97 protein-coding genes, 1 tRNA gene and 1 pseudogene (2 of these 99 running past the window's edge) are annotated in these 105,260 nt (G+C 70.4%); 56 read left to right on the plus strand and 43 right to left on the minus strand.

Features of this window, described 5'->3' with window-relative positions:
• Window positions 1-207, minus strand: a pseudogene (locus A3Q40_RS03555) (ATP-binding cassette domain-containing protein) (it extends 2,054 nt beyond the left edge of the window).
• Window positions 208-228: 21 nt separating this feature from the next.
• Window positions 229-1,248, minus strand: coding sequence for a GTP pyrophosphokinase (locus A3Q40_RS03560; protein WP_157889487.1), 1,020 nt, complete (start codon window positions 1,246-1,248; stop codon window positions 229-231).
• Between the two features lie 76 nt (window positions 1,249-1,324).
• On the opposite strand from A3Q40_RS03560, the gene A3Q40_RS03565 reads away from it, so the two are divergent.
• Window positions 1,325-1,750: a hypothetical protein gene (locus A3Q40_RS03565; protein ID WP_068105107.1), complete on the plus strand. Its 426-nt coding sequence runs from the start codon at window positions 1,325-1,327 to the stop codon at window positions 1,748-1,750.
• Window positions 1,751-1,790: 40 nt separating this feature from the next.
• On the opposite strand, the gene A3Q40_RS03570 is transcribed toward A3Q40_RS03565, so the two are convergent.
• From A3Q40_RS03570 to A3Q40_RS03585, 5 genes are all read right to left on the minus strand, one after another.
• A complete protein-coding gene (locus A3Q40_RS03570) occupies window positions 1,791-3,164 on the minus strand; it encodes a dicarboxylate/amino acid:cation symporter (protein WP_068099823.1) in 1,374 nt (457 codons plus the stop codon).
• A gap of 89 nt (window positions 3,165-3,253) precedes the next feature.
• Window positions 3,254-3,319 (minus strand): putative leader peptide, encoded by a 66-nt coding sequence (locus A3Q40_RS21095; RefSeq protein ID WP_371831141.1) that lies wholly within the window; start codon window positions 3,317-3,319, stop codon window positions 3,254-3,256.
• Window positions 3,320-3,329: 10 nt separating this feature from the next.
• A complete protein-coding gene (locus A3Q40_RS03575) occupies window positions 3,330-4,346 on the minus strand; it encodes an asparaginase (protein ID WP_069972894.1) in 1,017 nt (338 codons plus the stop codon).
• Complete coding sequence (locus tag A3Q40_RS03580; RefSeq protein WP_068099824.1) at window positions 4,343-5,809, minus strand: amino acid permease; 1,467 nt, start codon at window positions 5,807-5,809, stop codon at window positions 4,343-4,345. The genes A3Q40_RS03575 and A3Q40_RS03580 overlap by 4 nt, the downstream gene beginning before the upstream one ends.
• Before the next feature lie 74 nt (window positions 5,810-5,883).
• Entirely contained in the window at window positions 5,884-7,281 is a 1,398-nt protein-coding gene (locus A3Q40_RS03585; RefSeq protein ID WP_068099825.1) for an aspartate ammonia-lyase, read from the minus strand.
• A gap of 245 nt (window positions 7,282-7,526) precedes the next feature.
• On the opposite strand from A3Q40_RS03585, the gene recC reads away from it, so the two are divergent.
• The 5 genes from recC to A3Q40_RS20075 all read left to right on the plus strand — a co-directional run bounded on the left by recC (window position 7,527) and on the right by A3Q40_RS20075 (window position 18,763).
• On the plus strand, window positions 7,527-10,850 hold the full coding sequence (gene recC / locus A3Q40_RS03590; RefSeq protein ID WP_068105109.1) for an exodeoxyribonuclease V subunit gamma: 3,324 nt from the start codon (window positions 7,527-7,529) through the stop codon (window positions 10,848-10,850).
• 44 nt (window positions 10,851-10,894) lie between these two features.
• Window positions 10,895-14,227 (plus strand): UvrD-helicase domain-containing protein, encoded by a 3,333-nt coding sequence (locus tag A3Q40_RS03595; RefSeq protein ID WP_068099826.1) that lies wholly within the window; start codon window positions 10,895-10,897, stop codon window positions 14,225-14,227.
• Window positions 14,224-16,104, plus strand: coding sequence for an exodeoxyribonuclease V subunit alpha (recD, locus tag A3Q40_RS03600; RefSeq protein ID WP_068099827.1), 1,881 nt, complete (start codon window positions 14,224-14,226; stop codon window positions 16,102-16,104). Before A3Q40_RS03595 ends, recD begins: the two co-directional genes overlap by 4 nt.
• Before the next feature lie 362 nt (window positions 16,105-16,466).
• Window positions 16,467-17,726: a hypothetical protein gene (locus A3Q40_RS03605; protein ID WP_157889488.1), complete on the plus strand. Its 1,260-nt coding sequence runs from the start codon at window positions 16,467-16,469 to the stop codon at window positions 17,724-17,726.
• Window positions 17,723-18,763 (plus strand): hypothetical protein, encoded by a 1,041-nt coding sequence (locus tag A3Q40_RS20075; RefSeq protein ID WP_157889489.1) that lies wholly within the window; start codon window positions 17,723-17,725, stop codon window positions 18,761-18,763. Before A3Q40_RS03605 ends, A3Q40_RS20075 begins: the two co-directional genes overlap by 4 nt.
• A gap of 16 nt (window positions 18,764-18,779) precedes the next feature.
• Here the strand turns inward: A3Q40_RS20075 and A3Q40_RS03615 are convergent, their stop codons facing one another.
• From A3Q40_RS03615 to A3Q40_RS03630, 4 genes are read right to left on the minus strand one after another with little or no spacing between them, the layout of a single operon-like run.
• Window positions 18,780-19,166 carry a hypothetical protein gene (locus A3Q40_RS03615; RefSeq protein ID WP_068099830.1) on the minus strand — a complete coding sequence of 129 codons (387 nt, stop codon included), beginning with the start codon at window positions 19,164-19,166 and terminating at the stop codon, window positions 18,780-18,782.
• Between the two features lie 47 nt (window positions 19,167-19,213).
• Window positions 19,214-20,686: a DUF2079 domain-containing protein gene (locus tag A3Q40_RS03620; RefSeq protein WP_068099831.1), complete on the minus strand. Its 1,473-nt coding sequence runs from the start codon at window positions 20,684-20,686 to the stop codon at window positions 19,214-19,216.
• A gap of 59 nt (window positions 20,687-20,745) precedes the next feature.
• Window positions 20,746-21,549, minus strand: coding sequence for an ABC transporter permease (locus A3Q40_RS03625; protein ID WP_068099832.1), 804 nt, complete (start codon window positions 21,547-21,549; stop codon window positions 20,746-20,748).
• Window positions 21,546-22,556, minus strand: a complete 1,011-nt coding sequence (locus A3Q40_RS03630) for an ATP-binding cassette domain-containing protein (RefSeq protein ID WP_068099833.1) — start codon at window positions 22,554-22,556, stop codon at window positions 21,546-21,548. The genes A3Q40_RS03625 and A3Q40_RS03630 overlap by 4 nt, the downstream gene beginning before the upstream one ends.
• Before the next feature lie 250 nt (window positions 22,557-22,806).
• Here A3Q40_RS03630 and A3Q40_RS03635 point away from each other — a divergent pair, with 250 nt between their 5' ends.
• Window positions 22,807-23,991, plus strand: coding sequence for an NAD(P)/FAD-dependent oxidoreductase (locus tag A3Q40_RS03635; protein WP_235606433.1), 1,185 nt, complete (start codon window positions 22,807-22,809; stop codon window positions 23,989-23,991).
• A gap of 40 nt (window positions 23,992-24,031) precedes the next feature.
• Here the strand turns inward: A3Q40_RS03635 and malQ are convergent, their stop codons facing one another.
• Complete coding sequence (malQ, locus tag A3Q40_RS03640; protein ID WP_261774857.1) at window positions 24,032-26,170, minus strand: 4-alpha-glucanotransferase; 2,139 nt, start codon at window positions 26,168-26,170, stop codon at window positions 24,032-24,034.
• A 99-nt stretch (window positions 26,171-26,269) separates the two neighbouring features.
• Between malQ and A3Q40_RS03645 the strand changes: the two genes are divergently transcribed.
• The 4 genes from A3Q40_RS03645 to A3Q40_RS03655 all read left to right on the plus strand — a co-directional run bounded on the left by A3Q40_RS03645 (window position 26,270) and on the right by A3Q40_RS03655 (window position 29,712).
• Complete coding sequence (locus A3Q40_RS03645; RefSeq protein ID WP_068099835.1) at window positions 26,270-27,355, plus strand: hypothetical protein; 1,086 nt, start codon at window positions 26,270-26,272, stop codon at window positions 27,353-27,355.
• Between the two features lie 104 nt (window positions 27,356-27,459).
• Window positions 27,460-28,809: an OFA family MFS transporter gene (locus A3Q40_RS03650; RefSeq protein WP_068099836.1), complete on the plus strand. Its 1,350-nt coding sequence runs from the start codon at window positions 27,460-27,462 to the stop codon at window positions 28,807-28,809.
• Complete coding sequence (locus A3Q40_RS20080) at window positions 28,806-28,949, plus strand: MFS transporter small subunit (protein ID WP_156511591.1); 144 nt, start codon at window positions 28,806-28,808, stop codon at window positions 28,947-28,949. The genes A3Q40_RS03650 and A3Q40_RS20080 overlap by 4 nt, the downstream gene beginning before the upstream one ends.
• Window positions 28,942-29,712, plus strand: a complete 771-nt coding sequence (locus A3Q40_RS03655; protein WP_235606435.1) for a YqjF family protein — start codon at window positions 28,942-28,944, stop codon at window positions 29,710-29,712. Before A3Q40_RS20080 ends, A3Q40_RS03655 begins: the two co-directional genes overlap by 8 nt.
• A 21-nt stretch (window positions 29,713-29,733) precedes the next feature.
• Here the strand turns inward: A3Q40_RS03655 and A3Q40_RS03660 are convergent, their stop codons facing one another.
• The 10 genes from A3Q40_RS03660 to A3Q40_RS03705 all read right to left on the minus strand — a co-directional run bounded on the left by A3Q40_RS03660 (window position 29,734) and on the right by A3Q40_RS03705 (window position 40,175).
• Complete coding sequence (locus tag A3Q40_RS03660; protein WP_068099837.1) at window positions 29,734-30,954, minus strand: SfnB family sulfur acquisition oxidoreductase; 1,221 nt, start codon at window positions 30,952-30,954, stop codon at window positions 29,734-29,736.
• Window positions 30,951-32,147 carry an LLM class flavin-dependent oxidoreductase gene (locus A3Q40_RS03665; protein WP_068099838.1) on the minus strand — a complete coding sequence of 399 codons (1,197 nt, stop codon included), beginning with the start codon at window positions 32,145-32,147 and terminating at the stop codon, window positions 30,951-30,953. The genes A3Q40_RS03660 and A3Q40_RS03665 overlap by 4 nt, the downstream gene beginning before the upstream one ends.
• An 86-nt stretch (window positions 32,148-32,233) precedes the next feature.
• Window positions 32,234-33,460 (minus strand): alkaline phosphatase family protein, encoded by a 1,227-nt coding sequence (locus A3Q40_RS03670; RefSeq protein ID WP_069972895.1) that lies wholly within the window; start codon window positions 33,458-33,460, stop codon window positions 32,234-32,236.
• A 37-nt stretch (window positions 33,461-33,497) separates the two neighbouring features.
• Window positions 33,498-34,835 carry a T3SS (YopN, CesT) and YbjN peptide-binding chaperone 1 gene (locus A3Q40_RS03675; protein WP_068099839.1) on the minus strand — a complete coding sequence of 446 codons (1,338 nt, stop codon included), beginning with the start codon at window positions 34,833-34,835 and terminating at the stop codon, window positions 33,498-33,500.
• A gap of 61 nt (window positions 34,836-34,896) precedes the next feature.
• A complete protein-coding gene (locus A3Q40_RS03680) occupies window positions 34,897-35,196 on the minus strand; it encodes a GNAT family N-acetyltransferase (RefSeq protein WP_068099840.1) in 300 nt (99 codons plus the stop codon).
• A gap of 38 nt (window positions 35,197-35,234) precedes the next feature.
• Window positions 35,235-35,963 (minus strand): ABC transporter ATP-binding protein, encoded by a 729-nt coding sequence (locus A3Q40_RS03685; protein ID WP_068099841.1) that lies wholly within the window; start codon window positions 35,961-35,963, stop codon window positions 35,235-35,237.
• Complete coding sequence (locus A3Q40_RS03690) at window positions 35,960-36,760, minus strand: ABC transporter permease (RefSeq protein ID WP_371831465.1); 801 nt, start codon at window positions 36,758-36,760, stop codon at window positions 35,960-35,962. The genes A3Q40_RS03685 and A3Q40_RS03690 overlap by 4 nt, the downstream gene beginning before the upstream one ends.
• Before the next feature lie 7 nt (window positions 36,761-36,767).
• A complete protein-coding gene (locus tag A3Q40_RS20570) occupies window positions 36,768-37,772 on the minus strand; it encodes an ABC transporter substrate-binding protein (RefSeq protein WP_377377266.1) in 1,005 nt (334 codons plus the stop codon).
• The gene (locus tag A3Q40_RS20575; protein WP_068099843.1) at window positions 37,769-38,518 is read right to left on the minus strand and encodes a TenA family protein; all 750 of its coding nucleotides are present in this window, start codon (window positions 38,516-38,518) and stop codon (window positions 37,769-37,771) included. The genes A3Q40_RS20570 and A3Q40_RS20575 overlap by 4 nt, the downstream gene beginning before the upstream one ends.
• Before the next feature lie 211 nt (window positions 38,519-38,729).
• Window positions 38,730-40,175 carry a sugar porter family MFS transporter gene (locus tag A3Q40_RS03705; protein WP_256365927.1) on the minus strand — a complete coding sequence of 482 codons (1,446 nt, stop codon included), beginning with the start codon at window positions 40,173-40,175 and terminating at the stop codon, window positions 38,730-38,732.
• 88 nt (window positions 40,176-40,263) lie between these two features.
• Here A3Q40_RS03705 and A3Q40_RS03710 point away from each other — a divergent pair, with 88 nt between their 5' ends.
• Window positions 40,264-40,653, plus strand: coding sequence for an SRPBCC family protein (locus A3Q40_RS03710; RefSeq protein WP_068105121.1), 390 nt, complete (start codon window positions 40,264-40,266; stop codon window positions 40,651-40,653).
• An 80-nt stretch (window positions 40,654-40,733) separates the two neighbouring features.
• On the plus strand, window positions 40,734-42,254 hold the full coding sequence (locus tag A3Q40_RS03715) for a carboxylesterase/lipase family protein (protein WP_068105124.1): 1,521 nt from the start codon (window positions 40,734-40,736) through the stop codon (window positions 42,252-42,254).
• Between the two features lie 9 nt (window positions 42,255-42,263).
• Here the strand turns inward: A3Q40_RS03715 and A3Q40_RS03720 are convergent, their stop codons facing one another.
• Together A3Q40_RS03720 and A3Q40_RS03725 are read right to left on the minus strand one after the other, a co-directional pair.
• Window positions 42,264-42,563, minus strand: coding sequence for a DUF1540 domain-containing protein (locus tag A3Q40_RS03720; RefSeq protein WP_068099845.1), 300 nt, complete (start codon window positions 42,561-42,563; stop codon window positions 42,264-42,266).
• 143 nt (window positions 42,564-42,706) lie between these two features.
• Entirely contained in the window at window positions 42,707-44,074 is a 1,368-nt protein-coding gene (locus tag A3Q40_RS03725; RefSeq protein WP_068099846.1) for an FAD-binding oxidoreductase, read from the minus strand.
• 333 nt (window positions 44,075-44,407) lie between these two features.
• Here A3Q40_RS03725 and A3Q40_RS03730 point away from each other — a divergent pair, with 333 nt between their 5' ends.
• On the plus strand, window positions 44,408-44,782 hold the full coding sequence (locus A3Q40_RS03730) for a hypothetical protein (RefSeq protein ID WP_371830141.1): 375 nt from the start codon (window positions 44,408-44,410) through the stop codon (window positions 44,780-44,782).
• 46 nt (window positions 44,783-44,828) lie between these two features.
• On the opposite strand, the gene A3Q40_RS03735 is transcribed toward A3Q40_RS03730, so the two are convergent.
• Window positions 44,829-45,476, minus strand: a complete 648-nt coding sequence (locus A3Q40_RS03735; protein WP_068099847.1) for a Type 1 glutamine amidotransferase-like domain-containing protein — start codon at window positions 45,474-45,476, stop codon at window positions 44,829-44,831.
• Window positions 45,477-45,557: 81 nt separating this feature from the next.
• On the opposite strand from A3Q40_RS03735, the gene A3Q40_RS03740 reads away from it, so the two are divergent.
• Window positions 45,558-47,267, plus strand: a complete 1,710-nt coding sequence (locus A3Q40_RS03740) for a dihydroxyacetone kinase family protein (protein WP_068099848.1) — start codon at window positions 45,558-45,560, stop codon at window positions 47,265-47,267.
• Window positions 47,268-47,303: 36 nt separating this feature from the next.
• Here the strand turns inward: A3Q40_RS03740 and A3Q40_RS03745 are convergent, their stop codons facing one another.
• Together A3Q40_RS03745 and A3Q40_RS03750 are read right to left on the minus strand one after the other, a co-directional pair.
• Window positions 47,304-47,726, minus strand: coding sequence for an HIT family protein (locus A3Q40_RS03745; RefSeq protein WP_068099849.1), 423 nt, complete (start codon window positions 47,724-47,726; stop codon window positions 47,304-47,306).
• Complete coding sequence (locus A3Q40_RS03750) at window positions 47,723-48,556, minus strand: SIR2 family NAD-dependent protein deacylase (RefSeq protein ID WP_068099850.1); 834 nt, start codon at window positions 48,554-48,556, stop codon at window positions 47,723-47,725. The genes A3Q40_RS03745 and A3Q40_RS03750 overlap by 4 nt, the downstream gene beginning before the upstream one ends.
• Window positions 48,557-48,857: 301 nt before the next feature.
• Between A3Q40_RS03750 and A3Q40_RS03755 the strand changes: the two genes are divergently transcribed.
• From A3Q40_RS03755 to A3Q40_RS03765, 3 genes are read left to right on the plus strand one after another with little or no spacing between them, the layout of a single operon-like run.
• A complete protein-coding gene (locus A3Q40_RS03755; RefSeq protein ID WP_074922260.1) occupies window positions 48,858-49,982 on the plus strand; it encodes a Re/Si-specific NAD(P)(+) transhydrogenase subunit alpha in 1,125 nt (374 codons plus the stop codon).
• The gene (locus A3Q40_RS03760) at window positions 49,982-50,299 is read left to right on the plus strand and encodes an NAD(P) transhydrogenase subunit alpha (RefSeq protein ID WP_068099852.1); all 318 of its coding nucleotides are present in this window, start codon (window positions 49,982-49,984) and stop codon (window positions 50,297-50,299) included. Before A3Q40_RS03755 ends, A3Q40_RS03760 begins: the two co-directional genes overlap by 1 nt.
• 56 nt (window positions 50,300-50,355) lie before the next feature.
• Entirely contained in the window at window positions 50,356-51,738 is a 1,383-nt protein-coding gene (locus tag A3Q40_RS03765; RefSeq protein WP_235606554.1) for an NAD(P)(+) transhydrogenase (Re/Si-specific) subunit beta, read from the plus strand.
• A 40-nt stretch (window positions 51,739-51,778) separates the two neighbouring features.
• Here the strand turns inward: A3Q40_RS03765 and A3Q40_RS03770 are convergent, their stop codons facing one another.
• The 4 genes from A3Q40_RS03770 to A3Q40_RS03785 form a co-directional block, all read right to left on the minus strand.
• Entirely contained in the window at window positions 51,779-52,429 is a 651-nt protein-coding gene (locus A3Q40_RS03770) for a hypothetical protein (protein ID WP_068099854.1), read from the minus strand.
• A gap of 86 nt (window positions 52,430-52,515) precedes the next feature.
• Window positions 52,516-53,544 carry an alpha-ketoacid dehydrogenase subunit beta gene (locus A3Q40_RS03775; RefSeq protein ID WP_082833739.1) on the minus strand — a complete coding sequence of 343 codons (1,029 nt, stop codon included), beginning with the start codon at window positions 53,542-53,544 and terminating at the stop codon, window positions 52,516-52,518.
• Window positions 53,541-54,668: a pyruvate dehydrogenase (acetyl-transferring) E1 component subunit alpha gene (gene pdhA, locus A3Q40_RS03780; RefSeq protein ID WP_082833740.1), complete on the minus strand. Its 1,128-nt coding sequence runs from the start codon at window positions 54,666-54,668 to the stop codon at window positions 53,541-53,543. Before pdhA ends, A3Q40_RS03775 begins: the two co-directional genes overlap by 4 nt.
• Window positions 54,669-54,854: 186 nt before the next feature.
• Window positions 54,855-55,067: a DUF2945 domain-containing protein gene (locus A3Q40_RS03785; protein ID WP_068099855.1), complete on the minus strand. Its 213-nt coding sequence runs from the start codon at window positions 55,065-55,067 to the stop codon at window positions 54,855-54,857.
• Between the two features lie 95 nt (window positions 55,068-55,162).
• Here A3Q40_RS03785 and A3Q40_RS03790 point away from each other — a divergent pair, with 95 nt between their 5' ends.
• The 4 genes from A3Q40_RS03790 (at window position 55,163) to A3Q40_RS03805 (ending at window position 59,892) form a co-directional block, all read left to right on the plus strand.
• On the plus strand, window positions 55,163-56,647 hold the full coding sequence (locus A3Q40_RS03790) for a cryptochrome/photolyase family protein (protein ID WP_068099856.1): 1,485 nt from the start codon (window positions 55,163-55,165) through the stop codon (window positions 56,645-56,647).
• A 106-nt stretch (window positions 56,648-56,753) separates the two neighbouring features.
• Window positions 56,754-57,638, plus strand: coding sequence for an SDR family oxidoreductase (locus A3Q40_RS03795; RefSeq protein ID WP_082833741.1), 885 nt, complete (start codon window positions 56,754-56,756; stop codon window positions 57,636-57,638).
• A 5-nt stretch (window positions 57,639-57,643) separates the two neighbouring features.
• On the plus strand, window positions 57,644-58,861 hold the full coding sequence (locus tag A3Q40_RS03800; protein WP_068099857.1) for an acyl-CoA dehydrogenase family protein: 1,218 nt from the start codon (window positions 57,644-57,646) through the stop codon (window positions 58,859-58,861).
• Window positions 58,858-59,892 carry a phosphotransferase family protein gene (locus A3Q40_RS03805; protein WP_068099858.1) on the plus strand — a complete coding sequence of 345 codons (1,035 nt, stop codon included), beginning with the start codon at window positions 58,858-58,860 and terminating at the stop codon, window positions 59,890-59,892. Before A3Q40_RS03800 ends, A3Q40_RS03805 begins: the two co-directional genes overlap by 4 nt.
• On the opposite strand, the gene A3Q40_RS03810 is transcribed toward A3Q40_RS03805, so the two are convergent.
• Together A3Q40_RS03810 and A3Q40_RS03815 are read right to left on the minus strand one after the other, a co-directional pair.
• Complete coding sequence (locus tag A3Q40_RS03810; protein WP_068099859.1) at window positions 59,889-61,070, minus strand: benzoate/H(+) symporter BenE family transporter; 1,182 nt, start codon at window positions 61,068-61,070, stop codon at window positions 59,889-59,891. The genes A3Q40_RS03805 and A3Q40_RS03810 overlap by 4 nt on opposite strands.
• Window positions 61,067-61,531: an acyl-CoA thioesterase gene (locus A3Q40_RS03815; RefSeq protein WP_068099860.1), complete on the minus strand. Its 465-nt coding sequence runs from the start codon at window positions 61,529-61,531 to the stop codon at window positions 61,067-61,069. Before A3Q40_RS03815 ends, A3Q40_RS03810 begins: the two co-directional genes overlap by 4 nt.
• A 232-nt stretch (window positions 61,532-61,763) precedes the next feature.
• Between A3Q40_RS03815 and A3Q40_RS03820 the strand changes: the two genes are divergently transcribed.
• On the plus strand, window positions 61,764-62,510 hold the full coding sequence (locus A3Q40_RS03820) for a GntR family transcriptional regulator (protein ID WP_068105135.1): 747 nt from the start codon (window positions 61,764-61,766) through the stop codon (window positions 62,508-62,510).
• A gap of 25 nt (window positions 62,511-62,535) precedes the next feature.
• Here A3Q40_RS03820 and A3Q40_RS03825 read toward each other — a convergent pair whose 3' ends face one another.
• Together A3Q40_RS03825 and A3Q40_RS03830 are read right to left on the minus strand one after the other, a co-directional pair.
• Window positions 62,536-62,988, minus strand: coding sequence for a PTS sugar transporter subunit IIA (locus tag A3Q40_RS03825; RefSeq protein ID WP_068099861.1), 453 nt, complete (start codon window positions 62,986-62,988; stop codon window positions 62,536-62,538).
• Window positions 62,985-63,215, minus strand: a complete 231-nt coding sequence (locus A3Q40_RS03830; protein ID WP_068099862.1) for a glucose PTS transporter subunit EIIB — start codon at window positions 63,213-63,215, stop codon at window positions 62,985-62,987. The genes A3Q40_RS03825 and A3Q40_RS03830 overlap by 4 nt, the downstream gene beginning before the upstream one ends.
• A gap of 257 nt (window positions 63,216-63,472) precedes the next feature.
• On the opposite strand from A3Q40_RS03830, the gene A3Q40_RS03835 reads away from it, so the two are divergent.
• The 3 genes from A3Q40_RS03835 to nagB are packed head-to-tail and all read left to right on the plus strand — an operon-like array spanning window position 63,473 to window position 66,597.
• The gene (locus A3Q40_RS03835; RefSeq protein WP_082834060.1) at window positions 63,473-64,636 is read left to right on the plus strand and encodes a PTS transporter subunit EIIC; all 1,164 of its coding nucleotides are present in this window, start codon (window positions 63,473-63,475) and stop codon (window positions 64,634-64,636) included.
• Window positions 64,633-65,805 carry an N-acetylglucosamine-6-phosphate deacetylase gene (locus A3Q40_RS03840; RefSeq protein ID WP_068099864.1) on the plus strand — a complete coding sequence of 391 codons (1,173 nt, stop codon included), beginning with the start codon at window positions 64,633-64,635 and terminating at the stop codon, window positions 65,803-65,805. The genes A3Q40_RS03835 and A3Q40_RS03840 overlap by 4 nt, the downstream gene beginning before the upstream one ends.
• On the plus strand, window positions 65,806-66,597 hold the full coding sequence (gene nagB / locus A3Q40_RS03845) for a glucosamine-6-phosphate deaminase (protein WP_068099865.1): 792 nt from the start codon (window positions 65,806-65,808) through the stop codon (window positions 66,595-66,597). It abuts the gene before it with no gap.
• A 4-nt stretch (window positions 66,598-66,601) separates the two neighbouring features.
• On the opposite strand, the gene A3Q40_RS03850 is transcribed toward nagB, so the two are convergent.
• Window positions 66,602-67,420 (minus strand): shikimate 5-dehydrogenase, encoded by an 819-nt coding sequence (locus A3Q40_RS03850; protein WP_068099866.1) that lies wholly within the window; start codon window positions 67,418-67,420, stop codon window positions 66,602-66,604.
• A gap of 18 nt (window positions 67,421-67,438) precedes the next feature.
• Entirely contained in the window at window positions 67,439-68,116 is a 678-nt protein-coding gene (locus tag A3Q40_RS03855; RefSeq protein ID WP_068105138.1) for an HNH endonuclease family protein, read from the minus strand.
• Between the two features lie 142 nt (window positions 68,117-68,258).
• Between A3Q40_RS03855 and A3Q40_RS03860 the strand changes: the two genes are divergently transcribed.
• From A3Q40_RS03860 to A3Q40_RS03890, 7 genes are all read left to right on the plus strand, one after another.
• Window positions 68,259-71,153, plus strand: a complete 2,895-nt coding sequence (locus A3Q40_RS03860) for a DEAD/DEAH box helicase (protein WP_068105141.1) — start codon at window positions 68,259-68,261, stop codon at window positions 71,151-71,153.
• The gene (locus A3Q40_RS03865) at window positions 71,153-71,935 is read left to right on the plus strand and encodes an SWIM zinc finger family protein (protein ID WP_068099867.1); all 783 of its coding nucleotides are present in this window, start codon (window positions 71,153-71,155) and stop codon (window positions 71,933-71,935) included. The genes A3Q40_RS03860 and A3Q40_RS03865 overlap by 1 nt, the downstream gene beginning before the upstream one ends.
• Before the next feature lie 63 nt (window positions 71,936-71,998).
• Entirely contained in the window at window positions 71,999-73,537 is a 1,539-nt protein-coding gene (locus tag A3Q40_RS03870) for a CoA-acylating methylmalonate-semialdehyde dehydrogenase (protein WP_068105145.1), read from the plus strand.
• Window positions 73,538-73,553: 16 nt separating this feature from the next.
• Window positions 73,554-74,693 carry an acyl-CoA dehydrogenase family protein gene (locus tag A3Q40_RS03875; protein WP_068105148.1) on the plus strand — a complete coding sequence of 380 codons (1,140 nt, stop codon included), beginning with the start codon at window positions 73,554-73,556 and terminating at the stop codon, window positions 74,691-74,693.
• The gene (locus A3Q40_RS03880) at window positions 74,690-75,799 is read left to right on the plus strand and encodes an enoyl-CoA hydratase/isomerase family protein (RefSeq protein WP_068099868.1); all 1,110 of its coding nucleotides are present in this window, start codon (window positions 74,690-74,692) and stop codon (window positions 75,797-75,799) included. The genes A3Q40_RS03875 and A3Q40_RS03880 overlap by 4 nt, the downstream gene beginning before the upstream one ends.
• Window positions 75,796-76,686 (plus strand): 3-hydroxyisobutyrate dehydrogenase, encoded by an 891-nt coding sequence (gene mmsB / locus A3Q40_RS03885; RefSeq protein ID WP_068099869.1) that lies wholly within the window; start codon window positions 75,796-75,798, stop codon window positions 76,684-76,686. Before A3Q40_RS03880 ends, mmsB begins: the two co-directional genes overlap by 4 nt.
• Window positions 76,687-76,745: 59 nt before the next feature.
• Window positions 76,746-77,504, plus strand: coding sequence for an enoyl-CoA hydratase (locus A3Q40_RS03890; protein WP_157889693.1), 759 nt, complete (start codon window positions 76,746-76,748; stop codon window positions 77,502-77,504).
• A gap of 32 nt (window positions 77,505-77,536) precedes the next feature.
• Here A3Q40_RS03890 and A3Q40_RS03895 read toward each other — a convergent pair whose 3' ends face one another.
• Window positions 77,537-78,067 carry a MarR family winged helix-turn-helix transcriptional regulator gene (locus tag A3Q40_RS03895; RefSeq protein WP_068099871.1) on the minus strand — a complete coding sequence of 177 codons (531 nt, stop codon included), beginning with the start codon at window positions 78,065-78,067 and terminating at the stop codon, window positions 77,537-77,539.
• Between the two features lie 226 nt (window positions 78,068-78,293).
• Here A3Q40_RS03895 and A3Q40_RS03900 point away from each other — a divergent pair, with 226 nt between their 5' ends.
• Window positions 78,294-79,172, plus strand: a complete 879-nt coding sequence (locus A3Q40_RS03900; protein ID WP_068099872.1) for a hypothetical protein — start codon at window positions 78,294-78,296, stop codon at window positions 79,170-79,172.
• Window positions 79,173-79,258: 86 nt separating this feature from the next.
• Window positions 79,259-79,933, plus strand: a complete 675-nt coding sequence (locus A3Q40_RS03905) for an alpha/beta hydrolase family protein (RefSeq protein WP_068099873.1) — start codon at window positions 79,259-79,261, stop codon at window positions 79,931-79,933.
• A 7-nt stretch (window positions 79,934-79,940) separates the two neighbouring features.
• On the opposite strand, the gene A3Q40_RS03910 is transcribed toward A3Q40_RS03905, so the two are convergent.
• The 3 genes from A3Q40_RS03910 to A3Q40_RS03920 all read right to left on the minus strand — a co-directional run bounded on the left by A3Q40_RS03910 (window position 79,941) and on the right by A3Q40_RS03920 (window position 81,660).
• Window positions 79,941-80,013 (minus strand) — tRNA-Arg (locus A3Q40_RS03910).
• 55 nt (window positions 80,014-80,068) lie between these two features.
• Window positions 80,069-80,800, minus strand: a complete 732-nt coding sequence (locus tag A3Q40_RS03915) for a DUF305 domain-containing protein (protein WP_068099874.1) — start codon at window positions 80,798-80,800, stop codon at window positions 80,069-80,071.
• On the minus strand, window positions 80,797-81,660 hold the full coding sequence (locus tag A3Q40_RS03920; RefSeq protein ID WP_068105150.1) for a DUF3105 domain-containing protein: 864 nt from the start codon (window positions 81,658-81,660) through the stop codon (window positions 80,797-80,799). The genes A3Q40_RS03915 and A3Q40_RS03920 overlap by 4 nt, the downstream gene beginning before the upstream one ends.
• A 234-nt stretch (window positions 81,661-81,894) precedes the next feature.
• Between A3Q40_RS03920 and argS the strand changes: the two genes are divergently transcribed.
• The 20 genes from argS to A3Q40_RS04020 all read left to right on the plus strand — a co-directional run bounded on the left by argS (window position 81,895) and on the right by A3Q40_RS04020 (window position 102,509).
• Window positions 81,895-83,547, plus strand: a complete 1,653-nt coding sequence (gene argS / locus A3Q40_RS03925; protein ID WP_068099875.1) for an arginine--tRNA ligase — start codon at window positions 81,895-81,897, stop codon at window positions 83,545-83,547.
• Window positions 83,544-84,962 (plus strand): diaminopimelate decarboxylase, encoded by a 1,419-nt coding sequence (lysA, locus tag A3Q40_RS03930; RefSeq protein WP_068099876.1) that lies wholly within the window; start codon window positions 83,544-83,546, stop codon window positions 84,960-84,962. The genes argS and lysA overlap by 4 nt, the downstream gene beginning before the upstream one ends.
• 83 nt (window positions 84,963-85,045) lie before the next feature.
• Window positions 85,046-86,308 (plus strand): homoserine dehydrogenase, encoded by a 1,263-nt coding sequence (locus A3Q40_RS03935; protein WP_068105153.1) that lies wholly within the window; start codon window positions 85,046-85,048, stop codon window positions 86,306-86,308.
• Window positions 86,309-86,315: 7 nt separating this feature from the next.
• Entirely contained in the window at window positions 86,316-87,260 is a 945-nt protein-coding gene (thrB, locus tag A3Q40_RS03940; protein ID WP_068099877.1) for a homoserine kinase, read from the plus strand.
• Between the two features lie 332 nt (window positions 87,261-87,592).
• A complete protein-coding gene (gene rho, locus A3Q40_RS03945) occupies window positions 87,593-89,734 on the plus strand; it encodes a transcription termination factor Rho (protein WP_157889491.1) in 2,142 nt (713 codons plus the stop codon).
• A gap of 173 nt (window positions 89,735-89,907) precedes the next feature.
• The gene (gene rpmE, locus A3Q40_RS03950; protein ID WP_027507227.1) at window positions 89,908-90,141 is read left to right on the plus strand and encodes a 50S ribosomal protein L31; all 234 of its coding nucleotides are present in this window, start codon (window positions 89,908-89,910) and stop codon (window positions 90,139-90,141) included.
• A 123-nt stretch (window positions 90,142-90,264) separates the two neighbouring features.
• On the plus strand, window positions 90,265-91,353 hold the full coding sequence (gene prfA / locus A3Q40_RS03955; protein ID WP_068099879.1) for a peptide chain release factor 1: 1,089 nt from the start codon (window positions 90,265-90,267) through the stop codon (window positions 91,351-91,353).
• A 1-nt stretch (window position 91,354) separates the two neighbouring features.
• Window positions 91,355-92,233, plus strand: coding sequence for a peptide chain release factor N(5)-glutamine methyltransferase (gene prmC, locus A3Q40_RS03960; protein WP_068099880.1), 879 nt, complete (start codon window positions 91,355-91,357; stop codon window positions 92,231-92,233).
• A 40-nt stretch (window positions 92,234-92,273) separates the two neighbouring features.
• Entirely contained in the window at window positions 92,274-92,936 is a 663-nt protein-coding gene (locus A3Q40_RS03965) for an L-threonylcarbamoyladenylate synthase (RefSeq protein WP_068099881.1), read from the plus strand.
• 3 nt (window positions 92,937-92,939) lie between these two features.
• A complete protein-coding gene (locus A3Q40_RS03970) occupies window positions 92,940-94,178 on the plus strand; it encodes an MraY family glycosyltransferase (RefSeq protein ID WP_068099882.1) in 1,239 nt (412 codons plus the stop codon).
• Between the two features lie 10 nt (window positions 94,179-94,188).
• Window positions 94,189-94,629, plus strand: a complete 441-nt coding sequence (locus A3Q40_RS03975; protein WP_068099883.1) for a hypothetical protein — start codon at window positions 94,189-94,191, stop codon at window positions 94,627-94,629.
• A 357-nt stretch (window positions 94,630-94,986) separates the two neighbouring features.
• Window positions 94,987-95,712: a F0F1 ATP synthase subunit A gene (atpB, locus tag A3Q40_RS03980; protein WP_068105154.1), complete on the plus strand. Its 726-nt coding sequence runs from the start codon at window positions 94,987-94,989 to the stop codon at window positions 95,710-95,712.
• An 83-nt stretch (window positions 95,713-95,795) separates the two neighbouring features.
• Window positions 95,796-96,038, plus strand: a complete 243-nt coding sequence (locus A3Q40_RS03985) for an ATP synthase F0 subunit C (protein WP_068099884.1) — start codon at window positions 95,796-95,798, stop codon at window positions 96,036-96,038.
• Window positions 96,039-96,043: 5 nt separating this feature from the next.
• Window positions 96,044-96,604, plus strand: coding sequence for a F0F1 ATP synthase subunit B (locus A3Q40_RS03990; RefSeq protein ID WP_068099885.1), 561 nt, complete (start codon window positions 96,044-96,046; stop codon window positions 96,602-96,604).
• A gap of 5 nt (window positions 96,605-96,609) precedes the next feature.
• Complete coding sequence (locus A3Q40_RS03995; protein WP_068105157.1) at window positions 96,610-97,428, plus strand: F0F1 ATP synthase subunit delta; 819 nt, start codon at window positions 96,610-96,612, stop codon at window positions 97,426-97,428.
• A gap of 115 nt (window positions 97,429-97,543) precedes the next feature.
• Window positions 97,544-99,187 carry a F0F1 ATP synthase subunit alpha gene (atpA, locus tag A3Q40_RS04000; protein WP_068099886.1) on the plus strand — a complete coding sequence of 548 codons (1,644 nt, stop codon included), beginning with the start codon at window positions 97,544-97,546 and terminating at the stop codon, window positions 99,185-99,187.
• Window positions 99,188-99,223: 36 nt separating this feature from the next.
• Window positions 99,224-100,198, plus strand: a complete 975-nt coding sequence (locus A3Q40_RS04005; RefSeq protein WP_068099887.1) for a F0F1 ATP synthase subunit gamma — start codon at window positions 99,224-99,226, stop codon at window positions 100,196-100,198.
• A gap of 2 nt (window positions 100,199-100,200) precedes the next feature.
• Window positions 100,201-101,652 (plus strand): F0F1 ATP synthase subunit beta, encoded by a 1,452-nt coding sequence (gene atpD, locus A3Q40_RS04010; RefSeq protein ID WP_068099888.1) that lies wholly within the window; start codon window positions 100,201-100,203, stop codon window positions 101,650-101,652.
• Between the two features lie 6 nt (window positions 101,653-101,658).
• The gene (locus tag A3Q40_RS04015; RefSeq protein WP_068099889.1) at window positions 101,659-102,027 is read left to right on the plus strand and encodes a F0F1 ATP synthase subunit epsilon; all 369 of its coding nucleotides are present in this window, start codon (window positions 101,659-101,661) and stop codon (window positions 102,025-102,027) included.
• A 44-nt stretch (window positions 102,028-102,071) separates the two neighbouring features.
• Window positions 102,072-102,509: a DUF2550 domain-containing protein gene (locus tag A3Q40_RS04020; RefSeq protein ID WP_235606437.1), complete on the plus strand. Its 438-nt coding sequence runs from the start codon at window positions 102,072-102,074 to the stop codon at window positions 102,507-102,509.
• A gap of 16 nt (window positions 102,510-102,525) precedes the next feature.
• Here A3Q40_RS04020 and A3Q40_RS04025 read toward each other — a convergent pair whose 3' ends face one another.
• Entirely contained in the window at window positions 102,526-103,104 is a 579-nt protein-coding gene (locus A3Q40_RS04025) for a cob(I)yrinic acid a,c-diamide adenosyltransferase (RefSeq protein ID WP_068099890.1), read from the minus strand.
• A 38-nt stretch (window positions 103,105-103,142) separates the two neighbouring features.
• Between A3Q40_RS04025 and murA the strand changes: the two genes are divergently transcribed.
• Window positions 103,143-104,396, plus strand: a complete 1,254-nt coding sequence (gene murA, locus A3Q40_RS04030) for a UDP-N-acetylglucosamine 1-carboxyvinyltransferase (RefSeq protein ID WP_068099891.1) — start codon at window positions 103,143-103,145, stop codon at window positions 104,394-104,396.
• A 15-nt stretch (window positions 104,397-104,411) separates the two neighbouring features.
• On the opposite strand, the gene pdxR is transcribed toward murA, so the two are convergent.
• Window positions 104,412-105,260 carry the 3' portion of a MocR-like pyridoxine biosynthesis transcription factor PdxR gene (gene pdxR, locus A3Q40_RS04035; RefSeq protein WP_068099892.1) on the minus strand. It continues 552 nt past the right edge of the window, so the window shows 849 of its 1,401 coding nt (coding positions 553-1,401); its start codon lies beyond the right edge, outside the window; it ends in the stop codon at window positions 104,412-104,414.

A 105,260-nucleotide genomic window follows, 5' to 3' on the forward strand; every position in this document is an offset into this window, starting at 1 on the left:
CAGGAAGGTCTGCGCGAACGCGCTGAACGTCGCATTGATCTGCCGCTGCGCCTCGGCGGCGATGGTGTCGAACACCAGCGAGGACTTGCCGGATCCGGACACGCCGGCGAACACCACCAACTCGCCCTTGGGAAGATCGAGATCGATCCCCTTCAGGTTGTTCTCGCGGGCGCCGCGGACGGTGATGGTCGAGGGGGCATCGGTCACGCAGGCCCTTCTACCAGAATCTCACTCCTGATGCGCCTGCAGTTTCGTGAGCCGGTACCGCAGCTTGCCGAGCCGGTCCCGTTCGGTGGTCAGCGTCGCCGTGCGGACGATGTGCGCCTCCCCGAACCGATCGAGCAACAGGTCGTCCACGAGGCGAACGTGGCCGGGCCGATGCTGATAGTCCATGGCCCCCACCACGAACGGCACGCGCGACGGATCGAGAGCGTCCTCGAGTTCTGCACCCGTGGTGATGCCGTTCGCGGTGACGAGGGTGAGCAACCACTCGTAGTGGGTGGGCCGGCTGGAGGCGTATTCGGGCAGCAGATCGGTGACGATGCTGCGCAGCTTCTCCGCCGTCAGTTCCAGGTCCATGCCGCGCGCGGCGTCGGCTGCGCGCAGTTCGGCGATCTTCTCCTTGTGGTGACGGTCCGCGAGCTCGAACTGTTGATCGGCGAGTTCGATCAATCCGGCCGCCAGGGTGAACGCGCGGTCGATCACCGGGGAGCCCTGGGTGCGGGAGTTCTTGAACCGGATGTCGTGCTCGATCTCGGCCCACGCGTGCTGTAGCACCGTGCGGATCTGCACCTCGAACCCGAGACCGACGACGTCCCCGCAGCCGGGCGGAACCCGGTCACCACCCGGCGTGAGGATCAGATGCTTGCCGGCGTAGCCGAACACGCCCGTCTCCTGGGCGAGCGACGACTTGTCGATGGTCTTGAGCAATTCGAACCGCGACGACAACGCCTCCGCCACCCGCTCGATGTCGGAGGTGAGGTAGGTGATGACCCGAACGCCCACGAGGTCCGTCACCTCGGTCAACGGATCGGTGAATTCCAACGAGCCGTCGGGCTTCAGCCGCGCGAACTTGCCGGCCGCGGATTCCACCGACTTGGTGCGGGCTTCCACCGCGTCCACGTCGAGGCCCGCGTCGGCGACGATCGACTCCACCGCCGTGGCCAGGGCGGCCGTCGCCCGCACGAACCAGTCGTAGCGATCGCGATAGGTACCGACGGGGTCGATCATGGTCGGCTCCTTCTGCATGGTCGCCGATTGTGCCGTATCACCCGACCTCGCCGGTCGGACGCGCCCGGACCGCGCATCTGGTGGACTGGGCGGCATGACCCTTCCCGTGGACACGGCCGTGCTGGTGCTCGTCTCGGGCCTGATCCTGCTGTGGGCGTTGGTGCTCGGGGTCTGGAAATTCCGCGGCATGGCGACCTCGCCCACCGGGCAGGCGCACCCCTACGTCGACATCGCCCACCGCGCGGCGTTGCTCTACTCGTTCGCCACCATGGTGCTCGCCGCGTTGGTCCATTTCGGGGCGTGGTCGACGACGGTCAACCTGGTCGTGTCGGGCGCCGTGGTGTTCTTCTTCGTCGCAGCCATCGTGAGCTACGTCGTCCACGGCGCCCGACGCGACACCGACAACCAGTTCGTGAACCCGGTGCGGGGAACGCACGCGTTCATGGTCGCGCTGGCCGGGGTGGAGATCGTCGGCGTCGGTGTGTTGATCGCCGGGTTCGTGCGGGCGCAGTTCTTCTGACGCGCCGGCGCTGTATCCCTACCGCGCCGGCGCCGGACGGTCAGCGCGCCAGCGCGACGTCGCTCTCGGCGTCGTCGTCGAACGGGTCGCCGTGGCGCGGTGCGTCGTAACGCTCCCGATCGAGAATGCCCTCCCGCTTGGCGACGATGGTGGGCACCAGTGCCTGGCCGGTGACGTTGACGGCGGTGCGGCCCATGTCGACGATCGGCTCGACGGCCAGGAGCAGACCGACACCGGCGAGCGGCAGGCCGAGGGTGGACAGCGTCAGGGTGAGCATGACGGTGGCGCCGGTGGTGCCGGCGGTCGCGGCGGACCCCACGACGGAGGCGACGACGATGAGCAGGTAGTCGGTCAGCGTCAGATCGATGCCGTAGAACTGCGCGACGAAGATCGCGGCGATGGCCGGGTAGATCGCGGCGCAGCCGTCCATCTTGGTGGTGGCGCCGAGCGGCACCGCGAACGAGGCGTACTCGCGCGGCACGCCGAGGTTGCGCTCGGTGGCGCGCTGGGTGAGCGGCAGGGTGCCGATCGAGGAGCGCGAGACGAAACCGAGCTGGGTGGCCGGCCAGACGCCCGAGTAGAAGCTGCGGACGGACAGGCCGTGCGCGCGCACGATGATCGGGTAGATCACGAAGAACACGATCGCGAGGCCGACGTAGACGGACACGGTGAACACGCCCAGGGACCCGATCGCGTCCCAGCCGTAGCTGGCGACGGCGTTGCCGATCAGGGCGGCGGTGCCGATGGGGGCCAGGCGGATGATCCACCACAGCACCTTCTGCACGATGGCGAGAAGCGAGGCGTTGAAGGTGAGGAACGGCTCGGCGGCCTTGCCCACCTTGAGCGCCGCGATGCCGATGGCTGCGGCGACGACGAGCAGCTGCAGGATGTTGAAGTTCAGGCTGGTCGACAGTGCACCCTCGGTCTCGCTGGTGCGGGCGCCGAGTGCCAGGAAGTTGTTGGGTACCAGGCCGGTGAGGAAGGACCACCAGGAGCCGGAGGTGGCGGGGGCCTTCTCCAGCGCGGCGTCGACTCCGGTGCGCGATCCCGGCTGCGCGACGAGGCCGATGACGATGCCCACGATCACGGCGACGAACGCGGTGATCGCGAACCACAGCAGCGTCTGTCCGGCCAGGCGGGCGGCGTTGGTGACCGCGCGCAGGTTGGCGATGGAGCTGACGATGGCGGTGAAGACGAGGGGGACGACGGCGACGGTGAGGAGCTTGACGTAGCTCGAGCCGATGGTGGAGAGGGTTTCGACGAGCCAGTTGGGGTTGCCGTCGGCGGCGTCGGGCATGGAGCGGGCGACGAGCCCGAGGACGACGCCGAGGATCAGTCCGGCGACGATCTGGGGTCCGAAGGCGGTGGCCCACTGGGGCAGCCGGCGGGTGGGGGCAGCGCTGGGCGAGGACATAGGTGTGCCTGTTCGACGAGTGCGTGGAGGGGTGACGTGCGCGGAGCGGGGTCACCGACAGAAGGCGACGTCGGTGACGCGGAGCGGGGTCACCGACAGATGGCACTGGCCTGTCTGCGGAGGTCGACGTGTCGACGGGAGGTCAGCAGGGGCACTCGTTCGATGCTACGCCTGGATTCGGACCGAGGTCCGCGAGGGGGCCGACGCCTGATTCGACGCTCGGGTCGACGGGGTTGCGACAACGGCGGCGAACCGTGCGGCGACGTCGTACTTCGACTCGGCGATCAACGCGCACAGCAGGATTCGCGTCTGTGCCGGGCTCGTCTCGCCGGCGGACACCGCACCCGCGGCGACCAAGTCGGCGCCGCCGCCCCCGCCGCCGTAGGTGGTGACGACGCCACCGGACGGCACGCGAGTGGAGAGGGCGACGACGATGCCGGCGTCGACGGCCCGTCGTACCGCGGCGACGACGTCGGCGTTGGCGTTCCCGGCGCCCATGGCCTCCATCACGATTCCCGCCGCGCCGTGGTGCCGGGCCGCGTCGATCATGACGCCGTCGACCCCGGGGTACAGGGCGACGACGTCCACGCGAATCCCCGCGATCGGGTTGCGCGTCAGCGTGATTCGGGAATCCGTCGGGGTGGCGGGCACGCCGGTGTACGCGTCGAGTTCGGTGGTGTGCGCCTTGCGGACGCCCCGCGCACGCAGGACCCGCGGACCGAAGGCGACCAGCACGCCCTGCCCGCGACGGTCCGGGTCGGCGGCGACCGCGACGGCGAGTTCGGCGTTGTGCGGTCCGTCCCCGTCGGGATGATCGGCGGTGCGCTGGGCGCCGGTGAAGACGACCGGGCGGGGGTCGTCGTGCACGAGGTCGACCAGCATGGCGGTTTCCTCGAGCGTGTCCGTGCCGTGCAGGACGACGACGCCGGTGACGTCGGGACGCAGGGCTCGCTGGACGGCGGCCGACACGGTGTCGAGGTCGGTGTGCGACATCGCGGCGGAGTCGACCCGCAGGACGTCGACGACCGTGACGAGCACGCCGAGCCGAGCCGCGATGGCGTCGAGATCCACGGCGACCTTGCCGGGCGTGCTGACGCCGTCGTCACCCACTCGACTCGCGATGGTCCCGCCGGTGGTCAGGACGACCACCGACGGGACGGACGCGAGGGGGTACGCCGTCATCGTGCGACCGCGCCGCCGCGGCCGTCGGCACGCTCGCGGGCGAGCTGCTCGATGCGCGGCTTGGCCACGCGCCATCCGACGGCGAGGGCGGGAACGATGAGCAGCAGCGACGCCAGCGTGTAGGTGCCGACGGGGTAGTCGAAGCCCATGAGGACGACGACGACCGCGAGGAAGACGAGGGTGGCGATGCCCGTGTAGGGGGCGCCGAAGAGACGGAACGACGGCCGGGTCAGGACACCCTCCTTGGACAGCTGCCACAGTTTGAGCTGGCAGAGCACGATCATGGCCCATGCGCTGACGATGCCGAGGGCGGCGAGGTTGAGCACGATCTCGAACGCCTGCTCGGGGACGACCGCGTTGAGGGCGACTCCGAGCAGCGTCACGACGGACGTCAGCAGGATTCCACCGTAGGGGACGCCGGACTTGGTCATGCGCATGGCGAACTGCGGCGCGCTGCCCGCGGCGGCCATGGAGCGCAGGATGCGGCCGGTGGAGTAGAGGCCGGCGTTGAGCGACGACAGCGCGGCGGTGAGCACGATGAGGTTCATCGCGGTGTCGGCGCCCTCGACGCCGATGGAGCCGAAGAACGTCACGAAGGGGCTTTCCCCGGCGCGGTAGGCGGAGTACGGCAGCAGCAGGGCGAGCAGGGTGACCGAGCCGATGTAGAAGACCGCGATGCGGATGATGACGGTGTTGATGGCCTTGGGGATCACCTTCTCGGGGTTCGGCGTCTCGCCTGCGGCGGTGCCGACCAGTTCGATCGAGGCGTAGGCGAAGACGACGCCCTGGATGATGACGACGGCGGGCAGCAGGCCGTTGGGGATCAGGCCGCCGTTGTCGGCGATCATCGACAGTCCCTGCTCCTGGTTCGGGGTGCCGGCGATCAGCAGGTAGAGGCCGACGCAGAGGAATGCGACCAGGGCCAGCACCTTGATCAGGGCGAACCAGAATTCCAGCTCACCGAAGACCTTGACGGACACCAGGTTCAGCGAGAGCACGACCACCAGGGCGATCAGTGCCCAGATCCATTGCGGGACCGCGGCGATCGGCGCGGAGTACCGGCCGAAGAACTGCATGTACAGGGCCACGGCGGTCACGTCGACCACCGCGGTCATCGACCAGTTCAGCCAGTAGAGCCAGCCGGTGACGAACGCCGCCTTCTCGCCGAAGAACTCGCGCGCGTAGGAGACGAAGGACCCCGAGGTGGGACGGTGGAGGACCAACTCGCCCAGCGCCCGCAGAATGAGGAAGGCGAAGAAGCCGCAGGTGGCGTAGGCGAACACCAGCGCCGGTCCGGCCCCGGCCAGACGGCCGCCGGCGCCCATGAACAGGCCGGTGCCGATGGCGCCGCCGATGGCGATCATCTGGACCTGACGGGTCTTGAGGCCCTTGTGGTAGCCCTGGTTCTCGACCTCGTGGAGCGTCGCGTCGGCGCCCCGATGGTCGGTGGTGGGAGTGGTCATGCAGCGTCCTCGGTGGGTGCGGGAGAGCTCGGGTGACAGGGGAGGGTTCGGGTGGAGTGGACCGAGCGCGTCGGTCAGCTCTGCAGGTTGGCCAGGTGTTCCGGGCGGAGCAGCAGCTCGAGGCGGTCCGCGGTGAGCAGGCCCCGTTCGAGCACGAGCTCCGCGACGCCGCGGTCGGTGTCGAGCGCTTCCTTGGCGATCTCGGTGGCCGCCTGGTAACCGATGTGCGGGTTGAGCGCGGTGACCAGACCGATGGAGTGTTCGACGTCGGATCGCAGATGTGCCGCGTGGGCGGTGATGCCCACGACGCACCGGTCGGCGAGGGTTCGGCAGGCGGCGCCGAGATGCGTCATGCCGGAGGTGAGCGATTCCATGATGATGGGTTCGAACGCGTTCAGCTGGAGCTGACCGGCCTCGGCCGCCATGGTGACGGTGACGTCCTGTCCGATCACCTGGAAGGCGACCTGGTTCAGCACCTCCGGGATCACCGGGTTGACCTTGCCGGGCATGATCGACGACCCGGCCTGCACGGCGGGCAGGTCGATCTCGCCGAACCCGGCGCGCGGACCGGAGGACAGCAGGCGCAGGTCGTTGCACACCTTGGACAGCTTGACCGCGCAGCGCTTGAGCACGCCCGAGAGATGGACGAACTGGCCGACGTCCTGCGTGGCCTCGACCAGGTCGGTCGCGCTGACGAGGGGAAGGCCGGTGACCTCGCGGAGGTGGCGTACGGCGGCGTCGCGGTAGCCCGGCGCGGCGTTGAGCCCGGTGCCGATGGCGGTCGCGCCGAGGTTGATCTCGTGGACGAGCATCGAGGCTTCCTCGAGTCGGGCGCGGTCCTCCTCGATCATCACCGCGAAGGTGCCGAATTCCTGGCCGAGCGTCATGGGGACCGCGTCCTGCAGCTGCGTCCGCCCCATCTTGACGACGGTGCGGAACTCCTCGGCCTTGGCGCGGAAGGTCTTCTGCAGGTGATGCATCGACTCGGACAGCACCCCGACGGCCATGATGGTCGCGATGTTGCACGCGGTGGGGTAGACGTCGTTGGTCGACTGCCCGAGGTTGACGTGCTCGTTGGGGTGCAGGTACCGGTACTCGCCGGGGCGGTGGCCGAGCAGCACCAGAGCGCGATTGGCGATGACTTCGTTGGCGTTCATGTTGGTCGAGGTGCCGGCGCCGCCCTGGATGACGTCGACGACGAACTGGTCGTGCCACTGCCCGTCGAGGATCTCCCGGCAGGCGGCGAGGATCGCGTCCGCGCGCTCGGGGTCGAGCAGACCGAGGTCGCGGTTCGCCGCAGCGGCGGCGTACTTGACCGCGGCGAGGGCGCGGACGAGGGCGGGGTTGCTCGAGATGGGCCGACCGGTGATGGGGAAGTTCTCGGTGGCGCGCAGGGTGTGGATGCCCCAGAGCACGTCGGCGGGCACCTCGCGGTCTCCCAGCAGGTCGTGCTCGATGCGGGTGGCGGCCACGTCGGTCTCCTCGGGTCGGTGTAGCTGTGGTGGTTTGTGGTGTCAGGCTGTCTGACAGGTTGAGTGTGGCGCACCACACACGACGTGTCAACGGTGGATTTCTCGATCGCGTTCGATCTGTGTCCATCGCGGGTCCGCGCCGCGTGTCGGCGGGTCGGGTTACGGTCGCGGGCACGCGGCTCGAACGGGTCGCACGGTGGGTGTCCTTCGCGGGTCGTCCACGACGCGTCGGACGGGAGAGACGAGTGCTGGAGATTCATCGCGCCGAGCGCTCCGACACTCTGGCCGACGCCCTGGCGCACCTGCTGCGCACGCCGCTCGCGGATCCGTTCACCACCGAGATCGTCGCCGTGCCGGCCAAGGGTGTGGAGCGGTGGCTGCATCAGCGACTGTCCGGCGTCCTCGGCGTCGGCTCCGAGCGGATGGCCGACGGCATCGCCGCCGGCATCGAGTTCCCCTCGCCGAGTCGGCTCGTGGACGACGTCGTGTCCACCGTCGGCGGGATCGATCCCGCCGACGATCCGTGGGCGGCGGACGCCGCGGTGTGGGCGACGCTGCGGACCATCGACGAGTGCACGGCCGAGCCGTGGTGCGCCGTGCTCGCCGCCAGCATCGGCGCCGCTGCCGAGTTCGACGAGTCCGACGGTGCGGACGAGCATCGGCGCGGGCGCCGTTGGTCCACCGCTGCCCGGGTGTCGGGGTTGGTTCGCACCTACGCCGCGCAGCGGCCCGCCATGCTCCGGGACTGGGCCGCCGGGGTCGACTCCGACGGGGCGGGCGGCGACTTGCCGGACGACCTCCGATGGGAGGCCGAGCTGTTCCGCCGTCTGCGAGGCCGGCTCGGCCCGCACCCGGCGGAGCGGTGGGAAACGGTCTGCGCGCAGCTCCGGCAGGAGCCCGGCCTGCTCTCGCTGCCCGAGCGGGTGTCGGTGTTCGGGCCGACCCGACTGAGCACCGCGCAGCGAGACGTCCTGCACGCGCTCGCCGCACACCGGGCGGTCCACCTCTGGTTGCCGCATCCCTCACCGGCTCTGTGGGACGCGGCCTCGACCATCGCGCCCGGGAGTCGGCGCCGACAGGTCGACCGCGCTCTGTCCGGCGGACACCCACTGCTGGTGAGTCTGGCGCGGGACGTCCGCGAACTCCGCCCGCTCGTCGCCCCGATGGCCGATTCGGACGAGTACCTGACCCCCGAGCCCGATTCCGCCGGCGACACCGTGTTGCGGCGACTGCAGCGTGACGTCGTCGCCGATCGTGCGCCGTCGCCGGAGGTCGGGGTCGAGTTCGACGGCAGCGTCGAGGTCCACGCGTGCCACGGTGCGGCCCGCCAGGTCGACGTTCTGCGGGACGCGTTGCTCCACGCCTTCCGGGACGACCCGACCCTCGAACCGCGGGACGTCCTCGTCATGTGCCCGGACGTCGAGACCTTCGCGCCGCTGATCCGCGCGGCGTTCGGCGGTACCGCGGCCGCAGCTCCGGGGGTGCGGCGGGTGTCCGGTCACCCCGCGCACACGCTCCGTGTCCGGCTGGCCGATCGAGGGCTGCGGCGCACCAACCCGGTGCTCGAGGTCGTCGCCACGATGATCGAGTTGGGCACCGCCCGCGTGACGGCGACGCAGATGCTCGACGTCGCCGCCCTCTCGGCCGTCCGCACGCGATTCCGATTCACCGACGACGACCTCGAGCGCCTGCGGGAGTGGACGCGGGAGTCGGGCGCACGGTGGGGAATCGACACCGTGCAGCGGTCGGCGTTCGGGCTTCGCGACTTCGAGCAGAACACCTTCTCGGCGGCGCTCGACCGCCTGCTGCTGGGGGCGGCCGCCGACGAGTCCACCGGCGAATGGTTGGGGCTCGCGCTGCCGGTCGACGACGTCGACGGCGCCGACCTCGACCTGGTGGGTCGGTTCGCCGAACTGGTCGACCGCGTGTCGAAGGTGCTCCACGGGCTGCGCGGCGAACGTCCCGCCACGGAGTGGCGCGATCATCTGGTGCTCGCGATGGACCTGCTGGCCGACGTGCGTCCCAGCGACGACTGGATCCGCGCGGACGCCGGTCGCGAGATCTCCGCGGCCTTCGAGGGTGCGGGCGACGTGCCGCTGCGGTCCGCCGACGTGCGCGCCCTTCTGGACGAGCGATTCGCCGGCCGTCCCACGCGGTCGAACTTCCGCACCGGCGAACTGACCGTCTGCACCATGGTGCCCATGCGATCGGTGCCTCACCGCGTGGTCGCGTTGCTCGGTCTGGACGACGACGTCTTTCCCCGCGTGGGCCACGTCGACGGTGACGACGTGCTCGCGCGGGACCCCGTCGTCGGGGAACGGGACGTGCGGAGCGAAGACCGGCAGCTGCTGCTCGACGCGGTGATGGCGGCCACCGATCGGCTGCTGCTGTTCTACACCGGCGCGAACCCGACCACCGGTGTGGTCGAGCCGCCGGCCATTCCGCTCGCCGACGTGATCGACGCGGTCACGGCGACGGCCGGACGATCGCCCGTCGTCCGACACCCCCTGCAGCCGTTCGATCCGTCGTCGTTCGCGGCGGCGGCCCCGCGCAGCTTCGATCCGGCCGCCCTCGCCGGGGCGCGAGCGTTGCAGCGTCCGCCCGCGCCGGCACCTCCGTTCCTGGCCGAGCCGCTGCCGCCCGCCCCGGCGGAGGACGTCGACCTGACCGATCTGCTCGCGTTCGTGCGCAACCCGATCGGGGCGTTCCTGCGGCAGCGTCTGCAGGTGCGGGCGGACATCACCGAGGACGAGATCGAGGACGCCCTCGCGGTGCAGCTGGCGCCGCTGGCGAAGTGGGCGCTGGGCGATCGCATGCTCACCCAGATGTTGTCGGGCGTCGACGCCGCGCGGATCCGCGCGGCGGAGTGGCGTCGTGGCTCCCTGCCCCCGCATCACCAGGGGCGTCGTGAACTCGAGGACGTCGAGTTCGTCGTCGGTGAGGTGTACCGCGCCGCGGCGCCCGTCCACGTCGGTGTTCCCGACACCCTCGACGTCGCCGTCGACCTCGGGGAGGGACGCCGACTGACAGGCAGCGTTCCCGGTGTCCACGGCACCACCGTCGCGCGCGCTCGCTACTCGACGCTGAGTGCCGTGCATCGGCTGGAAGCCTGGGTGCATCTAGTGGCGCTGACCGCGCAGGACCCGTCGCGCGGGTGGACGGCGGTGACCACCGGCCGCACCTCGAACCGGGCGCTCCGTCAGGTACTCCGCACCCCGGACGCGGCGACGGACGTCCTGCGCGATCTCGTCGATCTGCGGGACCGAGGACTGCGGGGACCCTTGCCGCTGACCACGAAGGCCGGCTGCCTGTACGCCGACCGGGTGACCAACGGGGTCCGCGAGGACGCGGCGTTGGAGGCCGCGGAACGTGAGTTCGGAGGGTTCGGCGACGGCTCCGACGCCGCCGTGCGTCTGGTCCACGGGCCGACGGTCGCCTTTCGGGATATCACCGCCGAGACTCCGCGGGACGAGGAACGGGCCTGGTCGCCGGACCCCACCCGGTTCGGGGTGCTGGCCCGTCGACTCTGGGCGCCGCTGTTGGCTCACGAGACCCTGGAGCGTCAGTGACCGAGAGAGTCGGAACGCCAGTGACCGAAAGAGCTGGAGAAATAGTGACCGGGAGTGCTGGCGCGTCAGTGAATTCGTTCGACCTGACCGGACCGCTTCCGTTCGGAACGACGGTCCTCGAAGCGAGCGCGGGGACGGGCAAGACGTATGCGATCGTCGGCCTCGCGGCGCGCTACGTCGCCGAGGGGATCGCCGAGATCTCGGACATCCTGCTGGTGACCTTCAGCAAGTTCGCCACTCGTGAGCTCCGCGAGCGCACCCGCGCCCGGTTCACCGAGCTCGCGGCGGCACTGGCGGATCCGGACGCAGCGCGATCATCGGGGGACGAACTCGCGGCCCACCTCGCGTCGACAGCCGATGCGGACGTCGTCGTACGTCGTCGTCTGCTGCGTGCGCTGTCGGAGTTCGACGCCAGCACCATCGCCACCACGCACAGCTTCTGTCAACGCATGCTGGACGGTCTCGGTGTCGCCGGTGAACCGGAGCCCGGGTCGGTGTTCGTCGAGTCCGTCGACGACATCGTGGTCGACGTCGTCGACGACGCTTACCTCCGGCGCTACAGCCGACTGTCCGAGACGCCGCCGGTCCCGCCCAAGGACGCGCGCGCCGTCGGGCGGGCGGCCGTGGCGGATCGTCGGGCGACCCTCGGCCCCGACGCGCCGGAGGGCACCACCGCGGGGGACCGCGTCGCCCTCGCGCGGGAGGTGCGGAACGAGACCGAGCGCCGCAAGAGGCTCGCAGGCATCCGCGATTACGACGACCTGCTGAGTCTCCTGCACGACGTGCTGATCGATCCGCAGCACGGCGAGGCGGCCTGCCGGCGCATCCGCGACCGATTCCCCGTGGTGCTGGTCGACGAGTTCCAGGACACCGATCCGCTGCAGTGGGAGATCCTGCGCCGCACGTTCCACGGTCACGGCGGCGTCCTCGTGCTCGTCGGCGACCCTAAACAGGCCATCTACGCCTTCCGCGGCGCCGAGGTCACCAGTTACCTCGACGCGGTCGGCGTCGCCGACCACCGACTGGCGCTCACCACCAACCGGCGTAGCGACGAGGACGTGGTGCGCTCGCTGGCGCATCTGTACGAGGGTGCGGCGCTCGGCGCCGACGAGATCGTCGTGACGGACGTGTCGGCGGCGCAGCGGGCACGCCGCCTGGTGGGTCCGCCGGGGACGGCCGATCCGATGCGGCTGCGCGTCCTGCCCCGCACGGGGTGCGGACCGCTCGGGCGGTCGGGATTTCCGTCGGCGCCGCGCATCCGGGAACGGATCGCCCGCGATGTCGCCGAGCAGATCGTCACGCTGCTGACCAGCGGCGTCACGGTGGAGGGAGCGCCGGTGGGTCCGGGTGACGTCGCGGTGTTGGTGCGGACCAAGAGCCAGGCGGAGACGGTGCGCTCCGCGCTCGACGCCGCGGCGGTGCCGTCGGTGCTCACCGGCGGTGCCGACGTGTTCGGTACGCCCGCCGCGGCCGAGTGGCTCCGTGTGCTCGAGGCGGTGGAGCAGCCGCACCGGGCCGACGTCGTGCGCCGCGCGGCACTGACTCCTCTGCTCGGATGGACGGCGGCGCGGCTGGACGCCGAGGGCGACGCGGCCACGTCCGAGCTCAGCGCCCGGTTCCGCGAGCTGGCGTCGGTGGCCGAGCGCGTCGGCTTCGCGGCGATGGTCGAATCTCTCACCGGCACCACGGAATTCCTTTCTCGCGTCCTCGGTCGTGAGCGGGGTGAACGCGAGTCGACCGACCTGACCCACGTCGCCCAGCTGCTCGACCGCGAGTTCCCGGGAGCGGGTCACGGGATCGCGTCACTGACTCGATGGCTCGCCGACCGCGTCGCCGATCCCACCCTGGGAACGGCGTCGGACCGGAGTCGTCGACTCGACAGCGATGCCGACGCGGTGCAGGTTGCCACCGTGCATTCGGCCAAGGGCCTCGAATACCCGGTGGTCTTCGTGCCGTTCGCGTGGGCCGCGACCGGGGCTTTCGATCTCCAGACGCTGCTCCACCACGAGGACGGACGACGCATCCTCGACGTCGGCGGCGACAGCGCGCCCGGGTACGCCGCACGGCGCCGGCTGCACGACGACGAGGCCGCGGGGGAGGAATTGCGCCTGCTCTACGTCGCGCTGACCCGCGCTCGCAGCCAGGTCGTGGTCTGGTGGGCGCCCTCGGCCATCACCCGAACGGGTCCGCTGCACCGGTTGCTGTTCGGTCGGCTGCCCGGGGTCGCCGCGCCGGAACGTGCGTGTCGCGTCCCGTCCGACGACGCCGCGCTGACCCAGTTGACCGCGTGGGCCGACGGCCGGGTGAGCGTCGAGGCCGTCGGGGCCCCCGCGACATCGCGACTCGACCCGCGGGGCGGAGCCGGTACTCCGGAGCCGCTCGCCGCAGCGGTGTTCGATCGCACGCTCGATCACGCGTGGCATCGCACCTCGTACACCGCCCTGACCGCCGGAGCGCACCAGGCGCACGGTCCGACCGCCGACGCGGAGGTGGACGAGTCGGAGGATCCCGGCGTGGTCGACGAGCCGGCGGGACCTGCCGTCGTCGCCGAGACCGGGTCCGCCGAGGAGTCCGCGCTGGCGTCGCCGATGAACGGACTGCCGGCGGGCGCGGCGTTCGGCACGCTGGTGCACGACGTCCTGGAGTTCGTCGACACCTCGGCGCCGGACCTCGATGCCGAACTCGACGCACGATGTCGGGACGCGGCGTCGCGGCTCGGGGCCGACCTCGACCCCGCGCACCTGGCCCGCGCACTCGGTGCAGTGCTGCGGACCCCGCTCGGCTTCGGCACGCTCGCCGAGGTCGGTCCGGCGGATCGACTGTCGGAGTTGGACTTCGAACTCCCGCTCGGCGGTGGTGATCGCGCCGACCGCCGGTGCGCCTCGGTGCACGACATCGCCGACCTGGTGACGCGGCATCTCCCGGCGGACGACGTCCTCGGCGAGTATCCGAGCCACCTGCGTCGCCTCGACGATCGGGAGTTGCGCGGATACCTCACCGGCAGCATCGATTCCGTGATCCGGGTCCACGGAGCCGACAACGGCGAGCCGAGCTTCGTCGTCGTCGACTACAAGACCAACCGCATCGTGGCGGGCGACCTCACCGTCGATCACTTCACCACCGAGGCGATGGCGACGGAGATGATCTCGGCGCACTACCCGCTGCAGGCTCTGCTGTATTCGGTGGCGCTGCACAGGTTCCTGCGGTGGCGACTGCCCGGCTATCGGCCCGAGGTCCATTTCGGCGGTGTGCAGTACCACTTCGTCCGAGGGATGGCGGGTCCGGAGACCCCACCCGGTCGGGGCGTGTTCGCGTGGCACCCGTCGGCCGCCCTGGTGACGGACCTGTCCGATCTCGTGTCGGGAGGAGCGGCGTGAACGACCGAGACCGCTACCCGGCGTCGGTCGCGCAACGCGGCAAGGGTCTCCTCCGCGTCTTCGACGAGGCGGGCGTGCTCACCGCCGCGGACGTCCACGTGGCCCTGCGGCTGGGCAAGCTCGGCGGCGAGTCCGACGAGTTCGCCCTGTTCGCCGTGGCGCTCGCCGTTCGGGCCGTCCGCGCCGGATCGGTGTGCCTCGACATGACCCGACTGCGCGACGTCACGGCGGACGAGGACGTGGACCTCGACGCGCTGCCCTGGCCGGACGATGCCGCCGTGCTGGACGCCGTTCGTCGCAGTCCGCTGGTCCTCGGGAGCGAGGCCGGACCGCTCCGGCCCATCCTGCTGATCGACACCGCCGACGGTCCTCTGCTCTACCTCCAGCGGTACTACCTGCAGGAACGCACCATTCGTGACGTCCTCGCGGACCGCGCGCGCAGCGCACCGGACGTCGACGTCGACGCGGTGGCGGCGGCGCTCGACCGGTTCTTCCCCGGCAGCGAGCCGCCCGATCGGCAACGGATCGCCGCGGCCGTCGCCGCCACGGCGTGGACGACGGTGATCGCCGGCGGTCCGGGCACCGGAAAGACGCACACCGTGGCGCGCATCCTCGCGCTGCTGCAGTCGCTGTACGGGTCGCACCTGCGTCTCGGTCTCGCCGCGCCGACCGGGAAGGCGGCGGCGCGATTGCGCGAGTCCGTCGAGACCCAGAGCGAGGAGCTGGGTCTGCGGAACGTGCCCGGCGCGATGACGGTGCATCGACTGTTGGGGTGGCGTCCCGGCCGCAGCCGGTTCCGACACGACGCACACAACCGTCTGCCCTACGACGTCGTGGTCGTCGACGAGACCTCGATGGTGTCCTCGACGATGATGAGCAGGCTCCTGGCCGCGATGCGGAGCGATGCCCGACTGATCCTGGTGGGCGACCCGGACCAACTCACCTCGGTCGATGCGGGTGCGGTGCTGGCCGACCTCGTCGCCCGTCCCGTGACGGGTGCGGTGCCGGACGCGGTGACGCGTCTGACTGCGCGCGACCTGGCCGACACACTGCCGGGGGACGGGACGGAACGCGCGCTCGGCACGCGCGAGCGTGAGCGACTGGCCGCGGGCATCGTGCGCTTGAGTCGCGGTCGCCGGTTCGGCGGTGCCATCGCCGATCTCGCCGTGGCCGTTCGCGACGGTGACGCCGACACCGTGATCGACATTCTCCGCGCGCAGCCGCCGGGCATCGAGTTCCACCCCGATTCGGCCGCGGACGCGGTGGACCGAGACGTGGTCGCCACCGCGCGTTCGGTTCTCGCCGCGGCCGAGGTCGGTGACGCCGCGTCGGCGCTGGACGCGCTCGAGCGGCACCGCACTCTGTGTGCGCACCGCGAGGGCCCGTACGGCGTCCGGCACTGGTCCGCGCGGGCGGCCGAGCGGATCGGGGCCGACCGCGGGTCCTTCCTCGACGAGGACACCTGGTACGTGGGGCGCCCGCTGTTGATCACCGTGAACGATCACGACAACCGGGTCTACAACGGTGACACCGGGGTGGTGGTGAGCGACGGCGACGGCGGGGTACTCGCGGCCTTCGCCCGCGGCGACCGCCCACTCACCGTGCACCCCAGCCGCCTGTCCAGCGCCGTCAGCGTGCACGCCATGACCATTCATCGATCGCAGGGAAGTCAGTACGACACCGTGTCGGTGGTGCTTCCGGACGACAGGTCCTCGCTCCTCACCCGCGAATTGCTCTACACGGCGGTGACCCGTGCCCGGAAGGTCGTCCGCGTTCTCGGGTCGGAGGAGGCCGTGCGCAGCGGCGTGGGACGCCGAGTGCTCCGGGCCAGCGGACTCCGACGCGACCCGGGAACGCCCGTGGGGCGTGAGGCCTGAGGGGCGGTCTCGAGGTCCGGCGCCGCAGATGCGCGTGCGCTATATTCACCGCGTCCGCAGTCGGGGGGACTGCGCCGAGAGCCGTGAACGGCGGCAGGGGGCGGTTGATGAGGTCGACGGTGGTCGCGGGTCTGGTTTCCCGCCCCCGGAACGGGCACGGTGATCCGTCGTCCTCCGGTGCCGCCTCAGGTGTCGACCGAGTCCTCGCCGGGCCGCTTCCGCTGCGCCACCGCGTCCTCGTCGTCGACCTCGGGGCTCCATCTTCGTCCGCCTCCGCCCGCCCGTCCGACCGGTCGGACCCCGCCCGGCGGGTGCTCCGCGACCTGGCGGACGCGATCGGTCGGTATCGTCCCGGCAGCGTCGTGGCGTGGCATCCCGCCGACGCGGCGGCGGCGACACTCACGCTCGCCTCGACCGGTGACGATGCTGCCGACCGGATGCCCCCGACGGGGTCTCCGCTGCGCACGCGCCGATCTGGCGTCGACGAGGTGGCGTCGGGCCGATCCGCTCGCCCGTTGACCACCGCCGACGTCGCGGCGGCGGTGGCGCGGCTGTCCTCGATGCGCCAGACCGTCGTCGTCTGCGCGCGACCGGACGATCCCTGGTTCGAGGTCCTCGCCGGCGACGCGGACGCCGTGGTGGTGCCGGTCGTCGACGACGAGACGGTCTCGCGCGCGATCGCGCTGACCGATCTGGTGGACGCCGGGCGACTTACGGTGGTGCGCCCGGGCGGAGCGTGTGGACGCACCACCGAGGTGCGACGCCGGCTCGGGGAGGCCGGCATCCGGACCGTCCTCGACGTGACCGAGAGTGTCGAGGGACTCGACGGGGGCGAGGGGCTCCCGGGGATCGCAGCCGGCGAAGCCGACAGCGCCGACGCCGACTGGTCGCGTGCCGCGGCGGTGATCCTGCGTCCGCGACCGGCCGGTCGCGGCCACGCCTCCGCAGAACCGGTGCTGTCCTTCGAGAGCACCACGGCCACGCTCCGCGCCCGGTCGCACGGCGAGCGGGGCCGCGTCGGTCACGGCCTCGGTCGGTCGATCGGAGGCGCGCGCGGCGGGCGTCGTCGCCGTTCCGTCGCCGCCCTGCTCGCCACGGCAGCTGTCGTCCTGGTCGTCGGGTTGGGTGCGTCGGTCGCGCTGTTCGCGAGTGGCGGTGGCGGTGGCGGGGATTCGGCCCCCGAGTCGGCACGGACGGACGCGGCGAGCGCGTCGACGCGGGCGGACGCGGCGAGCGCGTCGACGGCCGAGGTGGTGTTGGACGGTCCCGGCGTGATCGCCCGGTTCGACGACCTCTACTACCGGGACCGGGACGCCGCCGCGGCGGCCGCGCTGTGGGACCTGCCCGCGGGCGTCGACCGTGCCGCGATGGTCGCCGACCTCCAGTCGTCCATCGATGCGGTGCAGCCGGGTACGACCCATCGCCTCGACATTCGTCCGACCAGCGCCCCGGACGTGTACGACGCCGTCCTGACTCTGATCACGCCGGACGGTCGGCAGTTCGATTTCGACCAGCAGTTCGTCGTGCGCGGCGGCGACCGCGGATTCACCATCGTGCGCAAGATCGAGTGCAGCGCAGCGTGTTCCGCGCCCACCGAAACGGATACGGAGACGGGACGATGAGACCGACAGCGACGCTGCACCGGGCAGCACCATCGCGGTGGTCCCGCGGGTTGATGCCGTGGATCGCGGCGGCGGGCCTGGTGACCGGCGGGGTGGCCGCCGTCGCGATCGGCGCGCCGACCTCGGCGCTGGCGGCGCCGTCGACGTCCGACGAGGACCCGTCCACGGCGGACCGTGACGAGATGTCGTTGTCGGAGCGGAAAGCCGACGACGAGCGCCGGTCCGGGATGACTTTCCAGGAACGGGTCATGGAAGACACCGCCCGAAACCGCGCTGCCGCCGAACGTGAGGAGGAGGAGCGCAAGGAGGCGGAGGCGCGTGCCGAGCGCGCTGCGCTCGCCGAGGCCGCCGCCACGAACATGCAGTCGGGCGCGGCGCCGGCCCCGGCTCCGGCGCCGTGGGTCCTGCCGCCGCTGCCGCCCTTGCCGTTCGAGGTCCCCGGACTCACCCCGCCGCCGCCTCCTTCACCGGCCGTGTCCGCGCCGTCGGCCCCGCCGCCTGCTGCCGAGGAGCCCCCGGCTCCGACAGCCGTCGACGTGCCCATCGAGCCGGCCGTCGTCGAGGAACCGGACCGGCCCGCGCCGCCGCAGTCCGGCGCGCTGGAAGAGGTACCGCCCTCACAGGACGTTCCGGAGGAGCCGGAACCGCAGCGTGCCCCCGTGCCGAGTCCGGTACCGCTACCCGCGACGCCCCAGGTCCAGACCGCCCCGTCGGCGCCGACGGGTGGGCCCGGACCGCACGGCGGGGGAGGCGCCGGTCCCGATCCCGACGCGGGCGGTCCCGATCCCGACCTGCCGGGTGACCCCGATGGACCGGCCGATCGGGTGGCCGGCGCCGGGGCGACGTGGCCCGCGGGCGAGCGACCGGGGGAGTCGGGCAGCCGACACGCGGCTGCCGACGGACCGCCGGCCGGCGCGAAGGCCACCTGGACCGAGTCGACGTCCGCACCGTCGTGGGTGAATCCGGCTCCGTCCGGGTCCGACGACGGCGGTCGTCACGGTGCCGATCCGGGGTGGACCAACCCGACTCCCGGCTAGGGGAAGGACGGTCGCCTCAGCCCGCCACACGCGCGGAGGCCGCGCACAATGCACCCCAGCCGAGTGCGACGGCGACGGCCTTGGCTCGCGTCGCGGCGTCGGGGGCCGCGACGGCGAACAGCGCCGCATCGCCGAGGTCCGAGGCGACCCGCACGCCGATCGCCGTGCGCAGCGGGGTTCCTCGACGCGCCACCACCATGGCTGCTCCGCTCGCGATGTCCCGCAACGCGAGGCCACGCACCGCGGTGGCGACGGACGGGGACACGAACCCGGAATCCGACGTCAGCCCGGCGGGCGCGGCCAGGGTGCGCGGGGAGGCGAGGACCACCGCGCTGTAGGCCACGGTGAGAGCGCCGAGCACGCGGGGAGCGCGGGTCAGCAGGGAGGACGTCGTCGATGTCATACCCGGCGTCATACCCCGATTCGCCGTCCGCTCCACCTGCCGGCCCGTCAGCGCCGGAGAACGAGGATGCCGTTCACGTCGTCGACCACGCGGTACCCGTCGTCCAGCGCGGCGCTCACCGCCCGGCGGTCGCCCTCGGCGTTCTGGGGCCAGCCCGGCGGATTCGCCTGGTCGACCAGGATCCAGTCGGGAGTGGTCGAGTCCGACGGACGCTGCGGGAAGACCGTTGTGGGGTGCGTGGCGACGAGGTGGGGCACCAGATCGTTCGACGCGGACACCCGGGCGTCGCGGGGGATGTCCGCGCTCACCTCGCGCACCGTCTCGATGCGTGGATCGACGCGCCATCCGTCGGCGGAGGCGAGCCGAGCCAAGGGTTGGAACGGCAGCGCGATCAGGGCGACGGCGGCGACCACAGCGAGCACGATGCGTTCCGCCCGCGGCGAGAGCTCACCTCGCGTCCGCCCGCGCACGAGGGCGTCGATCAGCGCGGCGAACAGGATCGGCATGAGGACGGCGTTGTAGTGGAAGATCGGCTTCCAGAAGTTCGTGTTGTCGCTGAGGAACCGCCACGCCACCGTGGGGACGGCCACGAGCGTCAGCGGTGAGCGCAGGGCGGCGAAACCGGTGATCGCCAGCAGCAGCAGGATCGTCGCCGCCCGGGAATCGCCGCTCACCAGGCCGTGGGTGGTCTCCGCGATGCCTTCGGTGAGCGGCGGCAGCTTCGATCCCTGGCCGTAGGCGTCGTCCGGACTGAGCGCGGGCACGATGACCGTCACCGCGAGCACGGTCCACACGGCACCCCACGCCGCAGTGGCCACCCCCAGAAGGCGGGTGCGCCCGGTGGTCCACAGCGCGATCAGGGCGCCGACGACGACCACCGTCAGGCCCATGTCCTCCTTGACCCAGACCAGTGGGAGCGTCCACGCCGCGGCGGCACGCCACCGTCCCTGCCCCAGTGCCGACATCGCGAAAGCCAGCAGCGGTACGGCGAAGGCGATCTCGTGGAAGTCGAAGTTCAGCGCCGACTGCAGTCCCCACGACAGCCCGTACCCGACGGCGACCACCAGCGCGGGGACGACACCGAGGTCGCGGTACGCCCACCGGGTGAGGGGGACGACGCCGACGGCGAACAGCACGGCCTGCGCCACCAGGAGCGTCTCGGGTGCGGGCGCCAGCGCGTAGAGCGGGGCGAGCAGCACCGTGATCGGGGAGAAGTGGTCCCCGAGGGTGTTCCACCCGGTGCCGAGCAGGTCCGATGTGGGAGCCCGCCCGGCCGCGTAGGACGAGATCTGCTGCACGAAGATCCCGAGATCGAACCCGGACGTCCGGCCCTGGTAATGGCCGGTCACCGAGAGTGCGGCGTAGAGCGGAGCGAGGAGCAGGAAGGCGACCGCCGGCAGTGCGACGTCGGGGCGACGCCACCGCGCCGCGGCGGATCGCCACAGCCGCATCCGAGAGGCCGCACCGGCTCGGGGCGCCGGTGCGGCCGCGGTGGTCGAAGCGTTCTCGAGGGCCGTCACAGCATTCAGTGTCTACACGACGATCGTGAGACGCGGCTGTGAACGACCCCGTCGCCGGGTCAGCGGCTGACGGCCTTCTTGTAGCGATGAATGGCGAGCGGCACGAAGATCGCGAGGATCAGGGCCGACCATCCGAGGGTGGCCAGGACCGGATGCTGCAGCGGCCACACGTCCGGGACCGGTGCCAACGGGCTGGTGTTGCCGAACAGATCGCGACAGGCCTGGGTGATGGCCGAGATGGGGTTCCACTCGGCCGCCACACGCAGGGGACCGGGCAGGTCCGAGCTCTGCACGAAGGTGTTGGCGATGAACGTCAGCGGGAAGATGACGATGAAGGTCGCGTTGTTGAACACCTCCGGCGTCCGGATCCACAGTCCGATCACGGCCATCACCCAGGACAGGGCGTAGGCGAAGAGCAACAGGAGTGCGAACCCCGCGAGCGCCTCGAGGAACGAGGACCGGATGCGCCATCCGACGAGCAAGCCCGTCAGCGACATGACCACCAGCGAGATCACGTTGATGAGGATGTCGCTGCTGGTGCGGCCGACCAGCACGGCCGACGGGGCCATGGGCAGTGTCCGGAAGCGGTCGATGATGCCCTTCTGCATGTCCTCGGCGAGCCCGAGCCCGGTCCACGTCGAGCCGAAGATCACGGTCTGCGCGAAGATGCCCGCGATGAGGAATTCGCGGTAGGAGGTGCCGGGGACGTCGATCGCCGATCCGAAGATGTACGCGAAGACCAGCACGAACATGATCGGCGAGAGCAGGGTGAAGACGATCAGGTCCGGAACCCGCTTGAGCTTGATGAGGTTGCGCCGGGCGATGGTGACGCCGTCGGACAGGGCGAGCAGGGGAGCGGTCATCGGACGGATCCTGTCGAGGCGGACGCCGCGGCGTCGGAATCGGCGGTGTCGTCGGCCGTGGCGCGGCCGGTCAGGGTGAGGAACACGTCGTCCAGGCTCGGCTTGGCCAACGAGGCGTCGGTGGGAATCACGTCACGTTCGCGCAACGCCAGCAGCGCGTCCGACAGCGTGATCGCACCGTCGGACGCCGGCATGGTGATTCGCCGGGACGAGGGGTCGGTGGACAGGTCCCCGGCGGTCCGGCCGAGGACCTCGGCGGCGGTGCGTAGATCGTCGTCCGAGCCGAGAGTGAGATCGATGCGAGCGCCGCCCACGCGGGACTTGAGGTCGTCCGCCGTTCCCCGCTCGATCACCACGCCGTGGTCGATGACCGCGATCCGGTCGGCGAGACGATCCGCTTCCTCGAGGTACTGCGTGGTGAGGAGCAGAGTCGTGCCCGCCGCCACCAACTCGTCGATGACGGACCACAGCTCGATGCGTGCGCGCGGATCGAGTCCGGTGGTGGGCTCGTCGAGGAACAGCACGGGCGGATCCGCGACCAGGGCGCCGGCCAGGTCGAGTCGACGGCGCATGCCACCGGAATACCCCTTGACCGGGCGATCGCCCGCCTCCACGAGGTCGAACCTCTCGAGCAATTCGCGCGCGCGGGCGGCGCTGCGCTTGGCTCCGAGATGGTAGAGCCGCCCCACCATGTCGAGGTTCTCGAAGCCGGTGAGGTACTCGTCCACCGCCGAGTACTGCCCGGACACGCCGATGCGGGATCGCAGCTCGGCCGCGTCCCTCACCACGTCCAACCCGGCCACGGTGGCCGTGCCGGCATCCGCCGTCAACAGGGTGGTGAGAACACGAATGGTGGTGGTCTTGCCCGCGCCGTTGGGGCCGAGCAGCGCCATCACCGTCCCCTCCTGGACCTCGAGGTCCAGGCCGTCGAGCGCGTGAACGTCCCCGTAGTGTTTGACCAGCCCGGTGGCCACGATGGCCGGTCCGGAGTCTCCCCGTCTGCCCATGTTCTCCCCTTCTCGCCCGGTTCTCGCCTGGTTCGCGCCGACCTACCTACGACTGACTCCGGTCGACCGCGGAACTCATCGCACCACGAGCCACCGACACGATTCGCCCCACGCGGACCCCGGGCCGGCCCCCCGGGGGGTCCGTCGGTGGTTTGAGGAGGGAACGGCTGCGGTTATTCGACCGTCACGGCCGGGTGCGGTGCTCTCGCCTCCGACTCGGCGTTCGCAGGTAGACGACAGAACGGGGTTCGTGGTGTCCGAGTACGACTACATCATCGTCGGGGGCGGCATGGTCGCCGACAATGCCGCGAAGGGAATTCGCGAACAGGACCCGACGGGGTCCATCCTCGTCGTCGGCAACGACGTCGACGCCCCCTACACCCGTCCCGCGCTGAGCAAGAAGCTGTGGACCGACGAGGAGTTCACCACGGACAAGGTGCCCCTGGGCACCGAGGAGACCGGCGCCACCGTGGTCACGGGCACCACCGTCACCGGACTGGACCGGGAGGCCCATACGATCACCACCGACGCGGGCGACACCCACACCTACCGGTCGCTGCTGCTCGCGACCGGCGCCGCACCGACGCAACTCGACCTGCCGCCGTCGGAACGCGTCGTGTACTTCCGGACGTTCGCCGACTACCGACGCCTGCGGGCTCTCGCGTCGGAGGGCACGCACGTCGCCGTCGTCGGCGGGGGGTACATCGGCACCGAGATCGCCGCCGCCCTGTCGCTGAACGGCGTGACGGTCACGCTCGTCACCAGTGACGACGTCGTCGGCGGGCACATGTTCCCCGAGACCCTCGCGCGCGAGTTCCACCAGAGTTTCGTCGATCACGACGTGACGATCCGCACGGGCGTGAAGGTGTCCACCGGTGAGCAGTCGGGCTCGTCGGTCACCTTGACGCTCGACGACGGAACGACGCTGGACGCGGACGCCGTCGTCTTCGGTCTCGGCGTGAAGCCCAACGTCGACCTGGCCGAGCAGGCCGGACTCGACGTCGACAACGGCATCGTGGTCGACGAGTACCTCCGGACCGCGGATCCCGACGTCTACGCCGCCGGCGACGTCGCGAACTATCCGGACGCGATCCTCGGGCGTCGTCGCATCGAGCACGTCGACAACGCCAACGAGATGGGAACGACCGCGGGCCGCATCATGGCCGGCTCCACCGATCCCTACACCTACACGCCGTACTTCTACTCGGACGTCTACGACAACGGCTATCAGGCCGTCGGGACGATGAGCACCGAGCTGACGACCGTCGAGGACTGGAAGACGCCGGGCAAGGAGGGCGTCGTGTACTACCTCGACGAGAACTCCGTGCTGCGCGGGGTGCTCATGTGGAACGTCTGGGAGGGCCTCGACGAGGCCAAGGAGATGTTGAAGTCGGACGCGCCGCGCTCCCGCGAGGACCTCGTCGGCGCACTGTGACCTCGGCCGGGTGCGGCGGGGCGCCGCACCCGGGCCGAGCTCAGTCCTCGATCAGCGACGGCGCCCGGCGCAGGTCCTCCACCGAGACCGCACGACCGGCGCTGTCCGCCAACGGGATTCGCCAGTTCTCGTACTGAGTCTCGTCGGTCCCCGGCTGATTCTGGATGCGGTGCTCGCCGACCATGTCCACCAGGGCCACCCCGAGCAGCCGTGACGGACTGCGTTGGATCAGGTGGTGCAGCGCGGCGACGGTCTCGGCCGTCGAGGCGTCGTCGGACAGCAACCCGTGCCGACGTGCCAGGTCCAGCACCGACTCTCGCTGCGCCTCGTCCTGCTCCCGCTCGGACTCGACGTCACGCTCGAGCAGGCCCAATCGCGCACGCAGGTCGATGTGCTCGCCCGCGAGATACCCGGCGGTGGGCGGGAGGTCGTGGGTGGTGACCGAGGTGAGGCAGAGTTCGCGATACTCGGCGGGATCGATCGGACCGTCGTCGTCCCGTTCGAACCACAGGATGGACGTTCCCAGAACGCCTCTCGACGCCAGGTACTCCTGCACCACCGGCTCGAACACGCCGAGATCCTCGCCGACCACCACGGCGCCCGCGCGGTCCGCCTCGAGGACGAGAATCCCGATCAGGGCCTCGTGGTCGTAGGTGACGTACGTGCCCTCGGCCGGCGTCGCCGCGTCGGTCGGAATCCACCAGAGGCGGAACAGGCCGAGAATGTGGTCGACCCGGAGACCACCCGCGTGCTTGAGCACGGTGCGCAGCATGTCGCGGTACGGCGCGTACCCCAACTCGGCCAACCGATCCGGCCGCCACGGCGGCTGATTCCATTGCTGGCCCTGCTGATTGAAGTCGTCGGGCGGGGCGCCGACCGTCACGCCCTCGGCCAGAGCCGATCCCAGCGACCACGCGTCGGCACCGCCCTGCGCGACGCCGACGGCGAGGTCGTGCACGACGCCGATGTCCATGCCGGCGCGGTGTGCGGACTCCTGCGCGTCGGCCAGCTGCTCGTCGCAGATCCACTGCAGCCAGCAGTGGAAGTCGATGCGGTGCGCCAGTTTCACCTGCTGCCGCTCGACCCACGGGGTGCGCGGCCCGGCGGCCTTGGTCCGCCACCGCTCGTCGGACGGCGACAACTTCTCGGTCAACGCGCACCAGGTGGCGAAGTTGTAGAGCCCCTCGCCCTCCTCGCGACGGAACTCGGCGAACGCCGCTTCGCGGGCGGGGCTGCGCGGCACCAGGAACACGGCCTCCAGGGCACGCAGTTTCGCGCGGAAGGACTTGTCCCGGTCGATCGAATCGGTGCGAGTGTTCGCACGGTGCAGGCGACGGGCGGCGTCGCGAATGCGCGCGTACTTGTCCCGCGGCAGCATGGCCGTCTCCCGGATGTTCTCGACCCGGATGTAGAGCGGGTTGACGAACCGACGGGTGGTGGGGAGATAGGGCGAGGCCTCGATCGGCGGGCGCGGCGCGGCCGCGTGCAACGGGTTGACCAACACGTAGTCCGCGCCGTGGTCCTCGCCGAGGATCGACGCCATGTCGGCCAGATCCGCGAAATCGCCGACGCCCCAGGACCGCGGGGACCGGACGGAGTACAGCTGCGCCAGGACGCCCCAGCGTTGCCGGTCGGCCAGTGCCGCGGTGGTGGACAGCACGGGCGGGGTCACCACCAGGGTGCACGTCGACGGCTCGTCACCGTCCACGTCGGCGATCAGGGTGTGCCACCCGGGCTCGAGGTCGGTGGGCAGGGCGAAGGTCGCGCGACCGACGAGCGCGCCGTCGATCTCGCGGGGGTCGACCCACACGTCACGTTGCTGCGTCTCGCGGCGCTCGCCGCTCTCGGTCTCGATCGACAGCGTCACCGACCGCCCGTGGGGAACGTGCACCGGCACGTCGCGGTCCGTGCCCGCCACGGTGACGACGGACGGTGGCAGGGTGCGCCGCCACGGGGCCTGCTCGTGCGCGGCGATGGCGGCGTCGGCCGCGTCTTCGTCGCTCGCGTCGACGTCGAGCGCGCCGAGCACCGCGCGCAGGGTGGATTCGGCGACGTCGCGACGGGTCTTGTCCCATCCTTCGTACGACGTCGCGACGCCGTGGAGGTCGGCGAGCGTGCGGAGGCGATCGATGTCGGTCACCCGATCGATCGTAGAGGCGGTGCGCGGTCGGGGCGTCATCCCGGGACCGAGGGCCGCGGTGGACCGGTGATGCGTCCACGGTCTGGAACGATGGAGAGGTCCGACGAACCCGGTTCGGCTTCCAGCGAGGTGTGACGCATGCCCGGTGATCCCACCGACGATCGCGCTCGACGCGCGGACACGGTCCGCCGCATCGCGGAGTCGGCCCGCATCGACGCGGTCCACGAGCCGCTCTCCGATCGTGCGGCGCTGCTCTACGCGCTGGGTCGGGTGGACGACACCGTCCGGTCCGTCGCGCTCGCGCGGTTGCGCGCCGGTCGCCGCTTCCCGGCCATCGGGGGCTTCGCGGCGCTGCGTCCGCTGGTGCGGGAGCTCGACTGGATCGAGGAGCGGCTGTCTCATGGCCGCGCGGGTCCGACGCGGGTGGCGCTGACGCAGCGAAAGGCGCTGTTGTCTCGGCGTCTCGGCGGTCTGCGGACGCGATTCGTCATGAGCTCGGCCCACTACGCGACGGGCGTGCGGGCGATCCGACGGGACCGACGCGACGGTCTGCACCTGGACGTCGACCAACGCACCGCGCTGTTCGAGGCGCTGTGCCACACGCCCGCTCCACTGGGGGCCGGCCCCGGTCCGCTGGGTCGGGCACGGGAAATCATCGGTGGCCTGGCGGCCGACCGGCTCGAGCCGGTGCACGAGCGCGGTGCCGCACTCGCTCGATCCGTGGCGGGAACCGACGTCGACCGCTTCACGGACCGGTACGAGACCATCGGTTTCCTCGCCGGCACGTACCACGACCGCATTCTGGGTGCGCGCATCTGGCACACCGACCTCTTCGCGGTGGCGCGGGCTCAGCTCGATCCCGGCCTCGAATTGGTCGGCATCGCGGTCGACGTGGTGGCGCTGGCGACCCTCGACGCGGACCTGACCGCCGCGTTCGAGGCGCAGGGCGACGCGATCGACGACGAGGGCCGTCGCGAGATCCTCCGTCGCCGCGGCGATCTCATCCCGGTCTGGGACCAGGTGATCGACCGCGTCGCTGCCCTGTCCCGCGTGGTGGACGAGATCGCCGTCGCCGAGGTCGAGCACCGCTCGCTGGACGTCCTCGCGCAGACGGCGGGATTGGACCGCCGCATCGAGGACCTCCTGGGTCGCTCGGGCGACCGCGAGATCTCGGCGGACAACACCCATTCCGTGTCCGATCAGATCTCGCGCGATCAATGGTGAGAACCCGATCGGGCGGAATCCCACCCGAGCCCCCCTTCCGAATGATCGGATAGAGCGGTCGGCTCCGATCCACGAGCCGACGATCGGAGAGGACCCCACCGCCCATGCCCGCTGTACTCGAACGCGCACGCATCGTCGCCCCACCGGGGTGGAGTCGATGGCTCGTCCCGCCGGCCGCGCTCGCCATCCATCTGGCGATCGGTCAGGCCTACGCCTGGAGTGTCTTCAAGGCCGCCATATCGTCCGACACCGCACTGGGATTGAGCGGCACCGCCACCGCGCTGCCCTTCCAGCTCGCCATCGTCATGCTGGGCCTGTCGGCGGCCGTCCTCGGCACCAAGGTGGAGGTCCACGGTCCACGCTGGGCCATGAGCATGTCGCTGCTCTTCTTCTGCTCCGGTCTTCTGGTGTCGGCTCTCGGCATGTCGATCGGACAGTTCTGGCTCGTCGTCCTCGGATACGGCGTGATCGGCGGCATCGGCCTCGGAATCGGCTACATCTCCCCGGTGTCGACGCTCATCAAATGGTTCCCGGACCGGCCCGGAATGGCCACCGGCATCGCCATCATGGGCTTCGGCGGCGGCGCTCTGGTGGCGTCCCCGTTGACGACGAAGCTGCTGTCCGCCTACGGCGGCAACACGACGTCGTCGATCGCGACCACCTTCCTCACCCTCGGCATCGGCTACGCGGTCTTCATGGCACTCGGCGTGATCCTCATCCGCGTGCCCGCCGACGACTGGCGGCCCGCCGGGTGGACCCCGCCCGAGCCGAAGGAGGGCGAGCACACCCAGCGCGTGTCCGCGGCGAACGCGGTGAAGACGCCGCAGTTCTGGCTCCTGTGGATCGTGCTGTGCTTCAACGTGACCGCGGGCATCGGCATCCTCGAGCGCGCCGCCGGCATCTACACCGACTTCTTCCCGGATCCGGCCGCCCCCGAATCCGTCGCGGCGGCCGCGGCCGGCTTCGTGGCGTTCCTCTCCCTGACCAACATGCTCGGCCGCTTCGTGTGGTCCTCGGTGTCCGATCTGGTGGGCCGGAAGAACATCTACCGGATGTACCTGGGGGTGGGAGCGCTGCTCTACCTGTACATCTCGCTGTTCACCAACAGCAACAAGGTGCTCTTCCTCGTCAGCGCCATGGTCATCCTCTCGTTCTACGGCGCCGGCTTCGCGACGGTGCCCGCGTACCTGCGCGACCTGTTCGGGACCTACCAGGTCGGCGCCATCCACGGCCGCCTGCTCACCGCCTGGTCCGTCGCCGGGGTGCTCGGACCGCTCATCGTCAACGCCATCGCCGACCTGGGCGAGGCGGGCACCACCGGCCGCTACGTACCGGCCTTCGTCACAATGATCGTGTTGCTGTCCATCGGGTTCGTCGCCAACGAACTGATCAAGCCCGTGGATCCGAAGTACTCGGAAGCTGCTCCCACCCGCGAGGAAGGTGTCCGCACGTGACCACCGAAGAACGCTCGAGCGCGCCGTCCTCGGCCGTGTCCGTTCCCGTCGTCGTGGTGTCCTGGCTGTGGGTCGGCGTGCCCTTCGCCTGGGGTCTCTACGAGCTGATCCTGAAGGCGAAGAACCTGTTCGGTGGATGACGGGGCGGGCCGGCCGCGACCGGATCGGGGGCCGCGTCTGTGGCCGCGACCCCCGCTCCTGCCGCGACCGGTCCTGCTCGACCAACGCTGGGAACGACTGCTGTTCCTGCACTGGCGCGTCGACACCGACCGCGTGGCACCGCTGCTCCCCGCCGGTGTGGTGCCCGACGAGTTCGACGGGTCCACCTGGGTCGGTCTGATCGGCTTTCACATGGTGGGGGCCGGACCGGGCTACGGTCTCCCGGTGCCGTACCTGGGCACGTTCGGCGAGATCAACGTCCGCCTCTACAGCCGGGACGGCGACGGTCGCCGCGGCGTGGTGTTCCGGTCGTTGGAGGCGACGCGGCTCGCCGTCGTCCTGGGAACCAACCTCGCCGGCGTGCCGTATCGCTTCTCGCGCATCGGGATCGCCGACGACGGCGTGGTGTTCGGCTACGCGAGCAGTCGCCTCGCGCCGCCGCATCGCGGCGCCGCCACCGACTTCGCCGTCCGGCGCGGTTCCCGTGACCGGAGCGACGATCCGCTCGCGGTGTTCCTCACCGCCCGATGGGGCATGCACACGGCCGTCGCGGGCCGACCGATCTACGTGCCGAACACGCACCGGCGCTGGCCGCTGTACGACGCGGAGGTGGTGCGACTGCGCGACGACCTGGTGGCGGCGGCGGGCCTGCCGGGCGTCGCGAACCGGCCGCCGGACTCGGTGCTGTGGTCGCCCGGTGTACGGACTCAGTTCGGGCGCCCGTTCCGGGTGACGCCGGCCTGACGCGGGTCGCGTCACTCCAGCTCAGACGAGGCCGTGCCGCGGTGGGTGGGCGCCGGTGAGGGCGTAGCGCCCGACGTGCTGAACCTTCCACCGCGACGGATCGTGGAGGGTGTGCGTCCGGGCGTCCCGCCACAGGCGGTCCGTGCCCGACGACGCTGCGGCACTGCGGGTTCCGCCCGCGTCGAACAGTGCGGAGCTCGTTTCCAGTGCTGCCCGGGTGGCCACCACCTTGACCGCGGCCACGGCGATCGAGGCGGCCGCGGCCGCATCGGGGTCGATGCTGCCGGGGTCGTCGGCACGGGCGTCCTCGGCGCGATCGATCGCCTCACCCGCCTCGACGAGCAGGGCCTCCGCGGACCGTACCGTGATCTCGAGGTCGCCGAACTGCTGGAGCAGCAACGGATCTCGGTCCGCCGACGCCACGGCCGCGTCCACCGGGGGACGCGCGGACGCCACCGCGCCTCGCGCCGCGTCCATCGCGGCCCGAGCGAGGCCGACGTCGATCGCGGCGTGGACGAGCTGGGCTCGGGCGCCGTAGGTGGTGGCGTCGTCGAAGATCGCAGAGTACGGAATCACCGCGTCGGCAGGAACGACGACATCGGTCAGCGTCACGGTGCCCGATGCCGTCGTCCGTTGCCCGAGACCGTCCCAGTCGTCCGAGATGTCGATGCCGGGAGTGTCGACGGGCAGGTACGCCAGCACCTTGCGGCTCTGCGCGTCCGGCGCACGATGGTCGCCGACGACGCCGCGCACCACCAGCCAGTGCGCCAGCAGGGCTCCGGTGCAGTAGTACTTGGTCCCGGTGGCCCGTAAGGAGCCGTCGGGCTGCGGCGCGAACGAGGTGTGGTCGATTCCCACCGTCGGTGTGCCGCGCTCGCTCTGCGCGTTCGCGAAGCGACGCCCGGCCAGAGCTTCGCCGAACCACCGCTTCTGCTGCAGGTCGGTGCCCGTCCGGCGCAGTGCGTCGAGGAACGTCAGATGGCTCTGCGGAATCTGCGCGACGCTCGCGTCCCCACGGGCCAGCGTCGCGAACACCCGTGCCACCGTCCGGGTGGACACCGGGCGACCGCCGAACCGGGCGGGCACCGTGATGCCCAACAGGCCCGAGTCCGACACCGCGTCGAGCTCGGCGCGCGGGAGGACGCGGTCACGGTCGCGGGCCGCGGCGCCCGTCGCAAGGACCGCCCGCACCGCCTCGGCCGCGGCCAGCGCGCCGGCGTCGTCGAGCAGGGGTGGCGTCATCGCGAGGCCGGGAGGAACGGAGTGTGCGCGGCCCCGGTCTGCTGTGCACCCGCCGTGAACAACCCACGACGTCGCAGGATCGGCAGGACGCCCTCGCCGAACCAGTACAGCTCCTCGAGGTGGGGGTAGCCGGAGAACACGAATTCGTCGATACCGAGGGCCGCGTACTCGGCGATCCGGTCGGCCACCTCCGTGTGGCTGCCGACGAGCGCCGTGCCGGCACCGCCGCGCACCAGCCCGACGCCGGACCAGAGGTTGGGGGCGATCTCGAGAGCCCGCGGATCCTTCCACGACCCGTCGCGTCGACTCTCCTCGTGCAGCGCGAGCATCGAGCGCTGACCCACCGACTCGCTGCGAGCCAGGTTCGCCTGCGCAGTGGCGACGGTGTCCTCGCCGAGGGCGTCCACCAGGGCGCCCGCCTGCGCCCAAGCGTCCTCCGCGGTGTCGCGGGTGATGACGTGCAGACGGATTCCGAAGCGCACGGTCCGCTCGCGCTCGCGGGCGAGATCGCGGATCCAGGCGATCTTGGCCGCCACCGCCGCCGGGGGCTCGCCCCAGGTCAAGTACACGTCGGTGTGGTCGGCGGCCACGGGACCGGCCGCCGGGGACGAGCCGCCGAAGTACAGGGGCGGGATCGGATCCGGCAGGAAGGGGAGCGACGCGTCCTCCACCTGGATGTGGGTGCCCTGGTGGGTGACCGATTCACCCCGCCACAGTCCCCGCACGACGGTGAGGAACTCGTCGGTGCGGGCGTATCGCTCGTCCTTGCTCAGGTGGTCGCCGTACTGCCGTTGTTCGTGCGCCTCGCCGCCGGTCACCACGTTGAGCAGGAGTCGGCCGGGCGCGTGCCGGGAGAAGGTCGCCGCCATCTGTGCCGCGAGCGTCGGACTGATCAGGCCCGGGCGGAAGGCGATCAGAAAGGCCAACTTCTCCGTCTCGCGGGCCACCATCGCGGTGGTGAGCCACGCGTCCTCGCACCACGCCCCCGCGGGTGTCAGGGCGCCGGTGAAGCCGAATTCCTCGGCGGCCCGGCCGATCGAGGACAGGTAGCCGATGGTCGCCCGCCGGTCACCACTGGCCGCGCCCGCCCGGCTGCCGTGACCGCCGCCCACGATGGATCGGCTGTCGCCGTACGTGGGCAGGAACCAGTGCAGGGCCAGGGAGGGCGGAGGAGTCGCGCTGTCGACAGTCACTCGTCCGACGCTAGGAGTGCAGGCGCGCCGAGCCCACGGTTGTGCTCGCCGCGATTCGAACCCCGGCGCGAACCACGAACCCGGCGCTACGACCGCGCGATCAGCAATGGCACCCGGGTCTCCGCGTCGGTCAGCGACCCGTGATGGCCCAGCAGCGCGGACTGATTCGGCTCGGCCCCCGACCGCACCACGGCGCCGGATCCGCGCGCCAGTGCCAGCACGTCCCCGATCGTCCGCGCGACGGCCGGCCGGACCGGCCCGAACCACTCGCGGCCGATCGCCTCGTCACGGTCGACCACCAGGTAGTCCGTACCGAGCGTCTCGCGCCACCGCTGCGCCACGTCGGCGGCCGCACCCGGGCGAGCGAAGACGTGCCGCGCCCGCGGTTCACCCGCGATCATCGTGACGTCCAGCGACAGCGCCGGGGTGGTGTCGACGTCGACACGCTCCTCCACGTCCACCATCCCGTGGTCCGCCGTGACCACCAGCGCGGCGTCCGGCGGCAGCCGCGACACGACGGCCTCGACCATCGAATCGACCTGTCGGAGTTCGTGACTCCAGGCATCCGACGACGGGCCGCGGACATGGCCCGTGAGGTCCAGCTCCGACCAGTACGAGTACACCACCGAGCGGTCACCCCGGTTCAGCGCGCTCAGCGTGCGCGCCACCAGATCACCCGCCGACACCGACGCCGCGAAGTCGCCGCCGCGCAGCACCGCGCGGGTCAGTCCCGACTCCCGTTGATAGGACGGTGCCACCCGGGTCACCGCGATCCCCGCCGCCGACGCCCGCTCGAACACCGTCGGGTGCGGTTGGAACTCCTCCGGCACGAGGGTGGACAACAAATCCGACGAGACCTTCCCCGACCGGCCTCCGGCCTGCCCGTCCTTCCCCGACCGGCCTCCGGCCTGCCCGTCCTTCCCCGACCGGCCTCCGGCCTGCCCGTGCAACCGCCAGTGCAGCGGGTTCATCGGCCGGTCGTACCCCTCGACCGCCGTCAGGTAGCCGACGATGCCGTGCTGACCCGGCGGGCGGCCGGTACCGAGCGAGGCGAGGCTGGTGGCCGTGGTGGACGGGAAGGTCGACGTCCACGTCTCGCCGCTCATCGACGACAGCATCGGAGCGTGCTCCGCCCGCGCGGCGAGCTGCTGTGCTCCCAGTCCGTCGATCAGGAGAACGCACACGCGCCGGACGCCGGCGAGGTCGAGTGACGGGGCGATGTCGTTTCCCGTCACCGCCCCGAGCACGGCGGGTAACAGATCGGACAGCGTGTTCTCCCCGTAGCGGGGCACCGACATCACCGGGGAGACCATCGCTCCGACGTTACCCGGGCGTCCCGCACCGACCGGTTCAGTCGAAGAGCGTGTCACCGACACCGCCCGTCGGGTCGACGCCACCGAACAGGTCGAGCTGCACCGTCGGCGAGCCGTCCCTCGCCTCGGCGACGAGTCGCCTGTGCGCGGCGGTCAGGAGCGCGGCCGTCACCCGCCACACGCGAGCGTCGAGCCCCGCGGACGCGGCCACTCGCTCGTCGTCCCACACCGTCCGGGTCAGGGACTGGTTCTCGCAACCGCGGGCGAGAGAGAGCAGGTCGGCGATCCGCGTCCGATCCCCGCCGCACAGGGCGAGGACCTCACCGACGCTCACGTCCGCACCGCGCTCCCACACGGCCTCCGCGAGCCGGCACAACGACTCCGGCAGCAGGGGCGTACGGCCCTCCGGTTCGGGCGTGACCACGCCTGTGCGGTCCAGGTAGGGCCGTGCGCCCAGAGCCGTCACGACGTCCTCCGCCGTCTCGGCGACGAACTTCTCCATCACCGCCAGCATGTCGAGCACGTGCTGGGGGACGAACGGCACGACCGTCACGTCGACGGTGGCCACCACCCGATCCTCGTCGAGTACGAGTTTGACGTGCGGCCACCGACGGTTGACGTCGGCGATCACCTGGGCAGCGTGCACGGTGTCCGCGATGCCCGCGGCCACCGGGGCGAGAATCTGCACGAACGGTGCGTCCTCGGTGGGGCACAGGTACAGCCAGGCGGGACCGAGCCGGAACGGGTAGTCGCCGTCCTCGTCCGCGTCCGGAAGAAAGCCGAGCAGGTGCCGCAGGGTGGCCTCGACCAGGGCGCGACGGCCGGCGGCGTCTGCGGTGCGGACGGCGACGAACGGATCCAACGCCGGCGCGGACTCGGCGACCGTGCGACCGATGCCGCACACCTCCGCGTCGGCCCGCCCGGCGACGGTGAGGAAACTGGGGTGCGGCACCTGCCAGACGTCCCGCAGCACGCGCACACACGCGTCGGCCGCGCGGTCCGCGTACCGGTGGCTCAGGTCGAGGTACCAGTTGACCGGTATCGACGCGTCCTCTGTGTCGTCGGGTGCGGCGCCCGCGTCCTCCGCGGTGCGAGGAGGCGCGTGGAATCCGAGCTCGGTCAGAAGCGCGGAGCCGAACGACGTCCAGGCTCGGTGCGGAGCGAGGTAGTCGTCGGAGAGCACCTCGCACCGCACCACCGACTCGTCCCAGCCGTGGAACTGCACGCACGGCGGCGTGGGATCCGACGGCGTGCTCGGGCACGTGACCAGCAGCGTGTCACCCGTCGCCAGAGCCGCCACACCGTCGGCGAGCAGGGCGCGGAAGGTCGCCCAGGCGCTGTGCGTCGCGCCGTCGAGCGTGTCCACCTCGTTCATGCCGCGACCGTAGCGGTGACCACCGACACGATCGCTCCATCGCTCGTGACAGGCCGGCCGATCAGGCTCCCGCGACGAGATCCCGGTACTCGGGGTTCGTGTCCACGAAGTGCCGCACGTAGCTGCAGCTGGGAACGACGCTCAGGCCGGCCGCCCGCGTGTCGTCGAGGGCGTCGCGCACCAGCACCGCCGCCAGCCCCCGTCCGCGGAACTGCGGCAGCGTCACCGTGTGGTCGAAGTCCCGCGACTCGGGGCCGGGACGGTACTCGGCGTACCCGGCGACCTCGTCGCCGACGAGGATCTCGAAGCGGTGCCGGTCGGCGTGGTGCTCGACGCGGGTGGTCTCGTCCGGTTCGGCCATGACCAGAATCTACTCGCCCACTCCTCTGCGGGGACCGGTCACACGGTGCGCAACGACGCGAGCAGCCGACGCTCGTACTCGGCGAACTCGGGGGTGGTCACGCGGTCCGCCCCGCGGGGGCGGGGAAGGGTCACGGCGACGTCGTCGATCACCCGCGCCGGTCGGGGCGAGAGGACGACGACGCGATCCGAGAGGTGCACCGCCTCCCGCACGTCGTGGGTGATCATGAGCACCGTCCACCGGTATCGCTGCCAGACGTCCTCGAGCCAGTCCTGCATGGCCGACCGTGTGATCGAATCCAGCGCGCCGAAGGGTTCGTCGAGCAGGACCACCTCGCGCCCCTGGACCACCGTGCGCAGGAGGGCTGCCCGTTGTCGCATGCCGCCGGACAGCGCCGCGGGCCGTGCGTCCTGGAACCCGTCGAGTCCGAACGCGGGAAACAGCTCGTTCGCGGTCTCCCGTGCGCGTGCGGCGGGCACGCCCTGCACCTCGAGGCCCAGCGCGGTGTTGGCGAGGACGGTCCGCCAGGGAAACAGCAGGTCCTTCTGCGGCATGTAGGCGCAGGGCGGGGCGTCCACCGATCCGGTGTCCGCGCGGTCGAGTCCGGCGATCACGGAGAACAGGGTGGACTTCCCGCAGCCGCTCGGGCCGAGGATCGAGACGAAGCGGCCCGCCTCGACTGCGAGATCGATGCCGTCCAGGACGGGGCGGCCGTCGAATCCCTTGTGGACGTTCCGCAGATCGACCACGGGGTCGGGCGGGGTCACGATGCCTCCTGAACGGCCCAGGGCGCGACGATGCGCTCGACCACGTAGGTCGACAGGAACAGCGCGATCGAGCACAACGCCGTGACGACCACCGCCGCGAGCACCAGATCGGTGCGGAACGCGTTCTTCTGCTGGCTCATGTAGATGCCGAGACCGCTGGTGGCACCGACGTATTCGGAGAACACGGCCCCGACCACCGCGTACGTGATGCCGATGCGCAGCGACGTGAAGAAGCGCGGGACGGCCGACGGCAGGCGCACGTACCGGAACTGCTGACGACGCGAGGCGCCCATGCTGCGCAGCAGACGGTCGGATTCTCGGTCGGCCGAGGCGAATCCCTCGATCAGACCGACCGTCATCGAGAAGAACGTGACCAGGGCTACGACGAGCAGCTTCGGGAGAATGCCGAATCCGAACCAGATGATCATCAACGGTGCGAGCGCCACGATCGGCAGCGTCTGCGAGACCACGAGCAGGGGAACGACGGCGCGACGAAGCTTCGGCGAGAAGTCCACCGCGGTTGCGATGATCCACGAGACCACCAGGGCGAGTGCGAAACCCAGCAAGGTCACCTGCAGAGTCGACGCGGCGTGACCCGCGATCACGTCCCGCGCGGCCCACCCCTGCGCGGCGACTCGGCTCGGGGCCGGGAGGATCCGCGGCGAGACGCCGGCGAGGCGAACGTAGCTCTCCCACACCGCGATCAGAGCGACCACGAGGATCACCGACGGCGCCCATCGTGTCGGGTGCAGGCCCACCGTCCGTCGCGACGTCGACGGACCGGTGGGCCTGCTCACCGCCCGCTCAGTCGGCGAGATACTCATCGGTGAAGTACGTCGACCAGTCCGGTTCCTCGGCGAGCGGTGCCCCGTCGGGTCCGGTGAGCACGCCCGCCTCGTAGAGGAACCGCGAGTACCCGGACCACTTGTTCAGCGTCTGCGTGCCCACGCGTCCGTTCTCGTCGCGGAGATACCGTTCGGAGAGGATGCGCTGGCTCTCCCGGACGAGGTCCTCGTCGGGGAAGGCGCCCGGGTTGGCGTCGATCAGATCCTGCGCCGCGGCGTCGGGGTTCTCCGCCGCGAAGGCGTACCCGCGCTGCAGTGCCTGGACGAAAGCTCGTGCCCGGTCCGGGTTCTCGGCCAGCCAGTCCTCGTTCCCGTCGATGACGATGGCATACGAGTCGGGGAAGCCGTAGTCCGTGTAGTCGAAGTACTTCATCGGCGTGCCCGCGCGCTCGGCTTCGAGGCCCTCCCAGGCGAAGTAGGACACGGTGAAGTCCGCTTCGCCGGCGTACACGGCCTCGTATGCACTGGTGCCGAGGACGACGGTCTCGAACTCGCCGGTGCCCCCGTCGTTCCGGATGACCTCCGCGAGGGAGGCCGACTCGCCCGCGTCGCCGAATCCGGCGTAGGTCTTGCCGTCGAGATCACGCGGTGACGCGATGTCGGGACGGTCGGCGCGGACCCCGATCCCGGTGGCCCAGTGCTGGAGCGGCGCCATCACCGAGACGATGTTCGCGCCGGCGGCCTTGGCGTGGGTGGCCGAGCTGTGGAAGCTGACGCCGAACTCGGCGTTGCCGGAGTCGACCAGGGTGTCGGGCGACGTCGAGTTGTAGGGGAGCACCTCGACGTCGAGACCGGCGTCGGCGAAGTAGCCCTCCTGCTGGGCGACGAAGAACCCGGTGTGGTTGGTGTTGGGTGTCCAGTCCAGTGCGAACCGGACGGTGTCCGCGGACGCGCCGGCCGACGAGCACCCGGCCAGGGTGGACGCGAGAATCAGGGTGGCGGCCGCTGCCGCGCGCGCCCTCACGCCGCGGGCCACGGCGTGGTGTGCAGGGCGGTGTCCCAGAACAGCAACTCGTACCGGAGTGCGACGACGAAGGCGCGGGTCATTCGCGCGCGCTCGTCCGGCCCGGTGTCGCGCGCGGCGGCGTCGACCACCTCGCGAGCGCGGTCCGCGGAGACCTGGAAGTCCTCGGCGTCGTAGGTGGTCACCCACCGTGCGTAGGGGTGGTCGGGATCGGCGGCGAGCACCTCGCGCGCCGACGCCGCGAGCGTACGACCCACCTCGGCGTAGATCCAAAAGCAGGGCAATGCGGCGGCGGCACCGACGGCGTAGCTGTCCGTCGCGGCGGTGGCGGTGAGGTAGGAGACGTAGCCGAGGCAGGCGGGGCTGTGCTCGAGCGAGGTCGGTGCGTCCCCGAGCCGCGGGTCGCCGAGGAGGTCGGCGTGCAGCGACTTCTCGACGGTCACGGCCGTGGCCGCGGACGTCGCCCAGAACGCGCCGTCCACCGGATCGGGCGCGCGGGAGGCGAGCAGCGCCAGCGCCTTCGCGTACCCCTCGAGGTACAGCCCGTCCTGCTCGATGTACGTGCGGAAGCTTTCCACCGGGAGGGTGCCGTCGCCGAGTCGGCGCAGGAATTCGAGACCGTCGATGGCGCGGCGCAGGTCGGCCGTGACGTCCCAGAGGTGGTCGGTGAAGCGCGTCGACTCGCCCGCTGGTGCGGGCAGCGGTGTCTCGGACAGCGGTGTTTCGGGCAGCGTGGTGTGCGGCATCGCCGGACATCCCTTCGTCAGAATTATCTGCATCAGGTTCGCGGGTGTCATCTCAGCCTCGCCGCGGTCGGCGAAGCACCCCGTGTCGGTACGCCGCGACAGTAGCACCGCCCCGCGTGCCCGAACACCGGTCCCGGAAGCGAACGAATCCGCGGCCCCGACGTGCGGGACCGCGGATTCGGTGAGCGGAGAGCGGACGACAGAGGAGCCGTCAGAACTTCATGTCCTCCAGTTCGAGGCCCTTGGTCTCGGGGATCTTCGCCTTGACGAAGAAGAACGAGACGGCGGCGAAGAATGCGAACCCGCCGTACACGATCGACAGTCCGACCCATTCCGTCAGCTGCGGGAACATCAGCGAGATGACGAAGTTCGCGACCCAGTTGGCTGCCGTGCCGATACCCAGGGCCATCGCCCGCATCCGGTTGGGGAACATCTCGCCGAGCAGGACCCACATCACCGGACCCCAGGTGGCGGCGAAGAAGACGACGAAGAGGTTGGCACCGATCAACGCGACCACACCCCACGGCTCGGGCAACGAGACGTCGTCGCCGCTGCCGATCTGCTGGGAGAACGCGACCGCGGCCAGGAGGAGACCGACGAACATGCCGATCGACCCGGCCATGAGGAGATTTCGGCGCCCGACCCGGTCGACGAAGAGAATGGCGACGAACGTCATGACCACGTTGATCACGGAGGTGATGACGGAGGTGGTGAACGACTGGGATTCGCTGAATCCCACGGACTTCCACAGGGTGGTGGAGTAGTAGAAGATCGCGTTGATGCCGACGAACTGCTGCAGGACGGCCATGATGATGCCGACCCAGACCAGCGGCTGGAGTCCGAAGCGGGGGCCGCGGATGTCCGCGAACGACGACTGCTTCTCCTTGCGGAGGGTCAGCCGGATCTCGTGGATGCGCTCGTCCGGATGCAGTTCACCGGTCACCTCGGCGAGAACTCGCGCCGCTTCCTCGTCGAGATGCTGTCCGACGAGGTAGCGCGGGGACTCCGGAATCAACAGCGCCAGAACGCCGTACACCACCGCGGGCACGACGCCGACGATGAACATCCAGCGCCACGCCTCGATGCCGAACCAGTAGTCGTTCGACGCGCCGCCGGCGCTGTTGGCGAGGACGGCGTCCGACAACAGTGCCGCGAAGATGCCGACGGTGATGGCCAACTGCTGCAGGGACGCCAGGCTCCCGCGCATGCGCGCCGGGGAGATCTCGGCGATGTACGCGGGCGCGATCACCGAGGCGATGCCGATGCCCAGTCCGCCGAGCACACGCCACACCATGAGGTCGGGCACGCTGAACGCCAGGCCGGATCCGATCGAGGAGACGATGAACAGGAACGAGCCGAGCAGCATCACCTTCTTGCGGCCCCACCGATCGGCCAGTCCACCTGCGAACCAGGCCCCGGCGGCGCACCCGAGCAGCGCGATGGCGACCGTGAACCCGGTGAGGAACTCACCGAGGACGAAATGGCCCTGAATGGCGTCGACCGCACCGTTGATGACGGAGGAGTCGAAACCGAAGAGAAAGCCGCCCACCGCCGCGGCCACGGTGACGCCGATGACTTTCGCGGTGTGGTTGGCCGAAGCCTGAGTGGTCATTGGCGTACCCGTTTCTGACGACTGTCGTGGTCCGTTCTCGGACACTACGCCGCTGCTGTTCCCCGTGGTCCGAGACTCCCACCGGGTGTCGATCGCGGGTTTGGATTCGGGTCGCGGGGTCAATCCGCCCGCGGTGAGGACGACGCTGCGACGACGCGGACAGGCCACGGCGGACACCGCCTGGGAGCGCTACGCCGACATCTCGTTGTGGCCGACGTGGGCGCCGCAGATCCTCGGGGTCGACGCCTCCACCGACCGACTGGCGGTCGGTACCACCGGCACCGTGAAGGGACCGGTCGGCATTCGCGTGTCCTTCGAGGTGCTGGCGGTCGACGAGTCGGCCCGTACGTGGGCCTGGCGGGCGTGGATCGGCGCGCGAAGTGCCGGTCTGACCCTCGAGCACGGAGTGGAAGCGCGGGGCACCGGGTCGTCCACCTGGCTCACGGTGGACGGTCTCGCTCCGATCGTGCTGGCCTACTCGCCGGCCGCGTATCTCGCGCTCGGTGGCCTGGTCCGGCCCTGAGCGGGCCGGGTAGCGTCGGCCGGGTGCCGCAGAGCGAGAGCACCCGGGTGGTCGCCTGTCCGTTCGGCCGCGTCCGCGGCATGGTCCGGGGCGAGGTGGTCTCCTGGAAGGGGATCCCGTACGCCGAGCCGCCCGTCGGCGAGCGCCGCTTCCGTCGGCCGGGCCCGCCGGTCTCGTGGGACGGCGAGCGTGACGGGTCCGCCTTCGGTGCCATGGCGCCGCAGGGGCGCGGTGGACCGGTCCCGATGGACGCCACCCTGCCCATCGACGAGGACTGTCTGACCCTCAACGTGTGGGCTCCGGTGCCCGACGGCGTGCTCCGGCCGGTGATGGTGTGGATCCACGGCGGCGCCTACTCCCTGGGGTCCTCGGCCCAGCGCATCTACGACGGCCATCGCCTGTCGCACCTCGGCGAGGTGGTGGTGGTGACGATCAACTATCGGGTGGGCGCGCTCGGCTGGCTGGATCTGTCGGACCCGTCGCTCGGCGGCGACCGCTTCGACACCAATCTCGGCCTCCGGGACCAGATCGCCGCCCTGACCTGGGTTCGCGAGGCGATCTCGGCGTTCGGCGGCGACCCGGAGAACGTCACGATCTTCGGCGAGTCCTCCGGGGGCGCGTCGGTGACGACGCTCATGACCTCGCCCCCGGCGGCCGGTCTGTTCCACAAGGCCATAGCCCAGAGCGCGCCGGCCACCTCCGTCTACGGGCCCGAGCGCGCCCGCACCGTCGCGGAGCGCTTCCTCGAATTGGTCGAGCTGAGTCCGGATCGGGTGGAGGAACTCCGCGACATGCCGGTCGAGCGGCTCGTCGAGGCGTCGGACCTGCTCGTGTACGAGATTCCCGAGAAGGTCCCGGGCACACTGGGATTGGCGCCGGTCGTGGACGGCGACGTTGTGCCCCGGTACCCGGTGGCGGCGTTCCAGAAGGGTTACTCGCACCCCGTTCCTCTGATCATCGGGTCGAACAAGGACGAGGCCTCGGTGTTCCGGCTGATGAAGTCACCGCTGATGCCGGTCACACCCGAGACGGTGGCCACCATGTTCGAGGCCATCGCCGCCGACCATCCGGATCTCTCGCCCGAACGTGTCGCCGAGATCATGGCGGCCTATCCGGACCTCCCGAAGAGCGCTGCGGCGCTAGCCTTTTCGCGGGATGCGAGCGCCGGGGCCGCGGCGCTCTCCCGAGACGCCGGCTTCCGCATGCCGAGCCTGTGGATCGCGGACGCGCACTGCCGCCGGTCCCCGACGTTCGTCTACCGCTTCGATCACGCGACACCGGTGCTGCGGGCGGCCCGTATCGGTGCCGGCCACGCGACCGAACTGCCCTACGTCTTCGGGAATTTCGGCACGTTCGACCGTGATCCGACGTTCTGGCTCGGTGGACGCAGAGCAGCGCAGCAGGTCTCCCGGCGGGTGCAGCGACGCTGGGTGGCGTTCGCCTGGCACGGGGTCCCTGCTGCGCTGGACGGCTCGAAACATTGGGCGCCCTACGACTCTCGTCGGCGAACGCTGCTCATCGACTCGCGGGACTCGCTGGCCCTGGACCCCGACCGCGAACTCCGCGAGGTGTGGGGCGACGAGGTCCTCGGCTTCAGCTGAGCGCTGGTCTCAGGCCTTGCTGTAGGTGAGGCAGTTGGCGGTGTCGGAGGATTCGCCCGCACCGATGCGCACGGCGGCGGCGGTGCACTCGAGGTCCTTGTTGTGGGCGCAGTCCGCGCGCTGGCAGGCACCGACCTGCGGGGAGACGACGTCGAGTCCGCCCTTGGTGGACAGGGGAATGAAGGTGGCGCAGTCGGCGGTGCCGTTGCTGCCGCCGACGCTGATGGCGAAGGCGTGGCAACCGTCGTGGTTGTAGGAGCAGCTGCTCACCGAACAGTCGGTGACTTCGGGCATTTCCAAGGTGGCCATGACATTCTCCGTTTCGGTGACGTGGTCGGGTCGTCTGGACACGACGGTAACCGAGAAAAACCCCTCTCACCAGCAAGGTCAGGCTGACCTGAGTATGGCTTGCCTTTCAGCAACGCGGGTGTGCCGAAATGATTCGCCCGCGGTCAGAGCACCGCGCCGGGATTGAGAATTCCCGCCGGATCGAGCGCATTCTTGATGCGTCGGGTCAGCTCCATGACGTCGTCGCCGACCTGGTCGGGCAGCCACGCCTTCTTCAACCGACCGACGCCGTGCTCACCGGTGATGGTGCCGCCCAGAGAAATCGCGAGCGTCATGATCTCGCCGAACGCCTGGTGCGCCCGCTCCTCCATGTCCCGGTCCTCGGGGTCGAACACGATGAGGGGGTGGGTGTTGCCGTCGCCGGCGTGCGCGATCACGGCCACGGTCACCTGCCGGGCGTCGGCGATCTTCTCGATGCCCTGCACCAGATCGGCCAGGGCCGGGAGCGGTACACCGACGTCCTCGAGCAGCAGCGACCCCGTGCGCTCCACCGCCGGGATCGCGAATCGGCGTGCGGCCGCGAAGGCTTCGCCCTCGTCGGGGTCGTCCGTGACGAACACCTCGGCCGCGCCTGCCTCGGTGCACGCGGTAGCCATGATCCCGGTTTCCTCGGTGCGGTGCGCGCCGGGGGAGTCCGAACGGGCGACGAGCATGGCGGCGGCGTCGCGGTCCAATCCCATGTTCATGGCGTCCTCGACGGCGTTCACCGACGTGCGATCCATGAATTCGAGCATCGCGGGGCGCAGCGATCGGGTGATCGCAAGGATGGCGTCGGTGGCGTCGGACAGCTCGGCGAACGTCGCGACGACGGTGCTGGCCGGGGGCTGTGCCGGGATGAGCCGCAGGGTCACCTCGGTGATGACGCCCAGCACTCCCTCGCTGCCGACGAACAGCTTGGTGAGCGAGAGCCCTGCGGAGTCCTTGAGGCGGGCGCCACCGAGACGCACCACGACGCCGTCCGCGAGTACCACCTCGAGTCCCAGGATGTAATCGGTGGTGACGCCGTACTTCACGCAGCACAGACCGCCGGCGTTGGTGGCCGCGTTGCCACCGATGGAGCACATCTCGAACGACGACGGGTCCGGCGGATACCAGAGTCCGTGCTCCGCCGCGGCCGCCTTGACCTCGGCGTTGAGCAGGCCCGGTTGCACCACGGCCGTCCGCGTGACGGGGTCCACGGTGATCGCCCGCATGTTCTCGGTGGAGAGCACGATGCCGCCGTCCACGGCGGTGGCCCCGCCGGACAGGCCCGAACCGGCGCCGCGGGGGACGACGGGTACGGAATGCGTCGTGGCCCAGCGCATCACGGCCGCGACGTCGTCGGTGCTGCGGGCGCGGACGACGGCGAGCGGGGTTCCGGCGTCCGGATCACGGGCCCAGTCCTGTCGGTAGCCGGCCAGGATGTCCGGGTCGGTCACCACGACCTTCTCGTCCAGTAGTCCGATCAGGTCCTGAACCCGCGTGTCGGTCATCGACTGTTCCCTCCCGTGGCTCGGGTACGTCGGGTCCGCGCGCGCATCCCGCGAGCACCCGAGACCGACGCTACCCGCGCACCGATGCCCGCCGAGGGGGTTTCCCGACGAGACCGATCGGTTCGGCGGGACGTGTTGCGATCACGGTCCGGCCTCACTGAGCCTCGTCACATCAGTCACAGTGTTCACTCTGTTACCAGATCGTGCCTCGCGAGCTGCCGACAATGGGTCGAGCGGGGGTTAGCGTCGGACCACGGCACCTCGGCACCTCCGCCGACACCGAGGGGGCGAGCAAGGAGGGTTCCCATGGCCCGGTCACGCACCACACAGCGCATGACGGCAGCGCCTGCGGCGCAGCACCGCACGACGGCAGCTGCGACGCAGCAGCGCACGTCGAACACCAGCGCGGCCGCGGTGGCCGCCGCGATGTTCTCCTACGACTTCGTCGAGGACGGGGTCGACTACGACACCCTCGAGGCGCTGCACCGCGGCGAGATCTCGTCGTGGATCGAGGCTCTCGCGCAGTCGGGTCTGCTCGCCGAGTCCGAGGTCGCCGCCGTCGCGCGCGAGTGGGGGGAGCGGCCGTCGCTGCTGCTCGATGCTCTGCTCACCGACGCCGACGAGATGACGGTCCGGCGGTGCCGGCTGGCGTGGGCCTCGATGGATCGCTTGGCACCCTTCACGTTCCCCATCGCGCACAGCGGGTGACCCGCTCGTCGACACAGCGGGTGACCCGCTCGTCGAACTACCGGCCTCACAGCACCCGGTCGTCGTCGCCGTCCCGGACGAACACCTGATCGTCGGTCAGGGTCCGGTACCGCACGCCCGCCGCGCGACACGCGTCGGCCATGGCTCGGGCGGCACCGTCGGGGTCCAGCGCGGACGGGGCCGTCGGTGTCGACCAGTGCGGGACGAGCACGTCGTCGATGACTCCGAGTCCGTCCTGCTGCACGGGATCGTCGGTGATCTCGGCGAGTTCGGCCGGCGGGTCGGCGGCATCGATGCCGGTGAGCGACGGTCCCATGACGCACGCGCCCGCGCTGTATCCGGCGTAGACGAGGTCGTCCCGTCGGAGTCGTTCGCGCAGAACGTGATCGACGCCCGACGTGGCCAGCCGATGACGCAGGACGAACGTGTTCCCGCCGCGCACCCAGACGGCCGACAGTCCGGCCAGGGCGGCCTCGGCGGTCGTCGGCGTCACCGCGCGGAGATCGATCTCGACGGGATCGAATCCCGCCTCGGTGAGCAGCGCGACGTCGCTCGTCAGCGCCGCGGTCCGTGCCGCGACCGGCCAGGCGTCGGCCGCCGCGGCGACCACGCCGATGCGACCGGGTGTGCCCACCAGCTCGAGCAGGCGGTCTCCGTGCGCGCCGAATCGGTAGGACGCCAGGAACAATCGCATGGCTCAGTCTCGCATCCCCGCGGTCCCGTCCCGGCCGTCGCATCCGGTCCGCGGAGCCGCACGCGGCCGTAGGGTCGGGTCATGTCGTCCTCGAAGATCGTCGATCCCGGATCCGTCGTCGCCGACGCCTGCCGCGCCACCGCGCGCGCTGCCGACGACCTGCGCTGGGTCGAGCGGCCCGGCTACTTCACCCGTCGCGTCCCCGTGGACCAGGGCCGTGTCGCGGTGATGTCCGGCGGCGGTTCCGGTCACGAGCCCCTGCACTCGGGCTTCGTCGGCGCGGGCATGCTCGATGCGGCCGTGCCCGGCGCGGTGTTCACGTCGCCGAACAGTCTCGCGATCGAGGCCGCCACTCGCGCCGTGGACGGCGGCGCCGGAGTGCTGCACGTGGTCAAGAACTACACCGGCGACGTCATCAATTTCGGTGTGGCAGCGGACCTCTGCCGCGCGGACGGCATCGACGTCGAGACGGTCCTGGTCGACGACGACGTCGCCACGGACTCCTCGGACTCCGACGGTCCCGGCCGTCGCGGCACGGCGGCGACGGTCGTCGTCGAGAAGCTGTGCGGTGCCGCGGCGGCACGCGGGGACGACCTGACCGCAGTCGCCGACCTCGGCCGGCGGGTGGCGGCCGCGTCGCGCAGCATGGCCGTCGCCTTCCGCGCGTGCACCGTGCCCGGGGCGTCCGCGCCGTCGTTCGAGCTCGGCGACGACGAGGTGGAGGTGGGCGTGGGGATCCACGGCGAGCGCGGCACCGCCCGGACGAGCACCCTGACCGCTCGCGAGGTGGTCGACACCCTGCTGGATCCCGTGCTGGCCGCCCTCGGGGCGGGCGACGGGGACGAGGTGCTTCTGGTGGTCAACGGGCTCGGCGGCACGCACGCGCTCGAGATCGCGGTGGTCTTCGGCGACGCCCTCGACGCCCTGGCCGCCCGCGGGGTGCGGGTGCGCCGCCACCTCGTCGGGACCTACGTGACCGCGTTCGACATGGCCGGTGTGTCCCTGACGGTCGTGCGATGCGGTCCCGACCTGCCGACCGACGAGGTCCTCACCCTGTGGGACGCCCCCACCGCCGCGCCCGCGTGGCCCAACGCGCCGGCCGGTGACCCGAGCTCGGATTCCGTCGTGGACGGGGAGAGTCGGTCGGATGCGGCCGGTTCGGCGTCGGCCGGCGAGGGGGAGCCCGATCCGGTGATCACCGCGTGGATCACCGGATTCACGGAACGGGTGCGCGACGCGGTGGACGAGCTGACCGAGCTGGACCGGCGCGCCGGCGACGGCGACTTCGGCGTCACCATGGAGGCGGGCCTGCGGGATGCGCCCGACGCGTCGTCCGCCCTGCCCGCCGCGGCGATGTTCGCGGCGCTGTCCCGCAGCTTCCTGGAGAACGCCGGGGGAACGTCCGGTGCGCTCTTCGGGGCGGTGTTCCACCGCCTGGCCGACGGACTCGCCGGGCGGGACGTCGACGCCGACACGATGGCGGACGCCGTGCGGGGCGCGCTCGAGATCGTCGTGCGACTGGGCGGCGCCGCCCCGGGCGACCGCACGATGGTCGACGCGCTCGCCCCGGCGGCCGACGCCCTGCACGACGCGCGGGCGGAGACGCTGGCGGCGGCCTTGACCGCCGCTGCGGATACCGCGGCGCGAGGGGCGCAGGACACCGCCGGCATGACCGCGCGGCGCGGCCGCGCCAGTTACGTGGGCGACGCCGCTCGGGACGTCGTCGACCCCGGTGCGCTCGCGGTGGCGTGGTTCTTCGCCGCCGGCGCCGACGCGGCCGGCCGATCCTGACGCCGGCGCCGCGGCCGGCCGTGGTCACCGCCAGGATCAGTCGGCGACCACGGCCGCCCGGATGGCCTCGCCGGTGCGGGCGAGGTCGCCCGGACGTCGGGTGACGAAACCCGCCACGAACCGGATGCGGTCGCCGTCGTGCCGCGGAACCACGTGCAGATGCGAATGGAAGACCGTCTGGAACGCCGCCCGCCCGTCGTTCATCGCGAGGTTGACCCCGTCCGCGCCGAGGCCCCGCCGGACCGCGGCCGCGAGCAGCTGACCGGTGCGGAACACGTCACCGGCGATCGCGGGGTCCAGGTCGGCCAGCCCGGCCGAATGGGCCTTCGGGATCACGAGCGTGTGGCCGGTCGTGACGGGTCGAATGTCGAGGAATGCCAGCGTCGTGTCCGTCTCGTGCACCACGGTGGCCGGTGCGGCGCCGGCGACGATGGCGCAGAAGATGCAGTCGGGGGTCATCGCACCTCTCCGTGGTCGGGAACGCTGAGATCGAGAACGCTGTCCAGCAGCGCGGGGAGTACGTCGGCAGCGCCGGCCCGCAGGTGGTGGTGGGCCATGTCCGACACGGCCGTCTCCGCGGGGTCGATCTCGAGCACCAGTGCGCCGGCGCTGCGGGCGAGTGCCGGCAGGCCCGCGAACGGATAGACGACGCCGGACGTGCCGACGACGAGGACGACGTCGGCCTCCTCGGCCGCACTCTCCGCGGCCCGCCAGGCGTCCTCGGGCAATGCCTCGCCGAACCAGACGATGTCCGGCCGGACCGGACTGCCGCACTCGGCGCACGACGGGGGCGGCACGCGGATCTCGTCGGTGTCGTTGCCGGCGTCGTCGCCGGCGCCGCTGTCGGTGCCGTCGTCCAGCGGACCGTGGTACGGCGCGTCGCAGACCGAGCACCGGACCGCGGTCAACGAACCGTGCACGTGGGCGGCGACGACGGACCCCGCGCGCTCGTGGAGATCGTCCACGTTCTGCGTGGCGATCGTCAGGCACGCGCCGCGGTTCTCCGCGTGCTGTTGCCACCGCGCGAGGGCGACGTGGCCGGCGTTGGGTTCGGCCCGTGCGGCCAGCGCGGCCCGCCGCCGGTACCACCCCCACACCAGATCGGGATCGCGCACGAACGCGGCGTGACTGGCCAGGTCGGCGGGGTCGAAGCGGGACCACAGGCCCGTCTGCGCGTCGCGGAACGTGGGGATTCCCGACTGCGCCGACATCCCCGCACCCGTCAACACGGTGATCGAGTCGGCGCGGCGCAGCGCGGTGAGGACGTCGTCGGGAACGGTGGCGGTCACGCCGTCGAGTGTGCCCGGTGAGCGGACCGGACGGGTGTTATGAGTTCTCTCACAATCCGTGTCCGGTATGCGGCTGTGTGTCTGTGGTGTGCGTTACGTTTCTGGTCGGCCCTATCCGGCCGTGATGCGGAACCGATCGGTGACGTGGCGTGTGCGAACCGCCCCCGTCGCCCGTCGTTCCTTCTTGCATGGCCACGGCCCTGCCGACGCGTCCCCAACCACGGGCGGGCCGGCGATGCGCAGGTCATCTCTCGTCTCGACCCCTGTCGGGACGTCGATGCGTTCGTAGAGGAAGTCGTCAGTGGTGGAGAATTCTCGGGGCGCCGGGCCGCTCGTCGGGGTCGTGCGCGAGAGCGCCGAGGGCGAGCGGCGGGTGGCCCTGGTACCCAAGGTCGTGTCGTCGTTGGTCGGCAAGGGTGTCCGGGTGGTCGTGGAGGCCGGAGCCGGTCTCGGTGCGCTCATCCCGGACGAGCTCTACGTGGACGCGGGGGCCGAGATCGGTGATCCGTGGTCGGCGGACGTCGTGGTCAAGGTCGCGCCGCCGTCGGAGTCCGAGGTGGGCAAGCTCGCGTCCGGCACCACCCTCATCGGCTTTCTCGCGCCGCGCAATGCCGACACCGTCATCCCGGCCCTCGCCGCGGCCGGCGTCCAGGCGTTCGCGGTGGAGGCGATTCCCCGCATCTCTCGCGCGCAGGTGATGGACGCGCTGTCCTCCCAGGCGAACGTGGCCGGCTACAAGGCCGTGTTGCTCGCCGCGTCGGAGTCGACGCGCTTCTTCCCCATGCTCACCACGGCCGCCGGCACGGTGAAGCCGGCGACCGTGCTGGTGCTCGGTGTCGGTGTCGCCGGGTTGCAGGCCCTCGCCACCGCCAAGCGTCTCGGTGCGCGGCCGACCGGGTACGACGTCCGTCCGGAGGTGGCCGATCAGGTCCGGTCGGTCGGTGCCCAGTGGCTCGATCTCGGGATCGACGCCGCGGGTGAGGGCGGGTACGCCCGCGAGCTCACCGAGGACGAACGCGCGCAGCAGCAGGCGGCGCTCGAGAAGGCGATCGCGACGTTCGACGTCGTCATCACCACCGCGCTCGTGCCGGGTCGGCCCGCGCCGCGTCTGGTCACGGCGGCGGCCGCATCGGCGATGAAGCCGGGCAGCGTCATCGTCGACCTCGCGGGGGAGACGGGCGGCAACTGCGAGCTCACGGAGCCCGGTCGCACCGTGGTGAAGAACGACGTCACCATCTGCTCGCCGCTGAACCTGCCGGCCACGATGCCCGAGCACGCCAGCGAGCTGTACTCGAAGAACGTGTCCGCGTTGCTCGAACTGATGCTCGACGAGTCCGGGGCGTTCGCACCCGACTTCTCCGACGAGGTTCTCGAGAAGTCCTGCGTGACGCGGAACGTCCCCACCACCGAAAAGGCGGACGCCTGATGTATCTGTCCTTGCTTGCGAACATCGCGATCCTGGTTCTCGCCGGGTTCGTGGGGTTCGCCGTGATCTCCAAGGTGCCCAACACGCTGCACACGCCGCTGATGTCGGGCACCAACGCCATCCACGGCATCGTCGTGCTCGGCGCCCTGATCGTCCTGGGCCGGTTGCCCGAGGACGCGTCGTGGGGCGTGCGGATCATCGCGTTCGTCGCGCTGATCTTCGGCACCCTCAACGTCGTCGGTGGCTTCCTCGTCACCGACCGCATGCTGGGCATGTTCAAGTCGAAGCCCGTCGCGCGTGAGGGAGCCGAGAAGTGAACAACCTCGTCGCGGTGCTCTACATCGCCGCCTTCGCGCTGTTCATCTACGGCCTGATGGGCCTGACCGGTCCCAAGACCGCCGTGCGCGGCAACTGGATCGCCGCCGTCGGTATGGGGGTGGCCGTGGTGGCCACGCTGATCGAGGTGCGCGACACCGCCGCGGTCAACTGGATCCTCATCGCCGCCGGTCTGGCGATCGGTGTGATCCTCGGTGTGCCGCCGGCCAAGCGCACGAAGATGACGGCGATGCCGCAGCTGGTCGCGCTGTTCAACGGCGTCGGCGGTGGCACGGTCGCGCTGATCGCCTGGTCGGAGTTCCTCGAGACCGACGGCTTCTCGGCGTTCCAGCACGGGGAGGAGCCGACGGTCCACATCGTGGTCGGGTCGCTGTTCGCCGCCGTGATCGGTTCGGTGTCCTTCTGGGGTTCGCTGGTGGCGTTCGCCAAGCTGCAGGAGCTGCTGAACAAGAAGGTGGAGAAGGCGTTCGTCTCCAACGCTCGCACGTTCCAGCTGCTGAACATGGTGCTGCTGCTCGTGGCGGTGGCCGCGTCGGTGTGGATCGGCATCCACGCCACCCCGGGTGAGGGCACGGCGGTCTGGTGGATCGTGATCGTCCTGGTCGCGGCGGGTCTGATGGGCCTGTTCGTGGTGTTCCCGATCGGCGGCGCGGACATGCCGGTGGTCATCTCGCTGCTCAACGCGCTGACCGGTCTGTCGGCCGCCGCCGCGGGTCTGGCGCTGAACAACACCGCGATGATCGTCGCGGGCATGATCGTCGGCGCGTCCGGCACCATCCTCACCAACCTCATGGCGACGGCCATGAACCGGTCCATCCCGGCCATCGTCTTCGGATCGTTCGGTGGAGGCGGCGCGGCCGCGGCCGGTGCTGCCGGCGAGGGCGGGGGGACGGTCAAGTCCACCTCCGCGGCGGACGCGGCCATCCAGATGGCCTACGCCTCCCAGGTCATCGTGGTGCCGGGCTACGGCCTCGCCGTCGCCCAGGCGCAGCACGCGGTCAAGGACATGGCGTCGATTCTCGAGTCGAAGGGCGTCGAGGTGAAGTACGCCATCCACCCGGTGGCCGGCCGCATGCCCGGGCACATGAACGTGCTGCTCGCCGAGGCGGACGTGGAGTACGACTCGATGAAGGAGATGGACGACATCAACGGGGAGTTCTCCCGGACCGACGTCACCCTCGTCATCGGCGCGAACGACGTCACCAACCCCGCGGCCCGCAACGATCCGAGCTCGCCCATCCACGGGATGCCGATTCTCAACGTCGACGAGTCGCGGTCGGTGATCGTGCTCAAGCGGTCGATGAGCTCCGGCTACGCGGGCATCGACAACCCGTTGTTCACCGCCGACCGCACCTCGATGCTCTTCGGGGACGCGAAGAAGTCCGTCAACTCGGTCATCGAGGAGCTCAAGGCGCTCTGACCTCCAGCCTCCCGACCGTCCGCGGCCCTGGAACTCGCCCTCAGCGGCGAAGTTTCAGGGCTGCGGTGTCGAGGGGGTTCTTGCGCTCCCGGCGCGCAGCGATCGGTGAATGCGCCATGACGACGGCGGCCAGCGCCCACCACGTCCCGGTGATCGCCAGGGCGCCGAGCACGCCGACGAACGACGCGGCCGCGGTGACGACGGCAGCGAGGGACACCGCGACCGTCGCGGCGAGGCCGAGGCCGAGAACCGCCGGGCGGACGCGGGACGGGACCACCAGCGATGCCGCGGCAACGAGCGAGGCGACCGCCACGATCCGGCCGTCGGGATGCGCGGAGGCGAGCACGGACTCGGGCAGCCAGGACCGCGCGGCTGCGGCCGTGAGCGGCGCGCCCGGACAGAGCATCAGCACCGCCCCGATGCCGTAGGGGAGGGCCCGCGCGATCGAGACGACCGTCAGTGCCGCCACCACCACCAGGACGGTGGTGATGTCGATCGCCGACAGCAGTCGGGCGGCGCCGCCGGCCACCGGTTCGAGGATCGGCCGGGCCGTCGGATAGGCGACGCCGGCCAGGGGGAGTGCGGCGTAGAGAACCACGAGGGTCACCGCACCGACGGCCGCGGCCAGCCACAACCGCGGCGTGGATCGCTGGACGGACAGGACGATCTGCTCGGTGGTCGACGTGCTCACGGCACACCATGATGCGCCAGGATTCTGGGAGTCGTCTGTGAGGCCTCCCTCACACCCGCGACCCCCTGCCGCTCGGCCGGGCGGAGTCAGCGGAGCGCGGTGTCCACTCCCGCCAGAATGCGGTCGACGTCGGGCAGGTGGTGGCGTTCGAGGCGGGCGGCCGGGTAGGGAACGTGAAAGCCCGTGACCCGCTCCACCGGCGCCTCGAGCGAGTAGAAGCACTCGCGCGACACCTGCGCGGCGATCTCGGACGCCATGCCCAGGAACCCGGTGTCCTCGTGCGCCACCACCAGACGTCCCGTGCGCCGCACCGACCGGCAGACCGTGTCCATGTCGAGCGGAGACAGCGACCGCAGATCGACCACTTCGAGGCTGCGGCCCTCCTGCTCGGCGACCTCCGCCGCGAGCACGGCGGTGCCCACGGTGGACCCGTAGGTGACGACGGTCGCGTCGGTGCCCATGCGCATGATGCGGGCCCGGTCGAGCGGCAGATCCGGTGCGGACGGGGACCAGGCACCCTTGTCCCAGTAGCGGCGCTTGGGCTCGAAGAAGATCACCGGATCGTCGGAGGCGACGGCCTGTTGGATCATCCAATAGGCGTCGTGGGGCGTGCTGGGCGCGACCACGCGCAGCCCGGCCGTGTGCGCGAAGTACGCCTCCGGCGACTCCGAATGGTGTTCGACGGCACCGATTCCGCCGCCGTAGGGGATGCGGATGACCATCGGGGCACCGACCCGGCCCGCGGTGCGGTACCGGATCTTGGCCACCTGCGAGACGATCTGGTCGAAGGCCGGGTAGACGAAGCCGTCGAACTGGATCTCCACCACCGGGCGGTAGCCCCGGAGTGCCAGCCCGAAGGCGGTGCCGACCATGCCCGACTCGGCGAGGGGCATGTCCAGCACGCGGTGATCGCCGAAGTCCTTCTGCAGGCCGTCGGTGATACGAAAGACGCCGCCGAGCTTGCCGATGTCGAGGCCCATGAGGACGACCTTCGGATCGGCGTCCAACGCTGCCCGCAGTCCGGCGTTGATCGCACCGCCGAGGGTGCCGGTGACGCGGTCCTCCGGTCGGTCGGAGGCGGGTCCCTCGGGACGGAGGGGAGTGGCGGTGGTCATCGCAGTGCCTCCTTCTGGCTGTCGACGAGCGAGTGGGGCTCGGCGTAGACGTGGTCGAGCAGGGTGGCGGGATCCGGATCGGGAGCACCGACCGTGGCCGCCCGGAGGCGTGCGGCGACGTCGTCCGCGGTCGCGGCCACGCGGGCCCTGGTCTCGTCGGTGAGAACGCTCTCCCGCTCGAGAAGCCGTTCCAGGCGGAGCAAGGGGTCGCGGGCGGACCAGACGTCCCGTTCGGCGCCGGGGCGGTACCGGGTGGGATCGTCCGACGTCGTGTGCGGGCCCATGCGGTAGGTCATGGCCTCGACGAACGTCGGCCCACCGCCGGTGCGGGCGCGGTGCGCCGCCGCTCGGGTCACGGCGAGCACGGCGAGGACGTCGTTGCCGTCGACGCGGATCGCCGGCATACCGAAGCCGGCCGCGCGGGTGGCCAGCGGGACGGGCGTCTGCAGCGAGACGGGCTCGCTGATGGCCCAGTGGTTGTTCTGGCAGAAGAAGACGACACCCGCGCCGAACGCGACCGAGAACGACAACGCCTCGGAGATGTCGCCCTCGCTGGTCGCGCCGTCGCCGAAGTAGGCGACGGTGGCGGCGTCGACGCCGTCGAACCGGGTGCCCATCGCGTATCCGGTGGCGTGGAGGCCCTGCGCGCCGACGATGATCGCCGGGTTGGTGATGCCGTACTCGGTGGGATCCCAGCCCGCGTGGGCGGTTCCTCGCCAGAGGGCCGTCAGCTTCTCGACGGGGACGCCGCGGCAGTAGGCGACGGCGTGCTCGCGATAGCTGGTGAAGACGTAGTCCGCGCGGTCGAGGGCGCGCGCGGAGCCGACCTGCGCGGCTTCCTGTCCGAGGAGCGGTGCCCACAACCCCAACTCGCCCTGCCGCTGGAGGGCGGTGGCCTCGGTGTCGATGCGCCGGGCCACCACCATGTCGGTGTAGAGGGCCAGCAGGTCGGCGCCGGTCACGTCGGCGACGAGGCCCCAGTACTCGCGATCGTGAACGCGCCGCCCGTCGGGTTGCACCAATTGGACGGGGTGGGTGATGCGGTCCACCGGTCGTGGGTGGCGGTCGTGCGGTGTCGGGGACTCACCGACCGAGTCGAGGAGTCGCTCGTGCGACGGGGTCATGATCGTGTCCCTCCTGCGCCGGCCCGAGCCGTCTCGTGAACGGCCGGGTCATGCTGTGGTCGCGCCGCCTGTGGCGTGCTTCACAGCATGCCCCTCGTAGCCGGATGCGCAAGAGGAACTTCGTCGAATGCGCAGAATGCGCTGTGGCGCCGGCCGGCAACTGTGCCGACCGGCCACCGTGCACGGTCAGTCCTTCTCCAGCTCGCTGTCCAGTTTGAGCAGTTGGGTACCGTCCTCCTGCTCGAGCAGGTAGGCCGGGTTGTCGTCGGTGCCGTTGCGGGTGATCTCCGAACCCTTGATCTTCTTGCTCACCTTCTCCTTGTGGACTTCGACCACCTTGCCCTCGGCGGTGTTGTCGCCCCATTTCCACTGAACCTTGGTGCCCTTGTTGTACGTCATGGCTGGTACGTACCCCCTCCGCTCTCGTTTCACCGGCTCGGTCGGGCCGCGATCGGGCCTCGATTGGGGAGGGACGCGGCGGGGAATGATCACCCATGGCCACCCCCGCACCGCTCTGGGTCTTCGCGGACCAGCTCGGACCCCACGTGCACTCGTCCGACGAGACGAAGGACCGCGAGGTGGTGATCGTCGAATCCGCTCGCGCGCTGGGCCGTCGGCGCGGGCATCGCCAGAAGGCGCACCTGCTGCTGTCGGGGATGCGGCATCTCGCGGACGAACTCGGGGACCGCGCGACCCACCTGAAGACCGACACCTACCGCGAGGCGCTCGAGAAGGTCGGACGTCCCGTCGTGGTGCATCAGCCGACGTCGCGTCGCGCGGAGGCCTTCGTCGCCGCCATGGCGGAGGAGGGACTGGTGGCGGAGGTACTGCCCACGCCGACCTTCGCGCTGTCGCGGGAGGACTTCGCCGAGTGGGCGGGCAATCGCACGTCGTTCGTGATGGAGAACTTCTACCGCGACCAACGGCGGCGGTTCGAGGTGCTCATGGACGGCAAGGATCCCGAGGGCGGGACCTGGAATCTGGACGCCGAGAACCGGGAGAAGCCGCCGAAGAAGCAGGAGACGCTGGGCGTCCCGGAACCGTGGTGGCCCACCGAGGACGAGATCGACGAGCAGGTGCGACGCGATCTCGACGGGATGGACGTGCAGTGGTCCGGCACCGACGGCCCGCGTCGGTTCGCCGTGACGGCGGACGAAGCGCAGCAGGCGCTGACGACGTTCGTCGACACCCGGCTGTCGACGTTCGGCCCGTACGAGGACGCCGTCATGGCCGCGGACTGGACGATGTCGCATTCCCTTCTCAGCGTGCCGTTCAACCTGGGGGTCCTGCACCCGCTCGACGCGGCGCGCGCGGCGGAGAAGGCCTACCGGGACGGCGACGCCCCGCTCGCGAGCGTCGAGGGATTCGTCCGCCAGATCCTGGGCTGGCGCGAGTACGTCTGGCACCTCTACTGGCATCTCGACGAGAGCTACATCGACAAGAACGAGATGGGGGCGGACACGCCGCTGCCGCCGTGGTTCGCCAGCCTCGACGCCGAGGAGGTCACCGCGGCCTGCCTCTCGGACGCGCTCGCGGGCGTCCACGACCGCGGGTGGGTGCACCACATCCCGCGCTTGATGATCCTGGGAAACCATGCGCTGCAACAGGGTTACGATCCGCGGGCGCTCACGCGGTGGTTCACCGAACACTTCGTCGACGGGTACGAGTGGGTCATGCCGGTCAACGTCGTCGGCATGAGCCAGCACGCCGACGGCGGCATCATCGCCACCAAGCCGTATGCCTCCGGCGGTGCCTACATCGACCGAATGACGGACTACTGCAAGGGATGTGCGTACGACCCGAAGAAGCGGCTCGGCGAGGACGCGTGTCCCTTCACCGCCGGGTACTGGGCCTTCACCCATCGTCATCGCGACCTGCTGTCATCGAACATGCGCACCCGCCGCGCCGTCAGTTCGATGGATCGGCTGAAGGATCTCGACGACGTGCTCGAGCAGGAGAAGAAGCGCACCTCGTTCTAGGCCCGGTGAGACTCCGCCCCACCGAGCCCCGCCGAGCCCACTGTCGTGACAACGACTCACCGGGCCACTGTCGTGACCTGGCTCACCCGTGCCTACTATCGGAACGATGCGAATGACGGACAGGGTCGCGGTCGTCACCGGAGGTGGCGCCGGCATCGGTGCCGCGCTGGCGTCGGCGCTGGTCGACGCGGGTAATCGGGTGGTGGTCGTCGACCTCGACGGCGGTGCAGCGCAGGCGGTCGCGGATCGGCTGGGTGATCGGGCGCGCGCCCTCGGTGGCGACGTGGCCGACGACGCCGTCATCGCTGCGGCGGTGGATCTGGCGGAGTCGACCTTCGGGCCGCTCGACGTGTTCGTCGCCAACGCGGGCACCACCGCCGGGATGGGACTCGACAGCACGGACGCGGCGTGGTCGACGGCGCTGAACGTCAACGTGCTCGCCCACGTGCGCGCGGCCCGCCTGGTGATTCCGCGGTGGCTGGAGCGCGGGACGCCCGGATACTTCCTGACGACGGCGTCGGCGGCGGGCCTGCTCACCCAGATCGGCTCCGCCACCTACTCGGTCTCCAAGCACGCGGCGGTCGGGTTCGCCGAGTGGCTGTCGGTCACCTACGGCGATCGCGGCGTCGCTGTCAGCTGCCTGTGCCCCATGGGCGTGAACACGGCACTGCTGAACTCCGGCTTCGACAGCGACCGGGAGGGCGCGTCCGTGGCCGCCGCCGCGGTGACGAGCGCCGGTGACGTCCTCGAACCCGACGACGTGGCGCGCACGACGCTCGAGGCAATGGAGGCCGAGCGCTTCCTGATCCTGCCGCACCCACAGGTGCTGACGATGTACTCCCAGAAGAGTGCCGACTACGACCGGTGGATCGCCGGCATGCGCCGTTACCGCAGCAGCCTGGAGCGCAGCGCTCCCGGCCACAGCACTCCCGACCACAGCACTCTCGAACGCAGCACGCTCGACTCCGCCGCCGACACCAGACAGGGCTGACCCGCATGGATTTCTCCTTCACCGACCGTTGTCTCGACTACCGCGAGCGGCTGCTCGCCTTCATGGACGAGCACGTCTATCCCGCGGAAGCGGTGTACGAGCGGCAGATTCGCGAATCCGGTGACCCGCATCATCAACCCGCCGTGCTCGAGGAGCTCAAGTCCGAGGCCCGGGCCCGCGGACTGTGGAACCTCTTCCACCCGGACTCCGAGTACGGTCCCGGTCTGACCAACGCCGAGTACGCGCCCCTCGCGGAGATCATGGGCCGTAGCCCGGCCATCGCGCCGGAGGCCTGCAACTGCTCGGCGCCGGACACCGGAAACATGGAGGTGTTCACGCGATTCGGCTCCGACGAGCACAAGCAGACCTGGCTCACCCCGCTGCTGAACGGGGAGATCCGGTCGGCGTTCGCCATGACCGAACCCGCCGTCGCGAGCTCGGACGCCACCAACATCGCCATGTCGATGACGGCCGACGGGGACGACTGGATCCTGAACGGGCGCAAGTGGTGGACCTCCAACGCGCTGCACGCGAACTGCCGGGTCATGATCGTGATGGGCAAGACCGCGCCCGAGGCGGCGACGTACGAGCAGCAGTCGATGATGGTGGTGCCGATGGACGCCCCCGGCGTCACGGTGCTCCGCGGGCTGCCGGTGTTCGGCTACCAGGATCGCGAGGGCCACGCCGAGGTGCTGTTCGAGAACGTGCGCGTTCCCGGCAAGGACGTTCTCGCCGGCCCGGGTGCCGGATTCATGATCGGCCAGGCCCGTCTCGGCCCGGGTCGCATCCACCACTGCATGCGCGCGATCGGAATGGCCGAGCGGGCGCTCGAGCTGATGTGCGAGCGGGCGTCCTCGCGCGTGGCGTTCGGCAAACCCATTGCCGCGCAGGCGAACATCCAGGACTGGATCGCCGAGGCCCGCATCGAGATCGAGATGGCCCGGCTGCTCACGCTCAAGGCCGCCTGGATGATGGACGAATTCTCCAACAAGGAAGCCCGCGTGGAGATCGCCGCCATCAAGGTCGCCGCTCCGGCCATGGCGCTGAAGATCGTCGATCGCGCCATCCAGGTGCACGGTGGCGGTGGGGTGTCCGACGATTTCCCGCTCGCGTCGATGTACGCCCACCTGCGGACCCTGCGGCTCGCCGACGGCCCCGACGAGGTGCACAAGCGCACCATCGCGCGGACCGAGCTCGCGCCGTACCGGAAGGTCACCCCGTGACCGACGCGACCCCCGCCGGCCTGAACACGGACGGTATCGCCGCGTGGATCGCGGGGTTGGACATCGGCGCGCAGGGCGATCTCGCGTACGAGCGCATCGGCAACGGAAAGTCCAATCTGACCTACCTGGTGTCGGACGACGCCGGCCGTCGGTGGGTGCTGCGCCGCCCTCCACTGGGCACGTTGCTGGCCTCCGCACACGACGTCGCCCGCGAGTTCCGCATCCTGTCGGCGTTGCAGAACACCGCCGTTCCGGTCCCGCGCACGATCGCCCTGACCGACGATCCCGCGGTCACCGATGCGCCGCTGGTGCTCATGAGTCACGTCGACGGCGTCGTCCTCGACGACCCGTCGGTGGCGGCGGACGTGCCGGAGGACCGTCGTCGTACCGTCGGGGTGGAGATGCCGACCACCCTCGGCCGCATCCACGCCGTCGATCTCGAGGCGACGGGGTTGATCGACCTGGCGAGCCACAAGCCGTACGCGGCGCGCCAGATCAAGCGCTGGTCCGCCCAGTGGGAACAGTCGAAGACGCGCGAGGTCCCTGTCCTCGAGCGGCTGGCCGCGGCCCTGACGGAGCACGCTCCGGAGCAGACCGAGCTGTCGTTGGTGCACGGCGATTTCCATCTGAGCAACGTCATCACCGGGGGCCACGGCGCCATCGTCGCCGTCGTCGACTGGGAACTGTGCACGCTCGGCGACCCCCTCGCGGACGTCGGTGCCCTGCTGGCCTATTGGTCCGAGGCGTCGGACGACACCCCCGGTTTCTTCCAGGTGTCGACGCTGCCGGGTTTCCCCAGCCGGGACGAGCTCGTCGAGACCTACGCCCGGTCGACGGGCCGCGACACCGCGACGGTCCGGTACTGGCATGCCCTGGCGTTGTGGAAGCTGTCGATCATTGCCGAGGGTGTGCTCCGACGGGCGATGGCGGACGAACGCAACCGCGCTCGGGACGGCGGCCCGACGACGTCGCTCATCGACGGCATCGTCGCGCGCGCCGTCGCCACCGCGGAGGACGCCGGGATTCTCTAGCCCCGGTCCGCGGTCACGGCGCGCACCACGAGACCGGCGACGAGGGCCCAGAAGGCCGAGCCGATGCCGGCGACGGCCACGCCGGACGCCGCGACGACGAACGTGATCGCGGCGGGCACCCGGTCCGACGGGTGCTGCGTGCTCGCCGCGAGCGCAGACGCGAGGGTGCCGAGCAGCGCCAGGCCCGCCACGGTCTCGACGATGCCGGCGGGTGCGAGGGCGACCAGGGTGGCCAGGGCAGCCGAGCCCACGGCGAGAACGAGATACGCGACGCCGGCGGTCACGGCGGCGATCCAGCGGCGATCCCGGTCCGGTTCGGCGTCGGGGGAGGCGGCGAGCGCCGCGCTGATGGCCGCGAGGTTGACGGCGAATGCGCCGACCGGAGCCGCGGCGGCGGTCGCGGCCCCGGTGACCGTCATCGACGCACGCCACGGGACGGTGTAGCCGTACGACGCCATGACGGCGGTACCCGGAATGTTCTGCGATGCCATGGTCACGATGTAGAGCGGCAGGGCGACCCCGACGGCGGCCTGCCAGGTCCAGACCGGAGCGACGGGGGACAGCGTCGGCACCAGCCCGTCCGTGGGGACGGACGTACCGGAACGCAGCAGGGCCAGCCCGATGACCACGGCGGCGACGCCGAACGCCGCGGGGACGGCCCAGCGGGGCGAGAAGCGTTGCAGCACCAGCCAGGTCAGGACAACCGGGGCCACGGCCACCGGCGACGCCGCCAGCGCACGGACCGGTTCGAGGCACAGCGGCAGGATGACGCCCGCCAGCATCGCCTGTGCGAGGGAGACCGGAATCGAGGCGACCAGCGCCCCGAGGCGCGGCCACGCACCCGTCAGCACGATCGCCAGGCCCACCACGACGAACGCCCCGACGGCCGCCGGCCACCCGCCGACGACGGCCCCGGTGCCGGCGAGCAGCGCGGCGCCGGGTGTGGACCACGCCAGGGTCAGCGGAATGCGGTAGCGCAGAGCGAGACCCACGATGCCGAAGCCCATGATCAGGCTCAGCGCGAACAGACCGGACGCCGCCTGCGCCTCCGTGGCACCGGCCGCGCGCAGGCCCGTGAGCACCACCGCGAACGACGACGTGAACCCCACCAGCGCGGTGACCACCCCGGCGCCGATCGGCACCGCGAGGCTCACCGGGCGCGCCGCGGCCTCCGTCATGCCGTGAGCGGCTCGACGACGGCGCGAATGTCGGGGGGAATCGGAACCGGTCGGCGGGTCGCGGAGTCGACGTAGACGTGGACGAACCGCCCCGACGCCGCCGCCACGAGTTCGTCCCTGTTGTCGTCTCGACCGGTCTCCGGCCCGCCCGCCACCCGGAACACGGCCAGGGAGTACACGATCGACGACGTTCCCAGTTTCTCGACGGCGATGCCGACGCGCAGCTCGTCCGGGAAGCTCAGCTGGGCGAGGAAGCGGCACGAGGTCTCCGCGACGACCCCGACGGCGTCCAGCTCGCGAATGTCGGTACCCGTGGCCGACATGAGCCAGCCGTTGACCGCGGTGTCGAAGAACGAGTAGTAGGCGACGTTGTTGACGTGGCCGTAGTGGTCGTTGTCCGCCCACCGGGTCGGCACCGGCCACAGCACGGGGAAGTCGGCGGCATCGGGGGCAGTGGTCATGGCACAGGAGAATGCCACACGTCGGAATTGTGCGACCGGCCTCCGGCCTGCCCGGGGAACAATGCGACCGGCCTCCGGACTGCCCGGGGTGGCAGGGCGGCGGGACGGGCCGAAAGCGCGCGCGCAGGAACGTCGTCAGGACTAGGATCGGTCGGGACCAGTCCGTACCGCCCCGGCGGAATGGACCCCGTCGCCCCGCCCTGCTCGGCCGAGACCCCCGGAGACGCTCGTGGTGATGCCCGTCCATCTTCGGGACAGTGCCGTTCCCAAACACGAACAGCTGCGCGCCATTCTGCTGCATCGATGCACCAAGGAACTGCAGCCCGGCGACCTCATGCCCAGCGAGCGGCGGCTGATGGAGGACTACGGCGTCAGCCGCATCACGGTCCGCGAAGCGATCGGCCAGCTGGTCAACGAAGGTCATCTGGTGCGGGTGCGCGGCAAGGGGACGTTCGTCGCCAGCCGACCGGTGCAGTCGCGTCTGCACCTGGCGTCGTTCTCGGAGGAGATGCGGGCCCAGGGGCTTCGGCCCACCACGGTGGTGCTGTTCGCGCGACTCGAGGAACCGTCCGCGGCGACGGTCGCCGCGCTGGGGATCGACGACGGCCGAAAGGCGTACCACATCAAGCGGCTTCGCCTCGCCGACGGCGAGCCGGTCAGTGTCGACGACGGCTGGTACGACGCGTCGGTCCTGCCCGGGTTGATGGAGCACGATCTCAGCGCGTCGATCTACGACGCGGTCTCGGTGCACTACGACCGGACCATCGACCGCGCCGAGCAGACCGTCAGTGCCACCGCGGCGGACACCGAGATCGCGACGCTGCTGGGAACGAAGCGCGGTGCCCCCGTGCTGTACTTCGACCGCGTGTCCTTCCACGGCGATCAGCCGATCGAGCACTGCGAGAGCTGGTACCGCTGCGATCGGTACCAGCTGTCGATGGAGGTGCAGGGCCAGCGACGCCCGGGTCGGCGGCCCTGATCTTCCCGAATCCCGTTGTGCGGGCTCAGATCTCGAACACGGTGTCGCCGGGGACGACGTCCCGACCGACGCGCGACGCGTCCACCGAGTCGGCCGCCGAGTCCATCAGCACCACCGGACACACGTCGTCGTACCCTGCGGCGACGACGGCGTCGGGGGAGTAGCGCACCACCACGTCGCCGACGGCCACCGTGGCGCCCTCGGTGGCGACGAGCTCGAAGCCGTCGCCCTTCATCTGCACCGTGTCGATGCCGACGTGCACCAGGACGCCCTTCCTGTCGTCGGTGAGGACGACGAAGGCGTGGTGATGCAGCTTCAGCAGCCGACCGGCGACCGGGGCCACGACGTCGACCCGGCCCGTCCGCGTCGACGGCCGGATCGCGACGCCGGCACCCACCATCTGCGCGGAGAAGACCGGGTCCGGCACGTCGGCGAGGGCGACGACCGTGCCGGCCAGGGGCGCCGCGACCGTCGTCACAGAATGTCCTCGATGTCTTCGGCGAGGGTGTCGGCTTCCGGGCCGACGATGACCTGCACCGCGGTGCCCTTGGCGAAGACACCGTGCGCGCCGGCGGATTTCAACGTCGCCTCGTTCACGAGGGATCCGTCGCGCACCTCGGTGCGCAGTCGGGTGATGCACGCTTCGATCTCGACGATGTTGTCCGCGCCGCCGAGGCCGGCCACGATCTGCTCCGCCTTGCCCATGGTGGGTTCCTCTCGCTGTCGGTGTAGTCGCGGTCACAGAAGCCGGTTGACATCGACGTCCGACCTGGCCAAACTACAACTGGTTATGACCGGACAGTACCCGTGGGAGACGCCGGTCCACAACACTCTTCGAGAAGAAGGTCCCCATGGCTGCCCCCATCGACGGTTCCACAGGAACGCCCGCGCCGGACGCGGATTCGACGGTCAAGAAGGAGTCCCGGTCATTGGCCGGACTGCAGCGCTTCGGCCGGTCGCTGATGTTGCCCATCGCCGTGCTGCCCGCGGCCGGCATCCTGCTCCGCCTGGGGCAGCCCGACCTGCTCGGCCGGTTCGCACCGCTGGAGACGGCGGCGTCCGTCATCTCCGCGGCCGGTCAATCGGTCTTTACCTGGCTGCCCCTCATCTTTGCCGTCGGCATCGCTATCGGGTGGGCACGGAAGGCCGACGGATCCACCGCTCTCGCCGCCGTCGTCGGCTACATGGTGATGAACGGCGTCTTCGAGGCGATGTCACCCGTGGTGCTCGCCGGTGAGGTGGACGCCAACGGCGATCCCGCCACCATCGACTACGGCGTCCTGGCCGGCATCGTCATCGGTCTGCTCTCCGCCGTTCTCTGGCAACGCTTCTACCGGCAGAAGCTGCCGGACTACTTGGGGTTCTTCAGCGGTCGTCGATTGGTTCCCATCCTCACCGCCGTGACGGGACTGATCGTCGCGGTCCTCATGTCGTTCCTGTACCCGCTCTTCTACAGTGCCCTGAACTGGGTCGGTACCACCGTCGCGGATCACTCCGTGGTCGGCAGCGGCATCTACGGCTTCGCGAACCGCATGCTCATTCCCACGGGCCTGCACCACATCCTGAACTCGGTCGTCTGGTTCCTCGTCGGTGACTACACGGACGCCAGTGGGCAGATCGTCCGCGGTGACCTCAACCGGTTCTTCGCCGGCGACCCGTCGGCCGGCGTCTTCATGACCGGCTTCTTCCCCATCATGATGTTCGCTCTTCCCGCGGCCGCGTTCGCGATCTACCGGAACGCCAAGCCTTCGCAGAAGAAGGTCGTGGGCGGCATCATGCTCTCCACCGGTCTCACCGCCTTCGTCACCGGCATCACCGAGCCGCTCGAGTACTCGTTCATGTTCGTCGCGTGGCCCCTCTACGTCGTGCATGCCGTACTCACCGGTACGTCGATGGCGCTGACCAACGCCCTCGGTATCCACGACGGGTTCTTCTTCTCCGCGGGCGGTATCGACTACCTCCTCAACTTCGGCATCGCCACCAAGGCCTGGATGCTGATTCCGATCGGGTTGGTCTACGCGGTGATCTACTACGTGCTCTTCAGCGTCGTGATCAAGAAGTGGAACCTCCGCACGCCCGGTCGGGAGGACGACGCGGTGCTCGACGACGCGTCCGGAAAGGCGTGACCGAGCGCCTCTTCCGCGGACGCGTCGTCACCGCCGACGCGGTGATCGACGACGGCGTGGTGATCACCCGCGGCGAGCGAATCGAGTGGGTGGGACCGGCGTCGGACCGGTTCGACAGTGGGATCGAGTCGGACCGGTCCGACGGGGGGCCGGCGACGCCGCTCACCCTGCTGCCGGGCATGGTCGACGTGCACTGCCACGGCGGTGGTGGTGTCGGATTTCCCGATGCGACAGCGGATTCCGCGCCGACGGCGGTGCGCTTCCACCGCCGACGCGGGACGACGACGATGCTAGCCTCGCTCGTCTCCGCCCCGGCGGACGTGCTCGTGCGCCAGACGTCGGTACTGGCGGCCCTGTGGCACTCCGGTGACATCGCCGGTGTGCATCTCGAAGGGCCGTTCCTCGCCGTGAGTCGGTGCGGCGCACAGGATCCGGCGTCGATCGTCCCCGTCGACGTCGAGATGCTGGACCGGGTTCTCACCGCCGGCCAGGGCGCCGTGCGGTCGATGACGTTCGCGCCCGAGACGGACGGCGTCGACCACCTGATCGACGTGCTGGCTCGTCACGACGTCCGAGGATCCCTCGGCCACACCGACACCGACGCGCGGACCGTCACCGACGTCGCCCGTCGCCTGACCGGACCGGTGTCCGCGACGCACCTCTTCAACGGCATGCCGCCGTTCCACCACCGCGCCCCCGGTCCCGTCGCGGCCTGCCTCGCGGCGGCCGCGCGCGGGGAGATGATGCTCGAACTGATCGGGGACGGCGTTCATCTCGACCCCGAGACGGTCCGCGCGGTGGTCGATCTGGTGGGACCGGACCGCGTCGCGTTCGTCTCCGACGCGATGGCCGCGGCGGGCGTCGCGGACGGGCCGTATCGGTTGGGCGCTCTCGACGTCACCGTCACCGACGGAGTGGCCCGGCTGACGTCCGGCGGTGCCATCGCCGGAGGCACGTCGACGGTGCTCGACATCGTCCGTCGTGCCGTCGAGGAGTCCGGCGTCGATCTGGTGTCCGCGGTGCGGATGGGGTCGGCGACGCCGGCGCGGTTCCTCGGACTGGAGAACACGCTCGGTCGGTTGGAGGCGGGGCTACGCGCCGACCTGGTGATCACCGACGATCGCCTCGCGCCCGTCGGCGTGGTGCGAGCAGGAGAGGACGTGGATTGAGTGGAGATCGTCATTCGTGACGACGCGGCGGCCGTGCATGCGCTGGCCGCGGACATCGTCGAGCGGTGCGTGCGTGCGGGCGACCATCCCGGCGGCCCGGTGCTCGGCCTCGCGACGGGGTCGACCCCGCTGGGGGTGTACCGCGAGCTCGGTCGGCGTCACCGGGAAGAGGGCCTGTCGTTCGCGCGGGCGCGGGCGTTCCTGCTGGACGAGTACGTCGGGCTGCCGACGGCGCACCCCCAGTCCTACCGCTCGGTGATACGCGACGAGTTCGCGGCGCTGGTCGACATCGACCCCACCGCGATCGACGGTCCCGACGGCGAGGCCGAGGACGTCCCCGCCGAATCGGCGCGGTACGACCGGGCGATCGCCGAGGCCGGCGGCATCGACGTGCAGTTGCTCGGCATCGGCACCGACGGGCACATCGGGTTCAACGAGCCAGGGTCGTCGCTGGTGTCACGGACGCGTGTGAAGACTCTGACCGAGCAGACCCGACGGGACAACGCTCGATTCTTCGACTCCGCCGAGGACGTGCCGCACCACGTGATGACGCAAGGGCTCGGAACCATCGGCGAGGCCCGGCATCTGGTGCTCCTGGCGCTCGGCGACGGCAAGGCCGACGCGGTGGCCGCCGCCGTGGAGGGACCGGTCTCGGCCTTCTGCCCGGCCTCGGTGATCCAACTGCACCCGCGGGTCACGGTGGTGATCGACGAGGCCGCCGCGGCGGGGCTGCAGTTGGCCGACTACTACCGCTACGCCGCAGCGCACAAGCCGTCGTGGCAGGGATGGTGAGCCGTCAGCGCCGCGAGAACTCCGACGCCCGCTGGATCTGCTCCGGCCGCAGAGTGACGCCGGTGTAGAGCGTGAACTGCGACGCGGCCTGCAGCGCGATGACCTCCGCGCCGGTGATCACCGGCGTGCCGGCCGCGCGTGCGGCCCGGATCAGGGGGGTCTCGCTGGGCATCGCCACGACGTCCATCACCGCCGTCGCCGCGGCGACGGCCTCGGACCCGAAGGGCAGGGCGTCGGCGTCGGGACCCCCGGCCATCCCGACCGGCGTGACGTTCACCAGGAACGACCCGGGCGCGGGATCGGGAACGGGCTGCCACCGGTACCCGTAGGCGTCGGCCAGCGCCGGGCCCGTGCGCTCGTTGCGCGCGGCCACGATCCCGTCGGTGTACCCGCTGTCGCGAAGGGCGGCGACGACGGCCTTCGCCATTCCGCCGCTCCCGGTGACGGTCACCGGCGTGGCCCGGTCCACGTTCGCCGCGCCGACCAGGTCGGCCACCGCCGAGTAGTCGGTGTTGTGGGCGTGCAGGACTCCGTCCTCGTTGACGATGGTGTTCACGGAGTCGATGGCGGACGCCGAGCGGTGCATGACGTCGACGTGGTCGATGCACGCCTCCTTGAACGGCATGGACACGCCGCAGCCGCGGATCCCGAGCGCGCGGATCCCCGCGATGGCGGCCGGCAGATCGTCGGTGGTGAACGCCTTGTAGACGAAGTCGAGATCGAGTTCGTCGTAGAGGTAGTTGTGGAACCGGGTACCGATGTTGCTCGGGCGACCGGACAGGGACATGCAGAGCCGAGTGTCCTTGGTGAGCATCCGCGACATGGTCGGCAACCCTAACGCTCAGGGGCACCCCGCCGATACCGCCGCCATCGCGTCCCGATCCGCCGCCGTGACGGGCAGCCCGTAGGACACCGCCGCCGTCAGGTACCGCCCCACGTAGAAGCAGTGGTACGCGGGATCGGGCGGCAGCCAGTCCGCGGGCGTCTTGTCGCTCTTGGCCTGGTTCTCCGCGCCGGACACGGCCATGAGGTTGACGTCGAGATCGTTCGCGAAGCGGATCCTGGTCTCGAGCGGCCACGCGGCCGCGCCCATGTCCCACGCCGCCGCGAGCGGGTAGACGTGGTCGATCTGCACCTCGTTCGCGTTCTGCTTGGTGAAGGGCAGCACCTCGCCGCTGTAGGGATCGGCCAGCGTGCCCGCGACCACCACGCAGTCGTTGGTGCCCGGGCGGAACTGCACGTCCGTCAGCGAGAGCGCCAGGACGTTGTCCCGAGTGCCGCACCCGTCGTGACCGCCGGGGCCGTCGTGATCGTCGGTCCACGCCGGCCCGAACACGCACCCGTCGCCCTGCTTGCAACTGCGTTGGTACCCCGGCACGTCCGGGCGCTCGGGCACCACCGCGACGCGGGCCAACAGGTCGTCCAGCGCGGACGCGGGCGGACTGCCGGGCGCCGGCTCCACCGGCGCGATCAGCGAGCACCCCGCCAGAACGGACACGAGTACCGCGAGTACCGCCACCGCTGCGAACGACGGGCCGGAGAACGGGCGGCGGGGCGGCGTGAACACGGTGCGCAGTATGCCCGCCGCCACCGACAGGCTCGTCGGTCGCGGTGTGGCCGGTGCCGGTGCCGGTGTCGGACCTCGGTGCTTTCATGGACTCGTGCTCCACGGACTCTGGACCCCCGGCTCGGGGCTGCTGCTGTGGCAGGACGTTTCGGGCTCACCAGAAAACGGCACCGACGGGGACGGCACCGACGGGGGTGAGGGGCACGAGGATCTGCCCCCGTTCCTCGCCCGCGTCATGGCGCGCCGCCTGCGCCACACCGCCTCGGTGACCATGCCCCCGGATGGCGGCGCGGCGGATCGGGTGGAGTCGATGCCGGCGGCCGCCCTCGCTCCGATGGAAGCGGCCGATCTGCTGCGCCGGGTGCCGCTCGTGCATCCCGCGCTGTCCGGCGACCTGCGATATCTGGCCGCGGTCACCCGCGGCCTCGAACGGTGGACGCGTGCGGGTCGGGTGGTGCCGCACCAGGTGCGACTCGAGAACCGATGGTGGCTGCGCTGGCGGCTGCTCGGCGACGAGCACCAGCGGGGCTGGCGGGCCGAACTGCTCTCGGCCATGCCGCCGGTCCAACGAGCCGAGGGTGATCCTGCCGCGGTGCTCGACGATCTGATCGGCGAACTCACCGATCCGGTGGTGCGCCACGTCCTCGGCCGGCCGGACGCGGCGCATCCGCTGCTCGTGGCGCTCGTCGAGGAGGAGCCGTACGACGACGGGTCGACGCGATCCGAGCAGGCTCTCGACCGGTGGCGGGAGAGTCTGCAGGGCGAGGATGCCGCTCTGGTCCTGCGGCTCGTGGAACCGGACGATCTCGATCAGGACGCCGATCTCGACATCGGGGACGGTGCGTCCGCCCTGTGGCGGCTCGAGGTCCTCGTCCGGCCTGACGGCGAAGCGCCGCAACCGGTCTCGCTCCGGCCGGGCGCCGGTGTCGCCGACGCCACCCGGTTCCGCAGTGCGGTGCGCGCACTCGCCGAGGCGGTGGGTGCCTACCCGCCGCTCGCGTCGGTCGTCACCGCGCCGGGCTCGCTGGATCTGCTGCTGCCCACCGAGAAGGTGCTGGATTTCGTCGTGTCCGGTGTTCACGCCGTGCAGAGCGTCGGCGTCGACGTTCTGCTGCCGCGGGAATGGGCGCGCGTCGACACCTCGATGCGGCTGGCCGTCGACGCCCCGCCGTCGCCCACCACGAAGGACTCGGCGGTGGGGCTCGACCGGTTGGTCGAGTACGACTGGCAGGTGGCCGTCGGCGACATGGTGTTGACGCCGCAGGAGATGTCCCGCCTCGCGTCGTCGAAGGCTGATCTGGTGCGGGTGCGCGGCAAGTGGGTGCACGCCGACGGCGCCGTGCTGGCTCGGGCCATCGACTACGTCGAGCGGCATCGTGCGCCGGGATCGGTGCCGCTGGCGTCGGCGCTCGGACAGCTCGCCGCCGCCGAACCGCCGCCGGCGCCGGTCACGGACGTCGCCGCGACCGGTTGGGTCGCCGCTCTGCTCGACGGTGACCGCCGTCCCGAGCCGGTCGTCGTCCCGCCGTCCGTGCGGGCGACGCTGCGGCCGTACCAGGAGCGGGGCGTGCAGTGGCTCGCGTTCATGAGTTCGCTCGGACTGGGGGCGATCCTCGCCGACGACATGGGGCTGGGGAAGACCGTGCAGATCCTGGTGCTGCTGGCCTCGGAACGCGAGGCCACGCCGCCGGAGGGTCGTCGGCCGACGCTCGTGGTGGCCCCGATGTCGGTGGTGGGCAACTGGGCTCGCGAAGCGGCGACGTTCGTGCCGGACCTCGCCGTCCACGTCCACCACGGCGCGGGTCGCGTCACGGGGGACGATCTGCAGGCGGTGATCGCCGCGTCCGACCTGGTCGTCACCACCTACGCGCTGCTCGCCCGCGACGTCGCCGCGTTGTCGGCGGCGCGGTGGCGGCGTGTGGTGCTCGACGAGGCGCAGCACGTCAAGAACAGCGGGACGGCTCAGGCGCGCGCGGCGCGCGCCGTTCCGGCCGAGCACCGCATCGCGCTGACCGGAACACCGGTGGAGAACCGGCTCGAGGAGTTGCGGTCGATCGTCGACTTCTGCAATCCGGGGTTGCTGGGCGGCGCGGCGGTGTTCCGGGCTCGGTTCGCGGTGCCGATCGAGCGCGAGGGCGATCAGCATGCCTTGGCTCGATTGCGTTCTCTCACCGCGCCGTTCGTGCTGCGGCGGGTGAAGACGGACAAGGCGGTCATCGCGGATCTGCCGGACAAGTTCGAGATGACCGTGCGCACCAACCTCACGGCGGAGCAGGCGAGCCTCTACCAGGCCGTGGTGGACGAGACGATGCGGCAGATCGACGAGGCGGAGGGCATGGAACGCAAGGGTGCTGTCCTGGCGGCGCTGACCCGGCTCAAGCAGGTGTGCAACCACCCGGCGCATTTCCTGGCGGACGGGTCGACGGTGCTGCGACGGGGCCGGCATCGATCCGGGAAGGTGGCACTGGTCGAGGACATTCTCGATTCCGTACTCGGCGACGGGGAGAAGGCGTTGGTGTTCACGCAGTTCGCTGCCTTCGGCCGGATGGTTGCGCCGTACCTGGCGGAGCGGTTCGACGTCGAGGTGCCGTTCCTGCACGGCGGGGTGAGCAAGCGCGGCCGGGACGAGATGGTCGCACGGTTCCAGTCGAGCGACGGGCCGCCGATCCTGCTGGCGACGGTGAAGGCGGGCGGAACCGGGCTGACGCTCACGGCGGCGAACCACGTCGTCCACCTGGATCGGTGGTGGAACCCGGCGGTGGAGAACCAGGCCACCGACCGGGCGTTCCGCATCGGTCAACGCCGAGACGTCCAGGTGCGCAAGCTCGTCTGCGTCGGCACGCTCGAGGAGCGGATCGACGAGATCCTCACGGACAAGGCCGGACTCGCGGATCTGGCCGTGGGCAGCGGGGAGAACTGGCTCACCGAGATGTCGACCGGAGAGCTCCGAACCCTGCTGTCGCTCTCCGACGAGGCGGTGGGCGAGTGATGGCGTGGCCGGACGGGTACGGGCCGCGGCGGAAGGTCAAGGACGGGGTGCGGGCGACCACCGCGCGCGGCAAGTTCGGATCCACGTGGTGGGGGCGACGATTCGTCGAGACCATGGAAGGGTTGGCCGAGGACGGCCGACTCGCTCGCGGCCGGACGTACGCGCGGGACGGACAGGTGATCTCGCTCGCGGTCCTGCCCGGCCGCATCGAGGGCGACGTCCAGGGCAGTCAGGTCGAGCCCTTCTCGGCCACCGTCACCGTGGCCACCCTCGATCCGTTCGACACCGACGAGGTCGTCGAGACCGTGCGCCGGTCGCCGGGCATGCTGACGGCGCTCGCCTCGGGTGCGTTGCCGCAGGAATTGGGCCGGTGGCTGCTCCCGTCGAGCGCGTCCGACCTGCGCTACGACTGCTCGTGTCCGGATCACGGCTCGCCCTGCAAGCATGCGGCGGCGCTGACCTACCTCACCGCGGAGCGGATCGATGCCGATCCGACACGGCTGCTGGTGCTGCGGGGACTGTCGGTCGACGCCCTGGTCGGCGACACCGAGGACGACGGCGTGTCCCTCGTCGATCCGGCGGATCACTTCGGGGACGCCACCGTATTGCCCGCCCTGCCGGAGGTGCCGTTCGCGGCGGCACCCGACGACCTCGAGGACGGCCACTTGCTCACCGCACTGCGGACCGCCGAGGTGGGAGGGGCTGCGGTGGGGGAGGCGGCGGTGCGTGCCGGCGCCGAGGAACTGCGGGGCCTGTACCGGCGTCTGGGCGGATTCCGCTAGAGGCGTAGACATACGTGGACGTCCAACCATAGGATGACCCGTATCTACGACGAAGGTGGTTCCATGGCTCTCGATCAGTCCCCGTCCGACGCCGCACCCCGCGAATTGACGCATCTCGTCGGCGGCAAGCACGTCCCCGGCCGCTCGGGGCGATTCGCCGACGTCTTCGACCCGAACACCGGTGCGGTGCAGGCCCGCGTTCCTCTGGCGTCGGTCGACGAGGTGTCGGAGGCGATCGCCGATTCCGAAGCGGCGCAGCGTGACTGGGCGCTGCAGAATCCGCAGAAGCGTGCCCGCGTCCTCATGCGCTTCCTCGCACTGGTGCAGGCCGAGATGGACTCGCTGGCGCACCTGCTGTCCTCCGAGCACGGCAAGACCGTGGCGGACGCCAAGGGCGACATCCAGCGGGGCCTCGAGGTCGTCGAGTTCGCGACCGGCATTCCGCACCTGCTCAAGGGCGAGTTCACCGAGAGCGCCGGAACCGGCATCGACGTGTACTCGATGCGTCAGCCGCTCGGCGTGGTCGCCGGGATCACGCCCTTCAACTTCCCCGCGATGATCCCCCTCTGGAAGGCCGCGCCCGCCATCGCGTGCGGCAACGCCTTCGTGCTCAAGCCGTCCGAGCGTGACCCGTCGGTGCCGCTGCGTCTGGCCGAGCTGTTCCTCGAGGCCGGCGGCCCGCCCGGAATCTTCCAGGTCGTCAACGGCGACAAGGAGGCAGTCGACGCGCTGCTGACGGACGAGCGCATTCGTGCCGTCGGCTTCGTCGGGTCCACCCCGATCGCGCAGTACATCTACGAGACCGCCGCGGCCCACGGCAAGCGGGCCCAGTGCTTCGGCGGAGCCAAGAACCACGCCATCGTGATGCCCGACGCGGATCTGGACGAGGTGGCGGACGCCCTCATCGGCGCCGGCTACGGCAGCGCGGGCGAGCGCTGCATGGCCATCTCGGTCGCCGTGCCCGTCGGTGAGGAGACGGCGGAGGCGTTGCGCGCCAAGCTCGTCGAGCGCGTCGAGAAGCTCAGCGTCGGACGCAGCGACGACGCCGCCAGCGACTTCGGGCCGCTGGTGTCGGCCGACGCTGTCGAGCGCGTGAACAGCTACGTCGGGATCGGTGTCGAGGAAGGCGCCGACCTCGTGGTCGACGGCCGAGGCTTCTCCCTGGCCGGTCACGAGGACGGGTTCTTCACCGGCGCAACCCTCTTCGACCACGTGACGCCGGAGATGCGCATCTACCGCGAGGAGATCTTCGGACCGGTCCTGCAGATCGTGCGGGCGGCGGACTACGAGGAGGCGTTGCGCCTGCCGTCGGCCCACGAGTACGGCAACGGCGTCGCGATCTTCACCCGGGACGGTGACACCGCCCGCGACTTCACCGCACGGGTGAACGTCGGCATGGTCGGCGTCAACGTGCCGATCCCGGTGCCGATCGCGTACCACACGTTCGGCGGGTGGAAGCGGTCCGGTTTCGGCGACCTCAATCAGCACGGGCCGGATTCGGTGCGCTTCTACACCAAGACCAAGACGGTGACGCAGCGGTGGCCGAGCGGTCGCAAGGAAGCCGTCACGCAGAACCACTTCGTCATCCCGACGATGGACTGAGCGAGTGACCTCGGATCTGTTCGCGCTCGACGAGGACGAGCGCGCGATCGCCGACACCGCCGCGGAGTTCGCCGCGGAGTTCCTCGCTCCGCACGCGGTGGAGTGGGATCGGGAGAAGCACTTCCCGGTCGACGTCCTCCGCAAGGCGGCGGCGCTCGGCATGGGCGGGATCTACGTCGCCGAGGACGTCGGCGGCTCGGGTCTGCGCCGTGTCGACGCCGTCCGCATCTTCGAGAAGCTGGCCGGTGGGGATCCGTCGGTCGCGGCCTACCTGTCCATCCACAACATGGTCGCCTGGATGATCGACACGTACGGCAGCGACGAGCAGCGCCGCCGGTGGTTGCCGTCCCTGTGTGCGATGGACGAGTTCGGCAGCTACTGCCTGACCGAACCCGGGGCCGGTTCGGACGCGGCGGCCCTCACCACCAAGGCCGTCCGTGACGGCGACGACTGGCTGCTGACCGGCGTCAAGCAGTTCATCTCCGGGGCCGGGACGTCGGGTGTCTACGTCGTCATGGCCCGGACCGGTGGCCCCGGGCCGTCGGGCATCTCGGCGTTCGTCGTCGAGAAGGACACGGCAGGACTGTCGTTCGGCCCCAACGAGATCAAGATGGGGTGGAACGCCCAACCGACCCGGCAGGTGATTCTCGACGGCGTTCGCGTTCCGGCCGATCACCTCCTGGGCGGCGAGGGCAACGGGTTCCGCATCGCGATGAACGGACTCAACGGCGGCCGCATCAACATCGCGGCGTGCTCGCTCGGCGGTGCCGCCGCGGCGTTCGACACGGCGGTGCGGTATCTCGCCGATCGCCGTGCGTTCGGTGCCCGTCTGCTCGACGCCCAGGCCCTGCAGTTCCGGCTCGCCGACATGCGGACCGACCTCGAGGCCGCCCGCGTCCTGCTGCTGCGGGCCGCGGCCGCCCTCGACGCCGATGCCCCGGACAAGGTTTCCCTCTGCGCGATGGCGAAGAAGTTCACCACGGACACCGGATTCGCCGTCGCCAACGACGCGCTGCAGTTGCTCGGCGGCTACGGCTATCTCAGCGAGTACGGACTCGAGAAGATCGTGCGCGATCTCCGAGTGCACCAGATCCTGGAAGGAACCAACGAAGTGATGCGACTCGTCATCGCGCGGTCCGTGGTGGGCGCCGCATGACCGACACCGGCACCGCCGAACCGGAGGTGCTCCTCGGCGTCGATCGGGGCGTCGCGACGATCACCCTGAACCGGCCGCGCGCGATCAACGCGCTCAGTCACGCGATGGTGCGCACCATCGACGCAGCCCTGATCGACTGGGCGGCGGACCCGGCGGTGCGCGTCGTGCTGATCACCGGCAACGGCGAGCGCGGGCTGTGCGCGGGCGGCGACATCGTCGCCATCCACGACGACGCCAAGGCCAAGGCGGGCGCGAACTGGCCCACCGGCTCGGCGACGGCGCAGTTCTGGCGCGACGAGTACACGATGAACGCCCGCATCCATCGCTACCCCAAGCCGGTCGTCGCCGTCATGGCCGGCGCGGTGATGGGCGGCGGCGTCGGCATCTCGGCGCACGCGTCGGTGCGTGTGGTCACCGACACCGCGAAGGTGGCGATGCCGGAGGTCGGCATCGGCTTCGTGCCCGACGTGGGCGGCACCTACCTGCTGGCGCGCACGCCGGGCGAGCTCGGCACACACCTCGCGCTCACCACGGCGCGGATGTCGGCCGGCGACGCCATCGCCGCCGGGTTCGCCGACCATTACGTGCCGACGGCCGACCTCGACGCCTTCGTGGAGGCGCTGCACACGGGGACCGTCGACACCGCGCTTTCCCTCGCCTCCCCGGCGCCCGACTCTCCGCTCGCGGACCGGCGATCGTGGATCGACGAGGCCTACGCCGGCGACGACGCCGCCGAGATCGTCGACCGGTTGCGCCGGTCCGGCGTCGCCGAGGCGATCGCCGCGGCCGACGCGATCGAGGCGAAATCGCCCACCTCCGTCGTCGTCACGCTGCGGTCGCTGCGCCGCGCCGCCGCCGCGTCGTCCCTCGACGAGGTGCTCGACGAGGAGTACCGCGTGTCGATCGCCTCGCTCGACTCGCCCGATCTGGTCGAGGGCATCCGGGCGCAGGTCGTCGACAAGGACCGCACGCCGTCGTGGCGGCCGGCGACGCTCGGCGAGGTGACCGCCGCCGACGTCGACCGCTTCTTCGCCCCGCTCGGGGACGCCGAACTCGGCCTCGCCACCCGAACCGAACCCCTCTCCTCCGAAGGATTCCCCGCATGAGCACTGTCGCCTTCCTCGGCCTCGGCCACATGGGTGGACCCATGGCCGCCAACCTCGTGGCCGCAGGCCACGACGTCCGAGGCTTCGATCCGGTCCCCGCGTCACAGGACGCCGCCCGCGCGAACGGCGTCACGGTCGTCGCCTCCGCCGCCCTGGCGGTGGCCGGAGCGTCCATGGTCGTCACGATGCTGCCGAGTGGCCGCCACGTCCTGGACTGCTACGCCGAGATCGTGCCGGCGGCCGAGCCGGACACGCTGTTCGTGGACTCGTCCACCATCGACGTCGCGGACGCCCGCGCCGCCGCCGAGATCGCCACGGGCGCCGGACATCGCGCCGTGGACGCCCCCGTGTCCGGCGGGGTCGGTGGTGCCACCGCCGGCACGCTCACCTTCATGGTCGGCGGGCCCGACGCGGACGTCGCCGCCGCCACGCCGTACCTGGAGATCATGGGCCGCAAGGTGGTTCACTGCGGTCAGGGCGGCAACGGGCAGGCGGCGAAGCTCTGCAACAACATGATCCTGGGCATCTCCATGGTCGCGGTGAGCGAGGCGTTCGTGCTGGGCGAGAAGCTCGGGCTGACCAACCAGGCGCTGTTCGACGTGGCCTCCACCGCGTCCGGCCAGTGCTGGGCTCTGACCACCAACTGTCCGGTGCCGGGCCCGGTTCCGACGTCACCGGCCAACAACGACTACACGCCCGGCTTCGCCGCCGCCCTCATGCGGAAGGACCTGGGCCTGGCCGCGGATGCGGTGCGCGCCACGGGAGTCCCGGCGCGCATGGGCCTGCTCGCCGCCGAGCTGTACGAGGACTACGCCCGCGAGCACGGAGGCACCGACTTCTCCGGCATCGTCCAGGACATCCGCGAGCGATCGGGGGAGACGGCGTGAGCACGGAACCGGGGGCATCGGCGGCATCGGGGGCATCCGGGACCGACCGCCACGAGACCATCGAGACCTCGGTGACGGGCCGGGTCGCGGTGATCCGCCTGCACCGGCCGAAGGCCCTCAACGCGCTGAATTCCACCCTCATGCACGAGGTGGTCACCGCGGCAGAAAGTTTCGATGCCGATCCGGAGATCGGGTGCATCGTGCTCCTCGGGTCCGAGCGGGCGTTCGCCGCCGGCGCGGACATCAAGGAGATGCAATCGAAGACGTACGCCGACGTCCACGGCGGCGACCTCTTCACCGAGTGGGACCGGTTCGCCGCGGTGCGGACGCCCACCCTCGCCGCGGTCGCCGGATACGCCCTCGGCGGCGGCTGCGAGGTGGCCATGATGTGCGACGTCCTGCTCGCGGCGGACACGGCGCAGTTCGGTCAGCCGGAGATCACGCTCGGCACCATCCCCGGCATCGGGGGCTCGCAACGGCTCACGCGGGCAGTCGGTAAGGCCAAGGCCATGGAGATGTGTCTGACGGGTCGTCGGATGGGCGCCGAGGAGGCCGAGCGTGCCGGGCTCGTCTCCCGCATCGTCCCGGCGGCCGACCTCGAGACCGAGGCGATGACGACGGCGCAGACCATCGCGTCGCAGTCGTTGCCGGTGGCGATGCTCGCCAAGGAGGCAGTGAATCGGGCGTTCGAGTCCACCCTCGCCGAGGGAGTTCGTTTCGAGCGCCGCGTCTTCCACGCTACGTTCGCGACGGAGGATCGGGCCGAGGGCATGTCGGCGTTCGTGGAGAAGCGCACGCCGAACTTCCGCCACCGCTGAGCGCCCGGCCGGTGACCGAGGCCCCGCGTCGGTCACCAGCCGGAGTCGTCCTCGTCGTCGAAATCGCCTGCCCGACGGCGGACGCCGGCGAGAATCGCGACCAGGGAGTCGAGTTCGCGGCCGGCCACGCCGGGGTCTCCGAACACACGGTCGTTCAATTGCTCGGTGGCGGAGACGGCCAATCGTCGTCCGCTGTCGGTGATCTCGACCAGGGTCGTCCGTCGGTCGGTGGGGTGGGGGACTCGGGTGACCAGGCCGGCCTTTTCGAGTCGGTCGACGGCATTGGTCACCGACGTCGGGTGAACCTGCAGGCGCGCACTGGCTTTCGCCATGGGGAGTGCCCCGGTGCGGGTGAAGGTGAGCAGGGTCAGCAGTTCGTAGCGGGCGAACGTGAGTCCGGTGGGTTTGAGCACCTCGTCGACGCGGGCCATCATGATCTGCTGCACCCGCATGATCGACGTCACCGCTGCCATGCCGTCCGCGGCGTCGGTCCATCCGTGCCGAACCCATTGCCGATGGGCCTCGGCGATCGGGTCGAGCGGGAGCTTCGGTGCGGAGGGCATGGGTCGATCCTTCCACGACGATGCCCCGTGGTCAGTGTGATGCGTGTGAACCGCCTTGATTCACAGCAGTCACATCAGCATCATGCGACACTTCGGTATCAATGAGGTCTCGGCAGCCGTGATGCGGCGCGGCGCGTGGTGAACTCGTACCGAGCAGTCCGCGTCGTCGCCTCGACGCCTCGTCCGTGGACTCCGTACCGGCCCGAACCCGTATCCAGGAGAGACCATGCGTACATCCCGACGACTCCGGCGCACCGTCGCCGGCCTCGCCCTTGCGTGCGCCGGAGCGCTCGCCGTTCCCGCGGTGGCCACGGCCGAGCCGACCGTGCCGCTGGTCCCCGAGTCCAACCCCCTGCTCGACGCCATCGCGTTGCTCGAGGGCACCGGATCCGGTGACGGCACCGGATCGGCCGAGGGTAGCGACCCCACCGACCCCGCCGACCCCACCGACACCGCCCTGGACGCCGCCCGCGCCGTCCTGGGTGCCGCACCCACCGTCGACGTCGCGGAGCCGAACGGCAACCCCCTCGCCCTCGCCGACGCCGCGAACGGCCTGCTCCAGGGCTTCGGGCTCACGCCGTTCTTCTATCCGACCGCCGCGTTGAACTGCTCGGCGCTCCCCGGCGTGCCGTTCGGCGTCGTGCCGGCGGTCGCGGGTGCGGCTCCCGGTCCCTACACGCCGAAGGTTCCCGGCGTCGGCGCCCTGCCCACCCTGCCCGGCGTCGACACCACCATCGCCGATCCCGGTGAGACCCTCTACGCCTTCGTGCCCGCGCCGGGCGGGATCGTGAACGACGCCGCGAACAAGTCGGGCATGCAGGTCGCGTGGTTCAACGTCAACACGCTGAAGGGCGGGTTCGCCGACATGGGCGGGCTGGCCGACGTCATCTCCTCGGAGATCATCGACGGCCTCCCCGCGCCGATCCAGGGTCCCGCGCGTGACCTCGTGCAGCGCAACCTCGCGGCGTTCCCGAGCGCCGGCGTGCGGCTCGCTCCCGTGGCCACCGGGTCCGGCACGGTGCTCGCCGCGGTCTTCGGCCAGGTGACGCACGACGGCAAGACATGCGCGTTCTTCCCGACGGTGGGCCTGACGCAGGTCCCCTGACTCGTCCGTCCAGCGACGAACGGGCCCCGGCGATCACGCCGGGGCCCGTTCTGCTGTGGGCGCTCCTCGGCCTATCCTCCGGTGTCATGACAGCGGGCGACGCAGCGGCATGGACAGGGGAGTGGGAGGGGCAGGGGATCGACGTCGCGGTGCACGATCCGGACGGGGACCCGACCGCTCTGCTGATCCTCGCGCACGGCGCAGGCAGCGACAGGGACGCGCCGGTGCTCGTCGCCGTGGCGACGGCTCTGGCGGAGCGCGGCCTGCGGGTGGTGCGGATGACGCTGCCGTTCCGGCAGGAGCGTCCGAAGGGGCCGCCGAACCGCGCGGGCGCAGCCGCGGATCGCGCCGGCATCGCCGCCGTCGCCGCATGGGCGGTGGCGCGGGAACGCCGTCGTCCCCCGGTGATCGTCGGCGGTCACTCCTACGGTGGACGGCAGGCCTCGATGCTGGTGGCCGAGAACCCGGCCGTGGCCGACGGGCTCCTTCTGCTGAGCTATCCGCTGCACCCGCCTCGCAAGCCGGACGTGCTGCGGGTCGACCACTTCCCGGCGATCACGGTGCCGACGGTGTTCGTGCACGGCTGCAAGGACACGTTCGCGACGAGCGAGGAACTGGCCGGCGCGGTGCGCACGATTCCGGCCGCGGTTCACGTGGTCACGGTGGAGGGGGCGGGACACGATCTGGCCCCGACCCGCAAGCCCACGGCGGCCCTCACCGCAGACGCGGTGGAGAGGGAGTGGGTGCGACGAGACGGGTGACAAGGAGTGCCCCCGGCAGGATTCGAACCTGCGGCCTTCCGCTCCGGAGGCGGACGCTCTATCCCCTGAGCTACGGGGGCGCACCGGAGAACCGGTGTGCCGATCGGGCTGTCACAGACTAGCGCATGCCGAACGTCAGATCGGCGCAGCCCCCTTCTCGGTCAGCATCTGGGTCATCAGCTGCGACTCCGACTGCTGCGTGTCCACCATCGTCTGCGCGAGCTGACGTACGACGGCGGAGCTCGCGTGCATCGCGCCGTACTCCATCATCGGCAGTCCACCCTGGTGGTGGCGCAGCATCAGCTGCAGGAACAGCACGTCCGCCGCCGGGCCGGTGGCGGCCCGCAGGTTCGTCATGTCCTGTGCCGTGGCCATGCCGGGCATCGCCGCGACGGTGCCGTCGCCGGACCCGGCGTTCGTGGACATGTCGGCCATCCCGCCTCCGCCGTGGCCGCCGTGACCGGAGCCGTCGGACATCCACCCCATGTAGCCCCCGGTCGGGAGCGGGGGAGCGTCCCACAGTGCAAGCCACCCCTGCATCTGGCCGACCTGGTTCTGCTGGGTGGTGAGGATGTCGTACGCGAGGTTGCGCACGAGCGGATCCGTGGCCGAACCCAGTGCGACCGTGGCCATCTCGATGGCCTGGTTGTGGTGCACGGTCATGTCCTGCGCGAAACCGACGTCCACCGAGTCCAGCGCCGGGTGGGCCGGAGCGTCGTCGCGCAGCGGGAGCTGGGCGAGGAAGCCGACCGCGAACCCGACGAGCAGGAGCGCCACGACGCCGAGCGCGAGCAGCGGGCCGCGCTGACTACGTCGCGGTGCGGACTCGAGCCCCTCGGTCCGGGCGTCGGCAGCGTCCCCGCTCACGGCGTCGGAACGACGGGCTGGGCCGGATCGGCCGGCAGCTGCATCGGATCGGTCAGCTCGGTGCTGTCGGGCGTGATGCCCTCACCGGACATCGGCACGGCGTCCGCTCCCGGCGGCGTCGGGTCGAAGGGCGGCGGGTTGTCCGGGTCGAAGGTCTGCGGCGTGGTCGAGCAGCTGGCTCCGACCTCCGGGTACTGGAACCGGTTCAGGCGCAGCGCCGTGATGAACTGGTCGATGCGCGGATCGTCGACGCTGTCCAGCTTCAGCTGGTGGCCCCACGACTGCAGCGACACGGGCGAGTCCAGTCCGGGGTAGGCGGACATGAGCATGTACTGCTGGCCCTCGACCTTGGATGCGAGCGTGGCGATCTGATCCTCGGACAGCGCGTCGGGGTCGTACGCGATCCACACGGCACCGTGCTCGAGGGAGTGCACGGCGTTCTCGGTGCGCAGACCGTCCGGGTACACGGTGCCCATGCAGTTGGCCCAGATCTGATCGTGCGGTCCGCCGAACGGAGGCGACTGGTCGTACGCCACGCGCTGCGTCCCGGTGACGTGGAGCGCAGCCGGGTACTGCTGGATCTGCACGCCCTCGATGGCCGTCGACGGGTCCTGGTTGGACTCGCTGGGCGCGAAGCGCTGCGCCTCGGCCCGATCCTGGTACTTCGGGATCAGGTTGATCGCCAGGGCCGCGATGAGGCCGATCACGACCACGGCGGCACCGATGGTCAGCCACGGCACGTTGCGACCACGGGCGCCACCGCTCCGGGCGGGGACACCGCCCTTGGTCTTGCTCTTCTTGCCGGCCGCCTTGATGGCCTTGGCCGATTTCGATCCGGACTTGTCGGAACCGCTGGGCATCGTCGGTGTGCTCTTTCGGTCGTGGGTCATGTCGCCGCGGACGCTCGTCGTCGGGCAGCCGAGGCGCGGCCGACGGAGTCGGCGGGGCGTGTCGAGGCTGCCGGCGCGGGCGGCGAGGCATCCCTACTGTACGGAGCGAGTCTGAGACTGCGCTGATGGCTGCATGCCCCCGACCGGGCGGCGGGACCGACCACGGTTCGGGGCGTGTGCGTCCTGGCCATAGGATAGGGCCTCGTGACTCCCGCCGACCTCGCCGAACTGTTGCGTGCCACCGCTGCGACCGTCCTGACCGAGCGCGGCCTCGACGCCGCGGTGTTGCCGGCCGCCGTGACGGTGGACCGGCCGCGCAATCCCGAGCACGGCGACTACGCGACCAACGTCGCCATGCAGGTCGCCAAGAAGGCCGGTGTCGCACCGCGTGACCTCGCGACCTGGCTCGCCGAGGCGCTCGCCGGGCAATCCGCCGTCGACGAGGTCGACGTGGCCGGGCCCGGCTTCCTCAACATTCGCCTGGCCAAGTCGGCGCAGGGCGCCATCGTCGAGAGGGTGCTGACCGAGGGCGAGGCCTATGGACGATCGGACTCGCTCGCCGGCACGTCGATCAACCTGGAGTTCGTCTCGGCCAACCCCACCGGACCCGTGCACCTGGGCGGGACGCGGTGGGCCGCCGTCGGTGACGCGCTCGGGCGCATCCTCACCTCGCGCGGCGCCGCGGTGACGCGCGAGTACTACTTCAACGATCACGGCGCGCAGATCGATCGGTTCGCCCGCTCGCTCGTCGCAGCGGCGCAGGGCCTCCCGGCTCCCGAGGACGGCTACGCCGGCGAGTACATCGCCGAGATCGCCGCGCACGTGCTCGAGCAGCGGCCGGATGCGCTGGATCTGCCCGAGGACGAGCGTCAGGAAGCGTTCCGGTCGATCGGCGTGGACGCGATGTTCACCAAGATCAAGGCCGACCTGCACGAGTTCGGAACCGATTTCGACGTGTACTTCCACGAGAACTCGCTGTTCGAGTCCGGTGCCGTGGAGCGGGCCGTGGAGACCCTGAAGGCGTCCGGCAACCTCTACGAGAAGGACGGGGCCTGGTGGCTCCGGAGCACCGAGTACGGAGACGACAAGGACCGCGTCGTGGTCAAGAGCGACGGCAACGCGGCCTACATCGCCGGTGACATCGCCTACTTCCAGGACAAGCGCGCCCGCGGCTTCGACCTGTGCATCTACATGCTCGGTGCCGATCACCACGGATACATCGGTCGGCTCAAGGCCGCGGCCGCGGCCTTCGGCGACGATCCCGCGACGGTCGAGGTCCTCATCGGTCAGATGGTGAACCTCGTCCGCGACGGCGTCGCCGTGAAGATGAGCAAACGCGCCGGCACCGTCATCAGCCTCGACGACCTGGTGGAGGCCATCGGCATCGACGCCGCGCGGTACGTGATGGTCCGGAGTTCGGTCGATCAGTCGATCGACATCGATCTCGCCCTGTGGGCGAGCAAGAGCAACGACAACCCCGTCTACTACGTGCAGTACGCGCACGCACGGCTGTGCTCGCTCGCGCGCGGTGCGGCGGAGCTGGGCGTCTCGGCGGATGCGCCGGACTTCTCCCTGCTGGTGCACGAGAACGAGGGTGACCTGATCCGCACTCTCGGCGACTTCCCGCGCGTCGTCGAGAGCGCCGCGAGTCTGCGTGAGCCGCACCGCATCGCTCGCTACCTGGAGGACCTGGCCGGCGCGTACCACCGCTTCTACGGCGCCTGCCGCGTCCTTCCCCGAGGGGACGAGGAAGCAGAGCCGGTCCACACCGCTCGGCTCGCGCTCGGCAACGCCACGAGGCGGGTCCTGGCCAACGGCCTCGACCTGCTGGGCGTCTCCGCTCCGGAGAAGATGTGAGCGCGCATCCTGCCGGCCCGCGGCATGCCGCGTCGCCCGGTCCCGCGATGCCCGATCGTCCGACGGCCGCCGCCGAGGTGACCGATCTCGACCCGACCGTGTTCCCGCGCAACGCCCGTCGGCGAGAGGACGGTGTGGTCACCCTCGCCGGGGTGCCGGTCACCGACCTCGCTCGGGAGTTCGGCACACCGCTATTCGTGATCGACGAGGACGACTTCCGGTCGCGCTGCCGCGAGATGGCGGCCGCCTTCGGGGCGCCGGCCCGAGTTCACTACGCCTCCAAGGCTTTCCTGTGCGGTGAGATCGCGCGCTGGGTCGCCGACGAGGGCCTGTCGCTCGACGTCTGCTCCGGCGGCGAGTTGGCCGTGGCCTTGAACGCGGGCTTCCCGGCGAACCGGATCGCCATGCACGGCAACAACAAGTCCCGCGAGGAGCTGGCCGCCGGTGTGCGCGCCGGCGTCGAGCACGTGGTCCTGGATTCCATGGCGGAGATCGGCCGACTCGACGAGATCGCCGCGGCCGCGAACACGGTGCAGGACGTGTTGATTCGCATCACCGTGGGCGTCGAGGCGCACACGCACGAGTTCATCGCCACCGCGCACGAGGACCAGAAGTTCGGCTTCTCGCTGTCCGACGGCAGTGCGATGCAGGCGGTTCGTCGAGTGTTCGACGCCGCGAACCTCCGTCTGGTGGGCCTGCATTCGCACATCGGGTCGCAGATCTTCGAGGTCGACGGCTTCGAGCTCGCGGCCCACCGGGTCATCGGGCTGCTCGGGCAGATCCGCGCCGAGTTCGGGGTGGAGAAGACCTCGCAGATCGACGTCGTCGATCTCGGCGGCGGCATGGGAATTCGGTACCTGCCGGGGGACAACCCGCCCCCCGTGGACGATCTGGCCGCCAAGCTGACCGAGATCGTGCGGTCGGAGTCGGCGGCGATCGGCATCGAACCGCCGACGCTCGCCGTGGAGCCCGGTCGCGCCATCGCCGGCCCCGGCACCGTGACGCTGTACGAGGTGGGCACGGTCAAGGACGTCACCGTCGAGCCCGGCCGCACGCGCCGCTACATCAGCGTCGACGGCGGTATGAGCGACAACATCCGGACCTCGCTCTACCAGGCGGAGTACGTGGGTCGTCTCGTCTCGCGCGAGTCCGACGGCGATCCGGTCCTGGCTCGCATCGTCGGAAAGCATTGCGAGAGCGGCGACATCGTCATTCGCGATACGTGGCAGCCGAACGACCTGGACGACGGCGACCTGTTCGCGGTGGCCGCGACGGGCGCGTACTGCTATTCGATGTCGTCCCGCTACAACCTCTTGCCCCGACCGGCCGTCGTCGCCGTGCGCGGGGGCGAAGCCCGAACGGTGCTCCGCCGTGAAACGTTCGACGACCTGCTCAGCTTGGAGGTAGACCGGTGACCGCTCAGACCGTCCGCGACGAGGATCGTCCGGCCGCGTTCGTCAGCCCCGTCGACAAGCCGCTCGGCGTCGCGGTGCTCGGGATGGGCAACGTCGGCAGCGAAGTCGTGCGCATCCTGCAGGACCACGCCGCCGATCTGGCCGCGCGGGTCGGGGCGCCGTTGGTGCTGCGCGGGGTCGCGGTGCGCGACCTGTCGAAGGACCGCGGTATCGACGCCGACCTGCTCACCACCGACGTGCACGGTCTCGTCGCGCGGGACGACGTCGATCTGGTGGTCGAGGTGCTCGGCGGTATCGAGCCCGCACGGGAGCTGATCCTGTCGGCGCTGAACGCCGGCAAGTCGGTCGTCACCGCCAACAAGGCCCTGCTGGCCGAGTACACCGGGGAGTTGGCGGCGTCCGCCGAGCGGCACCGTGCGGACCTCTACTTCGAGGCCGCCGTCGCGGGAGCCATTCCCGTGGTGCGTCCGCTCATGCAGTCCCTCGCCGGTGACCGGGTCGATCGCGTGATCGGCATCGTCAACGGCACCACCAACTTCATCCTGTCCGCCATGGACGAGACCGGCGCGGACTACGCGGAGACGCTCGCCGAGGCGGGCCGTCTCGGGTACGCCGAGGCCGACCCGACCGCGGACGTCGAGGGCTACGACGCCGCCGCGAAGGCCGCCATCCTGGCGTCGCTGGCGTTCCACACCCGGGTGACGTCGGCCGACGTGCACCGCGAAGGCATCTCGTCGATCACGGCCGACGATCTGGCCACGGCCAAGGCGTTCGACTGCACCGTCAAGCTGCTCGCCCTCTGCGAGCGGGTGGTGGAGGACGGGACCGAACGCATCTCGGTTCGGGTCTACCCGGCGCTGCTGCCGCTGTCGCATCCCCTCGCCCGCGTGTCCGGCGCGTTCAACGCCGTCGTGGTGGAGGCCGAGGCCGCCGGGCAGCTCATGTTCTACGGCCAGGGCGCCGGTGGCGGCCCCACCGCGTCGGCGGTCATGGGCGACCTGGTGATGGCCGCGCGCAACAAGTTCTTCGGCGGACGCGGCCCGGGCGAGTCGACGTACGCCGAGCTCCCCATCGCGCCGATGGGTGACACCCCCACCCGATACCACGTCAACATGCAGGTCGAGGACCGTGCGGGCGTGCTGTCGGCCGTCGCCGCGGAGTTCGCGAAGAACGGCGTCAGCATCTCCACGGTCCGGCAGGAAGGCGCGTCCGACTGCGCTCGGCTGGTCGTGGTGACCCACCGGGCCAAGGAATCGGCGCTCGCCGCCACCGTCGCGGCCCTGTCCGACCTCGACATCGTCGGCGCCGTGACCAGCGTGCTGCGGCTCGAGGGAACCTCCGAGTGATCGCGTCGTGACCGCCACCCTGATCGAGGGAACGTCGGTACGTGCGGTCGTGCCGGCGTCCAGCGCCAATCTCGGACCGGGGTTCGACACCCTGGGTCTGGCCCTCGGGTTGTACGACGAGATCACCGTCACCGCGGTGCGGTCGGGGCTCGCGGTGCGTGTCGACGGCGAGGGTGCGAGCGAGGTCCCCTGGGGGCCTTCGCATCTGGTGGTCCGCGCCATCGAACGCGGCCTCGAAGCGGCGGGAGTCTGGGCGAACGGCCTGGAGGTCGTGTGCCACAACAGGATTCCGCATTCCCGCGGACTCGGCTCCTCGGCCTCCGCGGCCGTGGGTGGTCTCTCGGCGGCCAACGCTCTCGTCGCGGCGGTCGATCCGTCGCTGATGCTCGCCCCCGACACGCTCGTGCAGTTGGCGTCCGAGTTCGAAGGTCATCCGGACAACGCGTCGGCGAGCGTCCTCGGCGGCGCCGTCGTCTCGTGGAGTCGCGAGGTCGGCCCGCCCGAGGGGCCGCGGCACTTCGCTGCCGTCCGCCTGGACGTCCATCCCGATCTCGGAGCGACCGTGCTGATCCCGGGGGAGAAGTCGTCCACGGCGCACACCCGCGGACTGTTGCCGGACCTCGTGCCCCATCGCGACGCTGCATTCACCGCCAGCCGGTCCGCGTTGGCCGTGGTCGCGCTCACCTCTCGGCCGGACCTGCTGCACCTCGCCACCGAGGACCGTCTTCACCAGCCCTATCGCGCCGAGGCCCTGCCGACCACCACCCGCTGGGTTCGCACGCTCCGGGACCACGGACACGCCGCGACCGTCTCCGGCGCCGGACCTACGGTGCTCGTCCTCGGCACGGAGTCGCTGTCGGCGGACCTGCGCACGCAGGCGGAGGACGACGGCATGACCGTGCTCGAACTGGACATCGCCGACGCCGTGGAATCGTCGCTCGTCGTCGACTGACCGCGCGACAGTGCGACGCGCCGACCGGGGCGTTGTTGCTCGTGTCGTGCGTGTTGGCTATTGTGGGGCTCGTCCGTACATCGTGCGCAGTCGCGCCGACTTCTGGTCTCTCCACGGTCGCACCCCCGCTCCTCGGTCCCTCGGTCCGTCACCTCGGATTCGATCGAGCCGCCGGAGTCCGCCGCGGACGTGACCCTCGTCCGGTAGCCCTCTTCTCGACGCGACGTACGTGGCATCCGCGTTCGGTACGAGTTCCGAACGTCGGACACGAACCCTCGATCTGCGCACCAGGCGCGCGAGGGAAGGAAAGGACCTCCGTGACCGATACGGACATGACCGCTGCTCCGGTCGCCATCGCCGACGACGCCGCCACCGGCGCCCCGGAGCGCCCCGCCCGCGCCCGTGCGGCGCGTCGCGGCGACGGCCTCTCCGGGATGGTGCTCACCGAACTCCGCGGCCTCGCCGCCGAGCTGGGCATCAAGGGGGTGTCCGGGATGCGCAAGGGCGACCTGGTCGCGGCCATCGAGTCGAAGCGCGTCCCCGCGCCGACCGGCGGCTCCGACCGCGCCGAGCGCCCCGCCGCCGAACCTGCCGCTCCCGCAGCGACCTCCACCGAACCCGCCGCGACGTCCTCGGATGTCTCGCCCGTCTCCGACGGGTCCGGGTCGGACGAGAACGCGTCCGACGGCGGTCCGCGCCGCACGCGCAACCGTCGCGGTGCCTCCCGTCGCGCCGGTGCTGCCGAGTCGGCCACCGACGGTGACGCCGCCGCCCCGTCCGCCGATGCCGCGCCCACCGCAGCCGGCCAGGACGGCACCGAGCCGCAGACCGCCGGTCGGGACGGGGCCGAGCAGGCCGCCGGTCGCGATGGCGCCGAGCAGGCCGCCCCGAGCCGGAACGGACAGGCGGACGCCGCCGACGGCGATGCAGGCGACGAGGGTCGCCCCCCGCGCTCCCGCGGTGACCGGTCACGCCGGGATCGCCAGAACCGCAACGAGGGCGGCAACCGTAACGACCGCAACGAGGGCGGCAACCGCAACGACCGCAACGACGGCGGCAACCGCAACGACCGCAACGACGGCGGCAACCGCAGCGACCGCAACGACGGCGGCAACCGCAGCGACCGCAACGACGGCGGCAACCGCAACGACCGCAACGACGGCGGCAACCGGGGCAACGACAACCGGAACAACGGCCCGCGCGACGACTCCTCGGACGACGACAACGACGGTCGGGGACGGCGCGGGCGTCGCTTCCGCGAGCGCCGCCGCGGACGTGACCGTGACGGCTCGTCGAACGACCAGCGCGAACCCGAATTGCGTGACGACGACGTCCTGCAGCCCGTCGCGGGCATTCTCGACGTGCTCGACAACTACGCCTTCGTGCGGACCTCGGGCTACCTGGCCGGGCCCAACGACGTCTACGTGTCGATGAACATGGTGCGCCGCAACGGTCTGCGCCGTGGCGACGCGCTCACCGGCGCCGTCCGGGTGGCGCGGGAGGGCGAGCAGAACAACTCGCGGCAGAAGTTCAACCCGCTGGTCCGCCTGGACACCGTCAACGGTGCTCCGCCGGACGGCAACCGCAAGCGCCCGGAATTCAACAAGCTCACGCCGCTCTACCCGAACCAGCGCCTGCGTCTCGAGACCACGCCGAACATCCTCACCACGCGCGTGATCGACTTGGTGATGCCGATCGGCAAGGGGCAGCGCGCCCTGATCGTGAGCCCGCCGAAGGCCGGTAAGACGTCGGTGCTGCAGTCGATCGCCAACGCGATCGCGACGAACAACCCCGAGTGCTATCTCATGGTCGTCCTGGTGGACGAGCGTCCCGAGGAAGTCACGGACATGCAACGGTCCGTGAAGGGCGAGGTCATCGCGTCGACCTTCGACCGGCCGCCGAGCGATCACACCTCGGTCGCCGAGCTCGCCATCGAGCGCGCGAAGCGACTGGTGGAGGACGGCCGCGACGTCGTCGTGCTGCTGGATTCGATCACCCGTCTGGGCCGGGCCTACAACAACAGCTCGCCCGCGTCGGGCCGCATCCTCTCCGGCGGTGTGGATTCGACGGCCCTGTACCCGCCGAAGCGGTTCCTCGGTGCCGCCCGCAACATCGAGAACGGCGGCTCGCTGACCATCATCGCCACGGCGATGGTCGAGACCGGCTCGACCGGCGACACGGTCATCTTCGAGGAGTTCAAGGGCACGGGCAACGCCGAGCTCAAGCTCGATCGCAAGATCGCGGAGCGTCGGGTGTTCCCGGCGGTGGACGTCAACCCGTCCGGCACCCGCAAGGACGAGCTGCTCATGAGTCCGGACGAGGCCGCGGTGCTGCACAAGCTCCGTCGGGTGCTGTCGGGCCTGGACTCGCACCAGGCCATCGATCTGCTCATCGACCGTCTGAAGAAGAGCAAGAACAACATCGAGTTCCTGATGTCGGTCTCCAAGACGGCACCGGGCGGCATGGACGACTGACGTCGTCCGTGACGGAGCACCCGGGTCGTTCGCACCGGGAACAATCCGGCCGCCGGCCGGGTTGAGACGATTACCAGCGCGGACAGCTGCTCTGGCATACTGATCGGCCGAGTCCGGTTCCGGTTCACGCCCACGACAGTCGAGGGCGACCCGGCGACCACGAAAGGGACACCATGAAGGCAGGAATCCACCCCGACTACACGGCGACCACCGTTGTGTGCGGTTGCGGCCACACGTTCGAGACGCGGAGCACCAACAGCGCCGAGCGCATCAACGTCGAGGTCTGCTCGCAGTGCCACCCGTTCTACACGGGCAAGCAGAAGATCCTCGACACCGGCGGCCGCGTCGCTCGCTTCGAGGCTCGCTACGGCAAGCGCGCGGGCAAGAAGGCCGACGCCGACAGCTAGCTCGTCCACCGACGCCCGTTCCGAGATCTTTCTCGGAACGGGCGTCGGTCGTTTCTGCAGCCTGGTTCGTGCACCACCCCGCGGTCCAGCAGAACCGTGTGTCTCCCGAAAGGGGCCTTCGACGTGTCCACCCCGACACCGCGTGCGACGCCGTCCGCCATCGACGACGTGCTCGCCGAGCACGCCGGGCTCGAACGTGAGCTCTCCGATCCGTCGTTGCACGACGATCCTGCCGCCGCGCGACGGGCCGGCAAGCGGTTCGCGCAGTTGGCGCCGATCATGAGCGTGCACGGCCGATTGGTCGCCGCGCGAGACGATCTCGATGCCGCGCGCGAGCTCGCGGCCGACGATCCGTCGTTCGCCGCCGAGATCCCGGCCCTCGAGGCCACGGTGGAGGAACTCGACGCCACCCTCACCGACCTGCTGGCCCCCCGCGATCCGCACGACGCGGACGACGTCGTCCTCGAGGTGAAGTCGGGGGAGGGCGGCGAGGAGTCCGCCCTGTTCGCCGCCGAGCTGGCCCGGATGTACGTGCGGTACGCCGAGCGCCACGGCTGGCGGGTGGAGATTCTCGACGTCACGGTCTCGGATCTCGGCGGCTACAAGGACGCCACGCTGTCGATCAAGGCCCGGTCGGATTCCGCGGATGGCGTCTGGTCGCGGTTCAAGTTCGAGGGCGGGGTGCATCGCGTTCAGCGCGTGCCCGTCACCGAGTCCCAAGGTCGCGTGCACACCTCCGCCGCGGGCGTGTTGATCTACCCCGAGCCGGACGAGGTCGAGGAGGTCGCCATCGACGAGGGCGATCTGCGTATCGACGTCTACCGGTCGTCCGGCAAGGGCGGGCAGGGCGTCAACACCACCGACTCGGCCGTCCGGATCACGCACCTGCCGACGGGCATCGTCGTCACCTGCCAGAACGAACGTTCCCAGTTGCAGAACAAGGCTCGCGCGATGCAGGTGCTGGCCGCGCGATTGCAGGCGGCGGCCGAGGAGGCGGCGGACAAGGAAGCCGCCGCCGGTCGCGCCAGTCAGGTCCGCACCGTCGACCGGTCGGAGCGCATCCGCACCTACAATTTCCCCGAGAACCGCATCACCGACCACCGCATCGGGTTCAAGGCCCACAACCTCGACGCGGTGCTCGACGGCGACCTGGACGCTCTGCTCGACGCCCTCGGCGCCGCGGACCGCGCCGCCCGCCTGCAGGCGGAGTGACGTGGAACGCGTTCCCCTGCGGCTCGCGATCGTCGAGGCCACCCGCGTTCTCGCCGAGTCCGGCGTGGCGAGTCCCGCGGTCGACGCCGAACTTCTCGCCGCCCACGTGCTGGACACCCCGCGCGGACGCCTCGGGTTGACCCCGCTGGTCGACCCCGCGGTGGCCGAGCGGTTCCGAGCGTTGGTGGCCCGCCGCGCCGAGCGAATTCCGTTGCAGCACATCGTCGGAAGCGCCGCGTTCGGTCCGATCGAGCTGCTGGTCGGCCCCGGGGTGTTCACCCCGCGGCCCGAGACCGAACACCTGCTCGAGTACGCGCTGCGGGTTCTGGAGTCCCGCCCGCGTCCGGTCGTGTTGGACCTGTGCACCGGCAGCGGCGCGCTCGCGCTCGCCGTCGCCGCCGAACGACCCGACGCGGTGGTCCACGCCGTCGAGCGGGACCCCGCGGCGCTCGCCTGGGCGCGTCGCAACGTCGACCGGCGCGCGGAGCTGGGGGACACCCCGGTGCGACTGCACCACGGCGACGTCACCGACCGCGCGCTGCTCCCGTTCCTCGACGGCGCCGTCGATCTCGTCCTCGCCAACCCGCCGTACGTTCCGGAGGACGCCGAGCTCGAACCCGAAGTGCGCGACCACGATCCGCACTCCGCGCTGTTCGGCGGGCCCGACGGACTGGCCGTCATCGAGCCGATGCTCGGGTCGATCGCGCGGTGGGTGCGCGTCGGCGGGCACCTCGCGATCGAGCACGACGACTCCCATGCCGACGGCGTCGTGGCGCTCGTCCGTCGTCGGTCGGTGTTCGGTGACGTCGTCGCCCATCGCGACCTCGCCGGTCGGCCGCGCTACGTCTCCGCGACACGGGTGACCCGCGCGGCCCGGTGACCCCTGCGGTGCAGCGACCTCCGAGTGGCAAGATGGCCGGGTGCCCACCGTCTACGACTGCTCCGACACCGCGTCTCGCGCGGCCGGACTCGACGCCGCACGGCGCGCCCTGTCCTCCGGTCGCCTGGTCGTGATGCCCACCGACACGGTCTACGGAATCGCCGCCGACGCGTTCGACAGTTCTGCCGTCGCGGAACTGCTGCGCGCCAAGGGTCGCGGCCGGGACATGCCGGTTCCCGTGCTGGTGGGCTCCTGGCACACGATCGACGGACTGGTGCTCGGCGTTCCACAGGCGGCTCGGGATCTCATCCGTGCGTTCTGGCCGGGTGCGCTCAGCCTCGTCGTCCATCAGGCGCCGTCGCTGGCGTGGGATCTCGGTGACGCCCGCGGCACGGTCATGCTGCGGATGCCCCTGCATCCGGTCGCCATCGAACTTCTGCGCGAGGTCGGCCCGCTCGCGGTCTCCAGTGCCAACGTCTCCGGGCGGCCGCCGGCCGTCACGGCCGCCGACGCGCAGCTGCAGCTCGGCGATTCCGCTGCGGTCTATCTCGACGGGGGCCCGGCGGAGCACGCGCTGGCGTCCACCATCGTCGACCTCACCGGGGACGCCCCGCGCATCCTGCGTGTCGGCGCGGTGGCGACCTCCGACATCGCCGAGGTGCTCGGTGTCGCTCCGGAGTCGCTGGTCGCCGGAAGCGCCTGACCGGTGACGGCTCTCGATCACGCGGCCCTGCCGGGAACCGTGGGGGTTCTCGCGCAGAGCGGCAGTGGGGGAGCCGGCGTCCCGATTCGCGAGCTGCTCCTCGTCCTGCTGACCGCCGCCGTCGTGACGTTCCTCGTCACCGGAGCGGTCCGGCTGATCGCGCTGCGCGTCGGGGCGGTTGCCGTCCCGCGGGAGCGCGACGTCCACGTGCGACCCACCCCGCGGTGGGGCGGGATCGGGATCTACCTGGGTCTGCTCGTCGCCCTGTCGTTCGCGCAGACGCTGCCCGCGTTGACCCGTGGCTTCGAGTTCACCACCGACGTGCAGGCCGCGCTGGTCTCCGGCTTCATCCTCATGGTCGTCGGCATGGTCGACGACCGGTGGGGTCTCGACGCACTGACCAAGTTCGCCGGTCAGGTGACCGCCGCGGGCGTGCTGGTCCTCATGGGCGTCAGCTGGTACGTGCTGTACCTGCCGTGGGGCGAGGGGTCCACCCTGGTGCTCGATCAACTGCAGGCCGGCCTGGTGACGGTGCTCATCGCGGTCGTGATGATCAACGCGCTGAACTTCGTCGACGGGCTCGACGGATTGGCGGCCGGTGTCGGGGCCATCGCCGCCGTCGCCATCTGTCTCTTCTCGGTGGGCCTGCTGCACGAACAGGGCGGCGACGTGAGTGCGTACCCGCCGGCGATGATCGCGGCCGCGCTGGCGGGCGCGTGCCTGGGGTTCCTGCCGCACAACTTCCAACCGGCTCGCATCTTCATGGGCGATTCGGGCTCGATGGTCATCGGCTTGATGTTGGCCGCGGTCGCCACCAGCGCCTCCGGCCGGATCAGTCCGAGCCTCTACGGGACGCGGGATCTACTCGGTCTGTTGTCGCCTCTGCTGCTGGTCGGCGCCGTCATGTTCATCCCCATACTCGACCTCCTGCTCGCGATCGTGCGCCGCACCCGCGCCGGCCGCAGTCCGTTCAGCCCCGACAAGATGCACCTGCATCATCGGTTGCTCCAGATCGGTCACTCGCACCGCCGCGTCGTCCTGTTGATCTACCTGTGGGTCGGCGTTCTCGCCTTCGGGGCGGTCGGTGCCGCCTTGGTGGACCGGCGAATCGTGATCCTGCTGTTCGCCGGCGGGCTCGTCTTCGCTCTCGTGGTCACCGCGGTTCCGTCCGTGCACGACCCGCGACGGCCGGCCGGGTCGGGCCGGTGGCGACGGTCGGGTCGCGTGTCCCGCGGCCGGTAACCTGCCAGGCGTGACGTTCACGCCCCCGCCCGTGCCCTCCTCGACCGCGCCGCTGCGCTCCGCCGTCCGCTACGGGGTGATCGCGCTGATCGTGCTCGCGGTGGTGTCGGCCGTCGTCGCCTACCTGGTGGCCGGGACGCCGGGCTTGTGGGGTGCGCTGATCGGATCGGCCGTCGGAGGCGTGTTCATCCTCGCGACGGCCGCGTCCGTGCTGTGGTCGGCGAATCTCCCGCCGACGACGGTCGGGGCCGTGCTGCTCGGCGGATGGCTCGCGAAGATGCTGGTGGCCATCGTCGTGCTCGGCATTCTGCGCGGGATGGACTTCTACTCGCGTCCGGCGCTCGGTCTCGTTCTGCTGGCGTCGCTGTTGATCGTCCTGGGCGCGGAGACCGTCGGGGTGCTGCGCCAGCGCGCGCCATACGTCGATACCCCACCCTCGGACGGGAAGTAGTACGACTTTCTGTAGTAGTGTCCGGGTGCGGGGACGAACCCCCGGCGCGGTGTGGTCGGTTGTGTTGATAAAGTTCCCGGCAAGCGTGGGCTTACCCGGCGTAACGGACAATCGTCGCGGCGGGATCGCCTCCGCGGTGATCGACATCACTGCCGACGTGTCGCGGCCCACACCTCGTGTGAGAATGTGGACCGGCATGCCGCAGGATCGCTCGACCGAACCGCCCGACCGCCCCTTTGTCCGATCGAACCGCGTGGGTACCACGCACGCGGCCGACCACGGGAGAGACCGCTGAGCGTCACCAACTTGGCCGCGGAGTTCCATCCGCCGTCACTGTCCGACTTTTTCCCACCGGCCATCCTGTTCGAGGGCACACCGTTCGAGCTCGACCGTCTGATGCTCGTGCGCATCGTCATGACGGTCGTCCTGCTCGCGTTCTTCTTCCTCGCCATGCGCAGCCCCAAGATCGTGCCGCGCGGCATCCAGAACGTCGGTGAGATGGCGTTGGGCTTCGTGAAGGACCAGATCGCGGACGAGGTGCTGGGCAAGGAGCAGGGACGCCGCTTCCTCCCGGTGCTCGCCACCATCTTCTTCGCGGTCCTGTTCCTGAACTTCTCGGGCATCATCCCGTTCATCAACATCTCGTCGAACGCGCGCATCGGCATGCCGATCGTGCTGGCGGCCATCGCCTACATCGTCTTCAACTACGTGGGCATCAAGAAGTACGGCTTCTTCAAGTACGTGAAGAGCAGCATCGTGGTGCCGGGTGTGCCGCTGCCGCTCCACTTCCTGCTGATCCCGATCGAGTTCGTCTCGACCTTCATCCTGCGCCCGTTCACGCTGACCGTGCGTCTCATGGCCAACATGCTGGCCGGTCACATCATGCTCGTGCTGTTCTTCAGCGCCACGCAGTTCTTCTTCTTCGAGGCCGCAGCCGGCATGAAGGTGTTCGGCATCTTCTCCCTGGCCGCCGGCTTCGGCTTCACCCTGTTCGAGATGCTGGTCATCTTCCTGCAGGCCTACGTGTTCGCGCTGCTCACCGCGGTCTACATCGACCTCGCGCTGCACGCCGACTCGCACTGACCCACCCCGGCTCGACGAGCCACCGGTAACAAACCTGACCCGCTGCCGTCCGGTCGTGGGCAACAGAAAGGGAACGAAACATCATGAGCCTCACCTACCTGGCGCAGGAAGCTCAGGAAATCACCGGCGGCGGCTACGGCGCCATCGGCTACGGCCTCGCGGCCATCGGCCCCGGCATCGGCGTGGGCATCGTGGTCGGTAAGGCCATCGAGGGCATCGCCCGTCAGCCCGAGCTGGCCGGCCAGATCCGGACCAACATGTTCCTCGGTATCGCGTTCACCGAGGCGCTCGCGCTGATCGGCCTCGTCGCCGGCTTCATTTTCTGATCGCCATGTCGACATTCGCAGTCCTCGCAGCGGAAGGGGGAGAGGACGTCAATCCTCTTCTCCCCGCGACGTACGACATCGTCTGGTCTGCGGTCTGCATCGCCGTCATCGGGTTCTTCTTCTGGAAGTTCGTGCTTCCGCGGTTCCAGACGGTGCTCTCCGAGCGGTCCGAGAAGATCGAAGGCGGGATCAAGCGCGCCGAAGAGGCACAGGCCGAGGCGAAGCAGGCGCTCGAGCAGTACCGCGCCCAGCTGGCCGACGCTCGCCAGGAGGCCGCCAAGATCCGCGAAGACGCCCGCACCCAGGGTCAGCAGATCCTCGCGGAGATGAAGACCAGTGCGCAGGCGGAGAGCGATCGCATCGTGGCCTCGGGTCACCAGCAGCTCGCCGCGCAGCGTCAGCAGATCGTCACCGAACTGCGCTCGGAACTCGGCCGCACCGCCGTCGAGCTCGCCGAGAAGGTCATCGGTGAGCAGCTGTCCGACGACGTCAAGCGCGCCGGAACGATCGATCGGTTCCTCGACGAACTCGATTCTGTCGGCGCAAAGTCCACCAGCGGGAAGTGAACACCATGTACGCAGCGAGTCGTGAGGCTCTCGCCGAGGCCCGCACCGCACTGACCGGCGCGCTCGACGCCGCATCGGACTCCACGTCCGCCGCGGCCGGTGCCGGCTCCGACCTGTTCGCGGTCGTCCGGGTGCTCGACGCCCAGCGTCCGCTCCGGTCGGCCCTGGCCGACGCGTCCGCGTCCGCCGACTCCCGTCGTCAGCTCGCCGAGCGGCTGTTCGACGGCAAGGTCGGGTCGGAAGCGGTGGAGACGGTGAAGGCCGCGGTCGCGCAGAACTGGTCCTCGGCGCGTGACCTCACCGACTCGCTCGTACTGCTGGGCCGCGAAGCGCTGCTGCGCGCCGCGGAGGACCAGGACCAACTGGGCACCGTCGAGGACGAGCTGTTCCGGCTCGGTCGCATCATCGCGGGCGACTCCGCTCTCGAGCAGGCGCTCTCGGACCGGACCAAGCCGGCGGAGGCGTCCGGTCAGCTGCTGAAGACGCTGCTGTACGGCAAGGTCACGGCCATCACCGAGGCTCTCGCCATCCAGGCCGTCGGACGACTGACCGAGGCTCCGGCCGAGGTGTTCGGCGAGCTCTCCGCGCTGGCGGCGACCCGGCGGAACAAGGAAGTCGCGTACGTCCGCAGCAGTACCGAGTTGAGCACCGATCAGGTCGACCGCCTCACGTCTACGCTGGAAGGTATCTACGGCAAGTCCGTGACCGTTCACGTGGAAGTCGATCGCGACCTGCTGAGCGGTCTCGTCGTTCGCGTCGGTGACGAGGTGATCGACGGCAGTGGTGCGGGGCGTCTCGCGCAGCTGCGCAAGTCGCTCAAGTGACCGGTTCACCCACCCGACCGGCAGGCACGACCAGAGTTTGTCCCCACCCACGTTTCGGTGACTCGGCCCAGAGCGGCCGGCGCACCGAGGCCACAGACAGTGAGAGCAGGAAAACATGGCGGAGTTGACGATCTCCTCCGACGAGATCCGTAGCGCAATCGAGAGCTACACCGCGAACTACGCACCGGAGTCCTCTCGTGAAGAGGTCGGTCTGGTGTCGGACACGTCCGACGGCATCGCCCACGTGACCGGGCTCCCGTCCGCGATGGCGAACGAGCTGCTCGAGTTCCCCGGCGGCGTCCTGGGCGTCGCGCTGAACCTCGACGATCGCGAGATCGGCGCCGTCATCCTCGGTGACTACGAGAACATCGAGGAAGGCCAGGAGGTCAAGCGCACCGGAGAGGTCCTGTCCGTTCCGGTCGGCGACAACTTCCTCGGCCGCGTCATCGACCCGCTGGGCAAGGCCATCGACGGCCTCGGCGACATCGAGTCCGACGAGCAGCGTGTCCTCGAGCTCCAGGCAGCCACGGTGCTCGAGCGCCAGCCCGTCGAGGAGCCCCTCGCCACCGGCATCACCGCCATCGACGCTCTCACCGCCATCGGTCGCGGTCAGCGCCAGCTGGTGATCGGCGACCGCAAGACCGGCAAGACCGCCGTCTGCGTCGACGCGATCATCAACCAGAAGAAGAACTGGGAGACCGGCGATCCCGACAAGCAGGTGCGCTGCATCTACGTCGCGATCGGTCAGAAGGGCTCCACCATCGCCGGTGTGAAGTCCGCGCTGGACGAGCACGGCGCCATGGAGTACACCACCATCGTCGCGGCTCCCGCGTCGGACTCCGCCGGCTTCAAGTGGCTCGCCCCCTACACCGGCTCGGCCCTCGGCCAGCACTGGATGTACCAGGGCAAGCACGTCCTCATCGTGTTCGACGACCTCACCAAGCAGGCCGAGGCCTACCGCACCATCTCGCTGCTGCTGCGTCGTCCGCCGGGCCGCGAGGCGTACCCGGGTGACGTCTTCTACCTGCACTCTCGTCTGCTCGAGCGGTGCGCGAAGCTGTCCGACGAGCTCGGCGGCGGTTCGATGACGGGCCTGCCCCTCATCGAGACCAAGGCCAACGACATCTCGGCGTTCATCCCGACCAACGTCATCTCCATCACCGACGGTCAGGTGTTCCTCGAGTCGGACCTCTTCAACAAGGGTGTCCGTCCCGCCATCAACGTCGGTACCTCGGTGTCCCGCGTGGGTGGTGCCGCGCAGACCAAGGGCCTGAAGAAGGTCGCCGGCTCGCTGCGTCTGGAGATGGCGCAGTTCCGCGAGCTCGAGGCGTTCTCCGCCTTCGCCTCCGACCTCGACGCCGCGTCGAAGGCGCAGCTCGAGCGCGGTGCCCGCTGGGTGGAGCTGCTCAAGCAGGACCAGTACACCCCGGTCTCCGTCGAGGACCAGATCGTCTCGATCTACCTCGTCGACGCCGGCTACTACGACAGCGTCCCGGTCGACGACGTCCGTCGCTTCAACCGTGAGCTGCTCGAGGACCTGCACCGCAACGCCTCGGACGCGTTCGAGTCCATTGCCGGTGGCGGGGTCCTGAAGGACGGCGCCGCCGAGTCGATCAAGAAGGCGACCGACGACTTCAAGCAGGGCTTCCTCACCTCCTCGGGCGAGCGCATCGTCAACGAGGCCGAGGCCGAGGCGCTCGACAAGGACGAGGTCGACCAGGAGAAGGTCACCGTCACGCGCAAGACCGTCGGCAAGTGATGATCGGTCCGCGACGAGCAGGGAGTGAGGTGAACCGTGCCCAGCATTCGTGAGCTCCGCTCCCGGATCAGGTCGACGAACTCGATCAAGAAGATCACCAAGGCGCAGGAACTGATCGCGACCTCGCGCATCACCAAGGCGCAGGCCCGGGTCGAGGCGTCCAAGCCGTACGCCACCGAGATCACCAAGGTGCTCTCGGCGTTGGCGAGCGCGTCCGGCTCGCTCGATCACCCGCTGCTCACCGAGCGCCCCGAGCCCAAGCGGGCCGCGGTGCTGGTGGTCACCAGTGACTCGGGTCAGTGCGGCGGCTACAACTCGAACATCTTGCGCGAGGCCGAGGAACTGCAGCAGCTGCTGAAGTCCGAGGGCAAGGAACCGGTCATCTACGTCCTCGGACGCAAGGGCCTGACGTACTACACGTTCCGGGATCGGGACGTGAAGGGCGCCTGGACCGGGTTCTCGCAGCAGCCGACGTACGCCGACGCCGCCAAGGCGGCCAAGCACCTCGTCGAGTTGTTCATGGCCGGGTCCGGCAACGAGATCGAGGCCCCCAACGGTGAGGGCACCGTCGAGGGTGTCGACGAGCTGCACATCGTCTTCACCACGTTCGTCTCGATGCTCTCGCTCAAGCCGACCGTGCGACGGATGGCCCCGTTGGAGGTGGATTACGACGACGAGGAGATCGAGCTCGGCGCCGACATGCTCACCGACTCCAAGCCGTCGACCGAGGTCACCGCGCAGTACGACTTCGAGCCGGAGGCGGACACGCTGTTGTCCGCGCTGCTGCCCAAGTACGTCAGCACCCGCATCTACGCCGCACTGCTCGACGCGGCAGCCTCCGAGTCGGCCGCCCGTCGTACCGCGATGAAGGCCGCCACGGACAACGCCAACGATCTGGTCAACGCCCTGTCCCGCCAGGCCAACCAGGCGCGTCAGGCCCAGATCACCCAGGAAATCAGCGAGATCGTCGGCGGCGTCGACGCGCTTGCAGCGAGCTCAGGAAGAGACTGAACATGACCGCAGCAGTAACCGATAACACGGGTACCGGCGCCGCGAAGTCCGAGAACGGGCGCGTCGTGCGCGTCATCGGTCCCGTCGTCGACATCGAGTTCCCCCGTGGCTCCATCCCCGAGCTGTTCAACGCTCTGCACGCGGAGATCGAGCTGTCGGCCGTCGCCAAGACGCTGACGCTCGAGGTCGCCCAGCACCTCGGTGACAACCTGGTGCGCACCATCTCCATGCAGCCGACCGACGGCCTGGTCCGCGGCACCCCGGTGAGCGACACCGGCAAGCCGATCTCCGTGCCGGTGGGCGACGTGGTCAAGGGCCACGTGTTCAACGCACTCGGCGACTGCCTCGACTCGCCCGGCCTCGGCCGCGACGGCGAGCAGTGGGGCATCCACCGCAAGCCCCCGGCCTTCGATCAGCTCGAGGGCAAGACCGAGATTCTCGAGACCGGCATCAAGGTCATCGACCTGCTGACCCCGTACGTGAAGGGCGGCAAGATCGGCCTGTTCGGTGGCGCCGGCGTGGGCAAGACCGTGCTCATCCAGGAGATGATCACCCGTATCGCCCGTGAGTTCTCCGGTACGTCCGTGTTCGCCGGCGTCGGCGAGCGCACCCGTGAGGGCACCGACCTCCACCTCGAGATGGAGGAGATGGGCGTTCTGCAGGACACCGCCCTGGTGTTCGGTCAGATGGACGAGCCGCCGGGCACGCGTATGCGCGTCGCCCTCTCGGCCCTCACCATGGCCGAGTACTTCCGCGACGTGCAGAACCAGGACGTGTTGCTCTTCATCGACAACATCTTCCGGTTCACGCAGGCCGGCTCGGAGGTCTCGACGCTCCTCGGCCGTATGCCGTCCGCGGTGGGCTACCAGCCCACGCTGGCCGACGAGATGGGTGAGCTCCAGGAGCGCATCACCTCGACCCGTGGCCGCTCGATCACCTCGCTGCAGGCGATCTACGTGCCCGCCGACGACTACACGGACCCGGCACCGGCCACCACGTTCGCGCACCTCGATGCCACCACCGAGCTCTCGCGTCCGATTTCGCAGAAGGGCATCTACCCGGCTGTGGATCCGCTGACGTCGACCTCGCGCATCCTGGAGGCGTCGATCGTCGGTGACGAGCACTTCCGCGTCGCCAACGAGGTCAAGCGCATCCTGCAGAAGTACAAGGAGCTGCAGGACATCATCGCCATCCTGGGTATGGACGAGCTCTCCGAGGAGGACAAGGTCACGGTGTCCCGTGCCCGTCGTCTGGAGAAGTTCCTCGGCCAGAACTTCATCGTTGCCGAGAAGTTCACCGGCGAAGAGGGTTCCGTCGTGCCCCTGTCCGACACCATCGAGGCGTTCGACAAGGTCACCAAGGGCGAGTACGACCACCTGCCCGAGCAGGCGTTCAACAGCTGCGGTGGACTCGACGACGTCGAGGCCGCAGCCAAGAAGATCGCCGGGAAGTAGTCCGCCATGGCAGAGATGGACGTCGAACTCGTCGCGGTCGAGGAGCGCCTGTGGTCGGGTACGGCCACGCTCGTCAGCGCTCAGACCACCGAGGGTGAGATCGGCATCATGGCCGGCCACGAGCCGGTTCTCGGTCAGTTGATCGAGGGCGGCACCGTGGCCATCACGACGACCGACGGTGAGCGTCGTGTCGCGGCCGTCCACGGCGGATTCCTCTCCGTGACGGGCAAGACGGTGACCATCCTCGCCGAGTCCGCGGAGTTCGCCGAGGACATCGACGTGGAGGCAGCCAAGTCGCTGCTGGCCGAGGGCTCCGAGGACGAGGAGGCGCTCGCGATCGCACGCGGGCGCGTCCGCGCCGTCGAGCGGGCCTAGACCGCACGGAAGCCGCGGCGGGCCCGGTGATGATGACGATCTGGATGACAGTTCTTGTCGTTCTGGTGGTCGTTCTCGCCGGGCTCGCCGCGGCTTTTCTGTATCGCCTGATCACGCTGCGCCGAGGCGGGACGGCCGTCATTCTGCGGTCGCTGCCCGCTGCGCCGGGCGCCGGATGGCGCCACGGCATCTTCCGCTACGGCGAGAACGTGCTCGTGTTCTACAAACTGTCCAGCCTGCGCCCCGGTCCCGACCGGCGCATGGTGCGGCAGACGCTCGATCTCGGCGAGCGTCGTCGACCCGAGAAGTCGGAGTTCGACATCATGACCGAGGACATCGCGATCGTGGAGCTCTACGACGCCGACCGGCGCTACGAGGTGGCGTTCGACCGAGGCGCGTTCACGGCCTTCACCTCGTGGGTCGAATCACGACCGTCGGGCCGATCCCGGCGTCCCCGTCCCGGCGCGGGGGGCGCGCGGTGACCTGCCGGGTGATCGCTCAGGGCTGATCGTCGCCGCCCGGTCGCCACAGGACGTCGCCGTCGGGGTTGGTGATGCGCCCGAGGACGAACAACAGGTCCGACAACCGGTTCAGATAGAGCGCGGGCAACCTGTTGGTGACGTCCGGAAATGCGTCCACGGCAGCCCAGGCGGCCCGCTCGGCCCGTCGGGCCACGGTGCGGGCGTGGTGCAGGAGAGCGGACCCCGCGGTCCCGCCCGGCAGCACGAACGATCGCAGCGGTGCGAGCGTGGCGTTGTACTCGTCGCACCATGCCTCGAGCCGGTCGACATAGGCCTGCGTCACTCGCAGCGGCGGATGCTTCGGATTGTCCTCGACCGGCGTCGCCAGGTCCGCGCCGACGTCGAAGAGATCGTTCTGGATGCGACCGAGCACGGGCCTCAGGTGCTCGGGCGGCGACCCGAGGGCGAGCACCAGCCCCAGAGCGGCGTTGAGTTCGTCGCAGTCCGCGTAGGCCACGACGCGCGGGTCGTTCTTGCTCACCCGCTCGAAGTTGCTGAGCCCGGTGGTGCCGTCGTCACCCGTCCGGGTGTAGATCGAGGTCAGATGAACCGCCATTTCTCGACCCTACTGTGGTGCCTCTAGTCTTGGCGGTCGTGAGCGAACGTTTTCTGGTGACCGGCGGTAGTCGCCTTTCCGGTGATGTCTCCGTCGGTGGCGCGAAGAACAGCGTGCTGAAGTTGATGGCCGCTGCGTTGCTCGCCGAGGGAACGACCACCATCGCGAATTGCCCCGACATTCTCGACGTCCCGCTCATGGCCGACGTGCTGCGGGGACTCGGGTGCGAGGTGGAGCTGGTCGAGGACACGGTCCGCATCACCACGCCGGCCGAGCCGAAGTACCACGCCGATTTCGCGGCCGTCCGTCAGTTCCGCGCGTCGGTGTGTGTGCTCGGGCCCCTCGTAGCGCGGTGTCGGCGTGCGGTGGTGGCGCTGCCCGGCGGCGACGCCATCGGCTCGCGACCGCTCGACATGCACCAGTCCGGTCTGCGTCTGCTCGGTGCGCACAGCGAGATCGAACACGGCTGCGTCGTCGCCACGGCCGAGAAGCTGCGCGGTGCCACGATCCGGCTGGCCTTCCCGTCGGTCGGCGCCACCGAGAACATCCTCATGGCGGCTGTTCTGGCGGAGGGCGAGACGGTCATCGACAACGCCGCTCGCGAACCCGACATCGCGGACCTGTGCGCGATGCTCAACAAGATGGGCGCGAAGGTGTCGGGCGCGGGGTCCTCGACGCTGACCATCCGCGGTGTCGAGCGCCTGCACCCCACCGACCATCGGGTCATCGGTGACCGTATCGTCGCCGCCACCTGGGGTATCGCGGCGTCCATGACACGCGGCGACGTGACCGTGCGTGGGGTGAATCCCAAGCACCTGTCGTTGGTGCTCACCAAGCTCGGCGCGGCCGGTGCCGAGGTGGACCTGCTGCCGGACGGCTTCCGGGTGACGCAGGCGGAACGACCGACCGCCGTGAACTTCGCGACGTTGCCGTTCCCCGGCTTCCCGACGGATCTGCAGCCCATGGCCATCGGGCTCGCCTCCGTCGCCAACGGGACCTCCATGATCACCGAGAACGTCTTCGAGGCCCGGTTCCGGTTCGTGGAGGAAATGATCAGGCTGGGGGCCGACGCGCGCACCGATGGTCACCACGCCGTGGTCCGCGGGGTGCCCCGGTTGTCGAGTGCCCCGGTGTGGTCCTCGGACATTCGCGCCGGCGCCGGTCTGGTGCTCGCGGGGTTGGTCGCCGACGGCACCACGGAGGTGCACGACGTCTACCACATCGACCGCGGGTATCCGCGATTCGTCGAACAGCTGCAGGCCCTCGGCGGAGACATCGAGCGCGTGCAGTAGCTCTCGCGCTGCGCGTCAGGTGCCGACACGACGGAGTTCGTCCGCCAGGATGTCGAGTGCGGTACGCAACTCCGCGTCGGTGAGTCGGCCGTAGCCGATCACGAGGCCGCCCGGGTCGGGGTTCGATCGCGCAGACCGTGCGACCGTCGGGACCTCGACACCGCGGGTCGCTGCGGCACGGGCGACGGCGTCGGCCCGCTCGGACGAAAGGATCAGCGTGGTGTGCATGCCCGCGCCCGAGCCGCGCAGTTCTCCGAACTCGGACAGTGAATGTCGTACTGCCGCATCACGATCCCGATAGCGACGACGGGCCGCGCGCACCAGGCGGTCCCACTCGCCGTCGTCGAGCAACGACGCCGTCGCCGTGCAGAGGGGTGTCGACGGGAAGTCGCCGACGGCCGACCGGTGGCACAGAACCGGCTCGACCAGATGTGCGGGTAGCACCATCCAGCCGAGCCGGACACCCGCGCCGAGAGTCTTCGCGATGGTGCCGAGAAGAACGACTCGGTCGGCGTCGAGCTGTGCCAGGGCAGGCAGGGGCGCGACGTCGTACCGGTACTCGGAGTCGTAGTCGTCCTCGATCACGACGGTGTCGGTGTCACGGGCGTAGGCGACGAGGGCGGCGCGGCGTCCGACGTCCAGCATCCCGCCGGTCGGGTACTGGTGGGACGGCGTCACGTAGACGGCGCGGGTGGAGTCGGGAGCGGCACGCAGTGCGTCGACCACCACGCCGCCCTGGTCCACAGGAATGTCGTGGACCTCCCATCCGACGGCCAGCGCCGCCGACACGGCCACGCGATAGCCCGGATCCTCGACGGCCAGAACAGGTTTCGGGTCGGGTCCGGACCGACGCAACGCTGCCAG

The sequence above is a fragment of the Rhodococcus sp. PBTS 1 genome (assembly GCF_001620025.1).
GTDB classification, from domain to species: domain Bacteria; phylum Actinomycetota; class Actinomycetes; order Mycobacteriales; family Mycobacteriaceae; genus Rhodococcoides; species Rhodococcoides kroppenstedtii.

Excerpts from the sequence above, each read along its gene's own strand:
- A3Q40_RS03560 (WP_157889487.1), bottom strand. The coding sequence starts at position 1,248 with ATGCAGAAGGAGCCGACCATGATCGACCCCGTCGGTACCTATCGCGAT.
- A3Q40_RS03565 (WP_068105107.1), top strand. The coding sequence starts at position 1,325 with ATGACCCTTCCCGTGGACACGGCCGTGCTGGTGCTCGTCTCGGGCCTG.
- A3Q40_RS03570 (WP_068099823.1), bottom strand. The coding sequence starts at position 3,164 with ATGTCCTCGCCCAGCGCTGCCCCCACCCGCCGGCTGCCCCAGTGGGCC.
- A3Q40_RS03575 (WP_069972894.1), bottom strand. The coding sequence starts at position 4,346 with ATGACGGCGTACCCCCTCGCGTCCGTCCCGTCGGTGGTCGTCCTGACC.
- A3Q40_RS03580 (WP_068099824.1), bottom strand. The coding sequence starts at position 5,809 with ATGACCACTCCCACCACCGACCATCGGGGCGCCGACGCGACGCTCCAC.
- A3Q40_RS20075 (WP_157889489.1), top strand. The coding sequence starts at position 17,723 with ATGAGACCGACAGCGACGCTGCACCGGGCAGCACCATCGCGGTGGTCC.
- A3Q40_RS03615 (WP_068099830.1), bottom strand. The coding sequence starts at position 19,166 with ATGACATCGACGACGTCCTCCCTGCTGACCCGCGCTCCCCGCGTGCTC.
- A3Q40_RS03625 (WP_068099832.1), bottom strand. The coding sequence starts at position 21,549 with ATGACCGCTCCCCTGCTCGCCCTGTCCGACGGCGTCACCATCGCCCGG.
- A3Q40_RS03630 (WP_068099833.1), bottom strand. The coding sequence starts at position 22,556 with ATGGGCAGACGGGGAGACTCCGGACCGGCCATCGTGGCCACCGGGCTG.
- malQ (WP_261774857.1), bottom strand. The coding sequence starts at position 26,170 with ATGACGCCCCGACCGCGCACCGCCTCTACGATCGATCGGGTGACCGAC.
- A3Q40_RS03645 (WP_068099835.1), top strand. The coding sequence starts at position 26,270 with ATGCCCGGTGATCCCACCGACGATCGCGCTCGACGCGCGGACACGGTC.
- A3Q40_RS03650 (WP_068099836.1), top strand. The coding sequence starts at position 27,460 with ATGCCCGCTGTACTCGAACGCGCACGCATCGTCGCCCCACCGGGGTGG.
- A3Q40_RS03660 (WP_068099837.1), bottom strand. The coding sequence starts at position 30,954 with ATGACGCCACCCCTGCTCGACGACGCCGGCGCGCTGGCCGCGGCCGAG.
- A3Q40_RS03670 (WP_069972895.1), bottom strand. The coding sequence starts at position 33,460 with ATGGTCTCCCCGGTGATGTCGGTGCCCCGCTACGGGGAGAACACGCTG.
- A3Q40_RS03675 (WP_068099839.1), bottom strand. The coding sequence starts at position 34,835 with ATGAACGAGGTGGACACGCTCGACGGCGCGACGCACAGCGCCTGGGCG.
- A3Q40_RS03680 (WP_068099840.1), bottom strand. The coding sequence starts at position 35,196 with ATGGCCGAACCGGACGAGACCACCCGCGTCGAGCACCACGCCGACCGG.
- A3Q40_RS20575 (WP_068099843.1), bottom strand. The coding sequence starts at position 38,518 with ATGCCGCACACCACGCTGCCCGAAACACCGCTGTCCGAGACACCGCTG.
- A3Q40_RS03715 (WP_068105124.1), top strand. The coding sequence starts at position 40,734 with ATGGTCCGGGGCGAGGTGGTCTCCTGGAAGGGGATCCCGTACGCCGAG.
- A3Q40_RS03720 (WP_068099845.1), bottom strand. The coding sequence starts at position 42,563 with ATGGCCACCTTGGAAATGCCCGAAGTCACCGACTGTTCGGTGAGCAGC.
- A3Q40_RS03725 (WP_068099846.1), bottom strand. The coding sequence starts at position 44,074 with ATGACCGACACGCGGGTTCAGGACCTGATCGGACTACTGGACGAGAAG.
- A3Q40_RS03730 (WP_371830141.1), top strand. The coding sequence starts at position 44,408 with ATGACGGCAGCGCCTGCGGCGCAGCACCGCACGACGGCAGCTGCGACG.
- A3Q40_RS03735 (WP_068099847.1), bottom strand. The coding sequence starts at position 45,476 with ATGCGATTGTTCCTGGCGTCCTACCGATTCGGCGCGCACGGAGACCGC.
- A3Q40_RS03740 (WP_068099848.1), top strand. The coding sequence starts at position 45,558 with ATGTCGTCCTCGAAGATCGTCGATCCCGGATCCGTCGTCGCCGACGCC.
- A3Q40_RS03745 (WP_068099849.1), bottom strand. The coding sequence starts at position 47,726 with ATGACCCCCGACTGCATCTTCTGCGCCATCGTCGCCGGCGCCGCACCG.
- A3Q40_RS03760 (WP_068099852.1), top strand. The coding sequence starts at position 49,982 with ATGTATCTGTCCTTGCTTGCGAACATCGCGATCCTGGTTCTCGCCGGG.
- A3Q40_RS03765 (WP_235606554.1), top strand. The coding sequence starts at position 50,356 with ATGGGCCTGACCGGTCCCAAGACCGCCGTGCGCGGCAACTGGATCGCC.
- A3Q40_RS03775 (WP_082833739.1), bottom strand. The coding sequence starts at position 53,544 with ATGACCACCGCCACTCCCCTCCGTCCCGAGGGACCCGCCTCCGACCGA.
- pdhA (WP_082833740.1), bottom strand. The coding sequence starts at position 54,668 with ATGACCCCGTCGCACGAGCGACTCCTCGACTCGGTCGGTGAGTCCCCG.
- A3Q40_RS03785 (WP_068099855.1), bottom strand. The coding sequence starts at position 55,067 with ATGACGTACAACAAGGGCACCAAGGTTCAGTGGAAATGGGGCGACAAC.
- A3Q40_RS03790 (WP_068099856.1), top strand. The coding sequence starts at position 55,163 with ATGGCCACCCCCGCACCGCTCTGGGTCTTCGCGGACCAGCTCGGACCC.
- A3Q40_RS03795 (WP_082833741.1), top strand. The coding sequence starts at position 56,754 with ATGCGAATGACGGACAGGGTCGCGGTCGTCACCGGAGGTGGCGCCGGC.
- A3Q40_RS03800 (WP_068099857.1), top strand. The coding sequence starts at position 57,644 with ATGGATTTCTCCTTCACCGACCGTTGTCTCGACTACCGCGAGCGGCTG.
- A3Q40_RS03810 (WP_068099859.1), bottom strand. The coding sequence starts at position 61,070 with ATGACGGAGGCCGCGGCGCGCCCGGTGAGCCTCGCGGTGCCGATCGGC.
- A3Q40_RS03815 (WP_068099860.1), bottom strand. The coding sequence starts at position 61,531 with ATGACCACTGCCCCCGATGCCGCCGACTTCCCCGTGCTGTGGCCGGTG.
- A3Q40_RS03830 (WP_068099862.1), bottom strand. The coding sequence starts at position 63,215 with ATGGGCAAGGCGGAGCAGATCGTGGCCGGCCTCGGCGGCGCGGACAAC.
- A3Q40_RS03835 (WP_082834060.1), top strand. The coding sequence starts at position 63,473 with ATGTTGCCCATCGCCGTGCTGCCCGCGGCCGGCATCCTGCTCCGCCTG.
- A3Q40_RS03850 (WP_068099866.1), bottom strand. The coding sequence starts at position 67,420 with ATGTCGCGGATGCTCACCAAGGACACTCGGCTCTGCATGTCCCTGTCC.
- A3Q40_RS03865 (WP_068099867.1), top strand. The coding sequence starts at position 71,153 with ATGGCGTGGCCGGACGGGTACGGGCCGCGGCGGAAGGTCAAGGACGGG.
- A3Q40_RS03870 (WP_068105145.1), top strand. The coding sequence starts at position 71,999 with ATGGCTCTCGATCAGTCCCCGTCCGACGCCGCACCCCGCGAATTGACG.
- A3Q40_RS03880 (WP_068099868.1), top strand. The coding sequence starts at position 74,690 with ATGACCGACACCGGCACCGCCGAACCGGAGGTGCTCCTCGGCGTCGAT.
- mmsB (WP_068099869.1), top strand. The coding sequence starts at position 75,796 with ATGAGCACTGTCGCCTTCCTCGGCCTCGGCCACATGGGTGGACCCATG.
- A3Q40_RS03895 (WP_068099871.1), bottom strand. The coding sequence starts at position 78,067 with ATGCCCTCCGCACCGAAGCTCCCGCTCGACCCGATCGCCGAGGCCCAT.
- A3Q40_RS03900 (WP_068099872.1), top strand. The coding sequence starts at position 78,294 with ATGCGTACATCCCGACGACTCCGGCGCACCGTCGCCGGCCTCGCCCTT.
- A3Q40_RS03905 (WP_068099873.1), top strand. The coding sequence starts at position 79,259 with ATGACAGCGGGCGACGCAGCGGCATGGACAGGGGAGTGGGAGGGGCAG.
- A3Q40_RS03920 (WP_068105150.1), bottom strand. The coding sequence starts at position 81,660 with ATGCCCAGCGGTTCCGACAAGTCCGGATCGAAATCGGCCAAGGCCATC.
- A3Q40_RS03935 (WP_068105153.1), top strand. The coding sequence starts at position 85,046 with ATGGGCAACGTCGGCAGCGAAGTCGTGCGCATCCTGCAGGACCACGCC.
- rho (WP_157889491.1), top strand. The coding sequence starts at position 87,593 with ATGACCGCTGCTCCGGTCGCCATCGCCGACGACGCCGCCACCGGCGCC.
- rpmE (WP_027507227.1), top strand. The coding sequence starts at position 89,908 with ATGAAGGCAGGAATCCACCCCGACTACACGGCGACCACCGTTGTGTGC.
- A3Q40_RS03985 (WP_068099884.1), top strand. The coding sequence starts at position 95,796 with ATGAGCCTCACCTACCTGGCGCAGGAAGCTCAGGAAATCACCGGCGGC.
- A3Q40_RS03990 (WP_068099885.1), top strand. The coding sequence starts at position 96,044 with ATGTCGACATTCGCAGTCCTCGCAGCGGAAGGGGGAGAGGACGTCAAT.
- A3Q40_RS03995 (WP_068105157.1), top strand. The coding sequence starts at position 96,610 with ATGTACGCAGCGAGTCGTGAGGCTCTCGCCGAGGCCCGCACCGCACTG.
- atpA (WP_068099886.1), top strand. The coding sequence starts at position 97,544 with ATGGCGGAGTTGACGATCTCCTCCGACGAGATCCGTAGCGCAATCGAG.
- atpD (WP_068099888.1), top strand. The coding sequence starts at position 100,201 with ATGACCGCAGCAGTAACCGATAACACGGGTACCGGCGCCGCGAAGTCC.
- A3Q40_RS04015 (WP_068099889.1), top strand. The coding sequence starts at position 101,659 with ATGGCAGAGATGGACGTCGAACTCGTCGCGGTCGAGGAGCGCCTGTGG.
- A3Q40_RS04020 (WP_235606437.1), top strand. The coding sequence starts at position 102,072 with ATGACAGTTCTTGTCGTTCTGGTGGTCGTTCTCGCCGGGCTCGCCGCG.
- A3Q40_RS04025 (WP_068099890.1), bottom strand. The coding sequence starts at position 103,104 with ATGGCGGTTCATCTGACCTCGATCTACACCCGGACGGGTGACGACGGC.